The 111,578-nt window shown below is 55.6% G+C and carries 118 protein-coding genes (2 of these 118 only partly in view); 42 read left to right on the top strand and 76 right to left on the bottom strand.

The features are described 5' to 3' along the window. The 8 genes from ACR8BF_RS11300 to ACR8BF_RS11335 form a co-directional block, all read right to left on the bottom strand. Nucleotides 1-1,194 carry the 5' portion of an L-fucose/L-arabinose isomerase family protein gene (locus ACR8BF_RS11300; RefSeq protein WP_434744969.1) on the bottom strand. Its footprint begins 225 nt before the window's first position, so the window shows 1,194 of its 1,419 coding nt (coding positions 1-1,194); the start codon lies at nt 1,192-1,194; its stop codon lies off the left edge, out of view. 20 nt (nt 1,195-1,214) lie between these two features. After that, nucleotides 1,215-2,702, bottom strand: a complete 1,488-nt coding sequence (locus ACR8BF_RS11305; RefSeq protein WP_434744970.1) for an FGGY family carbohydrate kinase — start codon at nt 2,700-2,702, stop codon at nt 1,215-1,217. A 2-nt stretch (nt 2,703-2,704) separates the two neighbouring features. Then, a complete protein-coding gene (locus ACR8BF_RS11310; protein WP_313701444.1) occupies nt 2,705-3,649 on the bottom strand; it encodes a transketolase family protein in 945 nt (314 codons plus the stop codon). Next, nucleotides 3,642-4,472 (bottom strand): transketolase, encoded by an 831-nt coding sequence (locus ACR8BF_RS11315; RefSeq protein ID WP_292993264.1) that lies wholly within the window; start codon nt 4,470-4,472, stop codon nt 3,642-3,644. The genes ACR8BF_RS11310 and ACR8BF_RS11315 overlap by 8 nt, the downstream gene beginning before the upstream one ends. A 134-nt stretch (nt 4,473-4,606) precedes the next feature. Further along, on the bottom strand, nt 4,607-5,713 hold the full coding sequence (locus ACR8BF_RS11320; protein WP_003851388.1) for an ABC transporter permease: 1,107 nt from the start codon (nt 5,711-5,713) through the stop codon (nt 4,607-4,609). A gap of 2 nt (nt 5,714-5,715) precedes the next feature. Continuing rightward, nucleotides 5,716-7,230 carry a sugar ABC transporter ATP-binding protein gene (locus ACR8BF_RS11325; protein WP_179897110.1) on the bottom strand — a complete coding sequence of 505 codons (1,515 nt, stop codon included), beginning with the start codon at nt 7,228-7,230 and terminating at the stop codon, nt 5,716-5,718. Next, the gene (locus ACR8BF_RS11330) at nt 7,230-7,829 is read right to left on the bottom strand and encodes a DUF2291 family protein (protein WP_292993266.1); all 600 of its coding nucleotides are present in this window, start codon (nt 7,827-7,829) and stop codon (nt 7,230-7,232) included. Before ACR8BF_RS11330 ends, ACR8BF_RS11325 begins: the two co-directional genes overlap by 1 nt. A 2-nt stretch (nt 7,830-7,831) precedes the next feature. After that, entirely contained in the window at nt 7,832-8,773 is a 942-nt protein-coding gene (locus ACR8BF_RS11335) for a D-ribose ABC transporter substrate-binding protein (protein WP_179896018.1), read from the bottom strand. Nucleotides 8,774-8,956: 183 nt separating this feature from the next. On the opposite strand from ACR8BF_RS11335, the gene ACR8BF_RS11340 reads away from it, so the two are divergent. Beyond that, nucleotides 8,957-9,913 carry a sugar-binding transcriptional regulator gene (locus tag ACR8BF_RS11340; protein WP_179896019.1) on the top strand — a complete coding sequence of 319 codons (957 nt, stop codon included), beginning with the start codon at nt 8,957-8,959 and terminating at the stop codon, nt 9,911-9,913. 7 nt (nt 9,914-9,920) lie between these two features. Here ACR8BF_RS11340 and emtA read toward each other — a convergent pair whose 3' ends face one another. Further along, a complete protein-coding gene (gene emtA / locus ACR8BF_RS11345) occupies nt 9,921-10,550 on the bottom strand; it encodes a membrane-bound lytic murein transglycosylase EmtA (RefSeq protein ID WP_179896020.1) in 630 nt (209 codons plus the stop codon). 164 nt (nt 10,551-10,714) lie between these two features. Here emtA and ldcA point away from each other — a divergent pair, with 164 nt between their 5' ends. Together ldcA and ACR8BF_RS11355 are read left to right on the top strand one after the other, a co-directional pair. Continuing rightward, nucleotides 10,715-11,638 (top strand): muramoyltetrapeptide carboxypeptidase, encoded by a 924-nt coding sequence (gene ldcA, locus ACR8BF_RS11350; protein ID WP_434745939.1) that lies wholly within the window; start codon nt 10,715-10,717, stop codon nt 11,636-11,638. Nucleotides 11,639-11,660: 22 nt separating this feature from the next. Next, the gene (locus tag ACR8BF_RS11355; RefSeq protein WP_179896021.1) at nt 11,661-12,323 is read left to right on the top strand and encodes an MBL fold metallo-hydrolase; all 663 of its coding nucleotides are present in this window, start codon (nt 11,661-11,663) and stop codon (nt 12,321-12,323) included. Here ACR8BF_RS11355 and ACR8BF_RS11360 read toward each other — a convergent pair whose 3' ends face one another. From ACR8BF_RS11360 to ACR8BF_RS11370, 3 genes are all read right to left on the bottom strand, one after another. Beyond that, the gene (locus ACR8BF_RS11360) at nt 12,324-12,737 is read right to left on the bottom strand and encodes a GNAT family N-acetyltransferase (RefSeq protein WP_179896022.1); all 414 of its coding nucleotides are present in this window, start codon (nt 12,735-12,737) and stop codon (nt 12,324-12,326) included. Between the two features lie 14 nt (nt 12,738-12,751). Next, nucleotides 12,752-13,135 (bottom strand): hypothetical protein, encoded by a 384-nt coding sequence (locus ACR8BF_RS11365; protein WP_179896023.1) that lies wholly within the window; start codon nt 13,133-13,135, stop codon nt 12,752-12,754. A gap of 184 nt (nt 13,136-13,319) precedes the next feature. Further along, the gene (locus ACR8BF_RS11370; RefSeq protein ID WP_292993324.1) at nt 13,320-13,499 is read right to left on the bottom strand and encodes a hypothetical protein; all 180 of its coding nucleotides are present in this window, start codon (nt 13,497-13,499) and stop codon (nt 13,320-13,322) included. 214 nt (nt 13,500-13,713) lie between these two features. On the opposite strand from ACR8BF_RS11370, the gene ACR8BF_RS11375 reads away from it, so the two are divergent. The 3 genes from ACR8BF_RS11375 (at nt 13,714) to ACR8BF_RS11385 (ending at nt 15,697) form a co-directional block, all read left to right on the top strand. Continuing rightward, nucleotides 13,714-14,043, top strand: a complete 330-nt coding sequence (locus ACR8BF_RS11375; protein ID WP_179896024.1) for a hypothetical protein — start codon at nt 13,714-13,716, stop codon at nt 14,041-14,043. Nucleotides 14,044-14,104: 61 nt separating this feature from the next. Next, entirely contained in the window at nt 14,105-14,662 is a 558-nt protein-coding gene (locus ACR8BF_RS11380; RefSeq protein ID WP_179896025.1) for a hypothetical protein, read from the top strand. Nucleotides 14,663-14,686: 24 nt separating this feature from the next. After that, the gene (locus ACR8BF_RS11385; RefSeq protein ID WP_434744971.1) at nt 14,687-15,697 is read left to right on the top strand and encodes a Ppx/GppA phosphatase family protein; all 1,011 of its coding nucleotides are present in this window, start codon (nt 14,687-14,689) and stop codon (nt 15,695-15,697) included. 16 nt (nt 15,698-15,713) lie between these two features. Here ACR8BF_RS11385 and ACR8BF_RS11390 read toward each other — a convergent pair whose 3' ends face one another. Continuing rightward, complete coding sequence (locus tag ACR8BF_RS11390; protein WP_179896027.1) at nt 15,714-15,926, bottom strand: DUF2767 family protein; 213 nt, start codon at nt 15,924-15,926, stop codon at nt 15,714-15,716. A 187-nt stretch (nt 15,927-16,113) separates the two neighbouring features. On the opposite strand from ACR8BF_RS11390, the gene ACR8BF_RS11395 reads away from it, so the two are divergent. From ACR8BF_RS11395 to ACR8BF_RS11410, 4 genes are all read left to right on the top strand, one after another. Further along, nucleotides 16,114-16,362: a DUF883 family protein gene (locus ACR8BF_RS11395; protein WP_010246235.1), complete on the top strand. Its 249-nt coding sequence runs from the start codon at nt 16,114-16,116 to the stop codon at nt 16,360-16,362. Between the two features lie 165 nt (nt 16,363-16,527). Beyond that, nucleotides 16,528-16,698 (top strand): hypothetical protein, encoded by a 171-nt coding sequence (locus ACR8BF_RS11400; RefSeq protein ID WP_179896028.1) that lies wholly within the window; start codon nt 16,528-16,530, stop codon nt 16,696-16,698. A gap of 363 nt (nt 16,699-17,061) precedes the next feature. Then, a complete protein-coding gene (locus ACR8BF_RS11405) occupies nt 17,062-18,123 on the top strand; it encodes a glycosyltransferase family 9 protein (protein ID WP_314983600.1) in 1,062 nt (353 codons plus the stop codon). Next, nucleotides 18,123-18,452, top strand: coding sequence for a DUF1493 family protein (locus ACR8BF_RS11410; protein ID WP_179896030.1), 330 nt, complete (start codon nt 18,123-18,125; stop codon nt 18,450-18,452). Before ACR8BF_RS11405 ends, ACR8BF_RS11410 begins: the two co-directional genes overlap by 1 nt. Here the strand turns inward: ACR8BF_RS11410 and ACR8BF_RS11415 are convergent. The 4 genes from ACR8BF_RS11415 to icd form a co-directional block, all read right to left on the bottom strand. Then, nucleotides 18,446-19,456 carry a glycosyltransferase family 9 protein gene (locus ACR8BF_RS11415; protein ID WP_434744972.1) on the bottom strand — a complete coding sequence of 337 codons (1,011 nt, stop codon included), beginning with the start codon at nt 19,454-19,456 and terminating at the stop codon, nt 18,446-18,448. The two genes, ACR8BF_RS11410 and ACR8BF_RS11415, sit on opposite strands and share 7 nt — an antisense overlap. A 302-nt stretch (nt 19,457-19,758) precedes the next feature. After that, nucleotides 19,759-19,962: a hypothetical protein gene (locus ACR8BF_RS11420; protein WP_179896032.1), complete on the bottom strand. Its 204-nt coding sequence runs from the start codon at nt 19,960-19,962 to the stop codon at nt 19,759-19,761. A 162-nt stretch (nt 19,963-20,124) separates the two neighbouring features. Further along, nucleotides 20,125-20,322 carry a hypothetical protein gene (locus tag ACR8BF_RS11425; RefSeq protein WP_179896033.1) on the bottom strand — a complete coding sequence of 66 codons (198 nt, stop codon included), beginning with the start codon at nt 20,320-20,322 and terminating at the stop codon, nt 20,125-20,127. 343 nt (nt 20,323-20,665) lie between these two features. Further along, entirely contained in the window at nt 20,666-21,916 is a 1,251-nt protein-coding gene (icd, locus tag ACR8BF_RS11430) for an NADP-dependent isocitrate dehydrogenase (RefSeq protein ID WP_008925947.1), read from the bottom strand. A 104-nt stretch (nt 21,917-22,020) separates the two neighbouring features. Between icd and rluE the strand changes: the two genes are divergently transcribed. The 8 genes from rluE to ACR8BF_RS11470 all read left to right on the top strand — a co-directional run bounded on the left by rluE (nt 22,021) and on the right by ACR8BF_RS11470 (nt 29,876). Then, nucleotides 22,021-22,683: a 23S rRNA pseudouridine(2457) synthase RluE gene (gene rluE, locus ACR8BF_RS11435; protein ID WP_434744973.1), complete on the top strand. Its 663-nt coding sequence runs from the start codon at nt 22,021-22,023 to the stop codon at nt 22,681-22,683. A gap of 44 nt (nt 22,684-22,727) precedes the next feature. Beyond that, the gene (locus tag ACR8BF_RS11440; RefSeq protein WP_003849831.1) at nt 22,728-23,201 is read left to right on the top strand and encodes an NUDIX domain-containing protein; all 474 of its coding nucleotides are present in this window, start codon (nt 22,728-22,730) and stop codon (nt 23,199-23,201) included. Between the two features lie 42 nt (nt 23,202-23,243). Then, the gene (gene mnmA, locus ACR8BF_RS11445; protein ID WP_313701420.1) at nt 23,244-24,356 is read left to right on the top strand and encodes a tRNA 2-thiouridine(34) synthase MnmA; all 1,113 of its coding nucleotides are present in this window, start codon (nt 23,244-23,246) and stop codon (nt 24,354-24,356) included. 42 nt (nt 24,357-24,398) lie between these two features. Further along, entirely contained in the window at nt 24,399-25,040 is a 642-nt protein-coding gene (hflD, locus tag ACR8BF_RS11450; protein ID WP_292993293.1) for a high frequency lysogenization protein HflD, read from the top strand. A gap of 44 nt (nt 25,041-25,084) precedes the next feature. Next, nucleotides 25,085-26,455: an adenylosuccinate lyase gene (gene purB, locus ACR8BF_RS11455; RefSeq protein WP_434744974.1), complete on the top strand. Its 1,371-nt coding sequence runs from the start codon at nt 25,085-25,087 to the stop codon at nt 26,453-26,455. A 104-nt stretch (nt 26,456-26,559) separates the two neighbouring features. Then, nucleotides 26,560-27,228, top strand: a complete 669-nt coding sequence (gene phoP / locus ACR8BF_RS11460) for a two-component system response regulator PhoP (protein ID WP_003849836.1) — start codon at nt 26,560-26,562, stop codon at nt 27,226-27,228. A 2-nt stretch (nt 27,229-27,230) separates the two neighbouring features. Continuing rightward, a complete protein-coding gene (phoQ, locus tag ACR8BF_RS11465) occupies nt 27,231-28,691 on the top strand; it encodes a two-component system sensor histidine kinase PhoQ (protein ID WP_292993298.1) in 1,461 nt (486 codons plus the stop codon). Nucleotides 28,692-28,748: 57 nt separating this feature from the next. Then, nucleotides 28,749-29,876, top strand: coding sequence for a cupin domain-containing protein (locus ACR8BF_RS11470; protein WP_179896040.1), 1,128 nt, complete (start codon nt 28,749-28,751; stop codon nt 29,874-29,876). A gap of 70 nt (nt 29,877-29,946) precedes the next feature. On the opposite strand, the gene pepT is transcribed toward ACR8BF_RS11470, so the two are convergent. The 5 genes from pepT to lolC all read right to left on the bottom strand — a co-directional run bounded on the left by pepT (nt 29,947) and on the right by lolC (nt 35,521). Next, complete coding sequence (pepT, locus tag ACR8BF_RS11475; RefSeq protein ID WP_292993300.1) at nt 29,947-31,176, bottom strand: peptidase T; 1,230 nt, start codon at nt 31,174-31,176, stop codon at nt 29,947-29,949. A 223-nt stretch (nt 31,177-31,399) separates the two neighbouring features. After that, complete coding sequence (gene cobB / locus ACR8BF_RS11480) at nt 31,400-32,233, bottom strand: Sir2 family NAD+-dependent deacetylase (RefSeq protein WP_179896042.1); 834 nt, start codon at nt 32,231-32,233, stop codon at nt 31,400-31,402. A gap of 147 nt (nt 32,234-32,380) precedes the next feature. Further along, entirely contained in the window at nt 32,381-33,625 is a 1,245-nt protein-coding gene (lolE, locus tag ACR8BF_RS11485) for a lipoprotein-releasing ABC transporter permease subunit LolE (protein ID WP_179896043.1), read from the bottom strand. Beyond that, nucleotides 33,625-34,329, bottom strand: a complete 705-nt coding sequence (gene lolD / locus ACR8BF_RS11490; RefSeq protein ID WP_313701413.1) for a lipoprotein-releasing ABC transporter ATP-binding protein LolD — start codon at nt 34,327-34,329, stop codon at nt 33,625-33,627. The genes lolE and lolD overlap by 1 nt, the downstream gene beginning before the upstream one ends. Next, complete coding sequence (gene lolC / locus ACR8BF_RS11495) at nt 34,322-35,521, bottom strand: lipoprotein-releasing ABC transporter permease subunit LolC (protein WP_292993304.1); 1,200 nt, start codon at nt 35,519-35,521, stop codon at nt 34,322-34,324. Before lolC ends, lolD begins: the two co-directional genes overlap by 8 nt. 247 nt (nt 35,522-35,768) lie before the next feature. On the opposite strand from lolC, the gene ACR8BF_RS11500 reads away from it, so the two are divergent. Beyond that, nucleotides 35,769-35,978 (top strand): hypothetical protein, encoded by a 210-nt coding sequence (locus ACR8BF_RS11500; protein WP_090962155.1) that lies wholly within the window; start codon nt 35,769-35,771, stop codon nt 35,976-35,978. Nucleotides 35,979-36,206: 228 nt separating this feature from the next. After that, nucleotides 36,207-39,650: a transcription-repair coupling factor gene (gene mfd / locus ACR8BF_RS11505; protein ID WP_434744975.1), complete on the top strand. Its 3,444-nt coding sequence runs from the start codon at nt 36,207-36,209 to the stop codon at nt 39,648-39,650. A 144-nt stretch (nt 39,651-39,794) separates the two neighbouring features. On the opposite strand, the gene ACR8BF_RS11510 is transcribed toward mfd, so the two are convergent. The 8 genes from ACR8BF_RS11510 to hinT form a co-directional block, all read right to left on the bottom strand. Further along, nucleotides 39,795-40,337: a glycine zipper 2TM domain-containing protein gene (locus ACR8BF_RS11510; protein WP_003849847.1), complete on the bottom strand. Its 543-nt coding sequence runs from the start codon at nt 40,335-40,337 to the stop codon at nt 39,795-39,797. A 467-nt stretch (nt 40,338-40,804) separates the two neighbouring features. Continuing rightward, complete coding sequence (locus ACR8BF_RS11515) at nt 40,805-42,109, bottom strand: NAD(P)/FAD-dependent oxidoreductase (RefSeq protein ID WP_179896052.1); 1,305 nt, start codon at nt 42,107-42,109, stop codon at nt 40,805-40,807. 212 nt (nt 42,110-42,321) lie between these two features. Next, complete coding sequence (gene ycfP / locus ACR8BF_RS11520; protein WP_292991093.1) at nt 42,322-42,864, bottom strand: alpha/beta hydrolase YcfP; 543 nt, start codon at nt 42,862-42,864, stop codon at nt 42,322-42,324. Nucleotides 42,865-42,904: 40 nt separating this feature from the next. Beyond that, on the bottom strand, nt 42,905-43,945 hold the full coding sequence (gene nagZ / locus ACR8BF_RS11525) for a beta-N-acetylhexosaminidase (protein WP_434744976.1): 1,041 nt from the start codon (nt 43,943-43,945) through the stop codon (nt 42,905-42,907). 39 nt (nt 43,946-43,984) lie between these two features. Next, nucleotides 43,985-44,797, bottom strand: coding sequence for a thiamine kinase (gene thiK / locus ACR8BF_RS11530; RefSeq protein WP_434744977.1), 813 nt, complete (start codon nt 44,795-44,797; stop codon nt 43,985-43,987). Then, nucleotides 44,784-45,380: a penicillin-binding protein activator LpoB gene (gene lpoB, locus ACR8BF_RS11535; protein ID WP_179896056.1), complete on the bottom strand. Its 597-nt coding sequence runs from the start codon at nt 45,378-45,380 to the stop codon at nt 44,784-44,786. Before lpoB ends, thiK begins: the two co-directional genes overlap by 14 nt. Before the next feature lie 11 nt (nt 45,381-45,391). After that, entirely contained in the window at nt 45,392-45,760 is a 369-nt protein-coding gene (locus ACR8BF_RS11540; RefSeq protein ID WP_179896057.1) for a YcfL family protein, read from the bottom strand. Nucleotides 45,761-45,775: 15 nt separating this feature from the next. Continuing rightward, the gene (gene hinT, locus ACR8BF_RS11545; RefSeq protein ID WP_009090851.1) at nt 45,776-46,126 is read right to left on the bottom strand and encodes a purine nucleoside phosphoramidase; all 351 of its coding nucleotides are present in this window, start codon (nt 46,124-46,126) and stop codon (nt 45,776-45,778) included. 360 nt (nt 46,127-46,486) lie between these two features. On the opposite strand from hinT, the gene ACR8BF_RS11550 reads away from it, so the two are divergent. Both ACR8BF_RS11550 and ACR8BF_RS11555 read left to right on the top strand, forming a co-directional pair. Continuing rightward, on the top strand, nt 46,487-48,085 hold the full coding sequence (locus ACR8BF_RS11550) for an MFS transporter (protein WP_292991077.1): 1,599 nt from the start codon (nt 46,487-46,489) through the stop codon (nt 48,083-48,085). Between the two features lie 3 nt (nt 48,086-48,088). Beyond that, nucleotides 48,089-49,228: a glycoside hydrolase family 88/105 protein gene (locus tag ACR8BF_RS11555; protein ID WP_434744978.1), complete on the top strand. Its 1,140-nt coding sequence runs from the start codon at nt 48,089-48,091 to the stop codon at nt 49,226-49,228. 54 nt (nt 49,229-49,282) lie between these two features. Here ACR8BF_RS11555 and ptsG read toward each other — a convergent pair whose 3' ends face one another. The 14 genes from ptsG to yceD all read right to left on the bottom strand — a co-directional run bounded on the left by ptsG (nt 49,283) and on the right by yceD (nt 61,491). Then, nucleotides 49,283-50,719, bottom strand: a complete 1,437-nt coding sequence (gene ptsG, locus ACR8BF_RS11560) for a PTS glucose transporter subunit IIBC (protein WP_179896060.1) — start codon at nt 50,717-50,719, stop codon at nt 49,283-49,285. 289 nt (nt 50,720-51,008) lie between these two features. Then, a complete protein-coding gene (locus tag ACR8BF_RS11565; RefSeq protein ID WP_179896061.1) occupies nt 51,009-51,800 on the bottom strand; it encodes a metal-dependent hydrolase in 792 nt (263 codons plus the stop codon). Nucleotides 51,801-51,818: 18 nt separating this feature from the next. After that, nucleotides 51,819-52,808, bottom strand: a complete 990-nt coding sequence (gene holB, locus ACR8BF_RS11570) for a DNA polymerase III subunit delta' (protein ID WP_434744979.1) — start codon at nt 52,806-52,808, stop codon at nt 51,819-51,821. Further along, a complete protein-coding gene (gene tmk / locus ACR8BF_RS11575) occupies nt 52,808-53,440 on the bottom strand; it encodes a dTMP kinase (protein WP_434744980.1) in 633 nt (210 codons plus the stop codon). The genes holB and tmk overlap by 1 nt, the downstream gene beginning before the upstream one ends. Then, nucleotides 53,430-54,449 carry a cell division protein YceG gene (yceG, locus tag ACR8BF_RS11580; RefSeq protein WP_434744981.1) on the bottom strand — a complete coding sequence of 340 codons (1,020 nt, stop codon included), beginning with the start codon at nt 54,447-54,449 and terminating at the stop codon, nt 53,430-53,432. The genes tmk and yceG overlap by 11 nt, the downstream gene beginning before the upstream one ends. Further along, nucleotides 54,446-55,261 carry an aminodeoxychorismate lyase gene (gene pabC / locus ACR8BF_RS11585; RefSeq protein WP_434744982.1) on the bottom strand — a complete coding sequence of 272 codons (816 nt, stop codon included), beginning with the start codon at nt 55,259-55,261 and terminating at the stop codon, nt 54,446-54,448. The genes yceG and pabC overlap by 4 nt, the downstream gene beginning before the upstream one ends. Before the next feature lie 91 nt (nt 55,262-55,352). Further along, on the bottom strand, nt 55,353-56,594 hold the full coding sequence (gene fabF / locus ACR8BF_RS11590; protein ID WP_090962214.1) for a beta-ketoacyl-ACP synthase II: 1,242 nt from the start codon (nt 56,592-56,594) through the stop codon (nt 55,353-55,355). Nucleotides 56,595-56,679: 85 nt separating this feature from the next. Next, the gene (gene acpP / locus ACR8BF_RS11595) at nt 56,680-56,916 is read right to left on the bottom strand and encodes an acyl carrier protein (protein ID WP_003849865.1); all 237 of its coding nucleotides are present in this window, start codon (nt 56,914-56,916) and stop codon (nt 56,680-56,682) included. A gap of 154 nt (nt 56,917-57,070) precedes the next feature. Then, nucleotides 57,071-57,805, bottom strand: a complete 735-nt coding sequence (fabG, locus tag ACR8BF_RS11600; protein ID WP_090962216.1) for a 3-oxoacyl-ACP reductase FabG — start codon at nt 57,803-57,805, stop codon at nt 57,071-57,073. Between the two features lie 10 nt (nt 57,806-57,815). Then, nucleotides 57,816-58,748, bottom strand: coding sequence for an ACP S-malonyltransferase (gene fabD / locus ACR8BF_RS11605; RefSeq protein ID WP_313701742.1), 933 nt, complete (start codon nt 58,746-58,748; stop codon nt 57,816-57,818). Between the two features lie 16 nt (nt 58,749-58,764). Then, entirely contained in the window at nt 58,765-59,718 is a 954-nt protein-coding gene (locus ACR8BF_RS11610) for a beta-ketoacyl-ACP synthase III (RefSeq protein ID WP_434744983.1), read from the bottom strand. Next, entirely contained in the window at nt 59,719-60,759 is a 1,041-nt protein-coding gene (gene plsX, locus ACR8BF_RS11615) for a phosphate acyltransferase PlsX (protein ID WP_179896067.1), read from the bottom strand. A gap of 25 nt (nt 60,760-60,784) precedes the next feature. Then, nucleotides 60,785-60,955, bottom strand: a complete 171-nt coding sequence (gene rpmF, locus ACR8BF_RS11620) for a 50S ribosomal protein L32 (protein WP_003849870.1) — start codon at nt 60,953-60,955, stop codon at nt 60,785-60,787. Nucleotides 60,956-60,969: 14 nt separating this feature from the next. Continuing rightward, nucleotides 60,970-61,491 carry a 23S rRNA accumulation protein YceD gene (gene yceD / locus ACR8BF_RS11625; RefSeq protein ID WP_179896068.1) on the bottom strand — a complete coding sequence of 174 codons (522 nt, stop codon included), beginning with the start codon at nt 61,489-61,491 and terminating at the stop codon, nt 60,970-60,972. Between the two features lie 140 nt (nt 61,492-61,631). On the opposite strand from yceD, the gene ACR8BF_RS11630 reads away from it, so the two are divergent. Beyond that, nucleotides 61,632-62,219 carry a Maf family protein gene (locus tag ACR8BF_RS11630; RefSeq protein WP_434744984.1) on the top strand — a complete coding sequence of 196 codons (588 nt, stop codon included), beginning with the start codon at nt 61,632-61,634 and terminating at the stop codon, nt 62,217-62,219. A gap of 13 nt (nt 62,220-62,232) precedes the next feature. On the opposite strand, the gene rluC is transcribed toward ACR8BF_RS11630, so the two are convergent. Beyond that, nucleotides 62,233-63,189, bottom strand: a complete 957-nt coding sequence (gene rluC / locus ACR8BF_RS11635) for a 23S rRNA pseudouridine(955/2504/2580) synthase RluC (protein WP_179896070.1) — start codon at nt 63,187-63,189, stop codon at nt 62,233-62,235. A gap of 573 nt (nt 63,190-63,762) precedes the next feature. Between rluC and rne the strand changes: the two genes are divergently transcribed. After that, nucleotides 63,763-67,200 carry a ribonuclease E gene (rne, locus tag ACR8BF_RS11640; protein ID WP_434744985.1) on the top strand — a complete coding sequence of 1,146 codons (3,438 nt, stop codon included), beginning with the start codon at nt 63,763-63,765 and terminating at the stop codon, nt 67,198-67,200. Nucleotides 67,201-67,249: 49 nt separating this feature from the next. Continuing rightward, nucleotides 67,250-67,390: a hypothetical protein gene (locus tag ACR8BF_RS11645; RefSeq protein ID WP_179896072.1), complete on the top strand. Its 141-nt coding sequence runs from the start codon at nt 67,250-67,252 to the stop codon at nt 67,388-67,390. Nucleotides 67,391-67,415: 25 nt separating this feature from the next. Here ACR8BF_RS11645 and flgL read toward each other — a convergent pair whose 3' ends face one another. The 11 genes from flgL to flgB form a co-directional block, all read right to left on the bottom strand. Further along, nucleotides 67,416-68,381 (bottom strand): flagellar hook-associated protein FlgL, encoded by a 966-nt coding sequence (gene flgL / locus ACR8BF_RS11650; protein ID WP_292990955.1) that lies wholly within the window; start codon nt 68,379-68,381, stop codon nt 67,416-67,418. Nucleotides 68,382-68,395: 14 nt separating this feature from the next. Further along, nucleotides 68,396-70,045 carry a flagellar hook-associated protein FlgK gene (gene flgK, locus ACR8BF_RS11655; RefSeq protein WP_434744986.1) on the bottom strand — a complete coding sequence of 550 codons (1,650 nt, stop codon included), beginning with the start codon at nt 70,043-70,045 and terminating at the stop codon, nt 68,396-68,398. Nucleotides 70,046-70,168: 123 nt separating this feature from the next. Continuing rightward, nucleotides 70,169-71,131, bottom strand: a complete 963-nt coding sequence (gene flgJ / locus ACR8BF_RS11660; RefSeq protein ID WP_179896075.1) for a flagellar assembly peptidoglycan hydrolase FlgJ — start codon at nt 71,129-71,131, stop codon at nt 70,169-70,171. Further along, nucleotides 71,131-72,240, bottom strand: coding sequence for a flagellar basal body P-ring protein FlgI (locus tag ACR8BF_RS11665; RefSeq protein ID WP_313701755.1), 1,110 nt, complete (start codon nt 72,238-72,240; stop codon nt 71,131-71,133). Before ACR8BF_RS11665 ends, flgJ begins: the two co-directional genes overlap by 1 nt. 9 nt (nt 72,241-72,249) lie before the next feature. Further along, nucleotides 72,250-72,960 carry a flagellar basal body L-ring protein FlgH gene (locus ACR8BF_RS11670; protein WP_179896077.1) on the bottom strand — a complete coding sequence of 237 codons (711 nt, stop codon included), beginning with the start codon at nt 72,958-72,960 and terminating at the stop codon, nt 72,250-72,252. A gap of 60 nt (nt 72,961-73,020) precedes the next feature. Beyond that, entirely contained in the window at nt 73,021-73,803 is a 783-nt protein-coding gene (gene flgG / locus ACR8BF_RS11675; RefSeq protein WP_179896078.1) for a flagellar basal-body rod protein FlgG, read from the bottom strand. A gap of 17 nt (nt 73,804-73,820) precedes the next feature. Further along, nucleotides 73,821-74,576, bottom strand: coding sequence for a flagellar basal body rod protein FlgF (locus ACR8BF_RS11680; protein WP_179896079.1), 756 nt, complete (start codon nt 74,574-74,576; stop codon nt 73,821-73,823). Between the two features lie 20 nt (nt 74,577-74,596). Continuing rightward, nucleotides 74,597-75,853, bottom strand: a complete 1,257-nt coding sequence (flgE, locus tag ACR8BF_RS11685; RefSeq protein ID WP_179896080.1) for a flagellar hook protein FlgE — start codon at nt 75,851-75,853, stop codon at nt 74,597-74,599. Nucleotides 75,854-75,879: 26 nt separating this feature from the next. After that, complete coding sequence (flgD, locus tag ACR8BF_RS11690; RefSeq protein WP_179896081.1) at nt 75,880-76,554, bottom strand: flagellar hook assembly protein FlgD; 675 nt, start codon at nt 76,552-76,554, stop codon at nt 75,880-75,882. Between the two features lie 12 nt (nt 76,555-76,566). Next, a complete protein-coding gene (gene flgC / locus ACR8BF_RS11695; RefSeq protein ID WP_010246371.1) occupies nt 76,567-76,971 on the bottom strand; it encodes a flagellar basal body rod protein FlgC in 405 nt (134 codons plus the stop codon). A gap of 2 nt (nt 76,972-76,973) precedes the next feature. Beyond that, on the bottom strand, nt 76,974-77,387 hold the full coding sequence (flgB, locus tag ACR8BF_RS11700) for a flagellar basal body rod protein FlgB (protein WP_003849889.1): 414 nt from the start codon (nt 77,385-77,387) through the stop codon (nt 76,974-76,976). 154 nt (nt 77,388-77,541) lie between these two features. Here flgB and flgA point away from each other — a divergent pair, with 154 nt between their 5' ends. From flgA to flgN, 3 genes are all read left to right on the top strand, one after another. After that, complete coding sequence (flgA, locus tag ACR8BF_RS11705) at nt 77,542-78,201, top strand: flagellar basal body P-ring formation chaperone FlgA (protein WP_179896082.1); 660 nt, start codon at nt 77,542-77,544, stop codon at nt 78,199-78,201. A 105-nt stretch (nt 78,202-78,306) separates the two neighbouring features. Further along, nucleotides 78,307-78,615 carry a flagellar biosynthesis anti-sigma factor FlgM gene (gene flgM, locus ACR8BF_RS11710; protein ID WP_090962252.1) on the top strand — a complete coding sequence of 103 codons (309 nt, stop codon included), beginning with the start codon at nt 78,307-78,309 and terminating at the stop codon, nt 78,613-78,615. Between the two features lie 5 nt (nt 78,616-78,620). Beyond that, nucleotides 78,621-79,052: a flagellar export chaperone FlgN gene (gene flgN / locus ACR8BF_RS11715; protein ID WP_179896083.1), complete on the top strand. Its 432-nt coding sequence runs from the start codon at nt 78,621-78,623 to the stop codon at nt 79,050-79,052. A gap of 66 nt (nt 79,053-79,118) precedes the next feature. On the opposite strand, the gene murJ is transcribed toward flgN, so the two are convergent. From murJ to rimJ, 4 genes are all read right to left on the bottom strand, one after another. Then, the gene (gene murJ / locus ACR8BF_RS11720) at nt 79,119-80,657 is read right to left on the bottom strand and encodes a murein biosynthesis integral membrane protein MurJ (RefSeq protein ID WP_179896084.1); all 1,539 of its coding nucleotides are present in this window, start codon (nt 80,655-80,657) and stop codon (nt 79,119-79,121) included. Between the two features lie 121 nt (nt 80,658-80,778). Beyond that, the gene (locus ACR8BF_RS11725; RefSeq protein WP_434744987.1) at nt 80,779-81,699 is read right to left on the bottom strand and encodes a Gfo/Idh/MocA family protein; all 921 of its coding nucleotides are present in this window, start codon (nt 81,697-81,699) and stop codon (nt 80,779-80,781) included. A 1-nt stretch (nt 81,700) separates the two neighbouring features. Beyond that, nucleotides 81,701-82,339, bottom strand: coding sequence for a YceH family protein (locus ACR8BF_RS11730; protein WP_179896086.1), 639 nt, complete (start codon nt 82,337-82,339; stop codon nt 81,701-81,703). 16 nt (nt 82,340-82,355) lie between these two features. Beyond that, complete coding sequence (gene rimJ, locus ACR8BF_RS11735; protein WP_179896087.1) at nt 82,356-82,946, bottom strand: ribosomal protein S5-alanine N-acetyltransferase; 591 nt, start codon at nt 82,944-82,946, stop codon at nt 82,356-82,358. Between the two features lie 298 nt (nt 82,947-83,244). On the opposite strand from rimJ, the gene grxB reads away from it, so the two are divergent. The 9 genes from grxB (at nt 83,245) to ACR8BF_RS11780 (ending at nt 89,631) form a co-directional block, all read left to right on the top strand. Next, nucleotides 83,245-83,892, top strand: coding sequence for a glutaredoxin 2 (gene grxB / locus ACR8BF_RS11740; RefSeq protein ID WP_434744988.1), 648 nt, complete (start codon nt 83,245-83,247; stop codon nt 83,890-83,892). Between the two features lie 114 nt (nt 83,893-84,006). After that, on the top strand, nt 84,007-84,570 hold the full coding sequence (locus ACR8BF_RS11745; protein ID WP_179896089.1) for a lipoprotein: 564 nt from the start codon (nt 84,007-84,009) through the stop codon (nt 84,568-84,570). 135 nt (nt 84,571-84,705) lie between these two features. Next, nucleotides 84,706-85,749 (top strand): dihydroorotase, encoded by a 1,044-nt coding sequence (gene pyrC / locus ACR8BF_RS11750; RefSeq protein WP_434744989.1) that lies wholly within the window; start codon nt 84,706-84,708, stop codon nt 85,747-85,749. 62 nt (nt 85,750-85,811) lie between these two features. Next, nucleotides 85,812-86,057: a DNA damage-inducible protein I gene (gene dinI / locus ACR8BF_RS11755; protein ID WP_003849907.1), complete on the top strand. Its 246-nt coding sequence runs from the start codon at nt 85,812-85,814 to the stop codon at nt 86,055-86,057. Between the two features lie 144 nt (nt 86,058-86,201). Further along, the gene (locus ACR8BF_RS11760) at nt 86,202-86,474 is read left to right on the top strand and encodes a hypothetical protein (RefSeq protein ID WP_090962284.1); all 273 of its coding nucleotides are present in this window, start codon (nt 86,202-86,204) and stop codon (nt 86,472-86,474) included. Nucleotides 86,475-86,720: 246 nt separating this feature from the next. After that, entirely contained in the window at nt 86,721-86,975 is a 255-nt protein-coding gene (gene bssS / locus ACR8BF_RS11765; RefSeq protein ID WP_010246399.1) for a biofilm formation regulator BssS, read from the top strand. 95 nt (nt 86,976-87,070) lie between these two features. Next, entirely contained in the window at nt 87,071-88,183 is a 1,113-nt protein-coding gene (gene solA, locus ACR8BF_RS11770; RefSeq protein WP_434744990.1) for an N-methyl-L-tryptophan oxidase, read from the top strand. Nucleotides 88,184-88,478: 295 nt separating this feature from the next. Next, nucleotides 88,479-89,054, top strand: coding sequence for a cytochrome b (locus ACR8BF_RS11775; protein WP_314983544.1), 576 nt, complete (start codon nt 88,479-88,481; stop codon nt 89,052-89,054). A gap of 1 nt (nt 89,055) precedes the next feature. After that, entirely contained in the window at nt 89,056-89,631 is a 576-nt protein-coding gene (locus ACR8BF_RS11780; protein ID WP_292990882.1) for a YceI family protein, read from the top strand. Between the two features lie 38 nt (nt 89,632-89,669). On the opposite strand, the gene ACR8BF_RS11785 is transcribed toward ACR8BF_RS11780, so the two are convergent. Further along, complete coding sequence (locus ACR8BF_RS11785) at nt 89,670-90,719, bottom strand: rhodanese-related sulfurtransferase (RefSeq protein ID WP_434744991.1); 1,050 nt, start codon at nt 90,717-90,719, stop codon at nt 89,670-89,672. A gap of 243 nt (nt 90,720-90,962) precedes the next feature. Between ACR8BF_RS11785 and ACR8BF_RS11790 the strand changes: the two genes are divergently transcribed. The 3 genes from ACR8BF_RS11790 (at nt 90,963) to ACR8BF_RS11800 (ending at nt 93,222) form a co-directional block, all read left to right on the top strand. Beyond that, nucleotides 90,963-91,886 (top strand): Kdo(2)-lipid IV(A) acyltransferase, encoded by a 924-nt coding sequence (locus ACR8BF_RS11790; protein ID WP_179896095.1) that lies wholly within the window; start codon nt 90,963-90,965, stop codon nt 91,884-91,886. Between the two features lie 536 nt (nt 91,887-92,422). Continuing rightward, on the top strand, nt 92,423-92,689 hold the full coding sequence (locus tag ACR8BF_RS11795; RefSeq protein ID WP_255434135.1) for a hypothetical protein: 267 nt from the start codon (nt 92,423-92,425) through the stop codon (nt 92,687-92,689). A 131-nt stretch (nt 92,690-92,820) separates the two neighbouring features. After that, a complete protein-coding gene (locus ACR8BF_RS11800; RefSeq protein WP_179896096.1) occupies nt 92,821-93,222 on the top strand; it encodes a MysB family protein in 402 nt (133 codons plus the stop codon). On the opposite strand, the gene ACR8BF_RS11805 is transcribed toward ACR8BF_RS11800, so the two are convergent. The 3 genes from ACR8BF_RS11805 to ACR8BF_RS11815 form a co-directional block, all read right to left on the bottom strand. Further along, nucleotides 93,213-93,452 carry a YceK/YidQ family lipoprotein gene (locus tag ACR8BF_RS11805; RefSeq protein WP_313701785.1) on the bottom strand — a complete coding sequence of 80 codons (240 nt, stop codon included), beginning with the start codon at nt 93,450-93,452 and terminating at the stop codon, nt 93,213-93,215. The genes ACR8BF_RS11800 and ACR8BF_RS11805 overlap by 10 nt on opposite strands. Nucleotides 93,453-93,582: 130 nt before the next feature. Continuing rightward, the gene (gene mdoH / locus ACR8BF_RS11810) at nt 93,583-96,135 is read right to left on the bottom strand and encodes a glucans biosynthesis glucosyltransferase MdoH (protein WP_434744992.1); all 2,553 of its coding nucleotides are present in this window, start codon (nt 96,133-96,135) and stop codon (nt 93,583-93,585) included. Next, nucleotides 96,128-97,663, bottom strand: a complete 1,536-nt coding sequence (locus tag ACR8BF_RS11815; protein WP_179897116.1) for a glucan biosynthesis protein G — start codon at nt 97,661-97,663, stop codon at nt 96,128-96,130. Before ACR8BF_RS11815 ends, mdoH begins: the two co-directional genes overlap by 8 nt. 268 nt (nt 97,664-97,931) lie before the next feature. Between ACR8BF_RS11815 and mdoC the strand changes: the two genes are divergently transcribed. Next, the gene (gene mdoC, locus ACR8BF_RS11820) at nt 97,932-99,074 is read left to right on the top strand and encodes a glucans biosynthesis protein MdoC (protein ID WP_179896099.1); all 1,143 of its coding nucleotides are present in this window, start codon (nt 97,932-97,934) and stop codon (nt 99,072-99,074) included. 168 nt (nt 99,075-99,242) lie between these two features. Here mdoC and ACR8BF_RS11825 read toward each other — a convergent pair whose 3' ends face one another. After that, the gene (locus ACR8BF_RS11825) at nt 99,243-100,703 is read right to left on the bottom strand and encodes a phospholipase D family protein (RefSeq protein WP_434744993.1); all 1,461 of its coding nucleotides are present in this window, start codon (nt 100,701-100,703) and stop codon (nt 99,243-99,245) included. Nucleotides 100,704-100,858: 155 nt separating this feature from the next. Here ACR8BF_RS11825 and ACR8BF_RS11830 point away from each other — a divergent pair, with 155 nt between their 5' ends. Continuing rightward, nucleotides 100,859-102,016: a beta-glucosidase gene (locus ACR8BF_RS11830; protein ID WP_434744994.1), complete on the top strand. Its 1,158-nt coding sequence runs from the start codon at nt 100,859-100,861 to the stop codon at nt 102,014-102,016. On the opposite strand, the gene ACR8BF_RS11835 is transcribed toward ACR8BF_RS11830, so the two are convergent. The 11 genes from ACR8BF_RS11835 to ACR8BF_RS11885 form a co-directional block, all read right to left on the bottom strand. Further along, the gene (locus ACR8BF_RS11835; protein WP_179896102.1) at nt 102,017-102,190 is read right to left on the bottom strand and encodes a hypothetical protein; all 174 of its coding nucleotides are present in this window, start codon (nt 102,188-102,190) and stop codon (nt 102,017-102,019) included. It lies immediately after the preceding gene. 39 nt (nt 102,191-102,229) lie between these two features. Next, nucleotides 102,230-102,373 (bottom strand): hypothetical protein, encoded by a 144-nt coding sequence (locus ACR8BF_RS11840; protein ID WP_179896103.1) that lies wholly within the window; start codon nt 102,371-102,373, stop codon nt 102,230-102,232. 132 nt (nt 102,374-102,505) lie between these two features. Further along, complete coding sequence (locus ACR8BF_RS11845) at nt 102,506-103,741, bottom strand: beta-ketoacyl-ACP synthase (protein ID WP_292990863.1); 1,236 nt, start codon at nt 103,739-103,741, stop codon at nt 102,506-102,508. After that, nucleotides 103,738-104,469, bottom strand: a complete 732-nt coding sequence (locus tag ACR8BF_RS11850; RefSeq protein WP_434744995.1) for a 3-ketoacyl-ACP reductase FabG2 — start codon at nt 104,467-104,469, stop codon at nt 103,738-103,740. The genes ACR8BF_RS11845 and ACR8BF_RS11850 overlap by 4 nt, the downstream gene beginning before the upstream one ends. Further along, nucleotides 104,466-104,942, bottom strand: coding sequence for an ApeP family dehydratase (locus tag ACR8BF_RS11855; protein WP_179896106.1), 477 nt, complete (start codon nt 104,940-104,942; stop codon nt 104,466-104,468). The genes ACR8BF_RS11850 and ACR8BF_RS11855 overlap by 4 nt, the downstream gene beginning before the upstream one ends. Next, a complete protein-coding gene (locus ACR8BF_RS11860; RefSeq protein WP_434744996.1) occupies nt 104,932-106,092 on the bottom strand; it encodes a beta-ketoacyl-[acyl-carrier-protein] synthase family protein in 1,161 nt (386 codons plus the stop codon). The genes ACR8BF_RS11855 and ACR8BF_RS11860 overlap by 11 nt, the downstream gene beginning before the upstream one ends. After that, nucleotides 106,089-106,661 (bottom strand): DUF3261 domain-containing protein, encoded by a 573-nt coding sequence (locus tag ACR8BF_RS11865; RefSeq protein ID WP_434744997.1) that lies wholly within the window; start codon nt 106,659-106,661, stop codon nt 106,089-106,091. Before ACR8BF_RS11865 ends, ACR8BF_RS11860 begins: the two co-directional genes overlap by 4 nt. After that, nucleotides 106,658-108,964 carry an MMPL family transporter gene (locus ACR8BF_RS11870; protein WP_434744998.1) on the bottom strand — a complete coding sequence of 769 codons (2,307 nt, stop codon included), beginning with the start codon at nt 108,962-108,964 and terminating at the stop codon, nt 106,658-106,660. Before ACR8BF_RS11870 ends, ACR8BF_RS11865 begins: the two co-directional genes overlap by 4 nt. After that, the gene (locus ACR8BF_RS11875) at nt 108,951-109,559 is read right to left on the bottom strand and encodes a LolA family protein (RefSeq protein ID WP_179896110.1); all 609 of its coding nucleotides are present in this window, start codon (nt 109,557-109,559) and stop codon (nt 108,951-108,953) included. The genes ACR8BF_RS11870 and ACR8BF_RS11875 overlap by 14 nt, the downstream gene beginning before the upstream one ends. Continuing rightward, on the bottom strand, nt 109,553-109,966 hold the full coding sequence (locus tag ACR8BF_RS11880) for an acyl-CoA thioesterase (protein ID WP_098050988.1): 414 nt from the start codon (nt 109,964-109,966) through the stop codon (nt 109,553-109,555). The genes ACR8BF_RS11875 and ACR8BF_RS11880 overlap by 7 nt, the downstream gene beginning before the upstream one ends. Further along, a protein-coding gene (locus ACR8BF_RS11885) for a glycosyltransferase family 2 protein (RefSeq protein ID WP_434744999.1) crosses the window boundary here: on the bottom strand, nt 109,959-111,578 show its 3' portion. It continues 90 nt past the right edge of the window; the window shows 1,620 of its 1,710 coding nt (coding positions 91-1,710); its start codon lies beyond the right edge, outside the window; it ends in the stop codon at nt 109,959-109,961. The genes ACR8BF_RS11880 and ACR8BF_RS11885 overlap by 8 nt, the downstream gene beginning before the upstream one ends.

Genomic DNA, 111,578 nt, shown 5'->3' on the forward strand with positions numbered 1-111,578 from the left:
GCTAAAGTCGTCCGTTGAGAGGCGAAAATAGGTCAGATCGCCCTGCTTCATCCGGCCGTGCACCGCGCCGCAGGTGTTCTCTTTGCCTACGGTCGTGCCGATGATATCCGCTGTGCCCATTGTCGGTGACTCCAGACTGGCGCTGGCAAAATTCCCGCAGTGAAACAGCACACATTTATCCCGTTCGTCGCCAAAGTTGTTGTTCCAGTCCGCCAGCGAGGCGGGACTCAGCGAACAGCTGGCGAGCGCATACATCGACAGCGCGCCCATCACGTCCACTTCGCAGGCGCTGGGCATCAGCTGGCCCGACATCACGCTCATAATTGAGCAGACGTTAATCCCCAGATTCTCCTGCAGCGAGGTCCAGCACTGAATGGCCGTGGTATCAATATCGTTGTCGCTGATCCACTCGCTGATGACGACAAACAGCCTGGCCATGGTCACCAGTTTGTCGCCAGGAATGCCGCGGGCATCGGCGTTGGCCTCCAGAATCTCACGCTTCTCTGCTACGCGGATATCGTCATCGCGCAGCCGGTTGGTGCGGGTAAAGATCTCAGACAAGTCGAGGGTTTCCACCGCGATGCCCATCTTCTCCAGCAGCTTTTCGCTGTAGCGCACGGTGTTGAATCCGGCGGGCCGCGCACCAATCGCGCCGACGCGCACCCGCCGCATCGCATTCACCACCCGACAGAGCTGGCTGAACCGCTGCAGATCCTGCATAAAGACGTCGCCGCTCAGGGCGCAGACGTGCTGGCGGGTCAGTGTAAACGGGATGCCATATTGCCGGAGGTTGTTACAGAGTGAGATTTTGCCGCAGAAGCTATCACGCCGGGTTGCCAGCCCCATTTTATCGAGGTTGTCCTCTTCCGCCTGCACCAGCACCGGGACATTCAGCCCGGCCAGACGCAGCGCTTCCGCAATCGCCTTTTCATCGCCAAAGTTAGGCAACAGCACCACAATGCCGTGGATCTTCTCGCGATGCTGACGAAACAGCGCGGCGCAGGTCTTGGCTTCCTGCCGCGTCTCGACGCCACCCAGATTGGTCTGGGTTTCATCGAGCATCACCGTATTGATGTTCATCTTTTCAAACAGCGCAACCGCCTGCTGTCGCGCCTCGCCCACCAGATAGCTGGGGAAAAAACCCCGGTTGCCAATAATGACACCGAAGGTTAACTGCTGAGGAAGTGTTGTCATGGCTCTGCTCCGGATAGGGATTAATGTGGCTGATAACGACAGCGTGTAACGGCGTCGACCCAGCCTTTATAGTTTTCCTGCATACGCTGCGCGTTCTCTTCACGCGGCATGATGACGCTGCCGCCCTGCAGCGCCTGCATATCACTGCCCTGCTGCCACCATCCCAGCACTTTGCCTGCCAGCAGTGCCGCACCCAGCGCGGAAACCTCGGCGGTAGGCACCCGTTGCAGCGGCCGCTGTAACACATCCGCCTGTAACTGCATCAGCCAGCTATTTTCGGTGGCGCTGCCATCCACACAGAGCGCCGGAAGCTGCTGACCACTGGCCTGCTCCATGGCAAAAAAGACGTCGGCGATTTGCCAGACGATTGACTCCAGCGCCACCCGCGCCAGCACGTCGGGCGTGGCGGCATCCGTCAGTCCGCATACCATGCCGCGCGCCTGCAGATCCCACCAGGGTGCGCCCAGGCCAGAGAGCGCCGGAACAAAATAGATGCCCTGATTGTCATCACAGCGCTGTGCCATCGCGGTCAGCTCGCGCGGATCCTGCACGCCAAGCAGTTTGCCCAGCCACGCGGCGCCGGACCCGGTGTGGGTGATGTTGCCTTCAAACGCATAGCGCAGCGTGCCGTCGTGCCACGCTACCGTGGTGCTGAGGCCATTTTCCGTCAGCAGCGGCGTCGCCATGGACATCATCAGGGAAGATCCGGTGCCATAGGTGGCTTTCACCACTTCAGATTCGCCGCGCCGCTGCGCCTGCAAGGCGGCATGGGAATCGCCGATGCGCGCCAGAATCGGCGTGCCTGGCGCTAAGCCGGGAATGTCACTCACCGCGACCACGCCCTGTTCACTGGCTGAAGAGGTGATGCGCGGCAGTGCGGCGCGGGGCAGCTGAAACAGCGCCAGCAGCTCGTCATCCCAGTCGTTGAGGTGCAGGCTGTAAAGCTGCGTGCGGGAGGCGTTGGCATGATCGGTAATAAAGACGTCGCCCGCGCTGAGCTGCCAGCTAATCCAGCTGTCGACCGTTCCGATACACAATTCCCCGGTCGCCGCCCGCGCCGCGCCGTCCGGAATGGCGGCCAGCATGCCGGTCAGCTTCGCCGCCGGAAACATCGGGTCAACGGCCAGGCCAGTCAAACCGGTGATGCGTGGCGCTTTACCCGCCTGCCGCAGATCGCGACAGAATGACTCAGAGCGCCTATCCTGCCAGCTCACCAGCGGCGTCAGCGGCTGACCATCACGCCGCTGCCAGATCAGCACCGACTCGCGCTGGTTACTGATGGCCACCGCCGCCACAGGTGCACCGCCGCACTCCGCCAGGCAGTGGGTGATCGCCTGTTTTACTGCCTGCCAGATCGCCATAGGGTCCTGCTCGGCCAGTCCGGGCTGCGGATGTTGCAGGGTTAAACTCTGGCTGCCGCGCGCCACCACACAGCCGTCGCGATCAACCGCAATCGCTTTAGCGTTGGTAGTGCCTTCGTCGATAGCCAGAATCAGAGGTCCCACCATTTTTATGCTCCTGCGCAGATGCGCGCTGCACGGTTAACCACGCTGCGTGCATCGATGCCATGATGGGCCCGGGTCGAGGCGCGATCGCCTGCAATCGCATATTCCCCATCCGGGATGCCGAGCCGTAACAGCGGGATACCGCAGCCGCCTTCCGCCAGCACTTCGGCCACCAGGCTGCCGACACCGCCATTGATGTTGTGCTCTTCTACGGTAATCACCGCTGGGTAGTGATTTAGCAGGTTGCGCAGCTGTTGGGTATCACAGGGTCGAATCGATGGAACCGCGATCACACCGGCTGAAATGCCCTGTTCAGCCAGTTGCTCTGCGGCGTGAACCACCTCGTGAACCGTTGAGCCCATCGCCACCAGCGCGATATCACTGCCTTCCCGCAGCACATCGATCGCACCCGGTCTGAACTGATAACGTTCATCGTGCAGTTGCGGCAGATCTTTACCATCCAGACGGATATAGACCGGCCCGACATGCTCAAGGGCGTAGTCGATGATCTGGCGGCACTCCAGCGGGCAGGAAGGCGCATAGATCTCGATATTGCCGAAACCGCGCATCACCGCGATGTCATCAATGCTGTGGTGGGTGCTGGCTAACGGGCCATAGCTGGCCCCGGAATTCAGCCCGAACAGTTTGACGTTGGTGTTGTTGTAGCAGACATCGACTTTGACCTGCTCGTTGGCGCGTGACACCAGAAACGGCGCGGCGTTACAGGTTACGGCGACTTTGCCGCCCAGCGCCAGACCGGCCGCCGTACCCACCAGCGTCTGCTCAGCAATACCAACATTAATCAGCCGGTCAGGGAACGCCTTGATAAAGGGCGCAATTTTGGCGGTTGAGGTTGAGTCGGCCACCACCGGCACCAGATCCACGCCGCGATTCACCGCGTCGATGAAAGCCGTCACCATAACGTTTGCTAAATGTTGTGCATTACTCATCTTTCAGTTCCTCCAGTGCCTGTGCGATCTCTTCGCCTTTCGGCACCCGGTGATGCCATTCCGCCTTGCTCTGGATAAAGGAGACGCCAAATCCCTTTTCGGTGTGCGCGACAATGACCTGCGGTTTACCGTTCTTCGGCAGGTTTTCAATGGTGCTGACCACGTCCGCCATCGCATTGCCGTTGCATTCGGTGACCTCTAGTCCAAAAGCGCGCCATTTTTCCGGCAACGGATCGGTGTTCATGATGTCGCGGGTCGCGCCCGCCAGTTGCAGCTTGTTCTTGTCATTGATGATAATCAGATTGTCGAGGCCGTAATGCGCCGCGACCAGTGCCGCTTCCCAGTTACTGCCTTCCGCCAGCTCACCATCGCCGGTCACCACAAAGATGCGGCGTGAACTGTTATCTTTTTTCGCCGCGATAGCGATGCCCACCGCCACCGGCAGCCCGTGACCCAGTGCGCCGGTGTTCAGCTCGACGCCCGGCGTTTTCTGCCGAACCGGATGGCCGGGCAGAGGCGAGTCGGCATGCTGATAGGTTGCCAGCCAGTCGGTCGGGAAGTAGCCCGCTTCTGCCAGCACGCAGTAATAGCCGCCCACTGCGTGCCCTTTCGACTGGATGTAGATGTCACGCTGATTGTCATCCGTGCGATCCGGCGCGCAGTTCAGAATGCGAAAGTAGAGCGCGGTAAGGATCTCCACCTGTGACAGATCAGCGCCGGTATGACCGCCTGCCGGACTGCCCGCGTTAAGCTGGATGATGCGGCGGCGGATAGCCCGCGCCCGGCGCTCAAGGTCATTGACCGGAAGATTGAAAGGATTCATACGCTACCTCTGAATTTTAAATCGGTTATGAATATATATTCACATCGGTTAAAAAAATTTGTTTGCGAAACGTCCCCGTTAAACCGGGCAGACGGTTCTCTGCTCAGCAGTCCGAACCGCCCGGTTCAGCGCGTTCAGGATTTAGCCGGCGCCCCCTCCTCAATTAATGCTTTCTGAGCCACGACCGCCGCCTTCTGCTGCATCCGGCTCTGGGTCTGGTCGATGATGACCGCGATGATGATGACGATGCCTTTGATGACCATCTGCCAGAATTCACTTACGCCCATCATGATCAGGCCATCCGCCAGGAAGCCGATGACGAACGCGCCAATCAGCGTGCCGACAATCGTGCCGCGTCCGCCCGCCAGCGAGGTGCCGCCCAGCACCACGGCAGCAATCGCATTCATTTCAAACGCGGTGCCGTTCGCCGGATGGCTGGCGACCAGCTGCGAGGAGACCACGATGCCGGCAATCGCCGCGCAGAAGCCCGACAGGGTGTAGACCAGAATCTTCACCTGCCGGGTTTTCACGCCCGACAGTTCAGCGGCGCGTTCGTTGTCGCCGATGGCATAAACCTGACGGCCAAACGGCAGACGTCGGGCGATGTAGGCGATCACCAGCGCCAGCACCACCATCATCCAGATGGCGTAAGGCAGCCCGAGAAAAGTCCCGGCACCAATCCGATCAAAGCCGGTATTGCCCAGCAGCGGATTGCCCTGCAAACCGGGAAAGGTCTCGCCGCCCGACGTGAGCATCGCCGCGCCGCGCAGGATATACATGGTGCCCAGAGTGCAGATAAAGGGGGCGACGTTGTAGCGGGTAATAATCCAGCCATTGCCCGCGCCAATCAGCGCCCCGATTAACAGCACCACCGGCACAATCACCCAGACGCTGGGGAAGATGGCGATGCCAAACATCGGCAGCACAATCCCTTTGGTGATCAGCCAGCCGGCAATCATGCCGCACAGCCCCAGCGTCGCCCCAATCGACAGGTCAATGCCGGCGGTGATAATGACAAAGGTGATGCCCAGTGCCAGAAAGGCGTTGATGGCGATGTGTTTCACCATGATCACCAGACTACCGGTGGCGAGAAAGTCTGGCACCGTGATGGCAAAGAAGCCGACGATCAGAATCAGCGCAATAAAAGTGCGCAGCTTCAGAAGCAGCAGCAGAATGCTTTCGCGTGAACTGAACGCTTTCGCCGGAAGTGTATTCAGCGCGACGCTGTTATTGCTTTTCATGCTCAGAACCCCTGCGCACTTGCTTTCACCAGCGCTGCCTCTTCCGCCTGGTCGCGGGGAAGGTCAGCCGTAAGTTTGCCGCCCGACATCACCAGGATGCGATCGGCTACCGCCATAATCTCTTTGAGGTCGGAGGTGGAGAACAGCACCGCAATTCCCTGCTGCGACAGCGCCACCATCATGCGAAACACCTCGGCTTTAGCCCCGACATCAATGCCTCGACTGGGCTCATCCAGCAGCAGCAGACGCGGATTGGTGAGCAGCGCGCGGCCAATCACCACTTTCTGCTGGTTGCCGCCACTCAGCGCGCTGATGGCGACGTCCGGTGAGGAGATTTTGATCGCCAGGTTGCCCACCGTCTGGTTTACCGCCTGCTGCTCCGCCTGATGCGCAATGGCAAAGCGGTGCGACAGTCGCCGCCACAGGCTGGCGATAGTGAGGTTACTGGCAACCGACGAGACCGGAAAAATGCCGGCGCGTTTACGATCTTCGGGCACCAGACTCATGCCCATGCGGATGCGATCGGCGGTGGGCAGGCGGGTGGGCAGCGGTTTACTGTCGAGCCACAGCTTACCCAGATAGTGACGCTGCGTGCCTAGCAGACACTCAAACAGCTCGGTGCGGCCCGCCCCCATCAGCCCGTAAATGCCGACAATTTCCCCGGCCCGCACCTGAAAACTGACGTCATCGACCAGGGTATTGCCGTTGGGGCTGACGCAGGTGATGTGCTGCGCCTCAAGAACCGGCGCGCCAGACTCACGCTTATCCGGCAGGAAGGTGGTGATCGGCTCACTGCCGAGCATCTCGCGAACGATCCACGGCACATCGATGGTGCTGACCGCCGCTTCCGCCTGAAAGCGTCCGTCGCGCAGAATGGTAATTACGTCGCCAATCGCCATCAGCTCTTCCAGCCGGTGGGAGATATAGATAAGGGTGACGCCCTGCTGCGTCAGGTCGCGGATCACCCGGAACAGGATCTCCACTTCGGTTTTACTCAGCGCCGAGGTCGGCTCGTCAAGGATCAGGATGTCTGCATCTTCTGCCAGTGCTTTAGCGATCTCCACCAGCTGCTGCTGACCCACTTTGAGATTGCCGACCCGCTCACCGGGCGAAATTGGCTGGTCGAGACGCGCCATCAGTGCAGCGGTGCGCCGTGCCTGCTCCGCCTCATTGATCGGCGCCAGGCCACGCTGGATCTCCCGGCCCAGAAAGAGGTTCTCCGCCACGGTAAGGTTTTCGAACAGATTCAGCTCCTGATGCACCATGCCGATGCCGTGCCGGGCGGCGTCGCGGGTGCTGCTCAGCGTCAGCGGCTCGCCATTCAGGAACAGCGAGCCGGCGGTAGGCTGCTGCACGCCCGCCAGAATCTTCATCAGGGTCGATTTGCCCGCGCCGTTTTCACCGATGATGACGTTAACTTTGCCGCGCCAGACCCGGTAGTCGACACGATCAAGGGCCAGCGTGCCGGGAAACAGCATTGAGATCTGTTCGGCCCGCAGAATGATCTCATCCTCCATCATGGCGTCCCCCGCTTCAGCTCAACCGCTACCACTTCTTCAATGCTGTTCTGTCCGATACTCACGGCCAGCAGCGCCTGCACTGGCTGATTGACCCAGCTGGCATCCAGCGGCGGCAACTGCTTTACTGCATGACGGTTCAGCGCACGGGTCAGCTGAGCGTATTGCACCTGATTAGTGAACTCTTCAAAACGGAAACCGGCGGCATCCCGGATAGCATTACTGCGCAGCACCGGGCCGACGCTGACCGCCACCGGCTTGCCGTTGATCATCAGCGTCAGCGTGCGTTCACGCGGGTTACTTTCATCAAAGGCGCTGGCCGTGCCGCTGGCCCGTACAAAGACGCTTTCCCGCCCGCCGGGTTTAACCGTCTGACTTTTTGCCTCCATGTCAGCCCAGCTCAGCGCGTGGCTGTTTGCGCTGGTCATCACGCGCGGCTGCCAGGTCTCCTCCGCAATCTGCTGCGGCGTCTGGGTGACATAGCTGGGTTTCGCGTGCGGATCCTTTGGCATGATCGGGTTACCGTCCGCATCCAGATCCACCACGGTGCAGGCGCTGAGTAACGCCATACCGGTCAATACCGCCAGTATCCGTTTCATGGTTATTTCGCCAGATTGAAGTTTTTCAGCTTCGCGGCGTTGCTTTCATCAATCAGCACGCAGTCCATCAGTTGCTTCTCCTGCTTCTGCGCTTTGCCGTTCTTCAGGTAGTAATCCGCCTGCGTGACCGCCATCTGCGCCTGATCCCAGCCCGGCTGCAGTACCGTCGCTTTGATGTTGCCTTTGTTGAGGATGGAATCGCGGGTGTAGTCGCTGCCGTCAAAGCCCACCACGATCACCGATGTTTTTCCGGCGGCTTTCAGCGCGGCCTCCGCGCCCAACGCCATGGTGTCGTTGCCGGAGATCACACCCACGATGTTGGGGTGTTTCTGCAGCAGGGTTTCCATGCGGCTGAAGGCTTCAGTCTGGCTCCAGTTGGCGCTCTGCTGCGCCACCATCTTCATGTCGGTGTAGTCATCCAGCACATCGTGATAGCCCTGCGAACGCACGCCCGCGTTGGTGTCAGACTCCTTGCCCAGCAGTTCAACGTAGTCCCCTTTGCCGCCCAGCAATTTGGCAAATTTCTCTGCGCCCAGCTGCGCGCCCTGGTAATTATTGGAGACGATCTGTGCCACGGCGATGCCGGTTTTGTTGATCTCCCGGTCAATCAGGAAAACAGGAATACCGGCATCTTTGGCTTTCTGCACCGGTCCGACGGTGGCGTCCGCACCGGCGTTATCCAGAATGATGGCTTTAGCTTTGCGACCAATTGCGGTCTCAATCAGCTGATTTTGTTTGTTAACATCATCGTCGTGCGACGCCACCAGCGTGGCGTAACCCAGCTCTTTGGCTTTGGCCAGGGCGCCTTCTGCCTCGGCTTTAAAGAAAGGGTTGTCATGGGATGGGGTGATAATCGCCAGCAGGCCTTGCTCCGCCGCCAGCGCCGTTGCAGAAAAAGCGATCATTGAAGCCAGCAGGGTCAGTTTAATCAGAGGACGAGTCATTATTATTCTCCGCTTGAATATATATTCACATGCGATTTTATATGCATAATGACTATGCGCCTGCGCTGACGCGCCGTCCAATGCGCGATCGTCAAAAAGCGAAAACGATCACAAATTCGCCCGCGTTGTGATTTTGATCTTCCTGGTTAACAATACCGGGCAGATTCAGAGAAGGAAAAACCGATGGCAAAACAGGATGAACAGCGACTGATGGTGAAGATTGCCACCCTTTACTATGTCGAAGGGTTGAAGCAGTCAGAGATTGCGCAGTCGCTGACCCTATCGCAGTCGTTTGTCTCACGCATTCTTAATCGCAGCGTGAAAGAGGGTGTGGTCAAGATCAGTGTGGTGCCACCGGCTAACGTCTATCCGGAGCTGGAAAAGGCGATTGAGCAGACTTATAACCTGCCGCAGGCGATAGTGGTGGATGTGCCGGATCAGGCGTCATCGCTGCAGATTAAGCAGGCGATTGGATCGGCGGCCGCTCACTATCTGGAAACCCGGCTGCGTAATGATGAGCTGATTGGCATTTCGTCGTGGAGCGGGACTATCCGGGCGATGGTGGATGCACTGCATCCGCTTAACAGCGCGTGCAAAGGGGTGATTCAGCTGCTGGGCGGCGTCGGGGCCAACGGCAACGTGCAGGCGACAATTCTGACGCAGAACCTGGCGGCGCTCCTGAACTGCCCCGCCTGGCTTCTGCCGTCGCAGTCGATTGAGCATTCGGTCAGCGACCGCCAGCGCCTGTCGGCCAACGCAGAGGTGGCCGAGGTGCTGAGTAAATTTGAACAGGTCGATCTGGCGATTGTCGGCATCGGCGATCTGGAGCCGTCGGCACTGCTGCGCAATTCAGGCAACTACTACGATGGCAAAATGCTGCAGACGCTGGCGGCGCGCGGCGCGGTTGGCGATATCTGCCTGCACTATTTCGACGCCTGCGGGCAGCCGGTGCTGAAAGCCGAAGAAGATCCGGTCATTGGAATGGAGCTGGCGCAGGTGAAACAGTGTCCGCAGGTTGTGGGTCTGGCAGGTGGACGGGAGAAAGCGCAGGCGATTCGCGGTGCGCTGCTGGGTGGCTACATCAAGGTGTTAATCATCGACTATCCCACGGCGCGGCTGCTGCTCACGCCGCAGGATTAATCATCGATCAGATGTTGCGGTAAGCCGTGGTGACTTTCCACAGATAGCGTGGTGCCTGCGCCGCCGGATGCTTGTTCTGAACATGCTGATAGAACTCATCCGGTGACATGGCGTTGATCATCGCAATGGCCCGATCGCGATCGCCAGAGAAGGTACGCAGCAACGCGCCTGCGCCGTTGGCGTAAGAGACGATGGTGGCGTAGCGCAGCGTCAGCGGATCACGAATGCCCGACAACGCGGAATTCTGCAGAATACGAATATAGGCGGTGCCGATATCGATGTTTTTGGCCGGATCGCGCAACTCCGAATTCGACGGCTGGCCACGACGTCCCAGCGTGCGATAGACTTCGCGTCCGGCAGTCGACGCTTTAATCTGCATCAGTCCCACCGCATTGGAACGGCTCACTACGCCCGGATTTCCACCCGACTCGACACTGATAATGGCGCTGATTAACTTCTCATCAACGCCATAATGACTGGCGGCATCTTCGGTAAACATTGCCCAGGTACCATTCACGCTGGACGGCGGTGCCTGCGTTAGCGGCGTGTTGCGTTGCTTGACGGCCTGGTGCGGTGGCTCGCTGGCACAGCCGGTCAGGAGTAACGCCGTGAGTATAAGGTGTCGGATTTTCAGCAATTTTTCATCTCGTGGCTGTGGTAGCGAATGCTATCATACCCATGCAGCCTGAGAGCAAAATTACCGTTTATCCTAAATGCACGAAAATGCGGCGCGTACCGTGACTTCAGCGGGGCTTTTCGCCATCATCGCCGTAAGTCAGACGCTCACAGCAGGAAAGTATGATGATTTCACGTTCAATTCGTCTTATCTCCCCCTCCGGTTACTGTCACAACCAGCCTGCGGCACTGCAGGGTATTGCGCGACTGCGCGCGGCGGGCCATCAGGTAGAGAACGCGCAGGTGATCACCCGCCGTTTTCAGCGTTTCGCAGGCACAGACGCAGAGCGCCTGGCGGATATCAACCAGCTTGCCAGCCTCAGCACCCTGCCCGACGTGGTGCTGGCGGTACGTGGCGGCTACGGAGCCAGCCGGTTACTGGAATCCATCGACTACATCGGCCTGCAGCGCCGTCTGCTGAATCAGCCGGTAGCGCTGTGCGGCCACAGCGATTTCACCGTGATTCAGCTGGCGTTACTGGCGCAGGTCGGCCTGATTACCTTTAGCGCGCCGATGCTGGCAGGTAACTTCGGTGCCGCGACCTTATCTGAATTTACCCTTCACCACTTCTGGCAGGCACTGACATCACCTACAGTAGAGGTGAAATGGCAGAGCGAAACGCCAGATCAGGGCGAATGGCGGGGCACGTTGTGGGGCGGAAATCTGGCGATGATCTGCTCTCTGATTGGCACGCCGTGGATGCCGCAGATCGAGAACGGCATTCTGGTGATCGAGGATGTGAATGAGCATCCGTTCCGCATTGAACGCATGCTGATACAACTGCAGCAGAGCGGCATTCTGGCGCGCCAGCGGGCGATCGTTACCGGCAGCTTCACCAGCACGGCCCTGACTGAGTATGACAATGGATTTGACTTCAATACCGTCTGGCAGCACGTGCGGGATATCACCGGTTTGCCGGTAATCAGTGGATTAGATTTTGGTCATGCCGCCGACACCGTCACACTGCCGCTGGGCGCCAGTGCACGATTAGCGGTCAGCCAGGGCAACGCCCATTTGCAGGCGACCGGGCATCCCGCCCTGCGGGAATAGAGAGCGTTTCAGGAGATCGACATTGAAGCCGTTGTATGACGATTTGTGGATCTCAACCCCGGAATTTCCGGTGGAAGATGCCGTTAATGACCTGATGATGCATGGCTTTATGCTGCGTCATCCTCGCGGCAATCTGCTGATTGGCCGCATAGAAAACCCACTTGATCATGAAGTGATTGCCGAGTCCGGTGGTGCCATTCGCCACTATCTGACTCACTGGCACGAATCCGCACCCGGTGCGGCAGTGATCCAGCAGCGCTTCAGCAGCGCGCTGTATTGCCATAGCCGATCGCTGGGCCCTATCAGCCGTTTTGCTGAGCCAGATGACACCTTTACGCACCAGGAAACGCACTTCGGAGATTTCCATCTGCTGCCAACACCTGGACATACGCCTGGCAGCTGCAGCTATCTCTATAGCTCGCCGCTGGGGCTGACCTATCTGTTTGTTGGCGATGCCGTGACGCGTTCACATGACAACTGGATCTCGGTGCTGGTGCCGGACAGTAATCCGGCTGAGCTAAGCCAGACGCTGGAGTTTTATCGATCGCTGCGTCCCGACGTGGTGCTGATGAGTACCACGCGCGGGCATCTCTCCTGGAAAAAAGTCACGCTGCAAAGCTGGCTGGCGGCGATTGATGAAGCAGAACAGCATCCGCTGGATTTGCGTGAGAAGCCGATATTCTGATTACAAATGTTTAGTCAGATAGTGCCGCTGATGATGATCCACGTAGTCCGCCAGCGTGAGCCGCAGGGTGTAGCCGCGTTTTTCATAAAACGGCCGCGCCTGAAAACTGGTGGTATCGACCTGTGCATAGCGGCAGCCGCGATCCCGCGCCTCCTGCTCGGCGGCCTGCATCAGTTTGCTGCCTGCACCCTGCCCGCGTAGCGCCTCACTCACCCACAGCATATCAATGCGCAGCCAGCTGCCGGTGGTTGAGCCGGTCAGTCCGGCCAGCTTTCTGCCCTGCTCATCACGAATAAACACCCCAATCGACCTGATCACATCCACATCAAAAAATTTGCTGTTATACGCATTCAGGCCAAGACGGACCTCATCCAGATCCTGCGCGGTAACATTGTCGGTAATCTCAGGTTGCATAGTGGCTCCCGGGGTTAACTGTCGGAACGCTGACGATCGTCGTAGTGCTCCAGGCTCAATGCATCCACATCGCGTTTTTCGGTGCGGCTGCAGGGCAGCAGTTTATCGCTATCACGGTAGACAAAGAAGGTCGCCTGGGTGCGCTGGTTCACAATCAGCTGATCGCCATTGCGAAAGCGGGTAATCGCGACCTGATCGCCCGCCTCCAGGCGGGTACGCTGCTGACCTGCGGCAATCTGGAAGTGGTTGTCAGGCCACATCAGCGTCGTTAAACCATATTCGGCACGTGATACGGTCATGGTCGCCCGGCCTGGACAGTTAAGCTGAAATTCGGTTTCGCTCCAGGCGGGTGCGATGTGACAGGCCAGCAGGCCCAGGGCAATTAACGCTGCCTTCATGCTGTGTCTCCGCTGATTTTATTAGGGATTTTGAGCTTAACACATGAAATGCAGAGGCGTGGCGTCAGGGAAATGAAACTAAGACCATTAAAAGATGGAATTGCCGTGCGAAAAAAGCTGAAAGTTGAGAAAATATAAAGTAATCCGGCCAGCCTGACAGACTGCCCTGCTGGCCGGATAGTGATTATTCAGCGGCCACCTCAGCGGCCACTAACATCAGCGCCAGCCCGGCATTCTCGGTATCATAAGCCTGCATCGCTGCACGAATATCCGCGGAACACGCGATCACCTGTTGCTTCTTTTCGGCTTCTAACTGGTCAATCGCATGCCGAATAATCATTAGACCTGCTTCTTCTTCTTTCATCATTTATCCCTGAATTTGCCTAAGTGGTGCGCAAAGGAGCAAAGAATAACGTTTAATGATAAGCAAAGTCACCCCTTTACATTCCTGTTGCTTAACCTTTAAACAAATCACAAACCGGAAGCGTAGCCGAAACTGCTATGATTAGGGGATTGAGGGCGTGGCAGGATAGACTCTGCGCCAGAAAACTCCCAGGGATTGAAGCAGGTAAAAAATCATGATGCGATTCAGCATTTTTATCCTTATCGCGATGCTGACTGGATGTTCATCTGGCCCGAAAGGGGTGGAATGTCCAGGTGAGGTCTCGACAATTTATGGCCAGTCGATGGGGCAAACCCAGGGCGTGATTTTTGATCTGGTTAACAGCTTCACCGTAACCCGGGATAATGTCAGCGTGAAGAGTGGTCCGCTGCAGTCGCTGGATCGGTTTAAATATGTCCCGTCTGCGGTGACACCTGAAGGCTTCTATGCACAGCGCTTGTCAGATAAGCAGTTCCGCCTGATTAATCCTTACCAGAACACCCAAATCACCTGGACCTGTCCATAAGGGATGAATCCTGCTGCCAGATGGTTTATTGTCAGGAAACGTCAAGCAGCAGGTCTCCCCGATGGAAAAGCGTCTGGATAACAACGGTTATATCGACTTCCCCTTCCCTGCCACCCGCAATGCGGATGGCTCTGTAAATCCATGTGGCTTTGATCTGACGCTGGAAACCGGTCGCCTTGAAGAGATCGCGGTGCTGAACCGCTCAGCGAATCTGCGGCGGCTGGTTGAGGAGATCAATTTGCAGGAGGGGCTATTTATGACGCTGGCCTGCGACTGGCGGCAGCAGACCGATGCGGTCTGTGGCTTTGTTGATGTGGCTTTTCGTCCCGATCTGCCGCAACACGGGCACGAGGAGGCACTGCAGCTGGAAGCGAGTTTTTACCGCTACCTTAGCGGGCAGGAGAAGCAACATCAGATGCCTGCGGAGACGCTGGTCAATTATGCCCGTTCGGTTCTGGACTGGAGCTGGTCGCCGCTGCGTCAGCGTCAGCGCAATTATGAAAAGATCACCATACAGTTCTATTGTCCGCAGGCGGATGACGCCGAATGGTGTTTTGATCATCTGCGTCATTTCCTGGTGAGCGTTTATCCGGCCTGCGTCGCTGCCCGTTCACTCTGAATTCCCTCTGCTCCCGGAGTCGCTATGCGTTCTGCTGCGCTGTCTGTTTTCACGCTGTTCTGCTCCCTGCTTTTTACCACTGCGGCCGAGGCCGATCACTGCCAGCAAATTCGCGCCGGTCTGGACATCGGTTCCGGCACGACCAAAATAGCGGTGGCCCGCGTCAACGTCTGTCAGCTACGCATCGAAAAAGTGCTGTATCAGGATCAGCGCGCCATAGCCTGGAATGACGCTTTGGCTCATTCTGCGGATAACCAGCTCAATCCGGCGATCACTCAGGAAGGCGCTGCCGCTCTCAAGCAGTTAGTTGAGCACGCACAGCGCTTTCATCCCCAGCGAATCAGCGGCGTAGCCACGGCGGTGTTCCGCAACGCCAGCAACGGTCAGGCCGTCATTGACGCGTTGCAGCGCCAGAGCGGTGCGCACATCAGCATTATTTCGCAGCAGCAGGAGGCGAAACTCGGTTTTCTTTCTGCTAAAGCTGCGCTGAACGATCCGTCGATTCGTGATGAGCAGTTGCTGGTCTGGGATATTGGCGGCGGGTCAATGCAGATGACCACCTGGCGACAGCAAGCGGGCAAGCCGGTGGCCGATATCTATCAGGGCAAACTGGCCTCGGTGACACTGAAAAATTTTATTCTGACGGTGCTGAAGAACACCCCGGAGGCCAGTTCTCCCAATCCGATTGGCTCGTGGCGACAGTCGGTGCTGCGCTTTGTGCAGTTTTACGCAGCTAATGAGGTCAGCCCGCAGATTAAACAGGATGTGGCGAGCCGGCGGGTGATTGGCATCGGGGGCGTGCACGGTTTTTCTGTTCGCAATCAGCTACCGGGCAAACCCAGCCGCTATACGCTGGCGGCATTAAGCAAGCTGTCGCAGCAGCAGGTCTGGAAAGGCGACAGCGAGCTGTCTGGCGACTACCGTACCACCGACGTCAGCAACCTGTTGCTGGTGGAAGGCTATATGCAGGCGCTGAAAATCAATGAGGTCACGATTGTTGAGGCCAGCCTGATTCAGGGCGTGCTGCTGCAGTAGCGCGGCCCTCTTTCCTCTATACCTCGTGTTTGACCAGCCGGATGGCATGATCCAGCATCCGCTGCTCATCCCGCTCACTGTGGGCACGCTGCTGTCGGGTACGTTTGAGCAGGTCGTAGATTTCGCCACGTCGGGTGTCATGGCCGCGTTCCATTAGCACAATCACTGCATCGCCAATCACCCGACAGACTTCGTCATAGTCGTCATCACTCAGTGCATCACGTTTCATCGCTTCTCCTCCGGCTTTGGTTGCCTGTGCCGCCATTTCAAAGGCTAGACAGGAAATGGCGGGGCCGCAATCATCGCGCCATTAACAGCCAGAAATGATTTTTTAGCCCGATATTCCTCTCTGGAAGAGCAGAATTCACTATCTTTGCTACGCTTTGAGGGTCTCACTCAAAACCAAGGAGCAATAAATGTCAGGAAAAATCGAAGATAAAGTAAAAGAAGCCGCTGGCGCAGTTCAGGAACAATGGGGTGCAGCAACCGGTTCATCTGAGCATCAGGCTAAAGGCGCAGCACGCCGTTACACCAACCAGGCAAGCTATGCTGCCCGCGATGCTGCTGACTGTATCAAGGATCAGGTTCAATCCAATCCTGTTGCAGGTCTGGCCGTTGCTGCAGGCGTTGGCGTATTTATCGGCTTCCTGCTGGGCCGCAAGTAATAGCGCTGAACGTCAACAGAACGGGAGCCAATGGCTTCCGTTTTTTTTTCGCCCGATGCGCCTCGTCCGCTGAGAAACATCTGAAAGATAAGCCTTATCAGGTCAGCTCGCGGTGAGATTCTATGCTTAGTTACGTTCTCTTTCTGACAACATCAAGGTGACCTTATGAAAACGATTTCTGCTCTGCTGCTGGTTGCAGCAACTTTCACTACACTGGCGGGCTGCTCGCAGAAGAGCGACGCGATTAAAGAGGATGGCCGCCCGCATGCGCCAAGCGGTCAGTCTTCACCAGGCGGTACGCTGGGTTCCGGCCCGGTGGGTCAGCCTCAGTCGTAATCCCCTGCCCCGGCATGCGTGCCGGGGTGTGTTTATAACCCTCTTTTCTTACTACATAGAACACATAAAATAAAACCGCTAATAATTACCACCCTATTAATATTCTCAGCAATTAAATAAATTACCCTTTTTTATTCTTATAAGAATCATCCCATCTCTTTTCAATAAGTCCCTACTCCCTTTACAAAATTCTGTATATATACGCCGAATAAACAACATTAAAATTGTGGAAACAATTTAAACAAATATTCTACGGATATAAAAAAACAATTCTCCATAATGAACTTTAGCCGTAATAATATTCTCTAATAACTCACAACACCCTTTGTTAAATATTATTAATACGTTCAAGAGAATTCAGACGTGAAGAAAAAAAAGATTTATCTGATAGACCGACTTTTAACGCTTTATTCTCGATTTTCCAGCAGAACAACACCGCAGGCCTTGCAGACACTGGCACCCGCGACGGTGGTGATTTACTCCACCACGGCACTGGGCGACTTTCTGATGAATACGCCAGCTATCTGGAGCCTGAAAAACCGCTTTCCCACCAGTAAATTCGTTCTGGTCTCCAGCAAGAAAAATAAAGACCTGGTCAGCCGTTATAACTGGTTCGATAAGATTTATATCTGGGATAACAAAATTGCGAATTTTCTGCCATTGTTTTTCAAACTGCGCCGCCATAAGCCTGACTTGTCAGTGATATTACACGCCCATTTCCCGTACGATATTATGAGCTCAGTACTGACCGGCAGTAAGACGATTGTACGCGACCATTACGGCAGCGAATCACCTCTGTTAAATAAATATCTCGATCACTACTCAGGCTATTTCGACGACCATACCATCAAGCGTAAGCTGAAACTGATTGAAGCCCTGGGCGCAGAAAATGAGCAGACCCGGATGCACCTGCCAGAGCTGAAAAACGCACCGACTGAAAAGGCTGACCATCGCCGTATCGGTTTTCAGTTAGGGGCATCAAAAGATATTCGCCGCTGGCCGCTGGCCTCGTTCAGCCAGCTGGCGACAGCGTTGCTTGAGCGCTGGCCTGATACTGAGATTATCGTTACCGGCACAGCCGCTGAGCAGCCTCTTGAGAAACAATTTATCGAAAGCCTGCCACTGCACTGCCGTGCGCGCGTGACGCCGATGGCAGGAAAAACGAATCTCAGCGGCCTGATTAGCCTGATCCAGACGCTGGATGTGCTGGTCACCGGTGATACCGGTCCGCTGCACATCGCCGTGGCCGCGCAGACGCCGACGGTCAGCCTGTTCTCCACCGCCAATCCGCGCTATACCGGCCCCTGCCAGGACAGCGATCGCCACATCATTATTCACCGTCCGGATAAAACCTCGTCACAGCATCCAATGGCAACTATCAAAGCCGATGAGGTTGAGCAGGCTGTGGTTAAGCTGGTGGGGTAATGAACGATCTTTCTCAGGCCATTATTGCGCTGATTGAATACCACAATCAGCCAACCTTACCGGGCTGGTTCCGCAAAGTGGATCGGGCAGGCTTTCATCTGCAGCAGTTACCGTTGAGTGAGGTGGAATTTGCCATTCTGATGAGCGATTTTTTTAGCAGCTTCGGTGTCTGCTCTGAGCATTATGATGAAAATCGCTATTTCCCGGCGTCGCACACGCGGCGTTTCATACCCGCCGGATGGTTTAACGCAGGCGCATATTGCCCACTAACGGTAGCGATGCTGTGTGAAGCGGCCAGCCTTGGACGCTGGCCTGAAGAGGATCACTGAATAAAGGTGTGGACGAAGGCGTCATAAACCTCGCGACTACTCAGCGCGTTGACCTCACGTGACGCCGGTTGCAGTACCTGATAGTTAACCTGCCAGGGATGCCAGCACGCCGGATCGCTGTCGCCAAACAGTGCCACCACCGGTAATCCGAGCGCGGCACCAATATGCATTGCCCCGCCATCACTGCTCACCAGCCCCTGACACAACGACATGGCCGCAATCAGTTGCGGCAGGCTGGTGGTTGCTACCGCCTTGACAGGCAGATGCGGGCAGAGCGCCATAATTTCACGCGCCTTTTCATCATCACCCGGATGACGCGGATTATCACGGCTGCCCGGTGACCACAGCAGCATAATCTGGCAGGCATGATGGGCCGCGATTTTTTCAATCAGCCCCGCAAATCGGGTGGTTTCCCACTGCTGGCTCGGCTTACGGGCGCTGATTTGTAATGCATAGACTGGCATGGCGGAATCGATTGAGTAGGTGTCACGCAGGCTGGCCGCAATGGCCGTATCCGGCCGCAGCGTCAGTTTTCCTGGCACGGCGGCGCTGAGCTTGAAAGGCCGTCCCAGACTGAACAGAGTTTCGCTGATATGGCACGGAGACTGATCGGGCGGCGGTAACAGATCGGTAATCAGCGGATGCGACTGTTCACCCAGGGCAATGACTCTGGCGGGGCGCACAATTTTCACCCACTTCAGACCGTGCTGATCCCAGCGGCTTTTTGCCAGAATCACTGCATCATAACGTTGTTTTTTCAGGGTCAGCATCAGCTTCACTCGCTGGAGGACACACGCCAGACGGCCCTGCCCTGACTCACGGTGATGCAACTTGGTGTAAAAGAAGAGCTGTCGGATATCGGGATTATGCTGCAATACGGGCGCAGCGTAATTGTTGGTCAGCACATCGACCTGGTGCTGGCCCGACTGCGCCAGCGCACTAATCAGCGGCGTGGTCAGTAAGGTATCGCCAATATTATCCCGACAAATAATTAAAACCTGCATGTCTGACATCCTCTGCGCACAGGCTAGGCCGTACTGGCTGAATAAAAGTGAGACTCGCCCGGTTACCGTTCTGAAAACGATAACGTAACGGTATAGTCAGCAAATTAGTCAACCTGGTGTCAGATTGGTTCAATGGTAGCGGTAATGTTAAAATGCGGTGCCCGCACAAATGACCCGCAACCTGTCTGAATGATTAGCGGGTCTATTGATTTAAAAAAGGGGCGCTGTCTGGTCAGCGTAAAGGCGGAGAAAAAGCCACCGGGGAGGGCCTGAGGCTGTCGCCCTGCCTGTTTCGGCCTCTCTCAGCCAGCACGCTTCGTCAGCAGGGAAATAGCTAATGTCATAACGGATTCCGGTTCCGGGTTCATGCCGATAAACATTTGATGAATTTTTTCAGAAATGGCTTCACGGGTTATGGGTTTATCTTCAGTCACAATTTCTATCACAGCCTGCCCAAATAGCAGTCGACATGCTGCAATGGCATCATTTAGCGCGTCATCATCCATAATATCCTCCCTGTTTATTGGCAGAAGAGTACACATCTGCGGCAACAGGATCATGCCCGCCTGTTCTTTTTGCGGCACAGGTTACAAAAATGAATCATCTGTAAAAAGCAGATAGCCCGGCCAACACTTTCCATGCCGGGCGTTCACCTGTTACAAAGGTTATTAACAGAGTGTGTCGTTTAATAAATCAAGTGCAACGTTGTAAATCAGCGCAGGCTGGGCATCGGGTAACATTGCCATGATTTTTTCTTCAAGTGCGCGGTTAGTAACCGGTTGATTATCGGCTAATAATTCCAGCGCTGCCTGACCAAACATCAGGCGGCAGATATAAATCGCGTCTTTCGTATATTTAGCGTCCATAACGACTCCTTATGAGTGAGCTATTACAGTAGCGATATTCAGACACGAACGAATGACAGATCTGCTGTCTCTCTCTTTTTATACAGTGGCATCGGCTAATGCAAATTACAGAAATATTAAAATGTGATGCAGCGGAAATTAATTTATTAGCATGCTGTTCAGGAAAGGACTTTTGCAATGCGGTGTGAATACACTAAGTAGGCATTATTTTCTGCAATTACAGGGAATACATCTGCTGAATACGCAGTGAGTGAGGAGTCGGCGCAAAGGGAACGCAAACGCGTGAACAGCAGACATAAAAAAGCCCGCATCGCGTTTAACGCGATGCGGGCTTAAACAGACATTACATATTTTCGATGATCGCGTCACCAAACTCTGAACATTTCAGCAGCTTAGCGCCATCCATCAGGCGTTCGAAATCGTAAGTCACGGTCTTGTTAGCGATAGCGCCTTCAACACCTTTAACAATCAGGTCAGCCGCTTCGAACCACTCCATGTGACGCAGCATCATTTCTGCAGACAGGATGACTGAACCTGGGTTCACTTTATCCTGACCGGCATACTTAGGTGCTGTACCGTGAGTCGCTTCGAACAGTGCACATTCGTCACCGATGTTAGCGCCTGGGGCGATACCGATACCGCCAACCTGCGCCGCCAGGGCGTCAGAGATGTAGTCACCGTTCAGGTTCATACAGGCGATAACGTCATATTCTGCCGGACGCAGCAGGATCTGTTGCAGGAATGCATCTGCAATCACATCTTTAACGATGATCTCTTTGCCGGTGTTCGGGTTTTTGAACTTCATCCACGGGCCGCCGTCGATCAGTTCGCCGCCGAACTCTTCTTTCACTAACTGGTATCCCCAGTCTTTGAAAGAGCCTTCGGTGAACTTCATGATGTTGCCTTTGTGAACCAGGGTCAGTGAATCACGATCGTTAGTGATGGTGTATTCCACTGCCGCGCGCACCAGACGTTTGGTACCCGCTTCTGAACACGGCTTAACGCCGATACCGCACTGCTCAGGGAAGCGAATTTTCTTCACGCCCATCTCTTCGCGCAAGAACTTGATCACTTTGTCCGCTTCAGCAGAACCCGCTTTCCACTCGATACCCGCATAGATATCTTCGGAGTTTTCACGGAAGATCACCATGTCGGTCTCTTCAGGGCGTTTAACCGGGCTTGGCGTGCCTTTGTAGTAACGTACCGGACGCAGGCAGACGTAGAGGTCAAGCTCCTGACGCAGGGCAACGTTCAGGGAACGAATACCGCCGCCGACCGGGGTGGTCAGTGGGCCTTTGATGGCCACGCGATATTCTTTGATTAAGTCGAGCGTTTCCTGTGGCAGCCAGACATCCTGGCCGTAGAGTTCAACTGACTTCTCACCGGTGTAAATCTCCATCCAGGAGATCTTACGCTCGCCGTTGTAGGCTTTCTTCACCGCCGCGTCGACGACTTTCAGCATGACCGGGGAAACATCAACACCGATACCGTCACCCTCAATGTAAGGAATGACTGGGTTATTTGGCACTGTAAGCTTGCCCTGATTCAGGGTGATTTTCTGACCTTCCGCCGGAACAACTACTTTGCTTTCCATTAACCTCTCCTGGGCGTTTGTTAATGATTTGTAAGATGCGCGTCAATACTACTTGAATATTTCCGCCACGCCAATCACTGCAATTTCACGTTATAATGCGCCGAATGTCTCTTACTGCAAAGCCCATGCGAAAAACAACTCAACGAATTCACCAGGATAAACGATTCAGCCGCCCGACGCGTGATGCACGGCGTGCCCCTGACCGCCCTGCGACTCCGCGCCGTGTGATTTTGTTTAACAAACCCTTCGACGTTCTGCCACAGTTCACCGACGAAGCCGGTCGCCGTACCCTGAAGGATTTTGTCAGCGTCGCAGAAGTCTATGCAGCCGGTCGCCTTGATCGCGACAGCGAAGGATTGATGGTGCTGACCAACGACGGCGCCCTGCAGGCCGCGCTGACTCAGCCCGGCAAACGCACCGGCAAGATCTATTATGTGCAGGTGGAAGGTGAACCACAGGAGGCGGATCTGCAGCCTCTGCGGGATGGGGTTAATCTGAAAGATGGCATGACCCTGCCCGCAGGCGTAGAGAAAGTGGCTGAGCCTCAGTGGCTTTGGCCCCGTCAGCCGCCGATCCGCGAGCGTAAAAATATCCCGACGCAGTGGCTGAAAGTGACGCTGTATGAAGGACGTAATCGTCAGGTGCGCCGGATGACCGCTCATATCGGCTTCCCTACTTTACGATTAATCCGCTACGCCATGGGACGCTATACGCTCGACGATCTGGCTTCCGGTGTGTGGCGCGACGTCAGTGATAGCATTCCCTGAGAACGTGTTTTTTATAACCTCAGGTTAACAATTGCGGAGAAGAGATGTTTAAACCTCATGTTACTGTCGCCTGCCTGGTTCAGGCCGAAGGTGAATTGCTGGTGGTGGAAGAGACGATCAACGGTCGAGCCACCTGGAACCAGCCTGCCGGACATCTCGAAGCGGATGAAACACTGCTGGAAGCTGCTGAACGCGAACTCTATGAAGAGACCGGTATTGCGGCTTCGATGCACTATTTCATCGGCATAAACCAGTGGATCGCGCCCGACAGTACGCCTTTTGTGCGTTTTCTGTTTGGCGTGGATCTGGCGGAAAAAGCGCCCACTCAGCCGCAGGACAGCGACATCGATTGTTGCTGGTGGCTACCGCCAGCGCAGATTCTCACTGCGTCTAACCTGCGTTCGCCGCTGGTTGCGGAAAGCGTACGGCTGTGGCAACAGGGCACGCGCTACCCCTTACATCTGGTCAGCCCGTTCCAGTGGCCGTTTCACGAGGGTGCGCGCCTGCCTTCTGCATGATAGAATGCGCCGCCTGTTTTTTTATCGTAATGCGAGCGTGTCATGTCTGACAACAGCCAGAAAAAAGTGATCGTCGGTATGTCCGGCGGCGTCGATTCTTCCGTTTCCGCCTGGTTACTGCAGCAGCAGGGTTACCAGGTTGAAGGCCTGTTCATGAAGAACTGGGAGGAGGACGATGGCGAGGAGTATTGTACCGCCGCGGACGATCTGGCGGATGCGCAAGCGGTGTGCGACAAGCTGGGTATGAAGCTGCACAAAGTTAACTTTGCAGCTGAATACTGGGATAACGTCTTTGAGCATTTCCTCGAAGAGTATAAAGCAGGCCGCACGCCTAACCCCGACATCCTCTGCAACAAAGAGATCAAATTCAAAGCGTTCCTGGAGTTCGCCGCAGAGGACCTGGGCGCAGATTTCATCGCCACAGGCCACTACGTGCGTCGTCATGACGTGGACGGCCAGAGCCAGCTATTACGCGGTCTGGATGGCAACAAAGACCAGAGCTACTTCCTCTATACCCTCAGCCACCAGCAGATTGCCCAAAGTCTGTTTCCGGTCGGCGAGCTGGAAAAACCGGAAGTGCGCCGCATTGCCGAACAGCTGGACCTGATCACCGCGAAGAAGAAAGATTCGACCGGCATCTGCTTTATCGGCGAACGCAAATTCCGCGACTTCCTGGCGCGCTATCTTCCGGCCCAGCCGGGCGAGATTGAAACCACGGAAGGCCAGATCGTCGGTGAACATCAGGGGCTGATGTACCATACTCTGGGACAGCGTAAAGGCCTGGGTATTGGCGGCCTGAAAGAGAGCAAAGATGATCCCTGGTATGTGGTTGATAAAGATGTGGCACGGAACCGCCTGATTGTCGCCCAGGGCGGCGATCATCCGCGTCTGATGTCTGTTGGCCTGATTGCGCAGCAGCTGCACTGGGTTGATCGCACCCCTGTTGCCGCGCCGCTTCGCTGCACCGTGAAAACCCGCTATCGTCAGACCGATATTCCCTGTGAGATTATTCCACACGGCGACGATCGGATTGAAGTGCGCTTCGACAAACCCGTCGCTGCGGTTACGCCGGGTCAGTCTGCGGTATTTTACCTTGGCGACGTCTGCCTGGGTGGCGGTATTATCGAACAGCGCCTGCCGTTAATGGCAGAGTAAGCGGGCTTAGCCCGCGTTGATGACGCGTAAACAGGAGTAACCGTGGCGAAAAATTATCAGGAAATCACGCTGGCGCTGGCGGGCATTTGTCAGTCCGCCCATCTGGTGCAGCAGCTGGCTCAGCAGGGTCACTGCCAGCCAGAAGCGCTGACCGTGTCGCTGCGCAGCGTACTGGACCTCAATCCTGGCTCCACGCTGGCGGTATTTGGCAACAATGAAGCCAACCTGCGCCTCGGACTTGAAACCCTGATGGCCGTGCTGAACAGCAGCAGTCGCCAGGGCGCAGGCGCTGAACTGACGCGTTATACCCTGAGCATGATGGTGCTGGAGCGCAAGCTCAGCGCCAGTAAATCCGCTATGGCGACACTGGCACAGCGCATCTCTCAGCTGGATCGCCAGCTGGCACATTATGAGCTGGAGTCAGACACCATTCTCAGTGCGATGGCCGCCATCTATGTGGATGTGATCAGCCCGCTTGGCCCGCGTATTCAGGTTACCGGTTCACCTGCGGTGCTGCAGAATACGCAGGTTCAGAGTAAAGTGCGCGCCACCCTGTTAGCCGGTATCCGTGCTGCCGTATTGTGGCAGCAGGTCGGCGGTGGCCGATTGCAACTGATGTTCTCGCGTCAGCGTTTGCTGCGTGAAGCGAAAACCCTCTTATCCCGGCTGCCACTGACTTACTAAGTCGGTGCGGCAAAACACTGCTAAATGAATCAGGAGTTGCACTGATGGAATTATCCTCTCTGACCGCCGTCTCACCTGTCGATGGTCGTTACGGCGATAAAGTCAGCCCGCTGCGTGCGATTTTCAGCGAATTCGGTTTGCTGAAATTCCGTGTTGAGGTTGAAGTTCGCTGGTTACAAAAACTGGCCGCGACCGCAGAGATCAAGGAAGTTCCTGCATTTGATGCCGACGCAAACGCTTTCCTTGATGCAATCGTCGCCGGTTTTTCAGAAGAAGATGCAGCACGCATCAAAACCATTGAGCGCACCACCAACCACGATGTCAAAGCGGTTGAGTATTTCCTGAAAGAGAAAGTCGCCGATCTTCCTGCCCTTCATGCTGTTTCTGAATTTATCCACTTCGCCTGTACCTCTGAAGATATCAACAACCTTTCGCACGCCCTGATGCTGGAAACGGCCCGCCGTGACGTGATCCTGCCTTACTGGGCGCAACTGATCAGCGCTGTTAAAGGTCTTGCCAGCGAATACCGTGATATTCCGCTGCTCTCCCGCACCCATGGCCAGCCGGCAACGCCATCGACGATGGGTAAAGAGATGGCCAACGTGGCTTATCGTCTGGAGCGTCAGTTACGTCAGCTGAAACAGATTGAGGTGCTGGGTAAAATCAATGGCGCGGTCGGTAACTACAATGCCCACATTGCCGCCTATCCCGAAGTGGACTGGCACGCGCTGAGCGAGAACTTTGTCACTTCGCTGGGGATCACCTGGAACCCGTACACCACGCAGATTGAGCCGCACGACTACATCGCTGAGATGTTCGACTGTATCGCCCGCTTTAACACCATCCTGATCGATTTCGATCGTGATATCTGGGGCTATGTGGCGCTGAACCATTTCAAACAGAAAACCATTGCGGGCGAAATCGGCTCATCCACCATGCCGCACAAGGTGAACCCGATCGACTTCGAAAACTCGGAAGGTAATCTGGGTCTGGCGAATGCGGTGATGCAGCATCTGGCCAGCAAGCTGCCGGTCTCACGCTGGCAGCGTGACCTGACCGATTCAACCGTGCTGCGTAACCTCGGCGTCGGCGTCGGTTATGCGCTGATCGCCTATCAGGCGACGCTGAAAGGCATCTCCAAGCTGGAAGTGAACCGCGATCGTCTGCTGGATGAGCTGGATCACAACTGGGAAGTGCTGGCGGAACCGATCCAGACGGTAATGCGCCGTTATGGCATTGAGAAGCCATATGAGAAGCTGAAAGAGCTGACGCGCGGCAAACGCGTGGACGCTGCCGGTATGCAGGTCTTTATCGACAGCCTGGCGCTGCCGGAAGAGGAAAAAATGCGTCTGAAACAGATGACGCCTGCAAACTATATTGGTCGCGCTATCCAGATGGTTGACGATCTGAAATAATGCCCGCCGCAGACCGGTTCCGTCCGGTCTGCGTTAACATCTTGTTTAATTCATTTCGCGTATACTTTCTGCAGGTTGACTCAAACAGAGTGTAAGGAATTTCTATGCGTGTTCTGGTTGTTGAAGACAATGCCCTGCTGCGCCATCATCTCGCCGTCCAGTTACGTGACATGGGCCATCAGGTCGATGCCGCCGAAGACGCCAAAGAAGCCGACTATTTTCTTCGCGAACATCTGCCCGATATCGCGCTGGTGGATCTCGGTCTGCCGGATGAAGATGGCATGTCGCTGATTCGCCGCTGGCGCAGTGATGCCGTACGTCAGCCGATTCTGGTACTGACCGCCCGTGAAGGCTGGCAGGCGAAAGTGGAAGCGCTGGAAGCCGGTGCAGATGACTATGTCACCAAGCCGTTTCACATTGAAGAGGTTGCGGCACGCCTGCAGGCGCTGATGCGCCGTAACAGTGGTCATGCGTCGCAAATCATCGATATGGCACCGTTTCAGGTGGATCTCTCCCGCCGTGAACTGACGGTCAATGAAGAGCCGGTGAAGCTGACCGCCTTTGAGTACACCATTGTCGAGACGCTGATTCGTAACGCGGGTAAAGTAGTAAGTAAAGACTCGCTGATGCTGCAGCTCTATCCTGACGCTGAACTGCGTGAAAGCCACACCATCGACGTTCTGATGGGCCGTCTGCGCAAAAAGATTCTGGCGTTGCACCCTACCGATGTGATCGCCACCGTGCGTGGCCAGGGTTACCGCTTTGATCTCTGATCATGTCCTGGTTTAATCGTTATCGCCCGATTTCGCTGCGCGCCCGCTTTCTGCTGGCCTCCGCAGCGATAGTTCTGTTCCTCTCACTCTCTTACGGCATGGTCGCGGTGATTGGCTATGTGGTGAGTTTCGATAAAAACACCTACCGCGTGATGCGCGGCGAGAGCAATCTGTTCTTTACGCTGGCGCAATGGCATGACAACACGCTCACCATCGCCCAGCCAGAACGAATGACGCTTAACTTCCCGACGCTGGTATTCATTTACGATGAGCACGGCAAGCTGTTGTGGCAGCAACGCGACGTCCCGGATATCCGCAAAAAAATCCGCCGCGAGTGGCTACTGAAGCCCGACTTCTACGAGATTGATACCAGCAACCGCACCAGTATGGTGGCGATGGGCAATAACGTGAATGCTAAGCAGCGGCTCAACGACTGGGACACGGACAGCAACGACACCTTTACCCACTCGGTTGCCGTTAACCGCTACGATGCCACCACCAACCTGCCTGCACTCACCATTGTGGTGGTCGACTCGATCCCGCAGGAGTTGCAGCATTCTGATGTGGTCTGGTCATGGTTCAGCTACGTGCTGGCGGCCAACCTGATACTCATCATTCCATTGCTGTGGCTGGCGGCGCACTGGAGTCTGCGGCCAATAGGCGCGCTGACACAGCAGGTGCGCGAACTGGAGACGAGCCAGCGCGAGAATCTGGCGGATAATCCGCCACAGGAGCTGCGCAGTCTGGTGCGCAACCTCAATCTGTTGCTGACCAATGAGCGGCAGCGTTATACCCGCTATCGCACCACCCTTTCTGACCTGACCCACAGTCTGAAAACGCCGCTGGCCGTGCTGCAGAGCACCCTCCGCTCGCTGCGTAACGGCAAAGAGCTGACGGTGGAACAGGCTGAGCCGGTCATGCTGGAGCAGATAAGCCGTATCTCGCAGCAGGTCGGTTATTATCTCCATCGTGCCAGTATGCAGGCCGATCACAATCCACTGCAGCGCGATGTCCATTCCGTTTCCGGTCTGCTCGACAAGCTCTGTTCGGCACTGAATAAAGTCTATCAGCGCAAAGGCGTGGCGATTACGCTGGATATCTCACCGGAGTTATCCTTTATTGGCGACCAGAATGACTTTATGGAAGTGCTGGGCAACGTGCTGGATAACGCCTGCAAGTACTGTCTGGAGTTTATCGAAATCAGCGCTTTTCAGAGTGAAAATGCACTTCATCTCTATATCGACGACGATGGTCCAGGTATTCCTGAGAGCAAGCGCGATTTAGTGTTTGTCCGGGGTCAGCGCGCCGACACCCTGCGTCCCGGTCAGGGACTGGGCCTGGCGGTGGTGCGCGATATTCTTGAGCAATATGAGGGCAACGTGATCGCCTCCAGCAGCACGCTGGGCGGAACACGTATGGAAGTGGTCTTCCAGCGTCAGGAACCCGAACATCACCGCGAGTAGAAAACCCTCAGGGCTGTTATACTTGCTGGCATTTACAGCCCTAAGCGGAACCCTTTTATGGACTATCAGCTCGATATTAACTGGCCCGATTTTATTCAGCGTTACTGGCAGAAACGCCCGGTGGTGCTGAAGCGTGGTTTTAAAAACTTTGTCGACCCACTTTCACCCGATGAACTCGCCGGACTGGCGATGGAGAACGAGGTGGATAGCCGCCTGGTCAGTCATCAGGATGGCAAATGGCAGGTCAGCCACGGCCCGTTCGAGAGCTATGATCATCTGGGAGAGAACAACTGGTCGCTACTGGTCCAGGCGGTCAATCACTGGCATGAACCCTCTGCCGCGCTGATGCGCCCTTTCCGTTTCCTGCCTGACTGGCGTGTCGATGATCTGATGGTGTCGTTTGCCGTACCTGGCGGCGGCGTTGGTCCCCATTTTGATCAGTATGATGTCTTTATCATTCAGGGTACTGGTCGTCGTCGCTGGCGCGTCGGTGAGAAAGTGCCGCTGAAGCAGCACTGCCCGCATCCGGACCTGCTGCAGGTTGAACCCTTCGACGCCATCATCGATGAAGAGCTGGAGCCGGGTGATATTCTCTACATCCCGCCAGGATTCCCGCATGAAGGTTATTCGCTGGAAAATGCCCTGAACTATTCTGTCGGTTTCCGAGCCCCAAGCGGTCGCGAGTTAATCAGCGGTTTTGCGGATTACGCTCTGGCCAATGAGCTGGGCAGCCTGCGCTTCAGCGATCCGGATGTACCTTCACGTGATTGCCCGTCGCAGATTCTGCCGCAGGAAATTGAAGGCGTGCGTCAGCTGATGCTGGACGTCGTCAATCAGCCGGCGCAATTTGAGCAATGGTTTGGCGAATTTATTTCACAGTCACGTCACGAACTCGACGTTGCGCCGCCGGAACCGCCTTATCAGCCGGATGAAATTTATGATGCGCTGCAACAGGGTGATGTCCTGAGCCGGTTGGGTGGCCTGCGTGTCCTGACAATTGGCGATGCAGTCTACATCAACGGCGAGCGTGTTGAGTGCTCACGCCCTGATGTGATGGCGGTTCTGGCGAATCACTATCGCATCACGCTGGAGGATCTGGGTGATGCGCTGGATGATCCGGCCGTACTGGCTCAGATCGCCGGTCTGGTGAATGCCGGTTACTGGTTCTTCGGCGACGACGAATAACGGGCAGAGCGCAATCCTGCGCTGCTGCTGAATCAGGCTCTCTGACCCTTGTGGCAGAGAGCCTTTTTATTTAACTCTTCTTCTGCGCCGCCAGCTCTGACAGACGCACAATGACGTCCACCGACTTCGCCATGATATTCAGCGACGCGAATTCATGCTTGCCGTGATAGTTATAGCCACCGGTGAAGATGTTCGGGCAAGGTAATCCTTTCCACGACAGCGACGAGCCATCTGTGCCACCGCGAATCGGTTTCACCACCGGTTCAATGTCACAGTCACGCATCGCCTGTAAAGCCAGGTCAATGATGTGAGGGAACGGCTCAACCTTTTCACGCATGTTGCGATAGCTGTTAGTGATCTCAACGGTGACCGAGCAGTCAGGGTGCAGAGTTTTGTTAATTTCCGCCGCAATCTGCAGTAGCGTCTGTTTACGCTGTTCAAAACTCGCTGTTTCGAAGTCACGAATGATATAGAGCATCTCGGCGTGTTCTACGCTGCCCTTAATCTGATGCAGATGGTAAAAGCCCTGATGGCCGTCGGTGTACTGCGGTTTTTCGCCAGCCGGAACAGCGGCATGGAACTGATTGGCCAGCTCCAGCGCGTTAACCATAACGCCTTTCGCGGAGCCTGGGTGCACATTGTTACCGACAATTTTGACAGTGGCCGAGGCGGCATTAAAGTTCTCATACTCGAACTCGCCCAGATCGCTGCCATCAATAGTGTAAGCCCAGTCAGCGGCGAACGCTTCCACATCGAAGTGTGAGGTACCGCGACCGATCTCTTCATCCGGCGTAAAGGCGACACGGATTGCACCGTGCGGCGTATCGCTGTGTGCGAGTTGCGCCATCGCCGTCATGATCTCGGCAATACCCGCTTTGTCATCTGCGCCCAGCAGGGTTTTGCCATCGGTGGTAATCAGCGTATGACCGATCAGCTTGTGCAGCACCGGGAACATCACCGGTGAAAGAATTTCATTGCCGTTACCCAGCGCAATGTCTCCGCCGCGATAATTTTCGATGATCTGTGGATTGACATGCTTCGCCGTAAAGTCAGGCGACGTATCCATGTGGGAGATAAAACCGATGACCGGCGTCGGCCAGTCAACATTGGCGGGCAGCGTGCCCATGACGCAGCAGTGATCGCTTAAGGTGACATCGACAAAACCCAGTGCCAGCAGCTCTTCCTGCAGCTGACGCGCCAGCGTCCACTGCCCTTCACTGCTGGGCACCTGGCGCGCCTGCGGCTTAGCCTGTGTCTCAACTGCCACATAACTCAAAAAGCGCTCAAGTAACTGTTCCATAGCCCATCCTTTATAAGTGCCGTCCGGTATTATTCACAGACCCGACGGTCACAACGTTGCGTAAAATCATTCGCAGACAGGTTAGCGCTGTCGATGACCTTTGGGAAAGCAATAAGCCCGAAAAAAACGCCTGATGACGAGATTGTAGCGGCAAATCCCGCCATGTTGATGACCTTCCCAACATGGCGGCCAAAAAAACAGGGGCGGCAATAGCCGCCCCTGCTTACTTATAAAGACTGCGCAGCAGCTTATGCACGAACTCCGGCACCACTTCGCTCGCGAGGCCGTAATGCCGCTCGGCAAATTCGTTGCCCACCTGGCTCGGCTCCAGGTTCAGCTCAACGGTGTGTGCGCCCTGCAGTTTGGCTTCATGAACAAAACCTGCGGCCGGATAGACATGGCCTGAGGTACCAATCGCGATAAAGTAATCGGCCTGTTCCAGCGCCTGATAAATCTGCTCCATGCCCAGCGGCATCTCACCAAACCACACCACGTGCGGCCGCAGCGCAGAGGGGAACTGGCAGCAGGTGCAGCGATCGTCCGGCGTGATATCGCCGGTCCACTCAATCACCTGACCGCTGGTGACACAACGCACTTTTAACAGCTCACCGTGCATATGCAGCACCCGGCTGTTGCCGGCACGCTCATGCAGATTGTCGATGTTTTGCGTGACCAGCAAAAAGTTGTCACCTAACACCTGCTCCAGCTCAGCCAGCGCCAGATGGGCGGCATTGGGCTGAATCTCGGCCTCCTGCAGTTGCTGCCGTCGCGCATTGTAGAAACGCTGCACCAGCGCGGGATCGCGCTGAAAGCCTTCCGGTGTCGCAACATCTTCCACATGGTGCTCTTCCCACAGGCCGTCTGCTGCGCGGAAAGTCCGGATGCCGGACTCCGCTGAAATACCTGCACCGGTCAGTACCACAACATGCGGCTGAGGATGGGCGGCCAGTTCGGCCTGACGATCGCGCTCAAAAATGCGCTGGCGAAAGCGCTGATGCACTTTTCTCCGGGTTTTCTTCAGGCGGGCAAGTCGTATGCGGCGACGTGGTGTACGCATAAAATCTCCTGGCGTAGCAGCTGCGGCGAGCCGCTCTTAACAGATTCCGGGTTAACAATCACCCGATAGTAACGGTTGCTGAGGGCTGCGCCCAACAGCAAAGGTCCTAAACAGATGCGGCGCGAAAAGGATTCGCGCCGCATTTTATCACTGACCGCTTAATACCCGAGCCGGGTCAATGCGGCTGGCACGTCTGGCGGGATACCAGCTCGCCAGCAGACTCAGCAGAATCGCGGTAATCAGTACAGAGAACACATCAATCCAGTGCAGTTCCGATGGCAGGAAATCAATAAAGTAGATATCGCCCGACAGCAGATGATGGCCGGTAATCGACTCCAGTCCGCGCACCAGTGAGGTCAGATTCAGCGCCACCAGCACGCCCACGACCACACCGCTAACGCTGCCCAGCAGTCCGGCCAGTAAACCGTACCAGATAAAAATGGCGCGGATCAGCCGGTCTTTCGCGCCGAGGGTCCGCAGCACCGCAATGTCGCTGCTCTTATCTTTTACCGCCATGACCAGCGTAGAGACGATGTTAAAGCAGGCGACGCCAATCACCAGTACCATCGCCAGATACATGATGGCGCGGATCATCTGAATGTCCCGGTACATGTAGCCGTAGGTGCCGATCCAGCTCTTGATGTAGACGTAAGAACGGGTCGCTTCACCGGCATCACGCACCAGTTTTACCGCCTGGAACGGGTCGGTCATCTTCAGGGCGATGCCGGAGACGCTGTCTCCCATCTCCAGATAGTGCTGTGCATCGGCCAGCGGCACCAGCGCCAGACTGTGATCGAGCATGCCGCTCAGTTGCAGGATACCGCTGACCTGCAGCCGGATACGTTTTGGCTGCAACAGTTTGTTATCACCCTCATTGTTAGGGATCATGATGGTGATCCAGTCGCCCTGCTTCACGTTGAGCGATTTTGCAATGCCACCGCCCAGAATGATCTGCTGCTTACCGGCGGCAAAAGAGGACCAGGCGTTATCGGCCACAAACTGTGGCAGTGCGCTAAGGCGCGGCTCCTGTGCCGGATCAACGCCTTTCACTTGTAACGCTTCCAGTCGGGCGCCACTCTCAATCAGGCCGGTGAAATTGACGTACGGTGCTGCCGCCGCAATGCCGGGCACCTTTTCAATCGGGGCAATCATCGACTGCCAGTGCTGGAACGGCTGATTGACCGCCTCGATCTCACCGTGCGGCACCACCGCCAGAATGCGGTTGTTCAGCTCACGCTCAAAACCGTTCATGGCGCTCAGACCGATAATCAGCACCGCCACGCCCAGCGCAATCCCAATGGTGGAGATCACCGAAATCAGCGACACCATGCCGCCACGACGGCGACCACGGCTAAAGCGCAGGCCCAGCAACAGGGATAACGACGAACCCATTACAGCGCTCCTGCCATCGTGAGCTGATCGCTTAACTGACCATCACGCATCTCCATCTGGCGGGTCATGCGTTTTGCCAGCATCAGATCGTGAGTCACCACCAGAAACGCGGTGCCCTGACGAACATTCAGTTCGCCCAGTAATTCAAAAATGGCGTCGGCGTTGCGGGCATCCAGGTTACCGGTTGGCTCATCCGCCATCACCAGACGTGGACGGTTCACCAGCGCACGGGCGATCGCCACGCGCTGGCGTTCACCGCCTGACAGTTCTGAAGGCCGGTGTGCGGCACGATGGTCCAGCCCGACCGCAGCCAGCATCTCACGGGCGCGCTCCTGCGCTTCTGCTTTGGCGGTTTTACCAATCAGCAACGGCATCGCCACATTCTCCAGCGCGCTGAAGTCCGGCAGCAGATGGTGGAACTGATAGATAAAGCCCAGCTCGCGGTTACGCAGCTCGGCTTTAGCCGATGAGGACATCGCATTCAGTGACTGACCATCAAACACCACGTCGCCTGACGTCGGCGCATCCAGGCCGCCCAGCAGATGCAGCAGCGTACTTTTACCGGAGCCGGAGCTGCCGACAATCGCTGTCAGTTCACCGGGCTGGAGGCTGAAAGCCACATTGCGGAGCACATCGGTCTGCACGCTGCCTTCCTGATAGCGTTTGCACAGGTCGCGGCACTGCAACAAAGGAGTGTTACTCATAACGTAAAGCCTCAGCAGGTTGAACGGCGGCAGCGCGCCAAGAAGGATAGAGCGTAGACAACAGCGCCACAATCATTGCGCTGAGTGCGATGGTGACCACCTGCCATACATTAATATCAACCGGTAATGCGGCACCATCAAGGAACAGGCCAATGACCGGCATTAAGTTATTGAGCTGGCTGGCGAGCAAAACACCGAGCAGCGTGCCGAGCAGCGTGCCTATAATCCCGGCACTGGCACCCTGCACCATAAACACCGCCACTATTTGCCGCCGCGTCAGGCCCTGGGTTTGCAGGATCGCCACTTCGCCCTGTTTCTCCATGATGAGCAGGCCTAACGAAGTGATGATGTTAAAAGCGGCCACGGCGATGATCAGGCTCAACAGCAGGCCCATCATATTCTTCTCCATGCGCACGGCCTGGAAGAGATCGCCTTTGCGCTCACGCCAGTCTTTCCAGACCAGGCCTGCGGGCAGTGCCTGCTGGCTCAGACTGTCAACCGACAGCGGTTTGTCCAGCCACAGTCGCCAGCCAGTAATATTTCCGGCCGGATAGCGCATGACGCGCGACGCATCCTGCAGATTGACCAGAATCTGATAACCATCGACTTCGCTGTTGGCGGCATAGGTGCCCGCCACGGTAAACAGACGCTGGCTCGGCACACGTCCCATTGGTGTGAACTGACTGACAGACGGCACCATCAGGCGCAGCTGATCGCCACGTTTTACACCAAGCTGTGACGCCAGCTGTTCGCCAAGGATCACATTGTACTGCCCGGCCTGCAGCACGCTCTGCTGGGTATTGACCAGGAATGGCGTCAGCGGATCTTTTTCATCCGGATTAATGCCCAGCATCACGCCAACGGAGACGCTGCGCGGGCTTTGTAGCACCACATTGGCGGTGGTCAACGGTGCGATGCGGTGAACGCCCTGCAAATTCAGCGAGGCGGCGGGTTGCTGTTGCGGATTGAGACTGCCTTTGTCGCTGGTAATCAGCGCCTGAGGCATCAGGCCAAGAATATTGCCTTCGAGTTCACGCTCAAAACCGTTCATCACTGATAACACAGTGACCATCGCCAGCACGCCGAGCGTAATGCCAATCGTTGAGAGCCAGGAGACAAAGCGACCGAAGCGATCCGATGCTCGTCCGCGCATGTAACGCAGACCGATAAATAGCGCGACAGGTTGATACATGGAATCCAGTAAGCCGTTGCCTGAAAATAGGTAGTGGGATGATAAAGGACCGGCTGGCTTTATGAAACCTCTAACCCTCTGAGTCGGCAGCAAAGTTGCATCCGGATGCGTCACCTTCAACGCCAAAGCTGCGGAATAGCCGATAAAGGCGCCGCTTATTGGCTGATTATCCAGCGCCAGAGTGGGTAGACTATAATCAGTAAGAGAGTAAAGGGTAATTGTTCACCGTGCAGTAGAGGGTGCGACCATGTTGAAATTTCCCAAGGGCAGCATTGTTAAACATAAATCCGGGGAGATCAGAGGCGAAATCATTAACGTCTTTGAGCAGGGAGACGCACCAGCCGGCTACTACGTGAAGTGGGACGACGGCAACCTCAGCTACCATCCTGAACAGGAGTTATCCTGGGCAAATATCGACCGCCCACGTATGCATTACACACAGCAATCCATAAAATAAAATGCCCGTTTAACCCCGTCGCTGCATGGCGACGGCGGTTTTTTCTGATCCCTCCTCAGACTCCGTCTATCCTCTCTCTATCCGCTGCATTACCCCAGACGCCGGGTAATGGCTGACCGATCCTTCGGTTCAGCGCGGCGCGGCAGGAAAATTGTGCCGCAAAGGTGATCCCCCTGACATAATATGGAATGATTACGTCCTGGAAAAATGGAGCAACCCCGAGATCCCATGCCCGAACAGACTCGTTATACCCTGCCCGTTAAATCCGGCGATCACCGTCAGCTCGGCCAGTTAATCGGCGCTGCGCACGCGGTGGAGTGTGCCAGCATAACCGAACGCCATGCTGGTCCGGTATTGATGATTACCCCCGATACGCAAACCGCCCTGCGCCTGCTGGATGAGATTCGCCAGTTTACCGATCTGCCGGTGGCACACCTCGCCGACTGGGAAACGCTGCCTTACGACAGCTTCTCGCCGCATCAGGATATTATCTCTGCACGCCTGTCGACGCTCTACCAGCTGCCGGTCATGCAGCGCGGTATGCTGATCATGCCGGTCAATACCCTGATGCAGCGCGTCTGCCCGCACAGTTTCCTGCACGGCCATGCACTGGTGATGAAGCAGGGGCAAAAACTGTCACGCGACCGCCTGCGTGATCAGCTTGAGCAGGCTGGTTATCGCCATGTCGATCAGGTGATGGAGCACGGTGAATACGCTACGCGCGGCGCCCTGCTCGACCTGTTCCCGATGGGCAGCGATCAGCCCTACCGCATCGACTTTTTCGATGATGAGATCGACAGCCTGCGCCTGTTCGACGTCGACAGTCAGCGCACGCTGGAAGCGGTACCGGAAATTAACCTGCTGCCTGCGCATGAGTTCCCCAGCGACAAAGCCGCCATCGAGCTGTTCCGCAGCCACTGGCGCGAAATTTTTGATGTGCGCCGCGAGTCGGAGCATGTCTATCAGCAGGTCAGTAAAGGCACGCTGCCTGCGGGCATCGAATACTGGCAGCCGCTTTTTTTTGAACAGCCGTTACCCAGCCTGTTCAGCTATCTGCCGGATAATACCCTGATTGTGAACTGCGGCGATCTGGAAGGCAGCGCCAGTCGGTTCTGGCAGGATGCTGAAGCGCGCTATGAGAACCGCCGCGTTGACCCGATGCGTCCGCTGCTGGAGCCGGTCACGCTGTGGCTGCGTCCTGATGCGTTAATGGGTGAACTCAAAGCCTGGCCGCGCATTCAGATGACCAATGAGGTGCTGCCCGCCAAAGCAGCAAATACCAACCTCGGATATACCCCGCTGCCCGATCTGGCCGTACAGGCGCAGGCAAAGGCGCCGCTCGATCATCTGCGTCAGTTTATTGAGACCTTCAGCGGTGCGGTGGTGTTTTCAGTAGAAAGTGAAGGTCGCCGCGAGACCCTGCAGGAGTTGCTGGCCCGCATTAAACTGCGTCCTCAGCCTGTGCATCGACTTGATGAAACCGTCGACGATCGTTTTAGTCTGATGATTGGTGCCAGCGAGCGCGGCTTCATTGATACCCTGGGCAACCGGGCGCTGATTTGCGAAAGCGATCTGCTGGGCGAACGCGTCAGCCGTCGCCGTCAGGATACCCGCCGTACCATCAATCCGGACATCCTGATCCGTAACCTGGCGGAACTGAGTCCCGGCCAGCCGGTAGTGCATCTGGAGCACGGTGTCGGTCGCTATATCGGCCTGACTACGCTGGAAGCAGGCGGCATTGAGGCGGAATACCTGATGCTCTCCTACGCCAATGACGCAAAACTCTATGTGCCGGTTTCATCGCTGCATCTGATCAGCCGCTATGCGGGTGGCGCGGACGATAACGCCCCGCTACACAAACTGGGCAGCGATGCCTGGTCACGCGCACGGCAGAAAGCGGCGGAGAAAGTGCGTGATGTGGCGGCTGAACTACTGGATATCTACGCCCAGCGCGCCGCCAAAACCGGCTTTGCCTTTAAGCATAATCGCGAGCAGTATCAGCTCTTCTGTGAAAGCTTCCCGTTTGAAACCACACCGGACCAGGCGCAGGCGATCAATGCGGTGCTGAGTGATATGTGCCAGCCGCTGGCAATGGACCGTCTGGTATGCGGCGACGTCGGCTTCGGTAAAACAGAAGTGGCGATGCGCGCGGCGTTTCTGGCGATTGAGAACCATAAACAGGTGGCCGTGCTGGTGCCGACCACGCTGCTGGCACAGCAGCACTACGATAACTTCCGCGATCGCTTCGCTAACTGGCCGGTTCGCATTGAGATGCTGTCCCGTTTCCGTACCGCCAAAGAACAGACTCAGGTATTGGAACAGGCCAGCGACGGCAAGATCGACATTTTAATCGGTACCCATAAGCTGCTGATGAGCGACCTCAAATGGCACGATCTCGGCCTGCTGATTGTTGATGAAGAGCACCGCTTCGGGGTACGTCACAAAGAGCGCATTAAGGCGATGCGTGCCGATGTGGACATTCTGACCCTGACCGCCACGCCGATTCCGCGTACCCTGAATATGGCCATGAGCGGCATGCGCGATCTTTCGATTATCGCCACACCACCTGCCCGCCGCTTAGCGGTGAAAACCTTTGTGCGTGAATTTGACGATCTGGTGATCCGCGAAGCGATCCTGCGTGAGGTTCTGCGTGGCGGCCAGGTCTATTACCTCTACAACGACGTTGAAAATATTGAGAAAGCGGCGCAGCGTCTTAGCGAACTGGTGCCGGAAGCGCGGGTGGCGATTGGTCATGGCCAGATGCGTGAGCGCGATCTGGAACGGGTGATGAACGATTTCCATCATCAGCGTTTTAACGTGCTGGTCTGTACCACCATTATCGAAACCGGGATCGACATTCCGACCGCCAACACCATCATCATTGAGCGGGCCGATCACTTTGGTCTGGCACAGCTGCATCAGCTGCGTGGTCGCGTTGGCCGTTCGCATCATCAGGCTTATGCCTGGCTGTTAACGCCGCATCCAAAATCGATGACCGCCGATGCACATAAACGTCTGGAGGCGATCGCCTCACTGGAAGATCTGGGAGCCGGTTTTGCGCTGGCTACGCACGACCTGGAGATTCGCGGTGCTGGCGAACTGCTGGGTGATGAGCAGAGCGGACAGATGGAGACACTGGGCTTCACACTCTATATGGAGCTGCTGGAGAATGCGGTCGATGCGCTGAAAGAAGGTCGCGAGCCGTCCCTGGAAGATCTCACCAGCAACCAGACTGAAGTTGAACTGCGGATGCCCGCCCTGCTGCCCGAGACCTTTATCCCGGATGTCAGCACCCGTCTTTCTCTCTACAAACGCATCGCCAGCGCCGAGGCTGAAGAGGAGTTGCAGGAGCTGAAGGTTGAGATGATTGACCGCTTCGGTCTGCTGCCCGATCCGGCGCGTAACCTGCTGGATGTGGCGATTATCCGTCTTAAGGCCCGTGCTGTCGGCCTGCGTAAGATCGAAGCCAGTGACAAAGGCGGTTATTTCGATTTCGCGCCGAAGAACAAGGTGGATCCAGCATGGCTGATAGGTCTGCTGCAGAAAGAGCCTCAGCAGTGGAAGCTGGATGGCCCGACACGCTTGCGTTTTACCCGTGAACTGTCGGAAAGAAAGGTGCGGATGGAGTGGGTGCAGGGCTTTGTTTCACAACTGGCTGAGCATCAGGCGTAACGTCCCTGCCCGCGCACTGCTGAGCTAATCGGTTAAGCGCGGGAAGTGGCGATAAAAAAAGGCGCATCCATAAGATGCGCCTTTTTCATTACTTCAGTAGTACGTTGTGCTGTGTGGCCGCGAGTGCGGCAAAGCTTTGCCCAATTACGCCTGGTCGCCGTTGAGAACCAGCTGACCATTGCGGTCCAGTGGAATACGCGTGCCGGGGTCATTTTCCATACGGATTTTACCCTGCTGATCGCCTATTTTATAGGTCACGTCATATCCCAGTTTTTTCTCTTGTTTGTCATAAACTGTTTTGCAGCGCTGTTCAGTTGTGGTGTAGGTATCCCGATCCTGCAGTCCGCCCTGGACCTGATTACCGGCATAACCACCCGCTACCGCACCGGCTACTGTCGCCACATCCCTGCCGCGACCGCCACCAAACTGGTGACCCAGCACGCCACCTGCCACTGCACCTAAAACAGAGCCAGCAAGACGGTTTTCATCCTGTACGGCCCGACGGTGAGTCAGAGTGACATTACGGCACTCCTGACGTGGCTGTTTAATGCTCTCTTTGATTGGCGTTGCTGACAGTACCTGTGCATATTGAGGACCGCGATCAAACACGTTCATGCCTGCTACGGCTGCAACACCCAGTGCTGCTGCCACACCAATACCGATACCCGCTAACATTGATTTATTCACAGGAAGTTCCTCCTGAAAAGTGTTACCGCGCAATCCTGCTGTTAAAGCATCCTCGTTAACTGAGGTATAACCGGCGTGCGCGACGCGCCGTGTTTGTTGAGATGAAGTTTTACAGATGGACCGAAAATGCAACATCAGATAAATGGAGGAAATTGGTTACTTTGCTATCAGGACCAGTTTTTAGGAGAGTTCTGAGGTGGGAATAGCTTGCAGTAACCGACCTCGATTTTTTAATTTAAATCATTATAAATCAGTGAATTATTGGAAAATACAGACTGACGTTGTGCGCCCGGATTACCTTTATAAGGAAGCGATGTCATAACCAGCGAAATGACCCGATTTACAGGAACAATCGATCGCAAGAAACAGGCTTGTCACCCGACAGCCTGTCAGTATTAACGTGCGGCATAAAAAAAGCCCCCTCAGAATCGAGGAGGCTTAGCCTTAACCAGGTTTATCGCGGTTACTTAGTGCAGCTTAAGCCGCGGGCGAAGAACCCGGTTGATGCTACCGACCAGCATCATCAGGCCGGTTTTAAAGTAGCCGTGGAGTGCGACCTGGTGCATACGATAGAGTGAGATGTAGACAACGCGTGCAATGCGTCCTTCCACCATCATCGAGCCGCGCATCAGGTTACCCATCAGGCTGCCGACGGTACTGAAGCGGGAGAGCGACACCAGCGAGCCATGATCTTTATAGACATAGGCTTTCAGCGGTTTACCGTGACGCTGCGCCAGGATGTTATCCATGGCGCGTGAGGCCATCTGGTGTGCCGACTGGGCGCGTGGCGGAACAAAGCCACCGCCAGGCAGGGCGCAGGAGGCACAGTCGCCAATCGCGTAGATGTCATCGTCCAGCGTGGTCTGCAGTGTCTCTTTTACCACCAGCTGATTGATGCGGTTGGTTTCCAGTCCGCCAATCTCTTTCAGGAAGTCAGGGGCTTTAATGCCTGCGGCCCAGACCATCAGATCGGCTTCGATAAACTCGCCACCTTTGGTATGCAGGCCCTTCGGCTCAGCGCTGGTCACCATGGTTTGTGTCAGAACACGCACACCCAGTTTGGTCAGCTCCTGATGCGCCGCAGCAGAGATACGCGGTGGCAGTGCAGGCAGAATACGTTCACCGGCTTCTACCAGCGTCACGTTCAGCGCTTCGCGTCCCAGGCCTTTGAATCCATAGCTGTGCAGCTGTTTCACCGCGTTGTGCAGCTCCGCTGACAGCTCAACGCCGGTTGCACCGCCGCCGACGATGGCAATGTTAACTTTCTCGACTTTGCCTTCGCTGGCGGAGAATTTCAGGAACAGGTTAAGCATTTCGTTGTGGAAACGACGCGCCTGTTGCGGATTATCCAGGAAAATACAGTGATCTTTAATACCTGGCGTGCCGAAATCGTTTGAGGTACTGCCCAGCGCCATGACCAGCTGGTCGTAGGCCACTTCACGCTGTGGCACCAGCACTTCGCCCTGTGCGTTCAGCACTTCGGCCAGGCGAATGACTTTGCGGCTACGATCGATATCGGTCAGTGAACCAAGCTGAAACTCGAAACCGTGGTTGCGGGCATGAGCCAGATAGCTCAGCGCATCAATACCTTCATCCATTGAACCCGTGGCCACTTCGTGCAGCAGCGGCTTCCACAAATGACTGTGGTTACGATCAACCAGGATAATCTCGGCCTTCTTTTTACGACCCAGTTTATGGCCCAGCTGCGTTGCCATTTCCAGGCCGCCCGCTCCCCCTCCGACAATAACAATTCTCTTAACAGACGTAGTCAACAAAGACCCCCTCAAATTGTGAACCAAAAGTTAACCAAAGGTTAAATTAAACCTTAAGAAACATAGGGTTGGCGAAGTTAAAATCGCAATCTGCGGGCAGAATAGCATGGCGGGAAGAGGAGAACATAAGAATATTGATATACATCAAAGCGGAGAAATAAAACTCAGATAATTACGTAACGAAAACAGGCACCTTGCGGTGCCTGTCGGGTTTAACTTAATGTTTTAAAAGCTTTTATCCGCTGAAGATGTGGGGATATATTTTTGAATTTGTGCCCTTCTTTCTCATCCCAGACGATTTCATAAAACGGATGGAGCTGAGCGGCGATATGCTGGCTGTCCAGCGCCTCATCATGACGGGAGAGAAAGGTCAGACAGCGGTCGCGATTGCGTTCGCGAAAATCGCTGACGCATTTGGTGGCGATGTCATGATACTCCTCCGGCCGATCGATCTTCCCTTCCATATTCTCCTGCGGAAAGAGGTTAGGGTTAAAGATGGCCTGCCGGATGCCGCATAAAAACCCGATGCGCTCTGACCAGAAGCCACCCAGTCCGACGCCGCAAATCAGCGGGCGGTCGTCGTCAGATAGCGTCAGCATCTTGTCGGTCTCTTTCAGCAGAAACTGCATGTCATGTTTAGGATGACGGGTGCTGTAACTGATCAACCTGACATCAGGATCGATAAACTGCAGTTGCAGCACCTTTTCGTGATTGCCCGGACTGTTGGAATCAAAACCGTGCAGATAGATGATCATGATAATCCTCAGGGTTGAGATAGCGCCGGGCAGTGACTGCTTACCACGTCGCCTTGTGAGCTAGCCAGCGTTCCTGAAGCGCACTCAGTTGCTGGGCATTATTTTTCCAGCGATGCGTAGCCTGAAGTTCATCGCGGGTAAACCTGCCCTGATGATACAACTGCGTCACCTTCTCTGACCCGACCGGGATCAGGTTATCGAGCACACTGATGGCACCCTGACGCTGATTGCAGACCAGAATCATGTCACAACCGGCAGAAAGGGACTGCTGCGCCCGCTCAGGATAACTTCCCATCACGGCAGCGCCCTCCATCGACAGATCGTCGGAGAAAATCACGCCGTCAAATTTCAGCTGATCACGTAGTACGGTTTTCAGCCAGTAGGGCGAACCACTGGCAGGCAGCGGATCAACGTCGGTGTAAATGACGTGTGCAGGCATAATCGCATCCAGCGCCTGTTCGGTAATCAGCTTGCTGAAGATCGCCATGTCATGCTCACGCAGCGTTTTTTCGTCGCGCGGATCGCGTGGCGTCTCTTTATGTGAATCGGCGCTGACCGCACCATGCCCCGGGAAGTGTTTGCCGGTGGTCTTCATGCCCGCCTCATGCATCCCTGCAATAAAACGGCGCGCAACGGCAAGGGCGATGGCCGGATCGGCATGGAAAGAGCGGTCGCCAATTGCGGCGCTGATATGACCAATGTCGAGTACCGGCGCAAAGCTGATATCAATATCCATCGCGATCATCTCGGCCGCCATCTGCCAGCCTGCCTGCTGTGCCATTTCACCTGCGGTTTCGGCATCGTGAAGCGCGGCAAAGGATTGCATGGCAGGCAGTTGAGTGAAGCCATCACGGAAACGCTGCACGCGACCGCCTTCCTGATCCACCGCAACCACCAGTCGGGCATGAGAAGCGGCACGGATCTGCCGCACCAGCTCGGCCAGCTGAGCCGGGTCGTGATAATTTCGGGCAAATAGAATTAAGCCGCCCACCAGCGGGTGCTTCAGGATGTCGCGCTCTTCGCCATCCAGTTCATAGCCCTCAACGTCAAGCATCAGAGGGCCGGGTAAATATGATCTCATAACCTGAATCCTGTAGCGTTAAGCAACTGCATAACGCGATTAAATCTGTTCCCAGCTCTGTCGGGCCAGCTGGTGTAATGTTTCATCCTGACTCTGACTGGCGCGCAGCTGATACCAGCTGGCCATCAGCAAGCGCAGCCAGGACTGCCAGCGTCTGACCTGCTTCCCAAGCGCGGGAAGCGGCAGCTGCATTGCTGCGGCATACTCTGCCAGCCAGTCGGCCTCGTGCTGCGGATCGCTGGCACAGACGGCTGCCAGTTCCAGCGCGACGTCGCCATCGGCGGCATATTCCCAGTCGATAAGACGCAGACCGGCCGGACTTTGTATAACATTCCCGGCATGCAGATCCATGTGCAGCGGTGCCAGCCTCAGCGGCCGGGGTTCACCCTGCTGCGTCAGACGCCGGAGCGCCCGCAGCCAGCGATGATGTCGTTGTGGCGCAAGCTGCCAGTAACGCCATAACAGCGGCAACACCGCCAGTCGATAGCCGGTCAGCGGCTGCTGATGAAGCTGCTGCAGCAGCGCCACGATCTGCGGACGCTGCTGGCTGAAGCGGGATTCATCCAGCGTATCGCCAGCACACCAGCTTAGGATGATCCCCTGACGATGGACCGCCACGGGCTGCGGAGCCAGTCCGCTGTTGCGCAATTTCTGTAACAGACGGAATTCACGCTGCCGATCCACGAACGGAATGGCCGGTTGCGGAGCCGCCCGCGCGATAAAGGTACCGCGCGGGCTGACAATCTTCTGGCTGTGCCCGGTCAGACCGGCCAGCGGTATTATGGATGCCCTTGATGGTTCGCCAGTGACCTGCTGAATTAACCGCTGGAAAGCCGGATTAATTCTGTGCAACGCCGTTGCCGGACCAGATGATCTCGCCGGTCTGAACCAGCATCAGCTGCATCTGCAGGGTCGGTGCTTTAACATCACCACGCGCATTGCTGTAGAGCACATACTGGGCGTTAACGTTGCGCGCCAGGCCGATCGCTTTACTGCGCGAATTCAGGCTGTCATCCGGCGATAATCCCAGTGCCTGTTTAGCCTGCGCCAGTTGATCGGCAGAGACCAGGGTGAATTTACCGTTGTTATCCAGGGCATTCTGGATAGCGGCCGTGGCTTTGTCGCTTTGCAGCGAGCCATTGGTGCTGTTTTTGATTCGATCCACCAGCAACACACTGCCCGGCTCGGCGCTAGCAGCCTGTAACATCTGCGCCACCAGCGGCTGAACGCTGGCATCCCAGTTTATAGTGACCAGCTTCGGTGGCTGCGGCACAGGCTGCGGTTGCGGCACGGGTTCAGGTTGAGGAACAGGCTGAGTGGGCTCTGCAGGCTGGGTCGGCTCAACGGGTGCAGGCTGCTGCTGCTGTTTCACGACACAGCCAGTCAGGATGAGCGCCATCAGGAGCGTTCCGGTACGATTAATACTGCGTATCACGATGAAAATCCTTAAAGATAGAGATAAAGACGAACCTTGCTGGCAGTCAGGTTACCCATTTGCGAGGCGGCGATAATACTGCCCTGCGCCGGAACGGTGACAGTCTGGGCCGGTTCCTGCGGAGAGATTTCCAGCCCTTTGTCGTCATACCAGTAGTAGCGATAATGCACAACAACCGGGGTTTCGCGCTGATTATAGAGCACGCTGGTCGCACGCTTCAGCCCATCATTCTCACCCAGCGTCGGCTCATCGGTAATGATCCCTGCCGACAGCACAGAGGACTCCATCACCAGTGACTGTGAGGTATTGATCATTGGTTTATCACTGCTACAAGCCGTCAGGCAGAGCAGGATCGGCAGGCCAGTCAGCCAGGATCGCATAGGACGTTTCCGTTATCAGTTAGAGAGCATCGGACCCAGCGGTTCACCGCCCAGCAGATGCATATGAATGTGATAAACCTCCTGACCACCATGTTGATTGCAGTTCACAATCAGACGATAACCATTTTGATCAATACCTTCCTGACGGGCGATTTTCGCCGCAGTAGTAAACATGCGCCCCAGCGCGTGCTCATGCGCCGCTTCCGCTTCGTTAACCGTTGGGATCAGGACATTCGGCACAATTAAAATATGAGTCGGCGCTTTTGGCGAAATGTCGCGGAAAGCCGTGACAAGCTCGTCCTGATAAACCACATCAGCGGGGATTTCGCGGCGGATAATTTTACTAAAAATGGTTTCTTCAGCCATGGTGCAATTCCTTTAGCCTGTGTCGTAATCAATCAGTATGCGGGAGAAATTTGTTTTCTTTCAACCTCAGGACCACTTTTCTTGCATTGTTCGCCTGCCTTTGCAGCAGCCCCTCATTCCCCTGCCTGAAACGCCAGCCTGAATGCCAGTAAAGCAGCTGCCATCACAGAAAAATGAAACGCTGTTTTATAAATTAGAATTCTGCCACCCTTTTCTTTGTCTGATTGCCACTTCAGCGCGAGCGCTTGCCAGATTGCGAAGGTTTAGCCGCCGCGTCAGCTCTACTTTGCTAATCAGTCCGGGTGAGATGTCCGGCATCACCAGGGATAAACCGCCATATAACATCAAGGAGCATCAGACATGCGCTCACGTAAAATTGGACTTGGCCACTATCTGGCCTATGGATCCGGAGATTTTCTTGGAGCAGGCACCACGGCGTTGACTGCCGCCTGGTTGCTCTATTTTTACACCACCTTTTGTGGATTAACCCCGATTCAGGCCACGCTGATTTTCGCCGCTGCCCGCGTGCTGGATGCCGTGGTCAGTCCGCTGATGGGCTTTCTCACCGATAACTTCGGTTCAACCTGGCTGGGCAAACGTTTTGGCCGCCGCAAATTTTTTATCCTGCTCGGCATACCCTGTGTATTCAGTTATAGCCTGATGTGGGTCAGCGATATGAGTTTCTGGTGGTATCTCTGCACTTATCTGCTGTTTGATATCGTCTACACCATGATTCTGGTGCCTTATGAGACGCTGGTGCCGGAAATGACCGACGATTTCAAACAGAAGACCCGCTTCTCGGGGGCGCGTATTGGTCTGGCACAGCTGTCGGCCATTCTGGCGGCGTTTCTGCCCGGTATTCTGCTGGGTATGCTGGGCAAAGATAATCCCCTCTCCTTTTTCTACGCCAGCCTGGTCTTCTCGGTGATCTGCGCGCTGGTGCTGACGCTGGTGTGGTGCTTTACCTGGGAGCGTCATCCCGATGATTTTTCTGCCGAATCACGCCGCGCTGAGCAGGAGAAGCAGCAGCTTACGCTGATGCAGAATCTTAAACGACTTTATGTCGAACTGGCCTCCACCTTACGCATCCGTATCTTCCGCCAGCATCTTGGCATGTATCTCGGCGGCTACATCGCTCAGGATGTGTTTAACGCCGTCTTCACCTGGTATGTGGTGTTTGTGCTGATGCAGAGCGCGCAGGTCGCCTCCAGCCTGATGGGCACGATGGCGGTGTTACAGTTTATTGCTGTGATGGCGATGATTCCTCTGTGCATCCGCATGGGACCTGCACCCGCCTACCGCCTGGTCGCCATCCTGTTCGGCTTTGCGGCACTCTCCTATGCTGGATTGTGGTATGCCGGTATGAACGACAATATGTCACTGCTGCTGGTGATCTCTGCCGTCGCAGGACTGGGACGTGGCGGCATCAACTATGTGCCATGGAACACCTACACCTATATCGCCGATGTGGATGAGGTGATCACCGGTCAGCGCCGTGAAGGGATTTTTGCTGGCATCATGACGCTGACGCGTAAGGCGTCGCAGGCTGGCGCAGTCATGCTGGTCGGCATCGTGCTGCAGCTCTCCGGGTTTGTCTCTGGCCAGGCCACTCAGGTTCCTGGCGTCAGCCACACTATTCTGGCGATTCTGAGCGTCGGTACCGTGGTCGTGCTGGCTTGCGGCTTTATCGTGTCATTGCGCTTTAAGCTGAATCTGCAGACTCACACCGTGCTGCGTCAGGAGACGCTCAGGATGCGCGAAGCAGGCCGCATTGTGCCTGAAAACATCACTCCGGAAGCGCGTGACATTGTTGAAACACTGGCAGGCATGCCTTACGAGAATCTGTGGGGCAACAACAACATTGGCTTCCTTAACCGCAATAAGCCAGCGCCAGCAAAACTCACCGCGCATCCGGCTGTAACACCTTCTTTAAACCCGACCTTAAAACGACAGGAATAAACCATGACTGTATTTCCCGTTAAACACAGCAAATTATTGTGCCAACCTGAGCATCTGCTGCCACGCAGCGAACTGGTACAGCTGATTCAAAAGCTGACACAAAATCTGGTTAACATCACCGACGAGACAGGCGAATTTTTATTGCGGCTGGACGATGGCCGGGTGATTGATACTAAAGGCTGGGCGGGTTGGGAGTGGACACACGGCATCGGTCTGTATGGCATGCTGCACTACTATCAGCAAACCGGTGACCAGCAGACGCTGGCGATCATTGATGAGTGGTTCACTCAGCGTCTGGCGGAAGGCTCGCCGACCAAAAATGTGAATACGGTGTGTCCTTTCCTGACGCTGGCTTATCGTTACGAAGAGACCAGAAATCCGGCCTGGGTGCCGGTGCTGGAGCGCTGGGCAGAATGGGTCATGTATGAGATGCCACGGACCGAACAGGGCGGCCTGCAGCACATTGTTTATAACAATGAGAACACCCAGCAGCTCTGGGACGATACGCTGATGATGAGCGTAATGGCGCTGGCTAAAATTGGCCAGTTGCTGAAACGTGATGAGTGGATTGAGGAAGCGAGCTACCAGTTCCTGCTGCATACCCAATATCTGATGGATCGTAAGACTGGCTTGTGGTTCCACGGCTGGAACTTCGACGGCCGCCATAACTTTGCTGATGCGCGTTGGGCGCGCGGTAACAGCTGGGTGACGATTGTCATTCCCGACTTCCTTGAAATGATGAACTGGCCAGAACATCATGCTACGCGCCGTTTCCTGCAGCAGGTGCTGGAGAGCCAGGTCAAAGCGCTGAAGGCCTGCCAGCACAGCAGCGGATTGTGGCACACCCTGCTCGATGATCCGCAGAGTTACCCGGAAGCCTCGGCCACTGCCGGGTTTGCTTATGGCATTCTTAAAGGCGTGCGCAAGCGTTATCTGCCCGCTGAGTATCGTGAGGTGGCTGAAAAAGCGCTGCGTGGCGTGATTGCCAACATTGATGAAGATGGCGAGTTGAAACAGGTCTCCTTTGGTACTGCAATGGGCAGTGACCTGGACTATTACCGCACGGTTCCCCTGACCTCTATGCCCTACGGTCAGGCAATGGCCCTGCTCTGCCTGACCGAGTATCTGCGTGTTTACCTCTGAATCCTGGCCAAAAAAAAGCCCCGCTTAGCGGGGCTTTTTCATCTCAGTACATCATTACATGCTGCGGATGTAATCATCCATATCGGTTTTCAGGTTATCGGATTTGGTTCCGAAGATGGCCTGCACACCGGAACCGGCAACCACCACGCCACGGGCGCCGAGGTTTTTGAGTTCAGACTGATCCACTTTCGCCACATCGGCGACGCTGACACGTAAACGGGTAATGCAGGCATCCAGGTTAGTGATGTTCTCTTTACCACCAAACGCGGCAACCAGTTTGCCCGCCATCTCAGTTCCGGTCGCAGTAGATTGCTCGCTGCTGCTGCTCTCTTCACGGCCAGGCGTTTTCAGATCCAGTTTAGCGATCAGTACGCGGAATACGGTGTAGTAGATCAGACCGTAAATGATACCGATAATCGGGAACAGCCAGATTTTGCTGCTGTTACCACTCAGTACGATAAAGTCGATCAGACCGTGTGAGAAGCTGGTGCCATCACGCATGCCGAGCAGGATACAGATTGGGAATGCCAGACCCGCCAGCAGCGCATGGATCACATACAGGATCGGCGCGACGAACATGAATGAGAATTCAATCGGTTCGGTGATACCGGTCAGGAATGAGGTCAGCGCAGCAGAGATCATGATGCCGCCAACTTTGGCACGGTTTTCAGGTTTAGCTGAATGCCAGATAGCAATCGCTGCCGCTGGAAGGCCGTACATTTTGAACAGGAAGCCGCCAGAAAGTTTACCTGCGGTCGGGTCACCTGCCATGTAGCGCGGGATGTCGCCGTGGAACACCTGACCCGCCGCATTAGTGTATTCACCAATCTGCATCTGGAAAGGAACGTTCCAGATGTGATGCAGACCAAATGGCACCAGCGAGCGTTCAACGACGCCATAGATACCAAAGGCAACCACCGGGTTCTGATAGGCAGCCCACTGTGAGAACTCCTGAATCGCGGCACCGACAGGTGGCCAGATAAAGGAGAGCAGCACGCCCAGTACAATCGCCGCCAGGCCAGAGATAATCGGGACAAAGCGTTTACCGGCAAAGAAGCCCAGATATTCTGGCAGCTTGATGCGGTAGAAGCGGTTGAACATGTAAGCGGCGATGGAACCGGCGATAATACCGCCCAGAACTCCGGTGTCGGCAAGGTGTTTCGCCTCGATTTCCGCCGCAGGCAGATGCAGCACCAGTGGTGCAACGACCGCCATGGTTTTCACCATAATGCCATAGGCAACAACCGCTGCCAGCGCCGAAACGCCATCGTTATTGGTAAAGCCCAGCGCCACACCGATAGCGAAAATCAGCGGCATGTTGGCGAACACCGATCCACCCGCTTCTGCCATCACATGCGAAACCACTGCAGGTAACCAGCTGAAATTGGCTGAACCGACCCCTAACAAAATACCGGCAATCGGCAGAACCGATACCGGCAGCATCAGCGATTTACCGACCTTTTGAAGGTTGGCAAAAGCATTTTTGAACATAGCGTGAAGCTCCTGAGTATGAGTGCATATTTGCGCAGTGCGCGTGGCAAAGAGGGAGGATTCTTTGCCGGGCTGGCGGTGACCGCCTTTTGATTTATTACGAAGGGTAAAATAAATCCCGGTTTGTTACTTTGACGGCTATCACGTTTCGGCAATCACAGCCGCGCACTTTACGAAATTTCTCACTGACACGCACGATTAATCAGCGATAAAAAGCTGACCCTGCCTGAAAAAACAGGGTCATATCGGCAGGTTACAGATTAATTACAAGGGCTAAAATAAAAGCCAATCAGACGCCCAGTTTGCTCATAGGGATATGAAACAGCGTAGAGAAGTTTTGCGTAGTGGTGGCGGCCAGGGTTTCCATATCCACACCTTTCAATACGGCCAGATATTCGGCCACATCGCGGGTATAAGCGGGCTGATTCTCTTTACCACGATACGGCACTGGCGCCAGATAAGGGGAATCTGTCTCCACCAGCATCCTGTCCAGCGGCACATAACGTGCGGCTTCGCGTAACTGTTCGGCATTGCGGAAGGTCACGATACCGGAAAAAGAGATGTAGAAGCCCATATCCAGCAGTTTCGCTGCTGTGGGCTGATCTTCAGTGAAGCAGTGCAGCACGCCGCCGCAACGCTCAACCTGCTCTTCACGCAGGATCGCCAGCGTATCTTCACGTGCATCACGCGTGTGAACAATGATCGGTTTGTTCAGCGCGATACCGGTGCGGATATGTTCCCGAAACGAGCGCTGCTGCTGATCTTTGGTCTCTGGCTGATAGTGATAATCCAGTCCGGTTTCACCCAGTGCCACTACCTGTGGATCCGCAGAGAGCCGACGAAACTCTTCTACGTCATAGGCCTCCTCCTGATTCAGAGGATGCACACCGCAGGAGAGCGCAATATTTTTTCGATCGCCAACCAGGCTTTTCAGCGTGTGAAAACCCGGCAGCGTGGTGGCGATAGCCAGCATAAACTTCACATCACGTGCCGCCGCTTTGGCGATAACATCATCAAGGTCACGATGATTCTTTTCATAATCCAGGCCATCGAGATGGCAATGGGAATCCACAATAAACATAATTACTCTCAGATAGGTTTAGCCGACCAGCGCAGGCTTCTTTTTGTCCGCCCAGTTCAAAAGCTGATCGGTCAGCAATAGTTCGCGATTCACAGACGCCACATGCAGTAACTGCTCACGACAGCGCATCCATTCCTGGGTACTGCTGTTGAGGGCGCTGGCTGAAAAGTATCCGGCCAGCAACTGCACCACATCCTGACGATCGATATTACTCAGCCACTGACCTGCGTTTTGCTGCCATTTCATCGCGTCCAGCAGTAAAGAGAGCAGCCAGCCGATACGCGTGGCTGCATCGTCCGCGTTCAGCGCAGGCAGCAGTTGCAGGATGTCCTGCTGTAACGCAGCGGGCAGCGCATCACAGAGTTTCTGACGAGCCTGCCACGGCCCGGTTTCCAGCAGGCTCAGTGCCGCTCCGGGTGCGCCCGCACTCAGGCGCAACGCCGCCAGCAGCATCTGCTCATTGTGCGAAGACTGCTTCTTCAGCCAGAGCAGACTTTGTCCTTCGTCTGGTGGCGTCAGATGCAGCGTCATGCAGCGGCTGCGTAGCGTGGCCAGCAGACGTGAGGGATCACGGCTGCTGAGGAAGAACCAGCTGTTGGCTGGCGGCTCTTCCAGTGTTTTCAGCAGTGCATTGGCTGCCGCTTCCGAAAGCTGTGCGGCATCCGGCAGCCAGACGACTTTTGCGCCGCCCTGCTGACCAAAGTGATACATTTTTTCTGTTACCTGACGCACCGCATCAATGCCCAGGATATTTTTGCCCTTCTCAGCTTCAAGGCGATACCAGTCAGGATGAGTGCTGGCCTGCATCAGCTGGCAACCGTGGCACTCTCCGCAACTCTTCAGGCCATCTCGCTGCTGGCACATCAGCCAGCGGCTCATTCCCCAGACCAGCGCCTCATCGCCCATGCCTGCCATTGCCTGGATCATCAGCGCATGATGCGCGCGATTCTCCTGGTGCTGGCTAATCACCTGACGGTAAGGCTGATTCAGCCACGGATACCAGTTCATCACATCTGCTCCGACAGCCAGCTATCCAGCGTCAGCTGAAGTGACGCTGTCACTTCCGTGAGAGATTGAGTCGCATCAATGGTGAGGATAGTGGACTCTTCTGCGGCCAGCGCCAGATAGCGCGCGCGGGTGCGTTCAAAAAAGCGCAATGACTCCTGCTCAATGCGATCCAGCTCACCACGCGCACGGGCACGCTGCAGACCAATGTCAGGAGTCACATCAAGATAGAGCGTCAGATCGGGACGGAAATCGCCTAAAACAGCATCACGCAGCGTCTTCATCAGTTCGCTGTCGAGTCCCCGGCCGCCGCCCTGATAAGCCTGGGAGGAGAGATCGTGACGATCGCCAATCACCCAGGCTCCGCGAGCCAGCGCCGGTTTGATCACCGTCTCCACCAGCTGAACCCGCGCCGCATAGAGCATCAGCAGTTCAGCTTTATCCGTGACCTGCTCACCCTCAATCCCCTGCTTGACCAGGACCCGCAGCTGTTCTGCCAGCGGCGTACCGCCTGGCTCACGGGTAAAGACCAGGTCGGTGATACCACGGGCGCGCAACGTGGCGACGATGGCGTCACGTGCAGTGGTCTTTCCGGCGCCTTCCAGGCCTTCAATGACGATAAACTTACTGTTCATTTTTTTCCTTCAGCGTCTGCCGGTAGACCTGCACCGCTTTGTTATGGCTGGCAAGATTAGTAGTAAACGTATGCCCGCCCTTGCCGTCTGCAACAAAGTAGAGATAGTTAGTTTTCTCGGGATGCGCCGCAGCCTGCAATGAGGCTTTGCCCGGCATGGCGATCGGGCCAGGCGGCAGGCCGTTGATGATATACGTATTATACGCGCTGGCGGTCTCAAGATCTTTGCGGGTCAGCGTGCCGTGATAGCTGTCGCCCATGCCATAGATAACAGTGGGATCGGTCTGTAAGCGCATGCCGGTTCGCAGGCGATTAATAAACACCGAGGCTACACGCGCGCGCTCTTCACTGACGCCGGTCTCTTTCTCAATGATCGAAGCCATCGTCACCAGATCCTGTGGCGTTTTATAAGGCAGATTATCCGCCCGTCCTTGCCACACCTCATCAATGGTCTTTTTCATGCGCTCATGGGCACGCTGCAGCAGCTCCAAATCCGTGGTATTCGCCGTGTAGAGATAGGTGTCCGGGAAGAAGTTGCCCTCCAGCTGTTCTGGTTCCACTTTCAGTGCGCTGGCAAGTGTGACGAACTGATCGTCTTTCAGGGTGTGCCGGATATAGGGCGCGTTACGCAGCTCACTCAGCCACTCTTTCAGCCGCTGACCTTCCACAAACCGCACCGGGAACTGCGCCTCTTTTCCGCTTGCCAGCAGCTGTAGCAGCGAGCGTACGGTCATGGTCGGCTCAAGGCGATAAGTGCCCGCCTTAAAGGTCGCCAGTTCCGGCTCCAGACGCAGCAATGCACCAAACCAGAGGCTGCGCGGAATAATCTTTTTCTCTTCCAGCTGCGCTTCAAGCGCGACCCGGCCCGTTCCGGCGGGCAGCGTGTAGATGGTTTCCTGCTTAATGGCTAACGGGGTCGCCGCAAACTTCTTAACCTGCCAGTAACTCAGCACAGCCGCAAGACCCACGATCGCCAGCAGGCTGACGAGAATTTTTTTGCTTCGAATCATGATGCATCCATTATCTTTTCACAGCTTGCCAGCAACTGATTAAATAGCGAGCGCTCAGTAAACTTCACCGCTTCTATCTGTCGGACCGGCAGAACCGGCATCAGCGCGTTACATATCACCACTTCATCGGCGTTCATCAGCTTCGCCGGTTCGCTTTTCACTACCTGGCAAGCCTGACCAGCGGCAACAAGTTGCGCCATAAGACTCCGCCGCATAATGCCATCCACACCCGATACCGAGAGATCAGGCGTGAAAATCTGCGTCCCTTTACGCCAGAATAAATTGGCCGCACAGCATTCCACCACCCAACCTTCAGTGTCAAGCACCAGCGCCTCGTCGGCGTCTGTCTGGTCAAGATGAGCCCGAATCATCACCTGCTCCAGGCGGTTAAGGTGCTTGATACCGGCAAACTGTGCGTTCCGCGCCAGCCGGATGGGGCTGAGCCGGAGTGAAACACCCTGCTGCTGTAAATCGGCATAGTGCAGTGGCCAGGGTGCCAGCGAGACGATGCGCGCAGGTTCACCACAGCCGCGTCGGCTGTAACCTCGTCCGCCGCTGCCCGCGCTGATGATGACTTTCAGCACCGCCTGGTTTTGTTCATACGCAGCCTGTTTCATCTCTGCCTCAAGCTGATGCCAGTCGACACCACTGATCCATAACCGCTCACAGCCCTCTTTAAGGCGCTGAATGTGGCTTTCCAGCATCATAATTTTACCCTGACGCACGGCGGCGGTAGTAAAACAGCCATCCCCGAACTGCAGACCCCGGTCGCTGGCGGTCAGCGTCGATTGTTTTAACCCGTTAATCCACATCGTTCTCTCCTGAGCAGGACACGTGATTTCAGCGCATTTTACAGGATAAAAAAAGGCCCGCATTGCGGGCCTTTTTAGCAATCTACAACGATTACACTTTACGGAAGATCAACGAACCGTTGGTTCCGCCGAAACCAAAGGAGTTACACAGCGTATACTCCAGTCCAGGAACCTGACGCGCAGTGTGAGGCACAAAGTCGAGATCGCAGCCCTCATCCGGATTGTCCAGGTTGATGGTCGGTGGAACGGCCTGGTCGCGCAGCGCCAGAATCGAGTAAATCGATTCAACAGCGCCTGCGGCACCCAGTAAGTGTCCGGTCATTGATTTGGTTGAGCTGACCATTACGCTGCTGGCTGCTGCCCCAAAGACCGATTTCACCGCCTGCGCTTCCGCTTTATCACCGGCTGGCGTGGAGGTACCGTGCGCGTTGACATAGCCGATCTGCTCTGGCGTAAGCTGAGCATCACGCAGCGCATTGATCATTGCAGCCGCCGCACCTGAACCATCTTCTGGTGGTGAAGTCATGTGGTAAGCATCACTGCTCATACCAAAACCTACAATTTCAGCGTAGATTTTCGCACCACGTTTCTTCGCATGTTCGTACTCTTCAAGTACGACAATGCCCGCGCCGTCACCCAGCACAAAACCGTCACGATCTTTATCCCATGGGCGGCTGGCCGCTTGCGGATTTTCGTTGCGGGTTGAGAGAGCGCGTGCTGCACCAAAACCACCGACGCCTAATGGCGTACTGGCTTTCTCTGTGCCGCCTGCCAGCATCACGTCAGCATCGTTATAAGCGATGATACGTGCGGCGTGACCGATGTTATGCACACCAGAGGTACAGGCTGTCGCGATAGAGATGCTTGGACCTTTCAGGCCATACATGATGCTGAGATGACCCGCCACCATGTTTACGATGGTTGAAGGCACAAAGAACGGGCTGATTTTGCGCGGGCCACCGTTGACCAGTGAAGTATGATTCTCTTCAATCAGACCTAAACCACCGATGCCGGAGCCAATTGCTGCGCCCATACGGCCTGCATTTTCGTCAGTAATAACCAGACCACTGTCCTGCATGGCCTGCATACCGGCCACAATGCCGTATTGGATGAAGGCATCCATCTTGCGCTGATCTTTACGCGAGATGTAGTCATCACAATTAAAATCTCTTACCAGACCTGCAAAACGTGTTGCATAAGCACTGGTATCAAAATGGTCGATCAGGGTAATGCCGCTCTGACCGGCAAGGAGAGCACTCCAGGTAGACTCTACGGTATTGCCGACAGGAGACAACATGCCAAGACCAGTCACAACTACACGACGCTTAGACACGTTCGTCCTCCAGGGAGGGGAAATAGGGAACTATGTGGGACAAACAAAAAAATCAGGCGGTCGAGCGACCGCCTGAAGATATTCATTAGCCTTTATGGCTATTGATATAGTCGATCGCTGCCTGAACGGTAGTGATTTTCTCAGCTTCTTCGTCTGGAATCTCAGTATCAAACTCTTCTTCCAGAGCCATCACCAGCTCAACGGTATCAAGAGAATCGGCACCCAGGTCTTCTACGAAAGATGCAGAGTTGGTGACTTCTTCCTCTTTCACACCCAGCTGCTCACTGATGATTTTCTTAACGCGTTGTTCGATATCGCTCATACTATTTAATTTCCTATCAAAACTCGCTTTCGCGATGGTTTTCGTAGTGTATAAAATGGTGAAAAAGATGCAACAAAATCCCGGCTGGTCGAACCACGATTTTGCGTTATTTTGCGGTTTTAACCGCAAATAAAGCAAATGATTTCGTGATTTATCAAACCATGTACATTCCGCCATTGACGTGCAGCGTTTCACCCGTGATGTAGGCTGCTTCGTCAGAGGCTAAAAATGCAACAGCATTGGCGATTTCCTGAGCATCGCCTAAGCGACCCGCAGGCACTTCCGCCAAAATACCGGAACGTTGATCTTCGTTCAGTGCCCGCGTCATGTCAGTCTCGATAAAGCCTGGAGCCACGACGTTGACGGTAATGCCACGTGACGCGATTTCGCGCGCCAGTGATTTGCTAAAACCAATCAAACCCGCTTTTGCTGCCGCGTAGTTTGCCTGGCCCGCATTACCCATGGTTCCAACAACGGAACCAATGGTGATGATACGGCCCACGCGCTTTTTCATCATGGCACGCAGGACCGCCTTAGAAAGGCGGAATACCGATGTGAGGTTGGTATCCAGGATATCCGCCCACTCATCGTCCTTCATGCGCATGAGAAGATTATCACGCGTAATGCCTGCATTATTGACTAAAATATCCACTTCGCCAAATTCAGCGCGAATATTCTCTAAAACGCTGCTGATTGAGTCAGCGTCAGTCACGTTCAGTAACAGGCCTTTGCCCTTGTCGCCAAGGTAAGCACTGATGGCGTCGGCGCCACTCTGGCTGGTTGCAGTTCCGACCACTTTGGCACCCCGTGCCGCCAGGGTTTCTGCAATCGCACGACCAATGCCGCGACTCGCGCCGGTAACCAGCGCAACTTTACCTTCAAAGCTCATCATTTTCCTCTTATTCCTTACCGAGTGCAGCCGTCAGGGATGCCGTATCGTTAACGGCAGCCGCAGTGAGGCTATCGACAATACGTTTCGTCAGTCCGGTCAGGACTTTGCCTGGCCCCATCTCCAGGAGCTGCGTCACGCCCTGTGCGGCCATCGCTTCCACGCTCTCGGTCCAGCGAACCGGGCTGTAGAGCTGACGAACCAGCGCATGGCGGATAGCCACAGCGTCGGTCTCAGCTTTCACATCGACGTTGTTAATCACAGGCACCGCAGGTGCATTAAACGTAATGTTTTCCAGCGCAACCGCCAGTTTATCGGCAGCAGGCTTCATCAGCGCGCAGTGAGAGGGCACGCTGACCGGCAGTGGCAGAGCACGCTTAGCGCCCGCGGCTTTACAGGCAGCACCTGCACGCTCAACGGCTTCTTTGTTACCCGCAATGACCACCTGGCCCGGCGAGTTGAAGTTAACCGGTGACACTACCTGGCCCTGCGCGCTCTCTTCACAGGCTTTGCGAATAGCCGCGTCGTCCAGGCCAATAATCGCCTGCATCGCGCCGGTACCTTCTGGCACGGCTTCCTGCATCAGTTTGCCACGCAGTTCTACCAGCTTTACTGCATCAGCAAAGTTAAGCACACCTGCACAAACCAGCGCTGAATATTCACCCAGACTGTGACCGGCCATCAGGACAGGCTTTTCGCCGCCCTGCTGCTGCCAGACACGGTAGATAGCGACTGAAGCAGCTAACAGCGCAGGCTGAGTCTGCCAGGTTTTGTTCAGCTCTTCAGCCGGACCCTGGCTCACTAACTGCCACAGATCATACCCCAGCGCATCAGAGGCTTCACGGAAGGTCTCTTCAACCAGCGGATAAGTCGCTGCTAATTCAGTCAGCATGCCCACAGTCTGTGAACCCTGACCTGGAAAAACAAATGCAATTTGCGTCATCTTTCGTTCCTGTCAATCAAAAGCGAACCAGCGCAGAACCCCAGGTGAACCCGCCACCAAAGGCTTCCAGCAAAATAAGGTGTCCGGGTTTGATGCGGCCATCACGAACCGCTTCATCCAGTGCGCTTGGCACCGATGCGGCAGAAGTATTGCCATGACGATCCAGCGTGACGACCACTTTATCCATGGTCATGCCGAGTTTTTTCGCGGTGGCGCTGATGATGCGCAGGTTAGCCTGATGCGGCACCAGCCAATCCAGCATTTCGCGATCGAGATTATTGGCCTGCAGCGTTTCATCAACGATGTGAGCCAGCTCGGTAACGGCGACCTTGAAGACTTCGTTGCCAGCCATGGTGACATAGGCAGGCTGATCCTGATGGGCACGATCCTGATAAGGCAGCGTCAGCAACTGGGCGTAGCGACCGTCAGCATGAAGATGGGTAGAGATAATCCCCTGCTCTTCGCTCTGACCCAGTACAACCGCACCAGCGCCATCACCAAACAGGATAATAGTGCCGCGATCTTCCGGATCCAGTGCGCGCGCCAGGACATCAGCGCCAATCACCAGAGCATGCTTAACCGCGCCATTTTTGATGTATTGATCGGCCACGCTCAGGGCATAGGTGAAACCTGCACAGGCGGCAGCGAGGTCAAACGCCGCGCAGTCTCTGATCTCCAGCATTTGCTGGATCATGCAGGCGGAGCTTGGGAAGGCATGGCTGGAAGAGGTTGTGGCGACGATAATCAGCCCAATCTCGTTCGCGTCAATGCCAGCCATTTCAAGGGCGCGTTGTGCTGCGCTGAATCCCATAGTGGCAACGGTTTCGTCTGGCGCTGCAATGCGGCGCTCACGGATGCCGGTACGGGTAACAATCCACTCGTCCGACGTCTCCACCATTTTTTCCAGATCGGCATTGGTGCGAACCTGGCTGGGCAGATAACTGCCCGTACCGATAATTTTGGTATACATCTAGGCTTTGTCACTCCTGGCTAATACAGCATCAAGGCGCGCAGCAATTCGCTCGGGAATTTGCTGCCTCACCGCCTGCTCTGCCTGTTCTATGGCCACGGCGAAGGCGTGTTGATTTGCTGCGCCGTGACTCTTGATCACTGTTCCGCGCAATCCTAACAGACAAGCGCCATTGTATTGGTCAGGGTTGAGTTGCCCGAAGCGCTTCGCCAGACGTTTCTGGATTAAGCGTCCCAGCAACTGAAGCCACCATGACCTTTTTTTACCTTCCCCTGATGACTTAAGCAGAGAAAGAAACATTCTTACCACGCCTTCCATGGTCTTCAGCGTGACGTTTCCGACAAAACCGTCACAGACCATTACATCCGTTTTACCGGTGAGCAACTCGTTACCTTCGAGGTAACCAATATAGTTGATTTGCGATGATTCTCGCAGCACTACCGCGGCATCGCGGATGGTTTCCAGCCCTTTGGTCTCTTCATGACCAATATTGAGCAACGCGACACGGGGTCGTGGAATACCAAGCACATGCTCAGCCATCACCGACCCCATCACAGCAAACTGCACCAGCATCGCACTGTCTGAGTCAACATTCGCGCCCAGATCCAGCACCACGGTTTTACCCTGCTGCTGATGCGGTAAAACGGACATTAGCGCCGGACGTTTAATCCCATCCAGCGGTTTTAATAAGAGTGTCGACAGCCCCATTAGCGCACCGGTATTTCCGGCGCTGATGCAGGCCTGAGCACGTCCCTCTTTAACCATCTCCAGCGCCACTCGCATTGAGCTGCCGCGACTGTTCCGGATGGCCTGAGCGGGCCGCGCATCACTTGCAATAACCGATTCGGCAGGGATCACCTGCAAACGCCCCGTCAGGGAGGAATCCGCTTTGGCAAGCAATGGCATGAGAGTGTCGGGATGTCCGACCAGAAGAAGGAATAATTCCGAATGAGAGGCCAGTGCCTGCAATGCTGCAGGCACTGTCACGCAGGGACCGAAGTCCCCGCCCATGGCATCAATCGCCAGGGTCAAACGTGTCAAGGTATCGCCTTGCTAAGCAAGAAACTTACTTAACGATAACCTTGCGACCGCGGTAGTAACCGTCCGCAGTGATATGGTGACGCAGATGCGTTTCGCCAGAAACTTTATCTACTGACAGAGCAGCAGTGGTCAGCGCATCGTGCGAACGACGCATACCACGCTTAGAACGGGTGGGTTTATTCTGTTGTACGGCCATGGACCTTACTCCTATTACTTACGCTTTAAACTGGCTAATACGGCAAATGGATTTGGTTTCTCCGCCTCAGGAGGCAGTTTGCCAAAGACCATGTCCGCCTCGGACACTTCACAGTGTTCAGAATCGTGCACCGGAACGACCGGCAGTGCGAGAATCAGTTCATCCTCTACAACTGCCAGCAAATCGATCTCACCAAACTCGTTGACATCGACCGGCTCGTACGCTTCCGGTAATGCCTCGGCCTGCTCTTCAGAAGAGACAGGGCTGAAGCAGTAACTTACTTTTACGTGATGGGGAAAGGTCTGGTTGCAGCGCTGGCAACGCAACGTCACGTGTACTTCAGCAGAACCCGTCAGTACCGCCAGACGTTGATTATCAACCGCAAACGACATGGCACAATCCACATCACTGTCCACACTAACGACCGACTCGGCCACACGCTCCACCTGAACAGATGTGTAGACACCCTGATAATCAAGGCGCTTCTGAGCGGTGCGGACAGGGTCCAGCGTTAGGGGTAATTTTACCTTTTGCATAGGGCGCGCATATTAACTTTGTAATGTCATAGAGTCAAAGAAAAAGGCCGTTAAACAGCATCTTTCAACCACTATTCGCATCCAGTGCGGCGCACAGTTTAAAATGACTGTCACCAATTCGCTATCACTATTGAAAAAAAATGACACCATCAATTCTTTTAGCTTCAACTTCGCCTTTCCGGCAGGCATTACTGCATAAGCTGGGCCTGCCATTTATTACCGCTGCGCCTGAGGTGGATGAGACACCGCAGCAGGGTGAAACAGCCGAAGCGCTGGTAACCCGCCTTGCCGTAGCAAAAGCGCAGGCACTGGCAAAAATGTATCCCGGGCACTGGATAATCGGCTCTGATCAGGTCTGTGTGCTGGACGACCAGATCACCGGTAAACCTCATACCGCTGAGAATGCACGGGCACAACTGCGTGCCGCCAGCGGTAAGGCCATTACCTTTTATACTGGCCTGGCCCTTTTCCATCCGGACAATAACCAACTGCTGCAATGCTGTGAGCCCTTTGTGGTTCATTTCCGCATGCTAACGGACGCTGAAATTGCCGGGTATGTCGAAAAGGAGCAGCCATTACAGTGTGCGGGAAGTTTTAAAAGTGAAGGCCTGGGGATTTGTTTGTTTGATCGGCTGGAAGGTCGCGATCCTAATACGCTGGTCGGACTGCCGCTGATTGCGCTGAATGAAATGTTGCAGCAGGCCGGCATCAATCCTTTGACAAAGTGATGCCGGAGAACGATTACGCTTTCATCTGACGCAGTTTATTCAGACACTGCTTCAGGCCATCATCCAGTGGCGCTTCGACCCGCATCATTTCGCCGGTGCCGGGATGGGTAAAGGTCAGCGCCGCTGCGTGCAGGAACAGACGTCTTAAGCCGGTTGACGCCAGTTGACTGTCAAAGTCACGCGCACCATAACGATCGTCGAAAGCGATGGGATGCCCGGCATGCAGCGTATGCACGCGAATCTGGTGGGTGCGTCCAGTGACCGGACTCGCTTTCACCAGCGTGGCAAACTCGAACCGCTCTTCCACTTTAAAGCGGGTTTCAGACGCTTTGCCTTCGCTGCTGACACGCACTATTCGCTCGCCGCTCTGCAGGATATTTTTCAGCAGTGGCGCCTGAACCACTTTCAGATGCGACGGCCAGTTGCCGCGCACGAGGGCCAGATAATCTTTTTGCATCCCCTTTTCACGCAGTTGCTCATGCAGGGAACGCAGCGCCGAGCGTTTTTTAGCGACCAGCAGAATGCCGGAAGTGTCACGATCCAGGCGATGTACCAGCTCCAGAAAGCGCGCTTCAGGTCGCAGGGCACGTAATCCTTCAATGACACCGAAGCTAAGTCCGCTACCGCCATGTACAGCAGTACCGGAAGGCTTGTTCATGACGAGCAGCGACTCATCCTCAAAGAGGATGGCATCAGCCAGTGAAGCGACTTTTGCCAGTTTGGGGGAAACCGCATCTTCATCGCGTTCCGCTACCCGAACCGGCGGAATGCGCACCTCATCGCCCTCTTCCAGCTTGTACTCTGGCTTAACACGTTTCTTATTAACCCGCACCTCGCCTTTGCGTACGATGCGATAAATCATGCTCTTCGGCACACCCTTGAGTTGGGTGCGCAAAAAGTTATCAATGCGTTGTCCGGCATTTTCAGCCGTGATGGCGACAAAATGTACGCCGGGATTCTCTGTTTTCATGGCGGCGATTCTAAATAGTGTCCCCTGATAGCGCCACCCCTTTTTCTGTGCTTAACTCAGGAGTTGATGTGATGGCAGGTCGCCTCTCTGCTGGCTTTTCCAGCAAAGTGCTGCTTTGTCCGACATATTAGCGATTTAAATGTAAGGAAACTTCACATGCTGGCTAAAGTCGCCTTGCTATATGAAGGTTAGCAATGGAATAATGTTTGAGTTTCTTACCTGAAGCATTTCAGGGCAGAAAACGAGCGAAATTGTCATTTTGCCGGATTGAGCAGACACGCAGCAATGGCGTAAGACGTAATGCGAAATCAGGCACTTAGCGGGCTGCGGGTTGCGGCCTGGACAACATGCTGGAATGCACGGGTTTTCTTTATTCTCTCAGGCATTTCCGCTATCTGGTGCTGTTTTCCCTTATGAAAAACAGGCCACCGACGCTATTTGCGCCCCTCGCGCGGTCGACAACCGTGAGGCTGACGACATTGCACTAAGTCACGGGGCCATCGGTTGATACTCGTCCAGGGTAACTATGCCCGCAGCTGTAATCACTCATGAAAGAATAACGAGTAAGTCACGATGAAAAGAATGTTAATAAACGCAACTCAGCAGGAAGAGTTGCGCGTTGCCCTGGTTGACGGTCAACGTCTGTACGATCTGGATATTGAAAGTCCTGGACACGAACAGAAGAAAGCCAACATCTACAAAGGAAAAATCACTCGCATTGAACCCAGCCTTGAAGCTGCGTTTGTCGATTACGGCGCAGAGCGTCACGGTTTCCTCCCTTTAAAAGAAATCTCCCGCGAATACTTCCCTTCCAGCTACAACGCGCATGGTCGTCCGAATATCAAAGAAGTGTTGCGTGAAGGTCAGGAAGTTATTGTTCAGATTGATAAAGAAGAACGCGGCAACAAAGGCGCTGCGCTCACTACCTTTATCTCTCTGGCGGGCAGCTATCTTGTGCTGATGCCGAATAACCCACGTGCAGGCGGTATTTCTCGCCGCATCGAAGGTGACGATCGTACCGAACTGAAAGAAGCGCTGTCGGCGCTGGATTTGCCAGAAGGCATGGGACTGATTGTCCGCACCGCGGGCGTCGGTAAATCCGCCGAATCGCTGCAGTGGGATCTAAGCTTCCGTCTTAAGCACTGGGAAGCGATCAAGAAAGCCGCTGAGAACCGCCCTGCCCCATTCCTGATCCATCAGGAAAGTAACGTCATTGTGCGTGCCTTCCGCGACTATCTGCGCCAGGACATCGGTGAAATCCTTATCGATAACCCGAAAGTTCTGGAACTGGCGCGTCAGCATATCGCGGCGCTGGGCCGTCCTGATTTCAGCAGCAAAATTAAGCTCTACACCGGTGAAATCCCGCTGTTCAGCCACTATCAGATCGAATCGCAAATTGAATCCGCTTTCCAGCGTGAAGTCCGCCTGCCATCTGGTGGCTCAATTGTGATCGACAGTACCGAAGCGCTGACCGCTATCGATATCAACTCAGCACGCGCAACGCGCGGCGGTGACATCGAAGAGACAGCCTTCAACACTAACCTTGAAGCAGCCGATGAGATTGCTCGTCAGCTGCGCCTGCGTGACCTGGGCGGCCTGATCGTTATCGATTACATTGATATGACGCCGGTACGCCATCAGCGTGCGGTTGAGAACCGTCTGCGCGAAGCTGTCCGTCAGGACCGCGCCCGCATTCAAATCAGCCACATTTCACGTTTCGGCCTGCTGGAAATGTCCCGTCAGCGCCTGAGCCCGTCATTAGGTGAATCCAGTCATCACGTCTGCCCACGCTGTAGCGGCACCGGTACCATACGTGATAACGAGTCGCTGGCGCTGTCAATTCTGCGTCTGATTGAAGAAGAAGCGCTGAAAGACAACACTAAAGAGGTTCACGCCATTGTTCCGGTTCAGGTTGCTTCTTACCTGCTGAATGAGAAGCGTGAGGCGGTCAATGCGATTGAAAAACGCCAGGGCGGCGTGCGGGCAATCATTGTGCCTGATGACAAGATGCAGACCCCGCACTATTCCGTGCTGCGCGTGCGCACTGGCGAAGAGACGCAGACCCTGAGCTATCATCTGCCGAAGCTGCATGAAGCCGAAATGGCCATGCCATCAGAAGAAGAACATGCTGAACGCCGTCGCCCTGAGCAGCCTGCTCTGGCCGCGTTTGTCATGCCTGATGCGCCTCCGGCACCGGTTGAAGTTGAGCCAGAAGCACAGCGCGCTGAAGCCCAGCCAGCGGCAAAAGCAGTGGCTGCGCCTGCTACCGTCAGCACCGGTTTCTTCGGACGTTTGCTTGGCGGACTGAAAAAAATGTTCGCAGGCGATGAAGCGCCTGCTGCCGCGCCAGTGGCCGCTGAGGTTGCTGAACCCCAGAAAGCGGCTGAAAGCGAGCAGGAAAGCAACAACGGCCGTGGCGAGCGCCGCAGCAACAATAACAACCGTCGTAACAACAATCGTCGTGAACGTACACCGCGTAATGGTGAAAACGCGCAGTCGCGTGAAGGCCGTGAACCACGCGAAAGTCGTGAGCCGCGCGAAAGCCGTGAACCGCGTGAAAGCCGCGAGCCACGTGAAAATCGCGAGCCGCGCGAGGGCAATAACAACCGTCGTAACAAGCGTGATTCTCAGCCAGGTGACGTTCGCGAAGAGCGCCCGGCACTGAGCGAAGAAGCGCGCCAGCAGCGTGATGAGCAGCAGCAACAGCGCCGTGAACAGCGTGCTGAGCGTCAGCGTCGTCGTCAGGAAGAGAAACGTGCCAGTGAAGAAGCGGCCAAAGTGGCTGAGCAGCCGGAAGTGGTTGCTGAAGTTCTGGACGTGGCCGAGGTGCAGGATGATGAGCGCGTGCAGGTTATGCCGCGTCGTAAGCCGCGCCAGCTGAACCAGAAGGTGCGTGTTGATGATAACCGTCCACCTATGCCAGCCGAAGCCAGTGACTTTGCCCAGCCTGCTGAAGTGCATCAGTCACAGCCTGTTGACGTTGCACAGCCTCAGCCTGAGTTCCAGGCTTCGCAGAGTGACGAGCAGGATGACAACGACAACCGTGATAATGCCAATATGCCGCGTCGCTCACGTCGTTCGCCGCGTCATCTGCGCGTCAGCGGCCAGCGTCGTCGTCGTTACCGTGATGAGCGTTACCCGACTCAGTCAGCGATGCCTCTGGCGGCTGCCGCTGCCTCACCAGAGATGGCATCCGGTAAAGTCTGGATTCGCTATCCGGTAAGCCAGGCCAGCGAAGAGCAGGTTCAGAATGTGACGCATGAGACACCTGCGTACAACGCAGAAGAGACAACAGAGGCCACCCGTGCGCTGCCGGTTGCAGCCGCCGTTGAATCTGTTGCTCAGGAAGCACCGGTGCAGCAGGCTGAGCCACAGGCAGAAACGCCAGTGCCAGTTGTTAATACTGATGACACCCGCGCTATCGACGCCCCGGTTGACGAGCAGCCTTCTGTTGTTCCGGCTGCCGATGAAGCGAAAGCAGAAGCTGTGGCTGCTGAAGCCGTGCCTGCTGAGCCCGTCGCTGAAGCACCCGCTGTGATCCCTGCGGTTGAGACTGTTCAGCCTGCAGACGTTGCACAGCCTGAAGTTGTACAGCCTGCTGTTGAGACTACACAGCCTGCAGAGGTTGCTGAGCAGTCAGCCACCGATGTCAGCGAAGAGATCGCAGCAGAAGTTGAAGAAGTACTGAAAGCACCGGTTGCAGCAGAAGCTGAAACCGCGCCAGTGCGTGAACCTCATGCTCCGGTTGCCGCACGTGATATCGCGCCTGCAGCACCGGTGACGGTGGCCCAGCCTGTAGCATCAGTCCCTGCTGCAGCGGTGCCAAATGACGGTACACGCTGGAAGCACTTTGCGTCTGCGCCGATGACTAAAGCACCTGCGCCAGTCTGGCAGTCAGAGCCTGCTCCGCAGAGTGAATGGGTGCGTGCACCGTATGAGTTTGATGGTCGCGGCTCTGCGGGTGGTCATAGCGCTACCCATCAGGCCACTGCCCCGGCGACCAAGCCGTAACGCATAAGCTGTTGTGAACTGAACCCCGGCCTCTGAGCCGGGGTTTTTTATGGCTGCAATTCTGCCCGTCAGCCGCGTTAAATTAACCCGCTTTGAATACCTGCTGTTCCCGCTGGCAGCTGAATCGCAGGCAAAAAAATCCCACCCTCCTTTATCGGGAGGGTGGGAAAAAGTAAGCGCATCCGGTTAAAGTACGCCTAAAATTTCAGGTCAGACTACGAATTCATCTTGAAAAGTGACATCTTGGACATATCAGTAAAGGTCTTGTAAGACGCCTGAAGTGCTGTCTGCTTCATGGTATAGCTGGACGCCGCTTCAGTTAAATCCACGTTAACCAGGTCACTCATCTGCGAGTTGTAAATGACACTGCGGTCATCGCCCTGGGCATTCAGCGTTCCGATTTCATCAAGCTGGATACCAATTTCAGAACGCACTTTTGAGACATTATCCAGCGAGTTACTCAGCCCGCGGTTGGTTTTATCCATCGCATCCTGGAAGGTCTTTTTGGTTGCCGCGTCCGCATTATCCTGCGGCACTTTCAGTGCAGCAATGGCGCTATCCAGCATCGTAAACATATTGGCTTCACTGGCGCTGCCATCCGGCTCTTTTTTGGCATTACTCGTAATGGACATAAAGATGTCGTCGCCGGTATGCGCCACGGTCATCGTACGGCTGCTATCAACCTTCTGGGTGATCGCCTCGGCGCCGCCTGCGTAACTTACGCCGGTGCCTGCCGTATCAACAAATGGCGCGCTGTCAGTTTTATAACCAGCAAAAATGTAGCGGCCATTGGCATCCTGACTGTTTGCCTGGTTCAGCAACTGGGCACGAATACCTTCCAGCTGAGTGGCAATCGAGCCGCGGTCATTATCGCTCAGCGTACCGGTTGAACCGTTGACGATCAGCGTCTGCGCCGCAGTGATGGCTGTAGTGACGCCTTTCAGCGTATTTTCTTCCAGTGACAGGCCCTGCTCGGCAAAGGTACGCGCCAGCTCATACTGTTTGCCCTGCTGCTGGGTTTGTGACAACACCACAGCACGGGACGCCGCAATCGGATCGTCCGAAGGATTATTCACACGGCGGCCGCTGGAGAGCTCCTCGCCTGATTTCAGCCAGGAGGCCTGTGAGTCAGTGATGCCACGCACCTGCTGCTCAAAAATCATATTTGTACTGATTCGCATGTTATCTCCTGCCCTTAGCGAATATTGATCAATGCATTAAACACAGTGCTGGCAGTCTGCAGCACCTGCGCATTGGCCATGTAATATTGCTGATATTTAGTCAGGTTAGCGTACTCCTCATCGAGGTTTACGCCTGAGACCGATTGCTGGCGGTCAGTCAGCTGACTGACCACGCTTTTCTGTGTATCGCTGGTGGTTGCCAGTGAACTGGTTTTGTTACCCACGCTACTGACGAGGGTAGCGTAAGCCTGTGACAGCGTGGCGTTGCCGCCGACCAGCTTCGCATCCTGCAGGCCCAGCAGTTTTTGCGCATTGCGGTTATCACTCTCACCGCCAACGGCACCTGCTGCAGCCACCTGAGATTCACTGGTGATCGCGACAGACATATCGTTAACCACGTTCTGCACCGGCTTCACCAGGAAACTGTCTTTGGCGGCGGGGGCAGGCGTGCCGGCGACAGTCAGCTTCAGACCATCAAAGCTCAGCGTAGTGTTGCCGCTGGTATCGGTACCCTGCGTGATGGTCACGGCAGTGCTGTCTGAGGCACGCGTGGCGCTCCAGTTAGTGCCGTCAAAGCTGACGTTATAGTTGGTGGCTTTCAGCGCGCTGGTGTCGGTCCACTCTGCAGTGACGGAGGCGGCGGTGCTGTTTTTGTTGTTGCTCACGACCAGCGGGCTGCCGATATTGAAGAAATCGACGCCCTGATTGCCCTTGCTGTCAAAACCCTGCTTATGAACATCGTTAAAGCTGGTGGTAAACGCAGCTGCTAACTGACCCAGCTGGTTCTGCGCAAGATCCAGATCCTGAGTACGGAATGCCAGCAGACCGCCCAGTGAACCGGTGGTGATCAGCTTTTCCGGGATCTCGACGTTGCCCGCCTGCTTATCGACATAGCCGATAGTGGTACGTGTCGGATCGCTGCTGGAAGGCATCGCCACCAGATCGTGAGATTTGTCGCCGTTTACCAGCGTCAGGCCATTCGCCATCGAGACCGTGTAGCCGCCATCCTGCTGCGAGACCGTCACGCCAACCACGTTATTCAGGGTATTCACCAGCTGATCGCGCTTATCGAGCAGATCGTTAGGTGCGGCACCGTTGGCGGTACTCAGTTTGCCAATCTGCTTGTTAAGATCGGCAATCTGGCTGGTAATGGTGTTGACCTGCTTGACGCTGGAACCGACGTCAGCATTGACGCTGTTCTGCATATTGTTCAGATATTGCGCCGATGTCTGGAACTGACTGACCAGACCCTGGGCATTACTGAGCATTGACTGACGCGCTGACGGATCGTTGGCGTTGCTGACCACGTTCTGCAGGTTGGTAAAGAACCCTTGCAGCGAGGTCGACAGGCTGGTCGTCGACGTCGACAACAGATCATCAATGTTTGAAATCTGACTGTGCTGAGTGTTTACCGCGCTGTAGTTCGCGCTTGAACCGCGTAACTGCGTGGCAATAAATGCATCATATTCACGTTGTACACCGGTGATATTCACGCCGTTACCATAATAGCTATTGCCCTGCAGGGTACTGCTCGCCTGCGCCAGTACCGTGGTCTGACGTGAATAGCCCGCCACGGTGTAATTGGAAATGTTGTTACTGGTGGTGCTCAGAGCGGCCTGCGCGGCACTCAATCCGCTCATCGCGGAGTTAATTATGCTGGACATCTCGGTTCCTTACGTTCCCCGTCAACCGGGCTGGCAGACATCAAAGTGGGCGCCAGCAGGCGAAAACGCTTCTGGCTATAGGGATGTTATCGGCTTGCTTAAGTGAAACTTGAGGCGCAAAGATCAGAACAGGTCGCCCATATCCTGGCTGTACGCTTTGACGACTTTGTCGCCCATACTTTTAAACTGCTGAATCATTCCCACCAGCTTTTGCGCATATTTCGGGTCGGTCGCGTAACCTGCCGCCTGCAATGCCTGCGCACCCTGCTCTGCGGATGTGGCGTTGGTAACCGCCGCATAGCGTGGGTTTTTGGTAAGGAGTTTGACGTAGTCAGTCAGCGCCTCGAAATAGGAGTTATAGACGCGGAAGCTGGCATGGACTTTCTTCGCCTCGCCCTGCTCATATTCCGTGGTCATGATATCGGTGGTATCACCTTTCCAGTCGCCGCTGGCTTTAATCCCGAACACGTTGTAGCTCGGTTTGCCGTCGCGGGTCAGGATCTGACGCTGGCCCCAGCCCGATTCCAGCGCAGCCTGCGCCAGAATCAGATGATGAGGAATACCACTTTGCTGACTGGCAGCCTGCGCCGGTTGCGTCAGCTGCGCGATAAATTCGCGGCTGTCGCTGGGCAGGCCCGTTGGTGATGCGACCGGCGGCAGACGCGGCATCGCCTTACGCACAATCTGCTCCAGCTGCTCCGCGGCCATGGGTTTTGCTCCGCTGGTGCTGAGAATAAAACTGTTATCCAGCTTCATCGGCACCGTACCGGCTTTTTCGTCCGGCGCGGTGGCGGGCTGCATCTGTTTGACGATGGTTTCCGCCAGGCCGAGACCGCGCTTACCCATCTCCTGTGCAATCTGCTGGTCATACATAGACGTAAAGAGTTTGGTCTGTTCGTTGCCCATAATGCCGTCCTGCGGCAACGCCTCGCGCATACTCTTTAGCATCATCTGTACAAACATCCCTTCGACCTGACGCGCGACCTGCAACGCCTGTCCTTTCGGATCGCTGCTGGCCTGGCGTTTCAGTTCATTCAGAGAGCGGCTATCAAACGCCGAACTTGTCAGAGATTGCATATCAGCCATCAGATAATTTCCAGTTTGGCACGCAGACAGCCGGCACTCTGCATCGACTGCAGAATCGACATCAGTTCGATAGGTGACGCACCTAGCGCATTCAGCGCACGAACCACGTTGTTCAGGTTAGCGCTGGCATTGACGCGCTGCAGCGCACCGCCGGTCTGACGCAGATCGATCTGTGTCTGTGTCGTTGCCACCGTCTGACCACCGGCCAGTGGTGTGTCAGGCTGACTGACGTTCTGCTGCTGGTTAACTGTCACCGACAGGTTGCCCTGCGCTACAGCACACTGATTCAGCGTCACTTCACGGTTCATAACGACCGAACCGGTTCGGGAGTTAATGATCACTTTGGCATCTTCAACCGGGATCGAGACATCAATGTTCTGGATCTCAGCCAGCAGACGTACCTGCGCACCATTATTGGGTGACACGCGGATCTGTACGGTACGGGCATCCAGCGGCTGTGCTGCGCCGTAACCGCCTCGGGCGTTGATTGCATCCGCAATACGCTGTGCCATCGAGAAATCTTCGCTGTTAAGCTGCAGGTTAATGGTGTTCTGCGAACCAAAGTTGCTCTGCAGTTCACGTTCAACGGTTGCACCGCTGGTAATGCGGCCACCGTTCAGCTGGTTAACCTGGACACTGCTGCCACCCGCTGAGGCACCCGCACCACCGACCAGGATATTACCCTGTGCCAGCGCATAGACCTGGTTATCGACGCCTTTCATCGGCGTCATTAACAGCGTACCGCCGCGCAGACTTTTGGCGTTACCCAGCGATGAGACCACCACGTCCAGGGTCTGACCCTGGCGGGCAAACGACGGCAGTTTTGCGGTGACCATGACGGCCGCCACGTTTTTCAGCTGCATGTTGGTTCCGGTGGGAACCGTGATACCAAGCTGTGACAGCATGTTGCTCACTGTCTGGGTAGTAAATGGCGTCTGAGTGGTCTGGTCACCCGTACCATCCAGCCCCACGACCAGGCCGTAACCCAGCAGCTGGTTATCACGTACGCCCTGTACCGTGGTTAAATCACGAATCAAATCGGCTTTTGCCAGCAGGCTGAAGCCCAGCAGCAGCGCCAGCCCGGCGCGTAACAGCGTTAACTTTTTCATTCAAACCTCTTACATCGGGGAGATGTTCAGGAAGAAACGCTGGAACCAACCCATGGTCTGCGCCTCATTGATGTAACCATTTCCGACGTACTCAATACGTGCATCGGCGACAGCGGTAGATAACACGGCGTTGCTGGCGCTGATGGTGCGTGGGTTGACCACGCCCGAGAAGCGAATGAACTCCGTGCCCTGATTAATGGCAATCTGTTTTTCACCCACCACGTGCAGGTTGCCATTTGACAATACCTGGTCCACGGTGACGGTAATGGTGCCGGTAAAGGTGTTATTGGCGGATGCGCCGCCTTTACCTGCGAAATCGTTTTTGCCTTCGGCGCTGAGATTGGCTTTTTCGCCACCTGCACCTACCAGGCCTGCCAGACCGGTCGGCACCCCGCTTATCCCCAGGCTGTTGCTGCCATCACGGCTGGCATTAGCTGAGGAGCTTTTGCTGGCACTGACGTTTTCCTGCAGCGTGATAGTCAGGGTATCGCCAATGTTGCGTGGACGACGATCTTCGAACAGCGGCTGATAGCCGTAGTTAAGCGGCGCGACGCCCTGGAATATAGAGCCGTTGACCACCGGTGGCGCGGACGGCATAGGTTGCGCTGTAGTTGCACCTTCGACCAGCGGGGTACGCGGGACCAGGGCACATCCGTTAAGAGTTAGCAGCAACGAGGCAACTAACCAATGTCCAGGCTTGAGAATCTGTTGCTTCGCCACGGCGTCACGACCTTATTAATGTCTTTGTTTCAGACCAGCAAGCGCTGGCCCTGTTCGGGATTAAAGCTGCGTTAATTTCGCCAGCATCTGATCAGAGGTACTGATCGCCTTGCTGTTGATTTCGTAGGCGCGCTGCGTCTGGATCATGGAGACCAGCTCTTCCGCCACGTTCACGTTCGAGGTTTCGGTATAACCCTGATAGAGCAGACCCGCGCCGTTCTGGCCTGGAGTGCTGTCCGTGGGTGCGCCCGATGCCTGCGTTTCCTTGTAGAGGTTTTCACCCACGCTATCGAGACCGGCGTCATTCATAAAGGTGCTCAGGGTTAACTGACCTACCTGCGAGGCCTGAGCCTGACCCTGCTGCGTCACGCTGACCACACCATCACGCGACACCGTAATGCTGGTGGCGTTGGCCGGAATAGTAATGCCTGGCTGCACCGGGAAACCGGAGTTGGTTACCAGCTGGCCGTTCTGATCAACCTGAAACGCGCCGTCACGGGTATAGCCAGAGGTGCCATCCGGCATCTGAATCTGGAAATAACCCTGGCCGTTAATGGCGATATCTTTTGAGTTGCTGGTCTGCGACAGGTTGCCCTGAGTATGCAGACGCTCAGTCGTCACCGGACGAACACCGGTACCGATCTGCAAACCGGATGGCAGCGTCGTCTGTTCTGATGACTGGGTGCCCGGCTGGCGCATGGTCTGGTACATCAGGTCTTCGAACACAGCACGTGAACGCTTAAAGCCGTTGGTGCTGACGTTTGCCAGGTTGTTGGCAATGACGTCCATGTTCATCTGCTGCGCATCAAGACCGGTCTTAGCGATCCATAAAGAACGAATCATGTTGTTATCCTCGTGCCTTAGCTCATGCTCAGGAGCTGGTTGGCTTTTTGTTCATTTTCGTCGACGTTGGTGATGACTTTCATCTGCATCTCAAAACGTCGGGCGTTGGCGATCATATCGACCATGGTTTCTACCGGTTTGACGTTGCTGCCTTCCAGCACGCCAGGCATCACCTGCATGGTGGCATCGGCCTGCAGCGCGGCACCGCGGGTCGCCTGCGTCGACGCAGTAGGACGGAACATGCCGTCATCACTGCGCTGCAGTTCCTGCCCGGTGGCCCTGACCAGCTTCAGCTTGCCCAGCTGAACCGTAGCGTTCGGTGAATCACCGGCATTCAGCCCGGTGATCGAGCCGTCCGCAGCAATGGTGATTTCCGTGCCCTGCGGGATCACAATCGGACCGCCATCGCCCATCACAGGATTGCCCTGAACCGTCAGCGTACCGGTCGGACTGATTTGCATATTGCCGTTACGGGTATAGGCTTCGCTGCCGTCAGCGGTACGTACTGCCAGCCAGCCATCCTGCTGCACCGCCACATCGAGCGGACGCTCGGTGTAATCCATCGCGCCCTGACTCATATCGGCGCCCGGTGTAGAGGCGGCGACCAGCGTGCGGGTCGGCAGTGACCAGCCACTCACCGGCACCGCACGCAGCGCATTCAGCTGCGCACGAAAACCCGGTGTAGAGGCGTTGGCGAGGTTGCTGGCGGTAACCGCCTGCTGATCCAGCGTCTGGCTGGCCGCGCCCATCGCGGTATATATCGCGTGATCCATATGGCAATCCTGTTAGCGAATTAACGTAAGTTAACCAGCGTGTTGAGAATCTGGTCCTGAGTTTTGATGGTCTGCGCATTCGCCTGATAGTTACGCTGCGCCACGATCATGTTTACCAGCTCTTTACTCATGTCGACGTTGGAAGATTCCAGTGCGCCGGCCGTCAGTGAACCAAAGGTGCCGGTGTTAGCCAGACCGACTGCTGCCTGACCGGATGCGCTTGACGCCTGCCAGACGTTGTCACCCTGTGACTGCAGACCTTCCGGGTTAGAGAAGCTCGCCAGGACAATCTGACCCAGCAACTGGGTTTTCTGGTTTGAGTAGCTGCCAGTGATGGTGCCGTCATTATTGATTGTGTAGCTGGTCAGATCGCCTGGTGCATAGCCATCCTGCGTTGCACTGTCAAAGGTGATGGCGCCGGTGTTCTGCTGCAGGCTGCCCAGCATGCTCAGGTTGATAGGCTGATTCGCAACCGCGCCATTGGCGCCACCCACGTTCAGCGTCAGGCCGACGGTACCATCCGTCGTGCTGCTGACAACCGCGCCGCTGGCATCCAGTTTAGAGACGCTGGTCAGCTTACCGCTGGTGTCAAACGCCATTCGGAAGTCACCTGCGGAGGTGCCGGTAGCGCCATCAATGGACCGCACGGTCCAGCTGTTGCTGGTGGTGTCTTTTGCGAAATACATGTCGAGCGCATGGTCATTACCCTGCGAGTCGAACACGGTTACCGTGGTTTTCTTGTTGTAGCTGTCTGCGTTTGCCGTCGAGAAGGTGGCCACAGTTGGCGTTGGAGCCGTTGAGTTCAGGTTGGCAACCAGACCAGCGGTGGTGGTAGCACGGGCTGACATCTGCTCGGTAGGAATACGCAGCGCTACCGGGTTAGCACCGGACTGGATAGTGGCCGGTGAACCGCTGGCCGGATAGCCGGTCACGTTCAGACCCTGGGTGTTGACCAGGTTACGGTTGGCATCCAGCGTTAACTGACCATTACGTGAATAGAAAACGCCGCCGCTGCTGTCGGTCATACGGAAGAAACCGTTACCGCTCAGCGCAACGTCCAGGCCACGGCTGGTGGTAGTGGTTGCACCGTCGTTAAAGTTCTGGATTACCGCAGCCACTTTGGTGCCGAGGCCGACGTTAGAACCGGCAAACATATCGGCAAACGCGATGGTGCTGGATTTAAAGCCCGCTGTTGCGGAGTTAGCAATGTTGTTACCGATGACATCAAGGTTACTTGAAGCAGCACCAAGGCCGCTGACCGCTTGGGAAAATGACATTTATTTGTTTCCTGTCTACAGGTTAATCAGAGAATCTGACGTACGTCGTCAAGGGTGGCGGAGCCCATAGTGCCGAGATCCAGTTTTGTGGTGTTGTTCGCTGTACTCACCCCATTGACGTAGGCGTAGTTAAGCGGTTGTGCCACCAGCTGTGTGTTGCCATTGCTTGCAGCAATCGCAACGCTGTATTTACCATCCGGCGCGACAGAGCCATCAGTCAGCTTGCCGTCCCACGAGAAGGTGTGCACGCCAGCGCTGAGCGCGCCCAGATCGACGGTGTTGATTACCGAGCCATTGGCATCTGTAATGGTGGCCGATGCGCCGGTTGAGGCAGAGGCAAGCTCAACGCCAAATGGCGTTGTGGTGCCCTTGCCGACCAGAATCTGTCCGCCATTGACCATCACGCCATGCCCAATCAGCGTGGAGCTCTGCAGCGACTGGCTGGTGGTGATCTGGCCGGAGATCGATCCCAGCGTGGTGTTCAGTTTTTCAATGCCGCTCAGGGTATTGATCTGTGCCAGCTGCGTGGTGAGCTGGCTGTTATCCATTGGATTGGTTGGATCCTGGTTCTTTAACTGCGTCACCAGCATGGTCAGGAACTGGTTCTGCAGATCCTGCGCATTGTTGCCGGTGCCACTGGTGTTGGAAGAGCTGAGGACCGTGGGGTCCAGCCTTTCGTTAACGCCTACCGCGATAGCCATAAATTTTCTCCGTTATTGCCCGAGGGTCAGGGTTTTCATCATCATCGACTTCACGGTGTTGAGCACTTCGACGTTGGCCTGGTAACTGCGTGACGCCGACATGGTGTTGACGCTTTCAGAAACCACATCCACGTTCGGCATCTTCACGTAGCCTTTGGCATCTGCCATCGGATTACCTGGGTCATAGACCAGCTTCGCTGGCGTGGGGTCATCCACGACTCTTGCCACTTTCACGCCACCGGTGGCGGAGCCTGGCGCTGCATCGGTCTGGAAGACCACCTGCTTGGCCACATAAGGCTTACCATCGGGGCCGGTGACGCTGTCGGCGTTCGCCAGGTTACTGGCACTGACGTTTAATCGCTGTGATTGCGCGGTCATCGCTGAGCCGGCAATGTCAAAAATATTCAGCAAGGCCATAATTATTGCCCTTGTAACACGCTCATCATGCCTTTGATCTGGCTACTGATGAGGGTGAGGTCGGTTTGATATTTCAGGCTGTTATCCGCGAACTGCGTACGCTCACGGTCCATATCTACGGTATTGCCGTCGGCAGAAGGCTGATCGGGAATGCGATAAAGCATATCCATTGATGGCGCGCCGTTTGTCTGTGCTTCAATGTGGCGAGCTGACGTGACTTTTAACGCCATGCTGCTGCCTTCCGCACGGCCATTGGACATCACCCGACTCAGCTCGCTTGCAAAGTCGATATCCCGGGCCTGATAACCAGGGGTATCGGCGTTGGCAATATTTGACGCCAGGATCTCCTGACGTTGAGCACGCAGGTTGAGGGCCTCCGTACCAAATTTCAGCGCCGCATCCAGTTTGTCGAGCATGTTTCCTCCGCGTATGAGAATTTTGAGTTCTCAGCTTAATTTGAAAAAGCAAGGCGTCATCGTCTGAATAGGGCCTCAAATGACCGCTATTTTGACAATTAAGGATTTTTCTTAAGGGGTACACTCGTCGCCATCATCAGTGAGGAAATGCACAATGCGTCGATATCTGACCCTGTTGACCAGTCTGCTGGTCGTGATCGCCCTGCCCGCTTCTGCCGGGGATCTCAATGCACAACTTAATCAATTTTTTAAAGCGCGTGACGCCCAGCATGCTGGTGGCATGGTCGTAGTGGTTCGCACGCCAAAAGAGCAGTGGCCAGTCTGTGAAACGCCAACGTTCACTCTGCCCGGCAACAGCCGGTTGTGGGGCAATATGAGCGTGGCGGCAAACTGCGATGAGAATCGCCGTTATATCCAGGTTCAGGTTCAGGTCACCGGTTCTTATCTGGTGGCGAACCGGTTGCTGAGCCAGGGCAGTAGCGTCAGCGAGAGTGATTTCACTCTGCAGACCGGCCGCCTGGATACCCTTCCCGCCCGCGCCCTGCTGAATGCTGACTCGGTCGCAGATGCGGTGGTACTGCGCGATATCCAGCCCGGACAGCCAATTAATCCGTCTACGCTGCGTCAGCCATGGCGGGTCAAGGCGGGACAGAATGTGATGGTGATTGCCAGTGGCGATGGATTTGACGCCAGCGGTGAGGGCAAAGCGCTGAATAACGCCGCCCGATCTCAGTCGGTCCGGGTCAGGATGGGAAATGGCCAGGTTGTCAGCGGTAAAGTACGAGAAGATGGGAATATTCTTATAACGCTGTAAAGTGTTAAAGATGCCCTTAGTGCTGCCGATAGAAGAATCAACGAAGCGATAACGCTATTCTGATTCAGGTGGCAGACTTCCCCCTGACCGTACAGGAGCTTGAACATGAGCATTGACAGAACGCAACCTCTGAAACCCGCCAGCACCGTACAGAGCCGCGATAGCAGTGAGTCCGGTAACAGCAAAGTGCGCCAGAGCGCCAGTCCGGTGGCAGCAGCCACGACCCCTGCAGCAGCCCAGGTGAGCCTGAGCAGCGCGCAGTCGCAGCTGATGCAGCCGAGCAGCAAAGATATTAACGTCGAGCGCGTTGAACAATTGAAAACCGCCATTCGTAATGGCGAACTGAAGATGGATACCGGCAAAATCGCCGATGCGCTGATTGCCGACACCAAGGCGTATTTAGAGGGTAATTAATTCCCATGAGTAATTTGCAGACCACATTAGATAAGATGCAGGACGTGCTGGCGTCGCTGTCAGCCGTGCTGGAAGAAGAGCAGCAGCAACTGGCTGCCGGAAACATTAACAGTAACCTGCTGCAGCGTATCACCGAGGACAAAAGCGCGCTGCTCAGCACGCTGAACTATCTGGATGAGATGCGCCGCACCGCTGAACAGAGTCATGCGACATCGGCACCTTATCGTGGGCAGAACGACATGGCGCGCCGCTGGGAAAGTATCCAGCAGCACTCCCGTCGCCTGCAGGATGCCAATGTCCATAATGGCATGCTGCTGCAACATCAGATTCGCTACACCGAAAATGCGCTTGAAGTACTGAAGCCACATCAGACCCAGGCCTTTTATGGCCCGGATGGCATGGGTAAAGGTCAGGCAACGTTAAGCCGTAAAGCCTGAGCCAGAAAGTCGCGTAAAAAAATCCCGCCTTGTGCGGGATTTTTTTGTCTGATTTAAGGCCCTGACTTACACAGTCGTGCGCCGTGCATAGTCGCGCAGCCGGAAGCCCAGCAGCCCCAGCGCCAGGAAATAAGCCCCGCCGCCCACGGCACAGACCGCCGCCAGACGCAGCAGTCGCCACAGCATCGTTCCCTGCTCCCATGCGGGCATCCACTGCAGCATCGCAAACAGCGCGCCGGCCATCACCACCACCGCGATCAGCAGGCGGATCAGGAAGCTACTCCAGCCCGGCTGTGGCATAAAGATCTTCTGCTTACGCAGTTGCCAGTAGAGTAGCCCCGCATTCAGGCAGGCCGCCAGGCCAATCGACAGTGACAGACCGGCATGTTTTAGCGGGCCAATGAACGCCAGGTTCATTAACTGCGTCATGATCAGCGTGATAATCGCGATCTTAACCGGGGTTTTGATGTCCTGGCGGGAATAGAAGCCCGGTGCCAGCACCTTGACCACGATCAGCCCCATCAGTCCGACGGAGTAGGCAATCAGGGCGCGCTGCGTCATCAGGGCATCAAAAGCATTGAATTTACCGTACTGGAACAGCGCTACAGTCAGCGGGCCGGAGAGCATCCCCAGCGCAACAGCACTTGGCAGCGCCAGCAGGAAGCAAAGGCGCAGACCCCAGTCCATCAGTCGTGAATATTCATCATGGTTGCCGCTGGCGAAGCTTTTGGCCAGCGACGGCAGGAGAATGGTGCCCAGTGCCACGCCCAGCACGCCGGAAGGGAACTCCATCAGGCGGTCGGCGTAGTACATCCAGGAAACTGAACCTGAAACCAGGAACGAGGCGAAGATGGTGTTGATGATTAGCGAGATCTGGCTGACCGAGACACCCAGAATGGCGGGGCCCATCTGACGCATAACCCGCCAGACGCCCGCGTCACGCAGATTCAGACGCGGCAGCACCAGCATCCCGAGTTTCTTCAGGTGTGGCAGCTGATAGCCGAGTTGCAACACACCACCCGCCACCACAGCCCAGGCCAGCGCCATAACCGGTGGATGGAAGTGTGGCGCGGCAAACAGCGCAAAGCCAATCATGCTGACGTTCAGCAGGGTCGGCGCAAAGGCTGGCACCGAGAAGCGATTCCAGGTGTTCAGCACTGCACCCGCCAGCGACGCCAGCGAAATCAGCATAATGTAGGGGAAGGTCACCCGCAGCAGCGAGCTGGTCAGCGCGAACTTATCGGGACTGTCGGCAAAGCCGGGAGCCGTAACCATGATGACCCAGGGCGCAGCGATCATGCCCGCCACAGTGACCAGCGCCAGCGCCAGCGTCAGCAGGCCCGAGACGTAAGCCAGGAAGAGTCTGGTCGCCTCTTCGCCCTGCTTACTTTTGTATTCAGCCAGAATCGGCACGAAGGCCTGAGAAAATGCGCCCTCAGCAAAAATACGCCGCAGCAGATTGGGAAGTTTAAACGCAACAAAGAACGCATCGGTCGCCATTCCGGCGCCAAACACCCGCGCCACGATGGCATCACGGGCAAAGCCCAGTACGCGGGAAAACAGGGTCATTGAACTGACCGCTGCCAGCGATTTCAACAAATTCATAATTGACGGCGCATCCTGAAAAGAATCGGCAAAAAAGGAGAATTAGCGCGGGCTCCTGAGGATGCCCGGCGACAGTCTACTGCCACGGAGGGAAATGACCAGCACGGAGTGTTACAAGGCGTTATTCGCGGGTCGCCTCACGCCACAGTTTTTCCACCACACGCTGCGCCATCAGTGCCTGCTCACCGCTGGTTTCAGGCTTCGTCTGATTTTGTACACAGTCGATAAAATGGCGGACTGCACCAGTGAAACCTCGCTGGGTCAGATGGCTCTGCCAGGCGGGTGGTGGCGTGATCAGCAGGCCACCGCTGCTTTCTTCCTGCCAGTCGCGCATCTCACTGATGTCAATGCACTTACCATTGCACACCGCGCTGATCCTCTCGCGCTGACTACCTGCGCGCCGATGCATGCTGGTGGTGATCGTTAATCCTTCAATGCTGAAATGGTGCTCGGCATAAAGCATCTGGCCCTGTTCGTTGGTGTCGATGCGTCCCTGAACCTGGCGCAACGGCTTACCGCCCAGCCAGAGTGCGGTGTCCACCACATGCAGATAGTCGTCGAGCAGGGTAAAACGGAGATCCTGGGGGCCGACGCTGTCGCTACGGTGCTTTTCAATCCGCAGAGAGGCGGCGTCAGCCATCTCCACCCGCAGCTGCTGATAGCGTGGGGCGAACCGGCGGTTAAAGGCCACCATCAGTTTACGCTGCCGTTTTTCCGCCAGCGCCACCAGCGCTTCAGCCTGCTCCAGGGTTTCGGCCAGCGGCTTATCGACGCAGACATCTTTTCCTGCCAGCAGCAGCGCCCTGACCACTTCATAGTGCGTGGCGGTGCTGCTATGCACAAAAATCGCGTCACAGGCAGCCGCCAGATCATTCAGCGAACTAAAACATTGCATGCGATAGTGGTCACAGATCGGACGCGCTTTGGTCTGGTTCGGAGAAAATGCGCCCACCAGCGTCCAGTCTGTCGCCGCCGACAGCACCGGCAGCCAGGCTTTCTGGGCGATCCCCCCTAATCCCACCACGCCAATACGTATTGTCATCTCAGCTCTCCGATTGCAGTAGTTGGGTGAGTTGGGCCTGAAGCTCGGTGACCTGCTGCTCCAGGGTGGCAACGCGTGCCGCCAGATCGCCCTGCTCTTCCGGCGCGTCAGCGGCCTGCGGCTGATCACTTTCATCACCCAGCAGATGTATAAAGCGGCTTTCACGCTTGCCAGGCTCACGCGCCAGACGGATCACCTGAGCGCTGTCGTCGCGCTGCATCAGGCCTTCCAGTGTCTGCTCAACTTCGCTGACGTCACTGAACTCGTGCAGACGACCGCTGCGGGTGCGTAACTCGCCCGGCGTCTGGGGGCCGCGCAATAGCAGCAGGGTCAGCACGGCAAATTCTGCGCTGTTGAGCTGTAGCGTGCCAAACGCGGAGTTACAGAAACGCTGCTCATATTTCACCACCCGCTGTCCGGCGGCGCTGCTGGCGGTGATGAGATGCCGTTTTTCCAGCAGGTCGAGCTGATTCTGTACCTCGCTTTCACTCAGTTCCATCACCGGCTCGCGGTTCGATTTCTGGTTACAGGCTACCACGACACCGTTTAGTGACAGCGGATACTGTTCCGGCGTCGTCACCTGCTTCTCCAGCAGGCAGCCCAGCACGCGCATTGCCTGCGCCGATAAAACCCTCTTCATGCTCGCATCCTCATTTTTATCCACGCCGATCAGGCGTCCATTCCCGCAGGGTTAAGGCTGTCAGCACGTGATCCTGCCAGCGCCCGTCGATGAGCAGATAGTCTTTGGCGTAACCCTCTTTCTCAAACCCGAGTCGCGCCAGCAGATCGCCGCTGCGCTGGTTATGCGGCATGTAGTTCGCCATGATGCGGTGAATATGCTGCTGGCGCTGCATATAGCGGATAGCCGCCTGCAACGCTTCAAACATCAGACCCTGTCCCTGCCACTTTTCACCCAGTGAATAGCCGAGGTAACAGGCGTGAAACGATCCACGCAGCACGTTGCTGAAGTTCGCCACGCCCCGCACTTCGGTTTCATCGCTGTCCATGAGAATGAAATAGAAGGCCGTTCCCTGTTTATGCATGTCGGAAATCAGCCCGAGCCGTGCCTGCCAGCCCGACGGGTAGCAGTGGCTGTCATCGCGCACCGGTTCCCAGGGTTTTAAAAACAGGCGGTTTTCCGAATAGTAATCTGCCATTCGCCAGGCATCACGTTCGTGAACCAGACGGACCACCAGACGATCGGTGGTGAGTCGCACCCTGGGCGCGGCAGAACGATAGCCAAACATCCTGACTCCTGAAATCAATGGCTGATAGAGCTGAGCCGTCATTACCCGGCTTTCACTATAACCGCCGCCTGGGCTGCGGTAAAACGTTACAGCGGTTTCGCCATAAAGAGATTGATTTTGTTCTGTTATCACAGCGCTTAACAAAAGGAGCTGTCTGCTTCAGCCACCCATCCTGTCACGCATCAGGCAAGCCGGTTTGCCCTGTGGGGTAATCTCTTCCATACTTTTTATGAGCCCGAAAACAGGACGAATTTATTCACTCTGTTAAACAGTAAACCTCTAAACCCGGGAGATCAGGATGAAGCTCTATATCTATGACCACTGCCCTTTCTGTGTTAAAGCGCGAATGATTTTTGGCCTGAAAAACAAGCCGGTTGAGCTGGTGGTAATGCTCAACGACGATGAAGAGACGCCGAAAAGACTGATTGGTCAGAAAATGGCACCGATTCTGCAGAAGCAGGATGGCAGCGCGATGCCTGAAAGCATGGAGATTGTGCATTATATCGATCAGCAGGATCGTGAACCGCTGATCACCGGCGCGCTGAACCCGGCGATTGGCGACTGGCTGCGTCACATGAACAGCTACGTTAATAAGCTGCTGCTGCCGCGTATTGCAGATGCCGCGTTTGCCGAATTCGCCACCCCGGATGCGCGTAACTATTTCCGTACCAAAAAGCAGGCAAGCATCGGTGATTTTGACGCGCTGAAAAGTCACTCGGCCGGGCTGATTAAAAATGTCAGCCAGGACCTGCGTAAGCTGGACAATTTAATCGAACAGCCCAATGCGGTGAACGGCGAGCTGTCAGAAGATGATTTTAATCTCTTTCCCCTGCTACGTTCACTGACGCTGGTGGCCGGTATCGACTGGCCTGCACGGGTTGCTGACTACCGCGATAATATGGCCAAACAAACGCAGGTGAATCTGCTCTCCTCGATGGCCCACTAACCCTGCCGCGATGAGAGACGCTGCGGCGTTTCTCATCTCTTTCCTGATGACACCCGCCACGCATTCAGGCAGGCTATGGCCTGTTTACTGGCTCTGATATTCAGGATAAAAACGATGAAAAAGGCATTTTTCGGGCTGACGGCCCTGTTGGTCGTGCTGTTGGTGAGTGGCTGTAATCAACTGACGCAGTACACGATCAGCGAACAGGAAGTGAATCAGGCCCTGCAGAAGCATAACAACTACGAGAAAGATATTGGCGTCTCCGGACTGGTTAACGCACACATCGTGCTGAACAACCTGACCAGTCAGATTGGCCGTGAAGATCCGGGTAAAGTAACGCTCTCCGGCAGCGCTAAAATCAACGTGACTTCACTGTTTGGTCCTCAGCAGGCGGATATGCAACTGAAAATGCGTGCTCAGCCGGTCTATGATCAGCAGCAGGGCGCCATCTATCTGCGCGATCTGGAGATTATTGATGCGCAGGTTGCCCCGGAAAAAATGGCCTCAATCATGAAGACGCTGACGCCTTACCTGAATCAGTCGCTGAAAGGCTATTTCGATCAGACTCCGGCATACGTCCTGAGTGCTGACCGCAGTAAAGGCGAGTCGCTGGCGAAGAAGTTTGCCAAAGGGCTGGAAGTGAAACCCGGCGAACTCGTCATCCCCTTTACGCAGTAACCCCCGATCTCCGCGCCACCTGGCGCGGATTTTCTTTGTCAGCATAAAAAGCAGGTGCAAACGGTTGCCTGAATCCTTATGCTTAGACCCCGGCCAAAACATGCCTTTTGTTTCCCTTCTGCCGGAGCTTCACTGATGACAGCACAACCTCAGAAACTAACCCTGCGTCGCCCTGACGACTGGCATATTCATCTGCGTGACGATGAGATGCTCAACACGGTCCTGCCCTATACCAGCGCGGTGAATGGTCGTGCCATTGTGATGCCTAACCTGGTGCCACCGGTGACCAGCGTGACGGCAGGTGAAGCGTACCGCGACCGCATCCTGGCGGCGCTGCCCGCCGATCACGCCTTTACGCCGCTGATGACCTGCTATCTGACTGACTCGCTGGATCCTGATGAGCTTGAGCGCGGTTTCACCACGGGTCTGTTCACCGCGGCTAAACTCTACCCAGCGCACGCCACCACTAACTCCAGCCATGGCGTAACCAATATCGCGTCGATTGCCCGCGTGCTGGAGCGGATGCAAAAACTCGGTATGCCGTTGCTGATCCACGGCGAAGTCACCGATGCACATATCGACATCTTTGACCGCGAAGCGCGGTTTATTGAAACCGTCATGGTGCCTCTGCGCAGCCAGTTTCCGGCACTGAAGGTGGTGATGGAGCATATCACCACTCAGGACGCCGCTGACTATGTCGCTGATGCCGATGAGACGCTGGGCGCAACGATTACACCGCAGCATCTGATGTTTAACCGTAACCACATGCTGGTGGGCGGTATTCGTCCGCACCTCTACTGCCTGCCTATCCTTAAGCGCAACGTGCATCAGGAGGCGCTGCGCAAAGTGGTAGCAGGCGGTAATCCACGCTTCTTCCTCGGCACCGACACCGCGCCGCATCTGCGTCATCTCAAAGAAGCCAGCTGCGGCTGTGCGGGCGTTTTTAATGCGCCGACATCGTTGCCCGCCTACGCCACCGTTTTTGAAGAGCTGAACGCACTGGAACATTTCGAAGCGTTCTGTTCTGAGAATGGCCCGCGTTTTTACGGCCTGCCGCTGAATGAAGGGACAATTACGCTGGTCCGTGAGCCCTGGCAGGTGCCTGAATCAATCGCGCTCGGCAGCCACGCCCTGGTGCCGTTCCTGGCGGGTGAAACACTCAACTGGCGCATCGCATAATTTTACTTGCCTCCGGCGCGCCAACACTGTAAATATATACAGCATCTTAACCGGAGGCTATTATGCGCGTTGAAATTACCGTATCCAATACCCGACCTCTTCCTGCTGGCGCGATTGAAGCGTTAAGCGATGAATTATCGCGCCGCATTGATGAACAGTTCCCTGACTCGACCAATCACGTCAAGGTTCGTTATGCCAGTGCCAATAATCTCAGCGTGCTGGGCGGTGGAAAAGAGACGCGCGACCAGATCAGCGAAATCCTGCAACAGACGTGGGAAAGTGCTGATGACTGGTTCATTACTGATTAACCGCCACTGTGCTTTTTTTCCGGGTGTCGCCACCCGGTTTTTTTATCTTTTCTCCCCTCTCGCACTTCCCTCTCGCTGCATCTAGACTCTTAATGATCAATGCCCTATCCTTGCGCTCGTCACGCATAACAGGAGGTGCGCACCATGACTACTGATAAACCGGAAGAGGCGATGACCTTTGGTGAGTTGTTAGCACTGATTGGTGATCAACAGCGTCGTTTGACGGTGCTGGAAAATGCTTTTTCCAGTCTGATTTTCTGTCTTGACGATCGTGCCAGTCAGCTGCTGGTGCACAATCTGTCGCTGGAAGCCCAAAATCAAAACCATGATGAACAGCTTCAGCAGCACTTTGCCCGTCTTGCAGAAACCCTGCAGAAACGCGGCGGCGGTATCGTACCTGAAACCCCGACATTGTAAGCATGCTCACGCGGCTTAACCCGCTATTTGCCTGCCCATTGAATAGTGATTAAAATGCCTGCCCGCCAGGCATTTTATTTTTTCCTCCCCGCCTTTCAAACGTAAATATTCTGTGAGAAGCTGACTCACGGCCTTTTTAAAGCAATGATTCCCTGGTTTACTGTTATAATAGTTTTGCTATTGGAATAAAAAAGCCGCATTGAACCTCACCATGCACTTCGTTTAACGAGTAATAAGGAGGTTATAATGGACAGAAGAAAAGACGTTATTCAGACTCATCCGCTGGTGGGCTGGGATATCAGTACCGTTGATAGCTATGACGCCATGATGATCCGCCTGCACTCGCTATCGTCGCAGGATCAAAAAGAAGAAGAAGCGGATGTTGGCCCGACTTACTGGCTGACAACGGATGTGGCAAGGCAATTTATCTCGATTCTCGAAGCGGGTATCGCCAAGATAGAATCAGCCGAGCAGATAGAACGACTCCTCAAAAAGCATTAATTTCTGCCGCATTCAAGAGGCGCCCTCAGGGGTGCCTTTTTCGTTTCTGTTTCTGGTATGCTTTTGATTATCTGTCCCTTTAGAGCGTAGTTACCATGATTTATGATCTTATCGTTGTCGGCAGCGGCTCAGTGGGCGCGGCGGCAGGCTACTATGCCACCCAGGCTGGTTTATCAGTCCTTATGATTGACAGCGCCCATCCTCCCCACAATCAGGGCACGCATCATGGCGAGAGCCGTCTGATTCGTCACGCCTACGGTGAAGGCGAACGCTATGTTCCCCTGGTCCTGCGGGCGCAGACGCTGTGGGATGAGCTGGAACAGCGTGCCGGTGAGCGCATCATGCATCGCAGTGGCGTACTTAACCTTGCGCCTGTTCAGTCGTCCTTTATCCAGAACGTAATCGACAGCGCCTCCCGCTGGCAGCTCAACGTTGAGATAATGCAGCCCGATGAAGTGCGCAAGCGCTGGCCGCAAATCAACGTGCCTGACGGCTATCTGGGCGTCTTTGAGCCTGATTCCGGCTATCTGAAGTGTGAGCAGGCCGTTCGCAGCTGGATCCAGCTGGCGGAACAGGCGGGCTGTGCGCAGCTGTTTAACTGCCCGGTCTCTGAACTGGGTCGTGATGGCGATCTGCAGCAGGTCACCACCCTGGATGGTATCTACCGGGGCCGCAAAATGCTGGTCAGTGCCGGAACCTGGGTTGGCAAATTAGTGCCTGGTCTGCCTGTAGCACCGACCCGCAAAGTGTTTGCCTGGTATCAGGCCGATGGCCGCTACAGCGAAAACAATAAATTTCCCGGCTTTACCGTGGAAATGGCGGATGGCAGCCAGTTTTATGGCTTCCCGGCGGATAACAACGCACTGAAAGTGGGGCGTCATGATGGCGGTCAACTGATGCAGCAGCCTGAGGATCGTAAACCTTTTGGCGCGGTAGCCGCCGATGGCAGTGAAGACTTTGGTTTCCTCCGTCAGTTTTTACCTGGCGTGGGTGTCTGTCTGCATGGCGAAGCCTGCAGCTACGATTTCAGCCCGGATGAAGACTTTATTATTGATACGCTGCCGGGTGAACCTGATCGCTTATTAATTACCGGCCTCAGCGGGCACGGGTTTAAATTTGCCAGCGTATTAGGCGAACTGGCTGCAGAGTTTGCCCAGCAAAAACCGTTCTCATTTGATCTGGCGCCTTTCAGCCTTTCACGCTTCTGATTCTGAAAACGGGTGGCATCAGGCTGCTGCCACCCGAATGACACTAATTGACGGAAACTGAAGATTGCTGACATAACAGTCCTGCGTTATTTCGCCCTTATCGTTAATTCCCGCCTTTTTGCGTTGACCATCCTCCCGTCAAAAAAACTTATTCAATAATATTGCGTATCTCTGGTCATTTTTATTCAACCTTTTCACATCAGTAACAGAAATTTATAGAAGCGTAAGGACGATTGCTTTTATATTTCATAATGTGGATGCTTATTTCAGATTATTTCTTAATGAAAAACCCATTATGTTATTACGCAATTCACCTTATCAGTTTGGACTGGTTGCCGTGTTGCTGCACTGGTCAATGGCGCTGGCAATCTATGCCATGTTTGCGCTGGGATTATGGATGGTGGGACTGAGCTACTACGATAGCTGGTATCACGACGCGCCGGAGATTCATAAAAGCATAGGCGTGATTCTGCTGCTGACGCTGATTGTTCGTCTGGTGTGGCGTGTTATTTCACCGCCACCCAAATCGCTCAGCAGTTATTCCCCACTGGTACGCATCAGTTCAGTAATGGCCCACCTGCTGCTGTACACCCTGCTGCTGGCCATTCTGATCAGTGGCTATTTAATCTCCACCGCCGATGGCAAACCAATCCCGGTATTTAACTGGTTTACCCTGCCCGCGCTGTTTAGCGGCGCAGGCGAGCAGGCTGACCTTGCAGGCAACATTCACCTCTGGCTGGCCTGGACGGTTGTGGTCCTGTCAGTGCTGCATGGTCTGGCTGCGGTAAAACATCATTTTATCGATCGTGATAGCACCCTAAAACGGATGTCAGGTTTACGCATCTCTTCTCCCTCTGAAAAGGATAAATAATATGTTTAAGAAGACGCTGCTGGCGATGAGCGCTGCCAGCCTGCTGCTCGGTTCGATGACCGCCAATGCTGCAGACTACAAAATCGATAAAGAGGGCCAGCATGCCTTTATTCAGTTCCGTATTCAGCATCTGGGTTACAGCTGGCTTTACGGCACCTTTAAAGATTTCGATGGCAGCTTCACCTTTGATGAGAAGAACCCTGCGGCAGATAAAGTCGACGTCACCATTAACACCAGTAGCGTCGATACCAATCACGCGGAACGTGACAAGCACCTGCGCAGCGCTGATTTCCTGAATACCAGCAAAAACCCGCAGGCCACGTTCAAATCCAAAGAGGTAAAAAAAGAGGGTAATGAGCTGAAGATTACTGGCGACCTTACGCTGAATGGCGTGACCAGACCGGTGACGCTGGAGGCGAAAATGCTGGGTGAAGGTAAAGATCCGTGGGGCGGCTACCGCGCTGGCTTTGAAGCCGAAGGGGAAATTGCACTGAAAGACTTCAACATCACTAAAGATCTGGGGCCCGCTTCGCAGAAGGTGCAGCTGATGATCTCGGTTGAAGGTGTGCGTCAGTAAAAAACACGCCGCCTGAAGCTGACTTCAGGCGGCCACGCTTATTTCCTGACTGGCGAGGGAATGGTCATGTTTAACAGGCCACGCGACTTGTTAAAGATCTTGTTGCCATTCTCACGTCCCACCCGGCGAGCACGTTGCTCTTCCGGAGAGAGTTTTGCCTCTTCCTGACAAATCGGGCTGCAGCAGTTTTCAAACTTCTCTGCGCAGCTTTTGCACTGAATAAACAGCAAATGGCAGCCGTCATTGACGCAATTGACGTGGGTATCACAGGGTTCACCGCACTGATGACAGTTCGACAGTACGTCGTCAGAAATCCTTTCACCCATCCGCTCATCAAACACAAAGTTTTTGCCTTTAAAGCGTACCGGTAATCCCTGCTCACGCGCGCGTCGGGCATATTCGATGATGCCGCCTTCGATGTGATAGACATCCTCAAAGCCATTATGCCGCATCCAGGCGCTGGCTTTTTCACAGCGAATCCCGCCGGTGCAGTACATCACGATCTTTTTATCTTTCTTGTCCTGCAGCATATCAACCGCCATTGGCAGTTGATCACGGAAGGTGTCAGCAGGCACTTCCAGCGCATTATCAAAGCGACCCACTTCATATTCATAGTGGTTGCGCATATCCACAAACAGGGCATCAGGATCGTCCAGCATGGCGTTAACTTCTGCCGCTTTCAGATACTGGCCTACATCGCTGGCATCAAAACTGTTGTCTTCAATGCCGTCCGCCACAATGCGGTCGCGCACTTTCAGACGCAATACCCAGAACGATTTTCCATCATCATCCAGCGCAATATTCATTCGCAGGTTGTTCAGCGCCGAATCAAAGCCATACAGCCACGCTTTCATCGTTTCATACTGGCTGGCTGGCACGCTAATCTGCGCATTGATACCTTCGTGCGCCACATAGACGCGGCCAAACACCTTAAGTGCCGTCAGGCCAAGGTAAAGCGCGTCACGGAATGCTTTGGGATCGGCAATCTGGAAATATTTATAAAAAGAGACAGTGGTGCGCGGCTCAGTTTCAGCCAGCATGCGCGCCTTCAGCTCTTTATTGGAAACGAGGTTATGTAACACTGGCATGGTGTTCTTTCCTGTTATCAATAGGAGAAATTTAGCGGGCACATGATACCTGATTTCACCGGGATGCAAAGACCAGTGTCAGAATTGAACATTAACTGCTGTTTTTTCCGGCGCTATCTGTTGCGTTAACAGCAGCATGCTCTGTTAGTAATATTTATACGTACGGTAAAAACTGGCACAATGGGGCAATACAATGAGATATCAGCACCGCACGGTGCGCGACGCAGGAAAAATTACTTTCACATGACCCAGTTGCCTCAGTTTTCACGAGAACTGCTTCACCCGCGCTATTGGCTGACCTGGCTGGGTGTCGCTTTTCTTTATCTTTTGGTGCTACTTCCCTACCCCCTGCTCTATGTTCTCGGCTGCAATATTGGTCGAATTGGGATGCGCTTTATGAAGCACCGCGTCAGTGTTGCGCGGCGTAATCTGGAATTAAGTTTCCCGGATATGCCAGTAAATGAACGCGAAGCGATGGTTAAACACAATTTCGAATCGGTTGGCATGGGATTGATTGAGACCGGTATGGCGTGGTTCTGGCCTGACTGGCGCATCAATAAATGGCATAAGCCTTCCGGGCTGGAACATATTCAGCAGGCGCGGGACAGTCAGCGTGGCGTGCTGCTCATCGGCATGCACTTCCTGACACTGGAAATTGGTGCGCGCATGTTTGGTATCCATAACCCAGGCATTGGTGTCTATCGTCCTAATGACAATAAACTGATCGACTGGCTGCAGGTTAAAGGCCGGATGCGATCCAACAAAAGCATGCTGGACCGTAAAGATCTTAAAGGCATGATCCGGGCGCTGAAGCAGGGTGACATTATCTGGTATGCACCCGATCACGATTATGGTCCGCGCAGCAGCGTCTTTGTGCCCTTCTTTGCCATGCAAAAAGCAGCAACTACGGTGGGAACTCATCTGCTGATCCGCACCGGTAAACCGGCTGTCATTCCTTTCGTGCCGCGTCGTCTGCCTGGCGGTCGGGGTTATGAACTGATGATACTGCCCGACATCAGCGGCGAATTTACGCTGGAAAGTGATGTCGCCACCGCAGCCAGAATGAATCAGGTGGTTGAAGAGGGTGTGCTGCTGGCACCTGAACAGTACATGTGGCTTCACCGCCGCTTCAAAACCCGCCCCGAGGGCGAACCGTCCCGCTACTAATGTGTTCGCGCTAAATGTCGGTCAGGCATTTAGTGCGTTTTACGGCATTTCCTGCTAAATAAATACGTCGCTCATCGCTACGTTATCCTTTAAGCAAAACCGCAGGTCCAGTAATTAATGAACTCCTGAAATAATAATATAACGCCTCTCTATTTAAAATTAACTCCGCTAATCAATTTAAAGGTCACAAAGCGCTATTCAGCCTGTTTCTGTTTTTATTAATTAATAGTGCAGTGTGTTCTCTTAAATAAGTGATGGCGCTGATTATTCTTTAAGCCAGGCCTAATCCTATTTAGCCAGTCTTAATGGTGTCTTACCGCTTATGAATCGATTAAAATTAACTTAGATTACAAGCTATTGCCTTGCGGATTTGGCTTATATTCCAATTTACATCTTTTTAACAACCCAATAGACCGTTATGGCATTTGAAGTCATTTACGCTTATCGGTAATTTCTCCCATGACAGTCAGACGTCTAACGGCTCCGACCAAAATTATAAAAAGACAACACAGCAAACCTCTAATGGGACAATTAATATGAACAAAGGTCTCTACTATTACGTCACTATTGGTACCGATCAGGACAATTATCATTTTCTTCATCGTAAGGGGTGCAAACGTATGCCTGACAAAGAAGAGGTCATATTCATCGGCACTTTATATAACCTGAGTCAGGCTCTCTCTATCGCCAGAATTAATTTTAAGAAAGTTAAACCCTGTATAAAATGCTGTATCCGCTACTCAGCCCCCGTGATTCATGACTCTGTGCAACCCGTGCTGCACTTCCCGCAAAAGATGATCTGACCCTGACTGGCGGGAAATGGTTTATTTCCCGCCAGTTACACTGGCACGCCCTTCCCCTCCCCTGAATTTCGTCTATCCTTCACTGAAATCCAATGAATTTGCAGTTAATGAACCCGGTAAGGAGAAGATCGATGAGCATGTACAGTACGTTAGAGGAAGCGATTGATGCTGCACGTGAAGAGTATCTGGCTAATCACCCTGAGGTAGATGAAGACGAAGCATCGATCAGCCAGTTTGGCCTGCAGAAGTATGTGATGCAGGATGGCGATATTATGTGGCAGGCTGAGTTCATGGCCGATGAAGGTGAAGCGGGCGAGTGTCTGCCGTTCCGCAGCGGTGAAGCCGCACAGGCCATTTTTGATGCTGATTTCGACGAAGTTGAACTGCGTCAGGAGTGGTTAGCGGAAAACACTCTGCATGAGTGGGATGACGGCGAGTTCCAGCTTGAGCCGCCGCTGGACACCGAAGAAGGTGAGGCCGCAGCGCAAGAGTGGGAAGATGATAACAGCGACTCCGATCGCAGTTACTCGTAAGGACCGTGACTGGCATCCACCGGTAATAACAGGGTGTCAACCACCAGCGACAGCGGCAAATCGAGGATCGTTAAGACCCGCCACCCGCTGTCGCGTACATCCCACTGTACGCCCGGGTAATACTGGTTACCGTGCCCCTGCCCGGGGAAGGTCCGACTGATGATACTGCCGCATCCGCTTAAACAGAGCACTGCTGTTGTGACAACACCCGCCTTTAAAAACGCTTTCACCACTGATACCCGCCATGAACAGCCGTTAAGAACGTCACGCGCTGCCCGCGGTGACTGCCAGCTAACAATTTATCAGCGAATCGCTGTTTTAATCCCATAAAAAAAGCGGCATCGCTGCCGCTTTTTCAGATTACGCGTTTTTTGCCAGCGCGTTGGGGTTGAGGTTAAGTTTCTGATAACTCTCTACCCACTGATGATACTTGTCCGCATTTGCCCAGAGTCGGGTATGAACACGGGCCAGCACCACCGGATCGCTGATCAACTGCAGACGCTGTTCGCGGCCCAGTTTATCCGGCGAATCACTCAGCGCCTGGTCCACGCGGCGGTCACGTGCATAGTCCAGTAGCTGACTTTGCCTGTGACGCGATGTCGCCAGTGCGGTTGCAAGCGCGTTAAAGGCAGGATGGAACAGGGCATGCATAAAGCCATTTTCCAGCGCACGTTCACGGTTCAGCAGCACATAGCGATCGGTATCCACCAGCTCCTGCGGCGGCGAGTACTCTTCCGGGATCAGGAACAGTTTGGCTTTCTTGCTCTTAATACCCAGTGTTGAGCGGCTCGACATCACCGAAACGAACGGCGACAGGATCAGTGAGAAGACGATCGGAGCCAGCCACCACAGGAAGTTAAGATCCAGCAGTCCCATTCCTGTCGCCCACACCAGACCTAATGCCATCTGCGAACCGTGACGTTTAAACGCCTCGCCCCACGGAGTGGCATCGTCATCACGCTGCGGTGAGTTCCACACCACTTCCCATCCGAGGAAGGCGCTGACGACGAACACCGTATGGAACAGCATACGCACCGGTGCCAGCAGCACCGAGAACAGCGTTTCCAGAACCAGTGAGGCCAGCAGGCGCAAAGGACCCCCGTAAGCCTTCGATCCTTTAAACCAGATCAACACGACACTCAGCATCTTCGGCAGGAACAGCAGCACCATGGTGGTCGAGAACAGCGCGATCGCCAGCTCCGGACGCCACTGCGGCCAGACCGGGAACAGCTGCCTTGGTTGCAGGAAGTAGGTCGGTTCCATTAGCGTATGCACCACCTGTAAGGCAGTGGAAAGGGCCAGGAACATAAACCACAGTGGAGCCGACAGATAAGACATAACACCAGTCAGGAACACCGCACGGTGAACCGGATGCATTCCTTTTACCAGGAACAGGCGGAAGTTCATCAGGTTACCGTGACACCAGCGACGGTCACGCTTCAGCTCATCCAGCAGGTTTGGTGGCAGCTCTTCATAGGAACCCGGCAGGTCATAAGCAATCCAGACGCCCCAGCCAGCACGACGCATCAACGCAGCTTCTACGAAGTCATGCGACATGATTGAACCGGCAAAGGAGCCTTCGCCCGGTAACGGTGCCAGCGCACAGTGCTCGATAAAGGGTTTCACACGGATAATCGCGTTATGTCCCCAGTAGTGAGACTCGCCCAACTGCCAGAAGTGCAGGCCGGCTGTAAACAGCGGGCCGTAGACGCGGGTCGCAAATTGCTGACAGCGCGCATAGAGCGTATCCATACCCGATGCTTTCGGCGACGACTGGATGATCCCGGCATTCGGGTTAGCATCCATCATGCGCACCAGACCGGTGAGACACTCCCCGCTCATGACGCTATCGGCATCCAGCACGACCATGTAGCTATAGTTGCTGCCCCAGCGACGACAGAAGTCATCGATGTTGCCGCTTTTACGCTTCACACGACGGCGACGACGGCGATAGAAAATCTTGCCTGCCCCACCGACATCCCGCACCAGTTCCATCCAGGCTTTCTGCTCGGCAATGGCGATATCCGCATCGTAACTGTCGCTGAGGATGTAAACGTCAAAGTGTTCAGCGTTACCTGTGCGAACCACGGATTCCCATGTCGCACGCAGACCGGCGTAAACACGCTCAACGTCTTCATTACAGATCGGCATAATCAGCGCAGTACGATGTGCCGGGTTAAGCGGCTCATCTCCCACGGTTGAGTAAGAGATACTGTATTTGTCACGTCCAATCAGCAGTTGCAGGAAGCCCATCAGGGCCGTCCAGAAGCCGGCAGAGACCCAGCAGAAGAGTATGGCGAACAGGAACAGAATACCCGTCTGCAACAGATAAGGCAGAATCTGCATCACCGACTGCTGCCAGTTCTGATTGATCATCTCCATCGGGTCCAGAAGCGTCCAGCCCTGATAAGGCAGAATGCTCTTCATGTACCAGGTAGCGACCACAGTCTGGAAAATGGTCAGGATCAGCAGAATGTAGCGGCGAATTGAACCGACATGACGCCACTTCTCCTCGGCACGCCGCTCTTCCGCGTTGGTATAACGCGGAATCGTTTTGTGTCCACGCAGTGAGTCCCAGGCACGGGCAACCGGGTTGGTACGCCACGCTTCCGGGAACATCAGTGAGCGTTTGACCTTCGGCATCGCTTTCAGCGTGGTGCGGTCAAGATAATCTTTACCCAACTGCTGACCGTCGGCCAGCGAATCGGGCCAGGCCATTTCAACCCGCGATGAGACCGATTTTAACGGCGCATCATCGGGACGATCACTGGCTGCGACATCCCTGCCCAGCGCATCATGGATGAAGTGGAACTCGCCGGCATTCTGCAATGAGGTGCTCAGGCGTGCCTTCCCTGCCGCATCCAGCGGCAGAGATTCCACATAACGTTGAGGTGTAAAAGTCGATTTATTCATTGGCAGGTAACTGATAGCTCCAGGTTTCCGTCAATGTCTTGTCGCCGCTAACCAAGGCCGCACGCATTTCAGTGGACTGCTTGGCATCTTTCACACGCAGACGCAACACCAGACGCCAGCCTTTGGTGACCGGGTTATAACGTACGCTCTGCTCAACCACATCAGCATTTTTACCCACGCTGACCTGAGGTGCCACCTGACTGTTTTCCGCCATCTTGCTCATGTCTTTACCCACGAAGTCGATGGTGAAAGCCACGGTGCCATCCGGCTGACGCACCAGATTAGACTGCTTCACGTCACCCGCTGAACGCAGGGTATTTTTGACCCAGGCGGTATCATCGGAGTGCAGCTGATTTTCGTCACGCGAGAAGTGCAGACGATATTTGAAGTTCATCTCTTTGCCAGGCTCTGGCAGCGTCTCTGGCGTCCAGAACGCAACGATGTTGTCGTTGGTTTCATCTGCCGTCGGGATTTCAACCAGTTCAACCCGGCCTTTACCCCAGTCGCCAATGGGTTCAACCCAGCCGCTTGGACGCAGATCGTAGCGGTCGTCAAGATCCTGATAGTTGTCAAAGTCACGCCCACGCTGCAGCAGACCAAAACCTTTTGGATTCTCAATGGTAAAGGTGCTCACTGCCAGATGACGCGGGTTATTCAGCGGACGCCAAATCCACTCCCCGTTACCATTGTGGATAGAGAGACCGTCAGAGTCGTGCAGTGCCGGACGGAAGTTATTTACCGTCGAGGGCTGGTTCTGACCAAACAGGAACATACTGGTCAGCGGTGCAATACCCAGTTTGCCGACGTTATCACGCAGGTAAACTTTAGACTGCACATCAACTGTCGACGCTTCACCTGGATGCAGCACGAAGCGATATGCACCCGCCGCACGCGGCGAATCAAGCAGTGCGTAGATCACCAGCTGTTTGTCCTGAGGTTTAGGACGCTGAATCCAGAACTCTTTGAAGCGCGGGAACTCTTCACCGGACGGCAAAGCAGTATCAATGGCCAGTCCACGCGCTGACAGGCCATAAACCTGACCGCCACCGATTACACGGAAATAGCTTGCGCCCAGGAAACTGGCGATCTCATCGTTTTTACCCTTGTTGTTAAGTGGGTAAAGCACTTTGAAACCCGCAAATCCGAGGTTTTTAACCGCTTCCGCGTCATGTTTTACATTACCGAAATTAAAATAATCGGGGTTGTATTTAATCTCGCGTACTGCACTGCCAGTCACTTCGTTGATCTGCACCGGGGTATCGAAATACATGCCCTGATGATAGAACTCCAGCTTGAATGGCGTGCGCAGTTTGCCCCAATACGCTTTATCGTGGTTAAACTGGATCTGCTGATAATCAGCAAATTTCATTTCACGAAATTGAGAGGGTAAATTGCTTTTAGGCGCTTCGAAGCTTTTCCCTGCCAACGCTTTGGCTTGTTTGGCTACATCATCGATGTTAAACGCCCAACTGTTATTGGCGTACAACGCCAGCAGAACTGCAGTACCAATCCAGCGTACCTTCAGCAGTCCGGCTTTATTTTTTTCTTTAGTCGGCACATCCCCCCCTTTCGTGTGCTTAAATCAAACCCGTTTATCTTAAAGGATTATTCGGTTTTCCGACAGCTTATGCGCAACATTGTTCCCGCATTTCGTCTGGCCTTACGCTACTTTTAGGACAATTAGACACTACGGATTCCACTGATAGTATACCTGGTTTATCCCAGGTAGAATTTTCACAGAGCATAATCCGGTTTCAGGGTGAAACCGGTCAAACGTACTAACGAACTGGAACTTTATGAGTACTGTAAAACCTGAACGTGAATACTTCCTCGATTCCATCCGCGCGTATCTGATGTTACTGGGGGTGCCGTTTCACGTTTCCCTCATCTACTCCGCGCAGAAATGGGCTGTCAATAGTCACGAGGCGTCGTTATGGCTGACGCTGCTGAATGATTTTATTCATGCGTTTCGTATGCAGGTGTTTTTTGTCATCTCCGGATACTTCTCCTACATGCTGTATCTGCGCTATCAGCCACGCCGCTTTCTGAAAGTGCGTCTGGAGCGCGTGGGGATCCCCTTACTCACCGCCATTCCCCTGCTCACGCTGCCGCAATTTTTCATGCTGAAAGAGTGGACAGATAAGCTGGCTGACTGGCCCCGCTTCACGCCCTATCAGAAGTTTAATAATCTGATGTGGGAGCTGATTTCGCACCTGTGGTTCCTGGTGGTGCTGGTGATGCTGACCACGCTGGGCATGGTGACATTCCGCTGGTTGCGCGATCAGCATCGCACCATTGATTACACGCGGGTTGGCTGGAGTGCACTGGCTGCTGGCGTGCTGGCGTGGGCGCTGGTGTGGTGTGTGTTCCGCCGTCTGGTGTTTATTTTCCAGCCTGACTGGCTGATGGATGGCTTGTTCAACATCGTTGTAATGCAGACGCTCTTTTATCTGCCGTTCTTCATGCTGGGCGCCCTGGCGTGGAAGCATCAGCCGCTGAAACTGCTGTTTGTGCGGTTTAATCCGGTGATGTGGATCGGCGCGGTAGTGATGTTTGTCGCCTACTGTACTAATCAGCGTCTGAGCAGTGGCGATGGCTGGTTGTATGAGCTGGATGCGATCATCACGACGCTGATGGGCCTCTGCATGCTGAACGTTTGCTTCTGCTTTGGTCACAAACTGCTGAACGCGCATTCGCCGCGCATCATGTATCTGGTCAATGCGTCACTGTTTATCTATCTGGTGCACCATCCGCTGACGCTGCTGTATGGCATTTATGTCACGCCACGGATTGAAAACAATACGCTGGGTTTCTTCGTCGGCCTGCTGATGGTGTTTGGCATCGCGTTTCTGCTTTACGAGATTCACCTGCGCATTCCGCTGCTGCGGTTCCTGTTCTCGGGTAAGTTTGAGCGCAGGCAGGCCGGAAAAGGGCATTGATGGTATTGCCTGAAGACAGCGAATAAACACAAGGCGATGGGAGCAAACTCTCATCGCCTTGCGTACAGCGAGCAGGCTCAGGGAGCAGGTACCCTTCGCTTTACGTCCAGAAATTGTCTGTGATAAGCAATCTGTGGTTTTGGAGCCCACTACGTTGAACAGCCCAGCTTACAGCAGCCACTCAATCGGCAGTCGCCACACCAGCCTTACCTGCAGGCGCTGCCACCAGGAGCAGCCCGGCTCGTGTTTATGCACAATCTGCTGCGGCTCATCCGGATATTCCAGCCAGTTTACCCTTCCCCACTTATCCAGCCGTAACGTCCAGGCCCGATCACGCATTGACTGGCTGAAGCGCTGATGCGTCTCTGCGGCAAGTGCCGCACTCTCAATGACCAGCCCCATCTCGGTATTCAGCACCGCTGAACGGGGATCGAAGTTAAATGAGCCGATAAACAGCGTCTGTTGATCCACCGAGAAGGTTTTGGCATGCAGGCTGGAGCCGGAGTTACCGGTTAATCCCCGGTCGTGCGGGGCATCAGGCACGCCTGTCTGCGGTTTCAGTTCATAGAGGGCGATGCCATGACGTAGCAGTTTTTTGCGCCACTTGGCGTAACCGGCATGCACGATCGACACATCGTTGGCCGCCAGCGAGTTGGTCAGAATGGCAATTTTTACCCCTTTGCGCTTCAGCGCAAGCAATTGAGCCACGCCTGCACGCGTCGGCACAAAGTAGGCAGAGATAATATCGAACTGCTCCTGCGGGGTGCCAATCACTTCCAGCATCCGTTGTGGCAGCAGGCTTTTGGCACGCGCTTTACCCAGCCCTTTACGCGGATCGTCGCTCAGCAGCCGCGCTTTTGCCCAGGTCAGGTCCAGCGTGCCCTCTTCCAGCTCCTGCAGCAGTGAGGAATTTTCCAGCCGCTGAAGGTAACGCTGCACCGGCTCACTGTGACGCCATTCAGGCGGCAGACTCACGCTATCCTCTTCTGGTTCATCTTCATCCAGTACCTGCTGCAGCTTTGATACTGGCTTGCTCCGCCAGTAGCGCTCAAAATCCTCTGCGACCTCTTTCACCACCGGACCAACCGCCATTACGTCGAGATCGGCAAACAGCGGTTCATTGCCGGTTCCGAAATATTCGTCGCCGATATTGCGTCCCCCTACCACGGTTGTGACACCATCCACCGTAAAGCTCTTGTTATGCATGCGACGGTTCAGACGGGCAAAATCGGTGAGATACCCCAACGCGCGCAGAGTGCGAAACGAAAACGGATTAAACAGCCGTACCTCGATGTTGGGATGGCGGTTGAGCTGGGCCAGCGTATCGTCCAGACCCGGTGTATTATTGTCATCCAGCAGCAACCGCACCTTCACGCCGCGACGGGCCGCCTCCAGTACGGCGCTAAACAGCAACCGGCCAGAGAGATCGTTTTGCCAGATGTAGTACTGAATATCGAGTGAACGCTCTGCTTTTTGTATCAGCAGATAGCGGGCAGCAAAGGCATCCAGCCCGTCGCTTAGCTGATGAACACCGCTCAGCCCGGGATGATGCAGACACTCTGGCTCCAGCTGGGTTTCCAGCCAGCTGGACCGTTCCAGTGACGGGGAGAGCTCAAACGCTTCGGTCATGACAATTCCCTGTAAAATGCAGTTATTTTTATTATTCCCCGGCCCGACCTCAGGCGCCATACCACTGTTCCGATTGAGTGAACGGTCACGGGCGTTTTTTAGTCTAGACTTAACCGGACGATCTGTGACCGGCATTAGCCCGGCAGGAGAGGAATATGTCTCATCAACCCCCTACAGATACCCGCCAGCGCTACCATCCCAGCCTGTTTCGCAGCTTTTTCCAGGGCAGTTTCCCCTGCTCCACCGCCTGCCGTACACCGGGTAAACGGCTCGATATGGTCTTCAGCAGTGGACACGACATGCTACTGGAAAAAGATTATGCCGCGCTGGCTGAGCAGCACCTGCTTACCGCCCGCGACGGTGCCCGCTGGCATCTGATTGAAAAGATCCCCGGCCAGTATGACTGGCAAAGCTTTCTGCCGATGGTAGAAGCCGCGCGACGTCAGGAGATTGAGATCATCTGGGAGCTGGCGCACTTTGGTTATCCTGATCATCTTAATATCTGGAAAGCCGAATTTGTTGAACATTTTAGTCGTTTCGCCCGTGCTATGGCACAACTGATGCGCGATGAGGGCATTGAACGCCCCTTCTTCACGCCGGTGAATCAAATCTCTTTCTGGTCATGGGCCGGCGCGGATGTCGCCTGGTTCAATCCCCACGCTGCGAATCGCGGTAAAGAGCTGAAGCGCCAGCTGGTCCGTGCCTCGCTGGCGGCGATTCATGCCATTCGTGACGTTTATCCGGAGGCGCGCTTTGTCCTGACCGACCCGCTGGTACAGATTGCGCATCATCCCGATAACCCGGACAGCAAACCCTATGCCGATGCGCAGCATCAGGCGCAGTTCGAGGCCTGGGATATGCTTGCCGGTCGTGTCGATAAAGAGTTAGGCGGCAGTGAAGATTGCCTGGATATCCTCGGCCTGAACTACTATCCCGACAACCACTGGTTTTTCCCCGATCAACCGATGTCCCTTGACGATCCGGCGCGCGTTCCGCTGCACATTTTGCTGGCGCAGTGCTGGCAGCGCTACCAGCGGCCGATGCTGATTGCCGAAACCGGCGCAGAGGGCGACGCGCGCGCGCCCTGGCTGCAGGAGATCGGTGAAAACGTGGCAGTGGCGCTGGATCAGGGTATTGCGATAGAGGGCATTTCGCTCTATCCGGTGGTGGAGTATCCCGCCTGGGCGGATGACAGGCGTTCACCGGGTCCGCTACTGGGATTGGCCGACCCCAATGGCAACCGTAACCTGCATGAGTCACTGGCGCTGGTGTTGCGCAGTCAGCAGATTAAGTTCGCCACACGCAACGCGTGATCAGACGTGTTGAGAGGGGGGCTTTTTCGGGTAACAGGAGCGAACGTCGAGAGAAGGCTCGGCAGGATGACGAACATCGGTCAGCCACACCATGGTAAACAGGAAGGTGACCCCGATCAGACAGGCGGCCAGCAAACCGATAATTGCGATTAACTTGTCATCTCCGGAGTCCATCGCCTTCTCCTTATTCAATCCGTTGAATCCCTGTGCGTGTCAGCTCATCCAGAGCGTAATCATCAGGACAAAGATTATAAGCGTTACTGAGGTCACCACAAGTACCACTATCGCAAAGTGCGCATCGTCAAGTGACTGGCGAATCGGCTCATCGTGATCGTCGGGTGGCGAGGGCAAAGACATAACTATCCTGTAAAAAATAGGGGCCGCCGGGTGTGATGCGGTGAATGACAGTGTAAATGAAAGGCTGTTTATCGTCCGGTTCTTTCGTCCGAAAAATAAACTGGCCCATGCCTGCGCAGCACGGGCATGATGTCAGACGCCGCGCCAGCGCCTGAAGATCAGTGAGGTGTTTATCCCACCGAAGGCAAAGTTGTTGCTCTGGATATAGTCGGTCTCCAGCTTTCGCGGCTCACCCATGATGTAATCCAGCTGACCACCGTCGTCGGCGGGTTGTGTCAGGTTAAGGGTTGGCGCAAACCACCCTTCCCGCATCATCTCAATACTCATCCAGGCTTCCAGTGCTCCACAGGCCCCCAGCGTATGGCCAAAATAGGACTTCAGCGAGGAGATCGGCGTTGTTTCGCCAAACACCGCCGCCGTTGCCAGACTTTCGGCCATGTCACCCCGTTCCGTGGCGGTGCCGTGCGCATTCACATAACCAACGTCTGCGGCCGTAATACCCGCGCTTAGCAACGCCCGCTCGATGCAGATCTGCATGGTTTCCCGCTGCGGCTGCGTGATATGCGCGGCATCGCAGTTGGTATGGAAACCGGTGAGCTCCGCGTAAATCGTGGCGCCGCGCGCCAGGGCATGGTCCAGCGACTCCAGGATCAACGTGCCGGCGCCTTCGCCAATCACCAGGCCATCGCGCTGCTGATCAAAGGGTGCAGGCGTGGTGTGCGGTGCGTCATTACGCTGGCTGGTGGCAAACAGGGTGTCGAACACTGCCGCTTCCGACGGACAAAGCTCCTCCGCACCACCAGCAACCATCACCGTCTGATAACCGTGACGAATCGCTTCCCAGGCATAGCCAATCGCCTGGCTGCCGGACGTACAGGCGCTGGAGGTCGGGATCACCCGGCCGCGCAGGCCGAAAAACAGCCCGGCATTGACGGCCGTCGTATGCGGCATCATCTGCACGTAAGTGGTGCCAGTAATATTGTTAGTGTGCTTTTCCGTCAGCATGGTGGCGAACTCGCTGACCGGCCCGGTGCTGCCGGTCGACGAACCGTAGGCGATGCCCGTTTCCCCGCTGGTCAGCACCGGATGGTCAATCAGGCCCGCCTGGGTCAGCGCCAGCTCGGTTGCACGCGTCGCCAGCAGCGAAACGCGGCCCATGGCGCGGATACGCTTGCGTGTATAGTGCGCAGGCAGTTCAAAGTTATCCACGGGTGCGCCGAGCAGGGTATGCAGCCCGTCGTAGATCTGCCATTCGGGCATAAAACGCACTGCATTGCGGCCTGCACGGATCCGCGCCGACACCTCCGCCCAGGACTCACCAAAAGCGGTGACACCGCCCATACCGGTTACGACTACCCGCTGGATCACAGCATGCCTCCATTAATCGAAATCACCTGACGCGTCACGTAACCGGCGATATCGGACATCAGATAGCTCGCCAGCCCGGCAACTTCTTCAGCCGCGCCCATGCGCTTCATCGGCACGATCTTCATTGCTTCCTCAATCACCTGAGGTTCCATTCCCTCCATGCCGGTATCGATCAGACCCGGCGCGATGCAGTTAACGGTGATTTTGCGTTTAGCCAGTTCAATCGCCAGTGCTTTCGTGGCCCCGATAATGCCCGCTTTCGCCGCGCTGTAGTTGACCTGACCGCGATTACCCATTATTCCGGAAACCGATGAGAGCGTAATAATACGGCCACCGCGCCGCAGGCCGATCATCGGCATCACGCAGGGCTGGATCACATTGTAAAAGCTGTCGAGATTGGTGTGGATCACGCTGTCCCACTCCTCATCCGTCAGGGCGGGAAACGCCGCATCACGGGTGATACCGGCATTACTCACCAGGCCATAATAGGCGCCGTGTTGCTCAATGTCCGCTTCCAGCGCGGCGCGGGTTGCCACCCGGTCAGCTACATCAAATCCCAGCACACGGCCCGTGCCGCCTGCGGATTCGATCTGCTGCAGGCACTGCTCAGCGCCTGCACGGTCGCGGTTAAAATGAACGATAACCTGATAGCCATCCTGGGCGAGACGCAGCGCAATCGCGCGGCCGATGCCTTTGCTGGCGCCCGTCACTAATACCGAATCTGTCATGGCTGATTTCCTTGTGACATTAATTGCTGTAACTCTGCTTCATTGGGTTGATACGTGTTCAGACGACCGCTGGCAAGCCGTTGTGTGCCATAACGAATGTCGCCCTCAAAGCTGCCCATGCGGTCATCCCGCATCAGCAGCGTCATCCGGATATCCAGTGTGACATTGGCCGGAAAGCACGGCCGCTCAGCTCGCCAGCCGCGTCCGCCCAGCAGCATACCGGGCGGGATTAGGGTGGCGCCGCCCTGCTTTGCATGCCAGCCCGACCAGACGCCCACGGTCTGCGCCATCATCTCGACGCCAAACCAGGCAGGCACTTCGCCCTGTGATGTAAGAAACGGAGCCAGTACGCCACCGGCACAGGTCGACACCTGACAGTGAACCTGGTCTTCATCAACGGCGATCAACTGATCAAGCAGCAGCATCGGCGCAGCGTGCGGCAGCCAGTGTGCCGCGGGAGAATTAATGTCCATCAAGGCGTCCCAGAATCAGACAGGTGTTATTGCCGCCAAAGGCGAATGAATTCGAGGCGATGACCGGCCGCTGCAGCGCCTGCGGCTGTAACAGCAATCCGCAATCCGGCAGCGTGCCATCCTGCTCCGTCTCACTGAAATCCTGCGCGGGCAGCGGCAGATTGTGTAGCAGGATTAGCGCGCTGAGCGCGGCCTCGCACACCCCTGCCGCGCCGAGCGTATGGCCGGTCAGGTGTTTGGTCGAGCTGCACGGAACCGCATTGTCAAACAGGCGCTCAATGACAGCGGCTTCCATCTGGTCGTTCAGCGGCGTCGCTGTGCCGTGGAGATTGATATATCCGACCTGCTGCGGCAACAGATTCGCCTGCTGCAGCGCCATGCGCATCGCACGTTCAGCGCCCTCACCCTGCGGATGGGGAGCTGACATGTGCCAGGCATCAGATGATTCGCCTGCGCCCAGCAGCGCCAGCGGCTGCGGTTCGCGCGTAAGCACCATCAGCGCCGCGCCTTCACCAATTGAGATACCGTCACGATCGCGGCTAAACGGGGCGCAGCGACGTTCAGAAAGCGATTCCAGGCTGTCGAAGCCGTTAATGGGCATCCGGCTCAGGGAGTCCGCACCGCCCACCAGTGCGACATCCGCCAGCCCCGCCGCAATCAGTCGCTCACCGCTGATTATGGCGCGGGCGCTGGAGGAGCAGGCGGTAGAAATGGTATAGGCCGGACCATCCAGCTGCAGATAGTGAGCCAGGAAACGTGATGGATCGCCCAACTCCTGCATCTGGTAGTGATAATCGGGCTGATTGCCACAAATCTGCTGATCGCCCTCATCCACGCCCGAGGTACTGGTGCCCAGCACAATCGCCACTCTGCTGGCACCATAACGGGCAATCGCCGCATCAAGTGCCGGACGAATCTGCACCAGCGCGGCCAGCAGCAGTTGGTTATTGCGGGTATTGTGCGCGCTCAGCGCAGCAGGAATCGCCGGCAGTTCAGCCTCAACCCTGCCCAGCCAGCAGGCGCGATCACCGCTCAGCCAGCCATGGCGCAGCTGCATACCGGGTGCCTCACCCTTTTTCAGGCTGTCTGCAATCTGCTGACTGTTATTACCCAGGGCATTCAGCATGCCGATGGCAGAGATGTAAATCATGAGGCGTCCAGATGTTGAATGCGGATCTGATAGCCAAAGGCATGCTGCTGAATGCTGATCGGCTGTCGCTGATTACCACGTTGCAGATAATCAATTTCGGTCACCAGCTGCTTATCGGCATCAAGTAGCCGTCGCTTTAACCCCTGATCCTGCAGCGTCCAGCCCGGCGGTAGCTGCTTTTGCCACACATCCAGCGGCCAGTAGCTGAGCATGATGTCCGCCAGCACCTGACTGGCGGGGGGCATCTGCGGCAGTGGCATCAACTGCTGGGTGTGAATCCCGCGGGCATCGTAGCGCAGGCTGAACAGGCGGATACCCACCGAGGAGAGCCCCGCCAGATCAATCTGCTGTTCATCGGCACTGAGCAGCACCAGCAGTGACTGACTCTGGCCTTTTACCTGCCCGGTCAGCAACTGCTGCTGCTGGAAGGCGGGACGAATGCCAGGTGGCGGCAGCGTCACCTTCACGCCCGGTTTCAGCCAGGCAGCAGGATGGCTGCTGTCAGGTGCATGACCGGCACAGGCGCTGAGCAGCAGAGCTGTGAGCAGAATTAAGGCAGCGCGGATCATCGTTTACTCCTTGATCGGGTGGGTCGCATCGCCAGCGGTGACAGCAGGAAAGCGCTGAAGATGCCGCTGCATAATACGGTGCCAAAACTGGCAATCGCGCTGGTGCTGCTAAATACCAGCATCCCCAGCGTCAGTAAGGTGGTGATCATCGCCAGCGAGACCGCCAGCAACGAGGTCAATGGCGTACCCTGTGGGTTGCTGAAAAATAGCGTGTAGTTGATGCCGATGCCCAGCACCAGAATCAGCGCCAGCAGCGCAAACAGGTTCAGAGACGCGCCGATCCAGCCCAGCGTTGCCAGCGCCATCGCCAGCGACAGAACTGACGGCAGCGCGCTGCGTAAACCCGCCTTTAACCCCAGCCGCAGCACAAAACTCAGGGTAATCAGCAGCAGCGCCAGTGTCAGTAAACCGCCGAGAAGGGTGCGCCAGAAACTGAACAGCGAATCGTAACGGGATTTACGGTCAATCCAGCTGACGCCCGGATGCTGCTTAGCCAGCGCCGCGAGCGCGGCACTGTCTTTTACGCCGCTGGTGGGGATCAAAACGCCGCTCTGCCCATCCGGCAGCGTCAGCCACAGCAGACGCCAGCCTTCACTCAGCGGACTCGCCAGCCAGTCATCCGGCGTCACCGGCATCGGGGTCAGATCCGGCGCGGCAAGCGCAATTCCCGCCTGCTGCAGTCGCGCCCTAATCGTCGGGGCAGCCTGCTTCAACAGCTGGAGATCCTGCTGTTGCTGAGCCAGCGACTGAAGAGGCAACAGACGATAGCGCTGCAGCCAGCCCTGCTGTTGCGCATGGTGCAGATCCGGTGCCAGTTTTTCCAGCCGCTGCAGTGTCTGCTGCGCGTCATCGCCCCAGACAACAAACCAGGTCTGATCGGCACGCTGGCCGGTCAGCGTCGCGAGCTGGCGATCCTGTTCCAGCAGCTGCGCAGGCGCACTTTGCAGATGCGCGATATCATCATCTATCTTCAGCTGGGCAATACCGGTCAGGGCAAAAATCGCCATCGCGATGGGTAATCCAACGCGCAGCGCGCGCTGACGGCGCCAGGCAGCAAGCCAGCGCGCCAGTGGCACCATCAGCGGCACCGGTCGCACCGGTAATCCGCGTACCAGCCACGGCGTGATCAGAATCACCGTCAGGCAGGAGGCGGTTAAGCCGCTGGCGGCAAACACCGCCAGCTGACGCAGCCCCGGAAACGGCGCCAGCAGCATCAGCAGCCAGGCAATGGCCGTGGTCGCGAGCGCCAGCAGCAGCGTGCCACGAACTTTTCGCAGGCTCTGCCACGGGGTTTGCTGATCGCCGTGAACCATACGCTCGGTGAGGTAATAGAGCGTGTAATCCGCCGAGATGCCAACAATACTCAGGCTCATCACCAGCGTCATCAGATGCAATTCGCCGAAGCAAAGCAGCGTCATCACCGTGCCCGCCATCGCGCCGATTGCCACAGAGGTCACCGTCAGCAAGAGCGGACGCAGTGAACGAAAGACCAGAAGTACCAGCAGGACGACGCCCCCCAGCGTCATACTGCCCAGCGTTTTAACATCATGCTGCGCGCGCTGGCTGGCGTTGTCGCTGAACAGGACTGTGCCTCGCGTCAGGAGTTTCGCCTGTGGCCAGTGGCCTTTAAGCTGTTGTTCCAGCGCACCGAGCCGGGTCACCAGTGCATGACTTTGCTGCATACTAAAGGCGTTATTCGCCAGTTCGCCATGCAGAAAATACCACTGTTTACCCTGCTCATCTTTTACCGTCAGCCAGCCATCATGCAGCGTCATGCGCCCGGCGTTCTGGGCCAGCGCCAGCTGTGAACCGCGCACCAGCATCAAAGGATCGCCCTGCAACTCTTTGCTGCTGACGCCCGAGAAGGCTGAAAAGAGCTGTGCCAGCAGCCAGTCGGCCTGCGCCCCACCGCCATTCTGCAACCGGCTGCGCGTCGCGTCATCAATCAGGCCGTTACGATGTTGCCAGGCAAAGCGGCCCCACTGTTGCTGCTGTTGCGCATCAAGAGCGCCCTGCACCTGTTTCAGTTCCGGCAGCGCGCGCAGTTGAGCCAGCCACCAGGCCGCGACCTGCGGATCGTCCTGCTCACCGGGTGAAACCAGCCACACCATCTGGCGATCCAGCCGCTGCATGAAGCCCTGCTGCAGCGCAGGCGGCGCCGCGCCCAGATTCTGCTGCGGCAGCAGTGCCAGCACGCTGCTGTTAAGCTGGCTGCGCGGCAGTAGAAAGGCGAGCGCTGCCGCCAGCAACAGACAGAGGGCCAGCCACAGAATAGCCAGCAGCCGATCGTTACGGCCCGGCAAAACGCGCCTGCTCCTCATCGCTTAACTGCGGCGGTTCAGTACGGGTGTTGCTGAGCTGAATCTGGGTCTTATCGCCCTGCTTATCGTCCAGGTTGATGCTATCCAGAAAGGCGCTACCCGCCAGCGAGATACGGTTGAAAATTTTGTTGAGCGGCGCGGCTTTGGGCGTCAGATCCAGCGTCCAGGCGCCGTTGCCGCGATCGCTGAAGGCCACGCTAAAGTTTTCGTTCAATACTTTCTGATCGGCCTGGAACAGCGCCCGCAACAAGTGGTTGAACTGGAACATCTGCGGATTGCTGTCGGCGGTGATCACCTGAGGCTTCTGCCCGTTGAGGCTCTGCACCATGCGCTTATCATCCAGCAATAGCGTCATCACAAATGGCGTCTGCTGATGCCACCATAACCCCTGCTCGCGGGCGATCAGCATCTGCCCGTGCGACACCAGCGGCTGATGCATACCAGAAATGGTGCGCGTCTGAGTAAAGTCTGCCCGGATCACAGGCTGGCTGGCAAAACGCTGCTGCAACTGATCCAGCGTGACCGCGCTGGCGGCACTCGCCCACAGCAGCAGGCCGGTAAGCACTATTTTCAGCATCCTTTCACTCCTAAGCGTTCCAGTAAAATGTCGGGCGAAACAAAGCACAGTGCCTGACTCTCCTGCTCAACGGCCACCTGCAGCGTATGCGCTTTGGTGGTGATCTGATCAGCCGCATTTCGTACTTCATAGTCGATGCGCAGGCGGTTCTCATATTCAGTAATCCGTGCGCTGACGCGGATCGTCTCTTCGCAGCGCAGTGGCTGACGGTATTTGACCCGGGTGTCGACCACCGGCCAGACGTAGCCGCTGGCGGCCATCTCGGCATAACTGTAGTTAATGCTGCGCAGCAGGGCTTCACGCGCGACTTCGAAAAAGCGGAAATAATTACCGTGCCAGACTACGCCCATGGGATCGCAGTCGTGGAATGAGACGGTCAGCACGACCTCAGCATGATGTTCAGTCATGGTCAGACTCCTTGTGGTGCGCCTGTTGATCAGGCAGCGTCCAGAAATCGAAAAAGTTGAACCAGTCCAGCGGAGCCAGCAGTGCGTAGTGGGCCAGCCGCTCCGCATAGTGATCGACCGCCTGTTGCAGCGCCTGCTGACGTTGCGCCCGTGGCAGTAGCAGCGGATCGGCAAACGGCTCACAGTGGATACGCAGTTTACCCCGTTGCTGCAGCGCGAACATCAGCAGCACCGGACAGCGCAACGCGGCCGCCAGCACAAATGGCCCCTGCGGAAACGGTGCGGCCCGGCCCAGAAAATCGCTCCAGATAACCCGACGCTCGCCGCCGCGTTGTGGATTCACCGCGGTACGATCCCCGACAATCGCCACCCATTCCCCCGCATCCAGCTTCTGTTGCAGCAGGATCGCCGTCTCCGGCCCGATATCGCTGACCGGCATCAGATTCACTCCCGCCTGCGGGGCGATGGTTTCCAGTACTGTCCGAAAACGTCGGGCGTTGTCGGTAAACACCAGCGCGTTAATCACCAGTCCGCTGACCTGCTGTGCCATTGCGCGACAGGCTTCAATGTCACCCAGATGGGAAGCGAGGATCAGCTTGCCCTGGGGTGTGGGTGCGCGGATGATCGCTTCTGCGCCCGGCGCGAAATCAATATCCCGCCCCCACTGCAAATCCCCGCGCCAGCTGGCGACTTTATCCAGCATCGCCCCGGCGAAGCGCAGAAAATGGCGGTAGCTGTTAAGCCGTGGCGGTAACACAACCTGCCGCTGCTTTGCGGCAGCGGTGACCTGCGCCAGCCATTGCCGGGAAGCGCTTCGCGCGCGCTGACCGCTCAGCCAGTAGACCGCGACGACCGGCCAGAGCAGCAGTGTAAAGGGCAGCCGCCCGCCATAGCGATAGACTGCCAGCATAAAACGTAATCCCCACTGTCCGCGCCGCTCCGATTCCACAGACCAGTGCGCTGGCGATTTACGCATTGCCAGCAGACGCGGGATGCGCGGCAGCATGCCGAAGAACAGCCGGGTATGCATCCAGGAGATGCGCAGGTTGTCGTAGAGCGCATCAAAGTGCGACAACCCGCTGGCCGGATAGGTGACACGGGTCGGGATAAAGCGACTGCGCATTCCCTGCCAGTAAAGCCGCACCATAATTTCAGTGTCGAAATCCATGCGCTGGCCGATAGCCCGGCGATCGCATAGTGCCAGCGTCGCAGCCAGCGGATAGACGCGGAAACCACACATGCTGTCGCGGATCGACAGCGACAGCGTTTCGATCCAGACCCAGAAGTGGGTGATGTAGCGACCATAAAGACGTGATTTGGGGATTGAGTCGTCATACAGCGGCTGGCCGGAGATCAGCGCATCGGGATAGCGCTCCGCTTCCGCCAGCATCAGCGGCAGATCCTCTGCCTGATGCTGGCCGTCCGCGTCGAGCTGCACCGCATGGGTAAAGCCGCGTGCCGCAGCGGCCCGCAAACCGTGGATCACCGCCGCACCTTTACCCTGATTACTGTCGAGACGCAGCAGGCTGAGCTGCGGGGCATGTAACGTCGCCAGCTGAAGCTGAGTCGCCGCATCACTGCCGTCATCCACCACGATCACTGGCAGGTTAAA

This window comes from Candidatus Pantoea rara, from assembly GCF_051136265.1.
In the GTDB taxonomy this organism is placed as follows: domain Bacteria; phylum Pseudomonadota; class Gammaproteobacteria; order Enterobacterales; family Enterobacteriaceae; genus Pantoea; species Pantoea rara.

Excerpts from the sequence above, each read along its gene's own strand:
- ACR8BF_RS11305 (WP_434744970.1), bottom strand. The coding sequence starts at position 2,702 with ATGGTGGGACCTCTGATTCTGGCTATCGACGAAGGCACTACCAACGCT.
- ACR8BF_RS11310 (WP_313701444.1), bottom strand. The coding sequence starts at position 3,649 with ATGAGTAATGCACAACATTTAGCAAACGTTATGGTGACGGCTTTCATC.
- ACR8BF_RS11315 (WP_292993264.1), bottom strand. The coding sequence starts at position 4,472 with ATGAATCCTTTCAATCTTCCGGTCAATGACCTTGAGCGCCGGGCGCGG.
- ACR8BF_RS11320 (WP_003851388.1), bottom strand. The coding sequence starts at position 5,713 with ATGAAAAGCAATAACAGCGTCGCGCTGAATACACTTCCGGCGAAAGCG.
- ACR8BF_RS11325 (WP_179897110.1), bottom strand. The coding sequence starts at position 7,230 with ATGGAGGATGAGATCATTCTGCGGGCCGAACAGATCTCAATGCTGTTT.
- ACR8BF_RS11330 (WP_292993266.1), bottom strand. The coding sequence starts at position 7,829 with ATGAAACGGATACTGGCGGTATTGACCGGTATGGCGTTACTCAGCGCC.
- ACR8BF_RS11335 (WP_179896018.1), bottom strand. The coding sequence starts at position 8,773 with ATGACTCGTCCTCTGATTAAACTGACCCTGCTGGCTTCAATGATCGCT.
- ACR8BF_RS11340 (WP_179896019.1), top strand. The coding sequence starts at position 8,957 with ATGGCAAAACAGGATGAACAGCGACTGATGGTGAAGATTGCCACCCTT.
- ldcA (WP_434745939.1), top strand. The coding sequence starts at position 10,715 with ATGATTTCACGTTCAATTCGTCTTATCTCCCCCTCCGGTTACTGTCAC.
- ACR8BF_RS11360 (WP_179896022.1), bottom strand. The coding sequence starts at position 12,737 with ATGCAACCTGAGATTACCGACAATGTTACCGCGCAGGATCTGGATGAG.
- ACR8BF_RS11365 (WP_179896023.1), bottom strand. The coding sequence starts at position 13,135 with ATGAAGGCAGCGTTAATTGCCCTGGGCCTGCTGGCCTGTCACATCGCA.
- ACR8BF_RS11370 (WP_292993324.1), bottom strand. The coding sequence starts at position 13,499 with ATGAAAGAAGAAGAAGCAGGTCTAATGATTATTCGGCATGCGATTGAC.
- ACR8BF_RS11375 (WP_179896024.1), top strand. The coding sequence starts at position 13,714 with ATGATGCGATTCAGCATTTTTATCCTTATCGCGATGCTGACTGGATGT.
- ACR8BF_RS11380 (WP_179896025.1), top strand. The coding sequence starts at position 14,105 with ATGGAAAAGCGTCTGGATAACAACGGTTATATCGACTTCCCCTTCCCT.
- ACR8BF_RS11385 (WP_434744971.1), top strand. The coding sequence starts at position 14,687 with ATGCGTTCTGCTGCGCTGTCTGTTTTCACGCTGTTCTGCTCCCTGCTT.
- ACR8BF_RS11390 (WP_179896027.1), bottom strand. The coding sequence starts at position 15,926 with ATGAAACGTGATGCACTGAGTGATGACGACTATGACGAAGTCTGTCGG.
- ACR8BF_RS11395 (WP_010246235.1), top strand. The coding sequence starts at position 16,114 with ATGTCAGGAAAAATCGAAGATAAAGTAAAAGAAGCCGCTGGCGCAGTT.
- ACR8BF_RS11400 (WP_179896028.1), top strand. The coding sequence starts at position 16,528 with ATGAAAACGATTTCTGCTCTGCTGCTGGTTGCAGCAACTTTCACTACA.
- ACR8BF_RS11410 (WP_179896030.1), top strand. The coding sequence starts at position 18,123 with ATGAACGATCTTTCTCAGGCCATTATTGCGCTGATTGAATACCACAAT.
- ACR8BF_RS11415 (WP_434744972.1), bottom strand. The coding sequence starts at position 19,456 with ATGCAGGTTTTAATTATTTGTCGGGATAATATTGGCGATACCTTACTG.
- ACR8BF_RS11420 (WP_179896032.1), bottom strand. The coding sequence starts at position 19,962 with ATGGATGATGACGCGCTAAATGATGCCATTGCAGCATGTCGACTGCTA.
- ACR8BF_RS11425 (WP_179896033.1), bottom strand. The coding sequence starts at position 20,322 with ATGGACGCTAAATATACGAAAGACGCGATTTATATCTGCCGCCTGATG.
- icd (WP_008925947.1), bottom strand. The coding sequence starts at position 21,916 with ATGGAAAGCAAAGTAGTTGTTCCGGCGGAAGGTCAGAAAATCACCCTG.
- rluE (WP_434744973.1), top strand. The coding sequence starts at position 22,021 with ATGTCTCTTACTGCAAAGCCCATGCGAAAAACAACTCAACGAATTCAC.
- ACR8BF_RS11440 (WP_003849831.1), top strand. The coding sequence starts at position 22,728 with ATGTTTAAACCTCATGTTACTGTCGCCTGCCTGGTTCAGGCCGAAGGT.
- mnmA (WP_313701420.1), top strand. The coding sequence starts at position 23,244 with ATGTCTGACAACAGCCAGAAAAAAGTGATCGTCGGTATGTCCGGCGGC.
- purB (WP_434744974.1), top strand. The coding sequence starts at position 25,085 with ATGGAATTATCCTCTCTGACCGCCGTCTCACCTGTCGATGGTCGTTAC.
- phoP (WP_003849836.1), top strand. The coding sequence starts at position 26,560 with ATGCGTGTTCTGGTTGTTGAAGACAATGCCCTGCTGCGCCATCATCTC.
- phoQ (WP_292993298.1), top strand. The coding sequence starts at position 27,231 with ATGTCCTGGTTTAATCGTTATCGCCCGATTTCGCTGCGCGCCCGCTTT.
- ACR8BF_RS11470 (WP_179896040.1), top strand. The coding sequence starts at position 28,749 with ATGGACTATCAGCTCGATATTAACTGGCCCGATTTTATTCAGCGTTAC.
- pepT (WP_292993300.1), bottom strand. The coding sequence starts at position 31,176 with ATGGAACAGTTACTTGAGCGCTTTTTGAGTTATGTGGCAGTTGAGACA.
- cobB (WP_179896042.1), bottom strand. The coding sequence starts at position 32,233 with ATGCGTACACCACGTCGCCGCATACGACTTGCCCGCCTGAAGAAAACC.
- lolE (WP_179896043.1), bottom strand. The coding sequence starts at position 33,625 with ATGGGTTCGTCGTTATCCCTGTTGCTGGGCCTGCGCTTTAGCCGTGGT.
- lolD (WP_313701413.1), bottom strand. The coding sequence starts at position 34,329 with ATGAGTAACACTCCTTTGTTGCAGTGCCGCGACCTGTGCAAACGCTAT.
- lolC (WP_292993304.1), bottom strand. The coding sequence starts at position 35,521 with ATGTATCAACCTGTCGCGCTATTTATCGGTCTGCGTTACATGCGCGGA.
- ACR8BF_RS11500 (WP_090962155.1), top strand. The coding sequence starts at position 35,769 with ATGTTGAAATTTCCCAAGGGCAGCATTGTTAAACATAAATCCGGGGAG.
- mfd (WP_434744975.1), top strand. The coding sequence starts at position 36,207 with ATGCCCGAACAGACTCGTTATACCCTGCCCGTTAAATCCGGCGATCAC.
- ycfP (WP_292991093.1), bottom strand. The coding sequence starts at position 42,864 with ATGATCATCTATCTGCACGGTTTTGATTCCAACAGTCCGGGCAATCAC.
- nagZ (WP_434744976.1), bottom strand. The coding sequence starts at position 43,945 with ATGAGATCATATTTACCCGGCCCTCTGATGCTTGACGTTGAGGGCTAT.
- ACR8BF_RS11540 (WP_179896057.1), bottom strand. The coding sequence starts at position 45,760 with ATGCGATCCTGGCTGACTGGCCTGCCGATCCTGCTCTGCCTGACGGCT.
- hinT (WP_009090851.1), bottom strand. The coding sequence starts at position 46,126 with ATGGCTGAAGAAACCATTTTTAGTAAAATTATCCGCCGCGAAATCCCC.
- ACR8BF_RS11550 (WP_292991077.1), top strand. The coding sequence starts at position 46,487 with ATGCGCTCACGTAAAATTGGACTTGGCCACTATCTGGCCTATGGATCC.
- ACR8BF_RS11555 (WP_434744978.1), top strand. The coding sequence starts at position 48,089 with ATGACTGTATTTCCCGTTAAACACAGCAAATTATTGTGCCAACCTGAG.
- ptsG (WP_179896060.1), bottom strand. The coding sequence starts at position 50,719 with ATGTTCAAAAATGCTTTTGCCAACCTTCAAAAGGTCGGTAAATCGCTG.
- ACR8BF_RS11565 (WP_179896061.1), bottom strand. The coding sequence starts at position 51,800 with ATGTTTATTGTGGATTCCCATTGCCATCTCGATGGCCTGGATTATGAA.
- holB (WP_434744979.1), bottom strand. The coding sequence starts at position 52,808 with ATGAACTGGTATCCGTGGCTGAATCAGCCTTACCGTCAGGTGATTAGC.
- tmk (WP_434744980.1), bottom strand. The coding sequence starts at position 53,440 with ATGAACAGTAAGTTTATCGTCATTGAAGGCCTGGAAGGCGCCGGAAAG.
- yceG (WP_434744981.1), bottom strand. The coding sequence starts at position 54,449 with ATGATTCGAAGCAAAAAAATTCTCGTCAGCCTGCTGGCGATCGTGGGT.
- pabC (WP_434744982.1), bottom strand. The coding sequence starts at position 55,261 with ATGTGGATTAACGGGTTAAAACAATCGACGCTGACCGCCAGCGACCGG.
- acpP (WP_003849865.1), bottom strand. The coding sequence starts at position 56,916 with ATGAGCGATATCGAACAACGCGTTAAGAAAATCATCAGTGAGCAGCTG.
- fabG (WP_090962216.1), bottom strand. The coding sequence starts at position 57,805 with ATGAGCTTTGAAGGTAAAGTTGCGCTGGTTACCGGCGCGAGTCGCGGC.
- fabD (WP_313701742.1), bottom strand. The coding sequence starts at position 58,748 with ATGACGCAAATTGCATTTGTTTTTCCAGGTCAGGGTTCACAGACTGTG.
- ACR8BF_RS11610 (WP_434744983.1), bottom strand. The coding sequence starts at position 59,718 with ATGTATACCAAAATTATCGGTACGGGCAGTTATCTGCCCAGCCAGGTT.
- rpmF (WP_003849870.1), bottom strand. The coding sequence starts at position 60,955 with ATGGCCGTACAACAGAATAAACCCACCCGTTCTAAGCGTGGTATGCGT.
- yceD (WP_179896068.1), bottom strand. The coding sequence starts at position 61,491 with ATGCAAAAGGTAAAATTACCCCTAACGCTGGACCCTGTCCGCACCGCT.
- ACR8BF_RS11630 (WP_434744984.1), top strand. The coding sequence starts at position 61,632 with ATGACACCATCAATTCTTTTAGCTTCAACTTCGCCTTTCCGGCAGGCA.
- rluC (WP_179896070.1), bottom strand. The coding sequence starts at position 63,189 with ATGAAAACAGAGAATCCCGGCGTACATTTTGTCGCCATCACGGCTGAA.
- rne (WP_434744985.1), top strand. The coding sequence starts at position 63,763 with ATGAAAAGAATGTTAATAAACGCAACTCAGCAGGAAGAGTTGCGCGTT.
- ACR8BF_RS11645 (WP_179896072.1), top strand. The coding sequence starts at position 67,250 with ATGGCTGCAATTCTGCCCGTCAGCCGCGTTAAATTAACCCGCTTTGAA.
- flgL (WP_292990955.1), bottom strand. The coding sequence starts at position 68,381 with ATGCGAATCAGTACAAATATGATTTTTGAGCAGCAGGTGCGTGGCATC.
- flgK (WP_434744986.1), bottom strand. The coding sequence starts at position 70,045 with ATGTCCAGCATAATTAACTCCGCGATGAGCGGATTGAGTGCCGCGCAG.
- flgJ (WP_179896075.1), bottom strand. The coding sequence starts at position 71,131 with ATGGCTGATATGCAATCTCTGACAAGTTCGGCGTTTGATAGCCGCTCT.
- ACR8BF_RS11665 (WP_313701755.1), bottom strand. The coding sequence starts at position 72,240 with ATGAAAAAGTTAACGCTGTTACGCGCCGGGCTGGCGCTGCTGCTGGGC.
- flgG (WP_179896078.1), bottom strand. The coding sequence starts at position 73,803 with ATGATTCGTTCTTTATGGATCGCTAAGACCGGTCTTGATGCGCAGCAG.
- ACR8BF_RS11680 (WP_179896079.1), bottom strand. The coding sequence starts at position 74,576 with ATGGATCACGCGATATATACCGCGATGGGCGCGGCCAGCCAGACGCTG.
- flgE (WP_179896080.1), bottom strand. The coding sequence starts at position 75,853 with ATGTCATTTTCCCAAGCGGTCAGCGGCCTTGGTGCTGCTTCAAGTAAC.
- flgD (WP_179896081.1), bottom strand. The coding sequence starts at position 76,554 with ATGGCTATCGCGGTAGGCGTTAACGAAAGGCTGGACCCCACGGTCCTC.
- flgC (WP_010246371.1), bottom strand. The coding sequence starts at position 76,971 with ATGGCCTTGCTGAATATTTTTGACATTGCCGGCTCAGCGATGACCGCG.
- flgB (WP_003849889.1), bottom strand. The coding sequence starts at position 77,387 with ATGCTCGACAAACTGGATGCGGCGCTGAAATTTGGTACGGAGGCCCTC.
- flgA (WP_179896082.1), top strand. The coding sequence starts at position 77,542 with ATGCGTCGATATCTGACCCTGTTGACCAGTCTGCTGGTCGTGATCGCC.
- flgM (WP_090962252.1), top strand. The coding sequence starts at position 78,307 with ATGAGCATTGACAGAACGCAACCTCTGAAACCCGCCAGCACCGTACAG.
- flgN (WP_179896083.1), top strand. The coding sequence starts at position 78,621 with ATGAGTAATTTGCAGACCACATTAGATAAGATGCAGGACGTGCTGGCG.
- murJ (WP_179896084.1), bottom strand. The coding sequence starts at position 80,657 with ATGAATTTGTTGAAATCGCTGGCAGCGGTCAGTTCAATGACCCTGTTT.
- ACR8BF_RS11725 (WP_434744987.1), bottom strand. The coding sequence starts at position 81,699 with ATGACAATACGTATTGGCGTGGTGGGATTAGGGGGGATCGCCCAGAAA.
- ACR8BF_RS11730 (WP_179896086.1), bottom strand. The coding sequence starts at position 82,339 with ATGAAGAGGGTTTTATCGGCGCAGGCAATGCGCGTGCTGGGCTGCCTG.
- rimJ (WP_179896087.1), bottom strand. The coding sequence starts at position 82,946 with ATGTTTGGCTATCGTTCTGCCGCGCCCAGGGTGCGACTCACCACCGAT.
- grxB (WP_434744988.1), top strand. The coding sequence starts at position 83,245 with ATGAAGCTCTATATCTATGACCACTGCCCTTTCTGTGTTAAAGCGCGA.
- ACR8BF_RS11745 (WP_179896089.1), top strand. The coding sequence starts at position 84,007 with ATGAAAAAGGCATTTTTCGGGCTGACGGCCCTGTTGGTCGTGCTGTTG.
- pyrC (WP_434744989.1), top strand. The coding sequence starts at position 84,706 with ATGACAGCACAACCTCAGAAACTAACCCTGCGTCGCCCTGACGACTGG.
- dinI (WP_003849907.1), top strand. The coding sequence starts at position 85,812 with ATGCGCGTTGAAATTACCGTATCCAATACCCGACCTCTTCCTGCTGGC.
- ACR8BF_RS11760 (WP_090962284.1), top strand. The coding sequence starts at position 86,202 with ATGACTACTGATAAACCGGAAGAGGCGATGACCTTTGGTGAGTTGTTA.
- bssS (WP_010246399.1), top strand. The coding sequence starts at position 86,721 with ATGGACAGAAGAAAAGACGTTATTCAGACTCATCCGCTGGTGGGCTGG.
- solA (WP_434744990.1), top strand. The coding sequence starts at position 87,071 with ATGATTTATGATCTTATCGTTGTCGGCAGCGGCTCAGTGGGCGCGGCG.
- ACR8BF_RS11775 (WP_314983544.1), top strand. The coding sequence starts at position 88,479 with ATGTTATTACGCAATTCACCTTATCAGTTTGGACTGGTTGCCGTGTTG.
- ACR8BF_RS11780 (WP_292990882.1), top strand. The coding sequence starts at position 89,056 with ATGTTTAAGAAGACGCTGCTGGCGATGAGCGCTGCCAGCCTGCTGCTC.
- ACR8BF_RS11785 (WP_434744991.1), bottom strand. The coding sequence starts at position 90,719 with ATGCCAGTGTTACATAACCTCGTTTCCAATAAAGAGCTGAAGGCGCGC.
- ACR8BF_RS11790 (WP_179896095.1), top strand. The coding sequence starts at position 90,963 with ATGACCCAGTTGCCTCAGTTTTCACGAGAACTGCTTCACCCGCGCTAT.
- ACR8BF_RS11795 (WP_255434135.1), top strand. The coding sequence starts at position 92,423 with ATGAACAAAGGTCTCTACTATTACGTCACTATTGGTACCGATCAGGAC.
- ACR8BF_RS11800 (WP_179896096.1), top strand. The coding sequence starts at position 92,821 with ATGAGCATGTACAGTACGTTAGAGGAAGCGATTGATGCTGCACGTGAA.
- mdoH (WP_434744992.1), bottom strand. The coding sequence starts at position 96,135 with ATGAATAAATCGACTTTTACACCTCAACGTTATGTGGAATCTCTGCCG.
- mdoC (WP_179896099.1), top strand. The coding sequence starts at position 97,932 with ATGAGTACTGTAAAACCTGAACGTGAATACTTCCTCGATTCCATCCGC.
- ACR8BF_RS11825 (WP_434744993.1), bottom strand. The coding sequence starts at position 100,703 with ATGACCGAAGCGTTTGAGCTCTCCCCGTCACTGGAACGGTCCAGCTGG.
- ACR8BF_RS11830 (WP_434744994.1), top strand. The coding sequence starts at position 100,859 with ATGTCTCATCAACCCCCTACAGATACCCGCCAGCGCTACCATCCCAGC.
- ACR8BF_RS11835 (WP_179896102.1), bottom strand. The coding sequence starts at position 102,190 with ATGGACTCCGGAGATGACAAGTTAATCGCAATTATCGGTTTGCTGGCC.
- ACR8BF_RS11840 (WP_179896103.1), bottom strand. The coding sequence starts at position 102,373 with ATGTCTTTGCCCTCGCCACCCGACGATCACGATGAGCCGATTCGCCAG.
- ACR8BF_RS11850 (WP_434744995.1), bottom strand. The coding sequence starts at position 104,469 with ATGACAGATTCGGTATTAGTGACGGGCGCCAGCAAAGGCATCGGCCGC.
- ACR8BF_RS11855 (WP_179896106.1), bottom strand. The coding sequence starts at position 104,942 with ATGGACATTAATTCTCCCGCGGCACACTGGCTGCCGCACGCTGCGCCG.
- ACR8BF_RS11860 (WP_434744996.1), bottom strand. The coding sequence starts at position 106,092 with ATGATTTACATCTCTGCCATCGGCATGCTGAATGCCCTGGGTAATAAC.
- ACR8BF_RS11865 (WP_434744997.1), bottom strand. The coding sequence starts at position 106,661 with ATGATCCGCGCTGCCTTAATTCTGCTCACAGCTCTGCTGCTCAGCGCC.
- ACR8BF_RS11875 (WP_179896110.1), bottom strand. The coding sequence starts at position 109,559 with ATGCTGAAAATAGTGCTTACCGGCCTGCTGCTGTGGGCGAGTGCCGCC.
- ACR8BF_RS11880 (WP_098050988.1), bottom strand. The coding sequence starts at position 109,966 with ATGACTGAACATCATGCTGAGGTCGTGCTGACCGTCTCATTCCACGAC.